At 66.6% G+C, this 115,343-nt stretch carries 85 protein-coding genes and 2 tRNA genes (2 of these 87 cut by a window edge); 50 read left to right on the top strand and 37 right to left on the bottom strand.

Translation table 11 applies throughout. The annotated features are described in order from the left end of the window. A protein-coding gene (locus EYF70_RS25510) for a nucleotide pyrophosphohydrolase (RefSeq protein ID WP_131149340.1) crosses the window boundary here: on the bottom strand, positions 1 to 202 show its 5' portion. The gene continues 167 nt to the left of window position 1, outside the view; 202 of the gene's 369 nt are visible here — the first part of the coding sequence; it begins with the start codon at positions 200 to 202; its stop codon lies beyond the left edge, outside the window. Between the two features lie 74 nt (positions 203 to 276). Next, a complete protein-coding gene (locus tag EYF70_RS25505; protein WP_131147889.1) occupies positions 277 to 729 on the bottom strand; it encodes a GNAT family N-acetyltransferase in 453 nt (150 codons plus the stop codon). A gap of 96 nt (positions 730 to 825) precedes the next feature. Between EYF70_RS25505 and pepN the strand changes: the two genes are divergently transcribed. The 3 genes from pepN to EYF70_RS31950 all read left to right on the top strand — a co-directional run bounded on the left by pepN (position 826) and on the right by EYF70_RS31950 (position 5,674). Next, the gene (pepN, locus tag EYF70_RS25500; RefSeq protein WP_131147888.1) at positions 826 to 3,471 is read left to right on the top strand and encodes an aminopeptidase N; all 2,646 of its coding nucleotides are present in this window, start codon (positions 826 to 828) and stop codon (positions 3,469 to 3,471) included. Positions 3,472 to 3,792: 321 nt separating this feature from the next. After that, positions 3,793 to 5,055: a lamin tail domain-containing protein gene (locus tag EYF70_RS25495; protein ID WP_131147887.1), complete on the top strand. Its 1,263-nt coding sequence runs from the start codon at positions 3,793 to 3,795 to the stop codon at positions 5,053 to 5,055. A gap of 250 nt (positions 5,056 to 5,305) precedes the next feature. After that, a complete protein-coding gene (locus EYF70_RS31950; RefSeq protein ID WP_307722079.1) occupies positions 5,306 to 5,674 on the top strand; it encodes a hypothetical protein in 369 nt (122 codons plus the stop codon). 31 nt (positions 5,675 to 5,705) lie between these two features. Here the strand turns inward: EYF70_RS31950 and uvsE are convergent, their stop codons facing one another. Beyond that, complete coding sequence (gene uvsE, locus EYF70_RS25485; RefSeq protein WP_131147886.1) at positions 5,706 to 6,593, bottom strand: UV DNA damage repair endonuclease UvsE; 888 nt, start codon at positions 6,591 to 6,593, stop codon at positions 5,706 to 5,708. Positions 6,594 to 6,733: 140 nt separating this feature from the next. Here uvsE and EYF70_RS25480 point away from each other — a divergent pair, with 140 nt between their 5' ends. Together EYF70_RS25480 and EYF70_RS25475 are read left to right on the top strand one after the other, a co-directional pair. Then, positions 6,734 to 6,943, top strand: a complete 210-nt coding sequence (locus EYF70_RS25480; RefSeq protein WP_131147885.1) for a hypervirulence associated TUDOR domain-containing protein — start codon at positions 6,734 to 6,736, stop codon at positions 6,941 to 6,943. 90 nt (positions 6,944 to 7,033) lie between these two features. After that, positions 7,034 to 8,380, top strand: a complete 1,347-nt coding sequence (locus EYF70_RS25475; protein WP_131147884.1) for a GGDEF domain-containing protein — start codon at positions 7,034 to 7,036, stop codon at positions 8,378 to 8,380. Here EYF70_RS25475 and EYF70_RS25470 read toward each other — a convergent pair. The 3 genes from EYF70_RS25470 to EYF70_RS25460 are packed head-to-tail and all read right to left on the bottom strand — an operon-like array spanning position 8,346 to position 11,328. After that, complete coding sequence (locus EYF70_RS25470) at positions 8,346 to 9,623, bottom strand: glycerate kinase type-2 family protein (protein WP_131147883.1); 1,278 nt, start codon at positions 9,621 to 9,623, stop codon at positions 8,346 to 8,348. The genes EYF70_RS25475 and EYF70_RS25470 overlap by 35 nt on opposite strands. Then, on the bottom strand, positions 9,620 to 10,516 hold the full coding sequence (locus tag EYF70_RS25465) for a 2-hydroxy-3-oxopropionate reductase (protein ID WP_131147882.1): 897 nt from the start codon (positions 10,514 to 10,516) through the stop codon (positions 9,620 to 9,622). Before EYF70_RS25465 ends, EYF70_RS25470 begins: the two co-directional genes overlap by 4 nt. A gap of 41 nt (positions 10,517 to 10,557) precedes the next feature. Then, positions 10,558 to 11,328 (bottom strand): aldolase/citrate lyase family protein, encoded by a 771-nt coding sequence (locus EYF70_RS25460; RefSeq protein WP_131147881.1) that lies wholly within the window; start codon positions 11,326 to 11,328, stop codon positions 10,558 to 10,560. Between the two features lie 367 nt (positions 11,329 to 11,695). Here EYF70_RS25460 and EYF70_RS25455 point away from each other — a divergent pair, with 367 nt between their 5' ends. The 6 genes from EYF70_RS25455 to EYF70_RS25430 all read left to right on the top strand — a co-directional run bounded on the left by EYF70_RS25455 (position 11,696) and on the right by EYF70_RS25430 (position 20,278). After that, positions 11,696 to 12,361 (top strand): response regulator, encoded by a 666-nt coding sequence (locus EYF70_RS25455; RefSeq protein ID WP_131147880.1) that lies wholly within the window; start codon positions 11,696 to 11,698, stop codon positions 12,359 to 12,361. Further along, positions 12,351 to 13,745 carry an ATP-binding protein gene (locus EYF70_RS25450; RefSeq protein ID WP_131147879.1) on the top strand — a complete coding sequence of 465 codons (1,395 nt, stop codon included), beginning with the start codon at positions 12,351 to 12,353 and terminating at the stop codon, positions 13,743 to 13,745. The genes EYF70_RS25455 and EYF70_RS25450 overlap by 11 nt, the downstream gene beginning before the upstream one ends. 85 nt (positions 13,746 to 13,830) lie before the next feature. Beyond that, positions 13,831 to 14,268, top strand: a complete 438-nt coding sequence (locus EYF70_RS25445) for a YgiW/YdeI family stress tolerance OB fold protein (RefSeq protein ID WP_131147878.1) — start codon at positions 13,831 to 13,833, stop codon at positions 14,266 to 14,268. 101 nt (positions 14,269 to 14,369) lie between these two features. After that, complete coding sequence (locus EYF70_RS25440; protein WP_131147877.1) at positions 14,370 to 15,323, top strand: MYG1 family protein; 954 nt, start codon at positions 14,370 to 14,372, stop codon at positions 15,321 to 15,323. Between the two features lie 132 nt (positions 15,324 to 15,455). After that, positions 15,456 to 16,976 carry a carboxylesterase/lipase family protein gene (locus EYF70_RS25435; protein ID WP_218943725.1) on the top strand — a complete coding sequence of 507 codons (1,521 nt, stop codon included), beginning with the start codon at positions 15,456 to 15,458 and terminating at the stop codon, positions 16,974 to 16,976. 98 nt (positions 16,977 to 17,074) lie between these two features. Then, positions 17,075 to 20,278 carry a DUF3427 domain-containing protein gene (locus EYF70_RS25430; protein ID WP_131147876.1) on the top strand — a complete coding sequence of 1,068 codons (3,204 nt, stop codon included), beginning with the start codon at positions 17,075 to 17,077 and terminating at the stop codon, positions 20,276 to 20,278. 30 nt (positions 20,279 to 20,308) lie between these two features. Here EYF70_RS25430 and EYF70_RS25425 read toward each other — a convergent pair whose 3' ends face one another. The 3 genes from EYF70_RS25425 to EYF70_RS25415 form a co-directional block, all read right to left on the bottom strand. Further along, positions 20,309 to 22,615 carry a putative bifunctional diguanylate cyclase/phosphodiesterase gene (locus EYF70_RS25425; RefSeq protein ID WP_174800429.1) on the bottom strand — a complete coding sequence of 769 codons (2,307 nt, stop codon included), beginning with the start codon at positions 22,613 to 22,615 and terminating at the stop codon, positions 20,309 to 20,311. A gap of 327 nt (positions 22,616 to 22,942) precedes the next feature. Then, a complete protein-coding gene (locus tag EYF70_RS25420) occupies positions 22,943 to 23,341 on the bottom strand; it encodes an MmcQ/YjbR family DNA-binding protein (protein ID WP_229420552.1) in 399 nt (132 codons plus the stop codon). A 126-nt stretch (positions 23,342 to 23,467) separates the two neighbouring features. Beyond that, complete coding sequence (locus EYF70_RS25415; RefSeq protein WP_131147875.1) at positions 23,468 to 24,115, bottom strand: LysE family translocator; 648 nt, start codon at positions 24,113 to 24,115, stop codon at positions 23,468 to 23,470. A gap of 159 nt (positions 24,116 to 24,274) precedes the next feature. Between EYF70_RS25415 and EYF70_RS25410 the strand changes: the two genes are divergently transcribed. Next, the gene (locus EYF70_RS25410; RefSeq protein ID WP_131147874.1) at positions 24,275 to 25,165 is read left to right on the top strand and encodes a LysR family transcriptional regulator; all 891 of its coding nucleotides are present in this window, start codon (positions 24,275 to 24,277) and stop codon (positions 25,163 to 25,165) included. Between the two features lie 282 nt (positions 25,166 to 25,447). Here the strand turns inward: EYF70_RS25410 and EYF70_RS25405 are convergent. Continuing rightward, positions 25,448 to 25,523: transfer RNA gene (locus EYF70_RS25405), tRNA-Phe, on the bottom strand. Between the two features lie 182 nt (positions 25,524 to 25,705). Here EYF70_RS25405 and EYF70_RS25400 point away from each other — a divergent pair. From EYF70_RS25400 to EYF70_RS25390, 3 genes are read left to right on the top strand one after another with little or no spacing between them, the layout of a single operon-like run. Continuing rightward, positions 25,706 to 26,449 carry a YoaK family protein gene (locus tag EYF70_RS25400; RefSeq protein WP_131147873.1) on the top strand — a complete coding sequence of 248 codons (744 nt, stop codon included), beginning with the start codon at positions 25,706 to 25,708 and terminating at the stop codon, positions 26,447 to 26,449. A gap of 21 nt (positions 26,450 to 26,470) precedes the next feature. Further along, positions 26,471 to 26,971: a hypothetical protein gene (locus tag EYF70_RS25395; RefSeq protein WP_131147872.1), complete on the top strand. Its 501-nt coding sequence runs from the start codon at positions 26,471 to 26,473 to the stop codon at positions 26,969 to 26,971. A gap of 56 nt (positions 26,972 to 27,027) precedes the next feature. Continuing rightward, on the top strand, positions 27,028 to 28,371 hold the full coding sequence (locus tag EYF70_RS25390) for a GAF domain-containing protein (RefSeq protein WP_131147871.1): 1,344 nt from the start codon (positions 27,028 to 27,030) through the stop codon (positions 28,369 to 28,371). Between the two features lie 182 nt (positions 28,372 to 28,553). Here the strand turns inward: EYF70_RS25390 and EYF70_RS25385 are convergent, their stop codons facing one another. After that, positions 28,554 to 29,231, bottom strand: a complete 678-nt coding sequence (locus tag EYF70_RS25385; protein ID WP_131147870.1) for a hemerythrin domain-containing protein — start codon at positions 29,229 to 29,231, stop codon at positions 28,554 to 28,556. Between the two features lie 111 nt (positions 29,232 to 29,342). Further along, positions 29,343 to 30,410 carry a hypothetical protein gene (locus tag EYF70_RS25380; RefSeq protein WP_174800428.1) on the bottom strand — a complete coding sequence of 356 codons (1,068 nt, stop codon included), beginning with the start codon at positions 30,408 to 30,410 and terminating at the stop codon, positions 29,343 to 29,345. Positions 30,411 to 30,525: 115 nt separating this feature from the next. Between EYF70_RS25380 and EYF70_RS25375 the strand changes: the two genes are divergently transcribed. Next, entirely contained in the window at positions 30,526 to 32,496 is a 1,971-nt protein-coding gene (locus EYF70_RS25375; RefSeq protein ID WP_131147869.1) for a hybrid sensor histidine kinase/response regulator, read from the top strand. A gap of 192 nt (positions 32,497 to 32,688) precedes the next feature. Here the strand turns inward: EYF70_RS25375 and EYF70_RS25370 are convergent, their stop codons facing one another. Beyond that, positions 32,689 to 34,941 (bottom strand): sugar nucleotide-binding protein, encoded by a 2,253-nt coding sequence (locus EYF70_RS25370; protein WP_229420551.1) that lies wholly within the window; start codon positions 34,939 to 34,941, stop codon positions 32,689 to 32,691. 179 nt (positions 34,942 to 35,120) lie between these two features. Between EYF70_RS25370 and EYF70_RS25365 the strand changes: the two genes are divergently transcribed. Together EYF70_RS25365 and EYF70_RS25360 are read left to right on the top strand one after the other, a co-directional pair. After that, on the top strand, positions 35,121 to 36,230 hold the full coding sequence (locus EYF70_RS25365) for a mechanosensitive ion channel family protein (RefSeq protein ID WP_131147868.1): 1,110 nt from the start codon (positions 35,121 to 35,123) through the stop codon (positions 36,228 to 36,230). Continuing rightward, positions 36,227 to 37,510: a hypothetical protein gene (locus EYF70_RS25360; protein WP_131147867.1), complete on the top strand. Its 1,284-nt coding sequence runs from the start codon at positions 36,227 to 36,229 to the stop codon at positions 37,508 to 37,510. Before EYF70_RS25365 ends, EYF70_RS25360 begins: the two co-directional genes overlap by 4 nt. 333 nt (positions 37,511 to 37,843) lie before the next feature. Here EYF70_RS25360 and cphA read toward each other — a convergent pair whose 3' ends face one another. Both cphA and EYF70_RS25350 read right to left on the bottom strand, forming a co-directional pair. Then, a complete protein-coding gene (gene cphA, locus EYF70_RS25355; RefSeq protein WP_131147866.1) occupies positions 37,844 to 40,489 on the bottom strand; it encodes a cyanophycin synthetase in 2,646 nt (881 codons plus the stop codon). Next, a complete protein-coding gene (locus tag EYF70_RS25350) occupies positions 40,486 to 41,376 on the bottom strand; it encodes a cyanophycinase (RefSeq protein WP_131147865.1) in 891 nt (296 codons plus the stop codon). The genes cphA and EYF70_RS25350 overlap by 4 nt, the downstream gene beginning before the upstream one ends. Positions 41,377 to 41,780: 404 nt before the next feature. Here EYF70_RS25350 and EYF70_RS25345 point away from each other — a divergent pair, with 404 nt between their 5' ends. The 7 genes from EYF70_RS25345 to hisN all read left to right on the top strand — a co-directional run bounded on the left by EYF70_RS25345 (position 41,781) and on the right by hisN (position 52,250). After that, a complete protein-coding gene (locus tag EYF70_RS25345; protein WP_131147864.1) occupies positions 41,781 to 42,020 on the top strand; it encodes a hypothetical protein in 240 nt (79 codons plus the stop codon). Between the two features lie 27 nt (positions 42,021 to 42,047). Then, positions 42,048 to 42,536, top strand: a complete 489-nt coding sequence (locus tag EYF70_RS25340) for a hypothetical protein (protein WP_131147863.1) — start codon at positions 42,048 to 42,050, stop codon at positions 42,534 to 42,536. A 7-nt stretch (positions 42,537 to 42,543) separates the two neighbouring features. Beyond that, positions 42,544 to 44,733: an NHLP family bacteriocin export ABC transporter peptidase/permease/ATPase subunit gene (locus EYF70_RS25335; RefSeq protein ID WP_131147862.1), complete on the top strand. Its 2,190-nt coding sequence runs from the start codon at positions 42,544 to 42,546 to the stop codon at positions 44,731 to 44,733. Beyond that, the gene (locus EYF70_RS25330; RefSeq protein WP_131147861.1) at positions 44,730 to 47,438 is read left to right on the top strand and encodes an NHLP bacteriocin export ABC transporter permease/ATPase subunit; all 2,709 of its coding nucleotides are present in this window, start codon (positions 44,730 to 44,732) and stop codon (positions 47,436 to 47,438) included. Before EYF70_RS25335 ends, EYF70_RS25330 begins: the two co-directional genes overlap by 4 nt. 12 nt (positions 47,439 to 47,450) lie before the next feature. Beyond that, on the top strand, positions 47,451 to 47,984 hold the full coding sequence (locus EYF70_RS25325) for a cyclic nucleotide-binding domain-containing protein (RefSeq protein ID WP_131147860.1): 534 nt from the start codon (positions 47,451 to 47,453) through the stop codon (positions 47,982 to 47,984). Between the two features lie 2 nt (positions 47,985 to 47,986). Then, positions 47,987 to 51,208 (top strand): AMP-binding protein, encoded by a 3,222-nt coding sequence (locus EYF70_RS25320; RefSeq protein ID WP_131147859.1) that lies wholly within the window; start codon positions 47,987 to 47,989, stop codon positions 51,206 to 51,208. Positions 51,209 to 51,440: 232 nt separating this feature from the next. Next, a complete protein-coding gene (gene hisN / locus EYF70_RS25315; protein WP_131147858.1) occupies positions 51,441 to 52,250 on the top strand; it encodes a histidinol-phosphatase in 810 nt (269 codons plus the stop codon). A 193-nt stretch (positions 52,251 to 52,443) separates the two neighbouring features. Here hisN and EYF70_RS25310 read toward each other — a convergent pair whose 3' ends face one another. Continuing rightward, positions 52,444 to 53,433, bottom strand: a complete 990-nt coding sequence (locus EYF70_RS25310; protein WP_131147857.1) for an alpha/beta fold hydrolase — start codon at positions 53,431 to 53,433, stop codon at positions 52,444 to 52,446. A gap of 108 nt (positions 53,434 to 53,541) precedes the next feature. On the opposite strand from EYF70_RS25310, the gene EYF70_RS25305 reads away from it, so the two are divergent. Further along, positions 53,542 to 53,976 carry an Rrf2 family transcriptional regulator gene (locus tag EYF70_RS25305; RefSeq protein WP_131147856.1) on the top strand — a complete coding sequence of 145 codons (435 nt, stop codon included), beginning with the start codon at positions 53,542 to 53,544 and terminating at the stop codon, positions 53,974 to 53,976. A 441-nt stretch (positions 53,977 to 54,417) separates the two neighbouring features. Here the strand turns inward: EYF70_RS25305 and EYF70_RS25300 are convergent, their stop codons facing one another. From EYF70_RS25300 to EYF70_RS25280, 5 genes are all read right to left on the bottom strand, one after another. Further along, on the bottom strand, positions 54,418 to 54,663 hold the full coding sequence (locus EYF70_RS25300; RefSeq protein ID WP_131147855.1) for a hypothetical protein: 246 nt from the start codon (positions 54,661 to 54,663) through the stop codon (positions 54,418 to 54,420). Positions 54,664 to 54,985: 322 nt separating this feature from the next. Continuing rightward, complete coding sequence (locus EYF70_RS25295) at positions 54,986 to 59,239, bottom strand: ATP-binding cassette domain-containing protein (RefSeq protein WP_131147854.1); 4,254 nt, start codon at positions 59,237 to 59,239, stop codon at positions 54,986 to 54,988. Positions 59,240 to 59,322: 83 nt separating this feature from the next. Next, complete coding sequence (locus EYF70_RS25290) at positions 59,323 to 61,677, bottom strand: putative bifunctional diguanylate cyclase/phosphodiesterase (RefSeq protein ID WP_229420550.1); 2,355 nt, start codon at positions 61,675 to 61,677, stop codon at positions 59,323 to 59,325. 157 nt (positions 61,678 to 61,834) lie between these two features. Then, on the bottom strand, positions 61,835 to 63,268 hold the full coding sequence (locus EYF70_RS25285) for a hypothetical protein (protein ID WP_131147853.1): 1,434 nt from the start codon (positions 63,266 to 63,268) through the stop codon (positions 61,835 to 61,837). 100 nt (positions 63,269 to 63,368) lie between these two features. Next, positions 63,369 to 65,147: a tetratricopeptide repeat protein gene (locus EYF70_RS25280; protein ID WP_229420549.1), complete on the bottom strand. Its 1,779-nt coding sequence runs from the start codon at positions 65,145 to 65,147 to the stop codon at positions 63,369 to 63,371. A 150-nt stretch (positions 65,148 to 65,297) separates the two neighbouring features. Here EYF70_RS25280 and EYF70_RS25275 point away from each other — a divergent pair, with 150 nt between their 5' ends. Further along, positions 65,298 to 67,103: a SagB/ThcOx family dehydrogenase gene (locus EYF70_RS25275; RefSeq protein WP_131147852.1), complete on the top strand. Its 1,806-nt coding sequence runs from the start codon at positions 65,298 to 65,300 to the stop codon at positions 67,101 to 67,103. Positions 67,104 to 67,249: 146 nt separating this feature from the next. Here EYF70_RS25275 and EYF70_RS25270 read toward each other — a convergent pair whose 3' ends face one another. Both EYF70_RS25270 and kefC read right to left on the bottom strand, forming a co-directional pair. Beyond that, complete coding sequence (locus tag EYF70_RS25270; protein ID WP_131147851.1) at positions 67,250 to 68,893, bottom strand: M28 family metallopeptidase; 1,644 nt, start codon at positions 68,891 to 68,893, stop codon at positions 67,250 to 67,252. A gap of 67 nt (positions 68,894 to 68,960) precedes the next feature. Next, positions 68,961 to 70,751, bottom strand: coding sequence for a glutathione-regulated potassium-efflux system protein KefC (kefC, locus tag EYF70_RS25265; RefSeq protein ID WP_131147850.1), 1,791 nt, complete (start codon positions 70,749 to 70,751; stop codon positions 68,961 to 68,963). 103 nt (positions 70,752 to 70,854) lie between these two features. On the opposite strand from kefC, the gene EYF70_RS25260 reads away from it, so the two are divergent. Both EYF70_RS25260 and EYF70_RS25255 read left to right on the top strand, forming a co-directional pair. Further along, on the top strand, positions 70,855 to 71,394 hold the full coding sequence (locus EYF70_RS25260) for a DUF2058 domain-containing protein (protein WP_131147849.1): 540 nt from the start codon (positions 70,855 to 70,857) through the stop codon (positions 71,392 to 71,394). Positions 71,395 to 71,551: 157 nt separating this feature from the next. After that, a complete protein-coding gene (locus tag EYF70_RS25255; RefSeq protein WP_131147848.1) occupies positions 71,552 to 73,852 on the top strand; it encodes a sensor domain-containing diguanylate cyclase in 2,301 nt (766 codons plus the stop codon). A 16-nt stretch (positions 73,853 to 73,868) separates the two neighbouring features. Here EYF70_RS25255 and EYF70_RS25250 read toward each other — a convergent pair whose 3' ends face one another. From EYF70_RS25250 to EYF70_RS25240, 3 genes are all read right to left on the bottom strand, one after another. After that, positions 73,869 to 75,023 carry a YdcF family protein gene (locus EYF70_RS25250; protein WP_218943724.1) on the bottom strand — a complete coding sequence of 385 codons (1,155 nt, stop codon included), beginning with the start codon at positions 75,021 to 75,023 and terminating at the stop codon, positions 73,869 to 73,871. Between the two features lie 19 nt (positions 75,024 to 75,042). After that, entirely contained in the window at positions 75,043 to 77,541 is a 2,499-nt protein-coding gene (locus EYF70_RS25245; RefSeq protein ID WP_218943723.1) for a TonB-dependent receptor, read from the bottom strand. Positions 77,542 to 77,741: 200 nt separating this feature from the next. Continuing rightward, a complete protein-coding gene (locus EYF70_RS25240) occupies positions 77,742 to 78,197 on the bottom strand; it encodes a fasciclin domain-containing protein (RefSeq protein ID WP_131147847.1) in 456 nt (151 codons plus the stop codon). Positions 78,198 to 78,336: 139 nt separating this feature from the next. Between EYF70_RS25240 and EYF70_RS25235 the strand changes: the two genes are divergently transcribed. The 7 genes from EYF70_RS25235 to urtE all read left to right on the top strand — a co-directional run bounded on the left by EYF70_RS25235 (position 78,337) and on the right by urtE (position 86,279). Further along, entirely contained in the window at positions 78,337 to 79,287 is a 951-nt protein-coding gene (locus tag EYF70_RS25235) for a MerR family transcriptional regulator (RefSeq protein WP_131147846.1), read from the top strand. 136 nt (positions 79,288 to 79,423) lie between these two features. Beyond that, positions 79,424 to 80,548 (top strand): porin, encoded by a 1,125-nt coding sequence (locus EYF70_RS25230; RefSeq protein ID WP_229420548.1) that lies wholly within the window; start codon positions 79,424 to 79,426, stop codon positions 80,546 to 80,548. 28 nt (positions 80,549 to 80,576) lie between these two features. Then, positions 80,577 to 81,824, top strand: coding sequence for an urea ABC transporter substrate-binding protein (urtA, locus tag EYF70_RS25225; protein WP_131147845.1), 1,248 nt, complete (start codon positions 80,577 to 80,579; stop codon positions 81,822 to 81,824). 208 nt (positions 81,825 to 82,032) lie between these two features. Further along, entirely contained in the window at positions 82,033 to 83,643 is a 1,611-nt protein-coding gene (gene urtB / locus EYF70_RS25220) for an urea ABC transporter permease subunit UrtB (RefSeq protein ID WP_131147844.1), read from the top strand. Beyond that, positions 83,640 to 84,785 (top strand): urea ABC transporter permease subunit UrtC, encoded by a 1,146-nt coding sequence (urtC, locus tag EYF70_RS25215; RefSeq protein ID WP_131147843.1) that lies wholly within the window; start codon positions 83,640 to 83,642, stop codon positions 84,783 to 84,785. The genes urtB and urtC overlap by 4 nt, the downstream gene beginning before the upstream one ends. Further along, positions 84,782 to 85,573 carry an urea ABC transporter ATP-binding protein UrtD gene (gene urtD, locus EYF70_RS25210; protein ID WP_131147842.1) on the top strand — a complete coding sequence of 264 codons (792 nt, stop codon included), beginning with the start codon at positions 84,782 to 84,784 and terminating at the stop codon, positions 85,571 to 85,573. The genes urtC and urtD overlap by 4 nt, the downstream gene beginning before the upstream one ends. Before the next feature lie 7 nt (positions 85,574 to 85,580). Further along, positions 85,581 to 86,279, top strand: a complete 699-nt coding sequence (gene urtE / locus EYF70_RS25205) for an urea ABC transporter ATP-binding subunit UrtE (RefSeq protein ID WP_131147841.1) — start codon at positions 85,581 to 85,583, stop codon at positions 86,277 to 86,279. Positions 86,280 to 86,424: 145 nt separating this feature from the next. On the opposite strand, the gene EYF70_RS25200 is transcribed toward urtE, so the two are convergent. Next, a complete protein-coding gene (locus EYF70_RS25200) occupies positions 86,425 to 87,348 on the bottom strand; it encodes a response regulator transcription factor (protein WP_131147840.1) in 924 nt (307 codons plus the stop codon). After that, positions 87,329 to 90,769: a hybrid sensor histidine kinase/response regulator gene (locus tag EYF70_RS25195; protein WP_131147839.1), complete on the bottom strand. Its 3,441-nt coding sequence runs from the start codon at positions 90,767 to 90,769 to the stop codon at positions 87,329 to 87,331. Before EYF70_RS25195 ends, EYF70_RS25200 begins: the two co-directional genes overlap by 20 nt. A 204-nt stretch (positions 90,770 to 90,973) precedes the next feature. Here EYF70_RS25195 and EYF70_RS25190 point away from each other — a divergent pair, with 204 nt between their 5' ends. Next, on the top strand, positions 90,974 to 92,968 hold the full coding sequence (locus EYF70_RS25190) for an LTA synthase family protein (RefSeq protein ID WP_229420547.1): 1,995 nt from the start codon (positions 90,974 to 90,976) through the stop codon (positions 92,966 to 92,968). A gap of 7 nt (positions 92,969 to 92,975) precedes the next feature. On the opposite strand, the gene modA is transcribed toward EYF70_RS25190, so the two are convergent. After that, a complete protein-coding gene (gene modA / locus EYF70_RS25185; protein ID WP_131147838.1) occupies positions 92,976 to 93,710 on the bottom strand; it encodes a molybdate ABC transporter substrate-binding protein in 735 nt (244 codons plus the stop codon). A 279-nt stretch (positions 93,711 to 93,989) separates the two neighbouring features. Beyond that, positions 93,990 to 94,499, bottom strand: a complete 510-nt coding sequence (locus tag EYF70_RS25180; RefSeq protein ID WP_131147837.1) for a host attachment protein — start codon at positions 94,497 to 94,499, stop codon at positions 93,990 to 93,992. A gap of 301 nt (positions 94,500 to 94,800) precedes the next feature. Here EYF70_RS25180 and EYF70_RS25175 point away from each other — a divergent pair, with 301 nt between their 5' ends. Further along, a complete protein-coding gene (locus EYF70_RS25175) occupies positions 94,801 to 95,229 on the top strand; it encodes a hypothetical protein (protein WP_131147836.1) in 429 nt (142 codons plus the stop codon). A 56-nt stretch (positions 95,230 to 95,285) separates the two neighbouring features. Here EYF70_RS25175 and EYF70_RS31270 read toward each other — a convergent pair whose 3' ends face one another. The 4 genes from EYF70_RS31270 to EYF70_RS25155 form a co-directional block, all read right to left on the bottom strand. Next, on the bottom strand, positions 95,286 to 96,248 hold the full coding sequence (locus tag EYF70_RS31270; protein ID WP_174800427.1) for a hypothetical protein: 963 nt from the start codon (positions 96,246 to 96,248) through the stop codon (positions 95,286 to 95,288). Between the two features lie 477 nt (positions 96,249 to 96,725). Further along, entirely contained in the window at positions 96,726 to 98,069 is a 1,344-nt protein-coding gene (gdhA, locus tag EYF70_RS25165) for an NADP-specific glutamate dehydrogenase (RefSeq protein ID WP_131147835.1), read from the bottom strand. A 62-nt stretch (positions 98,070 to 98,131) separates the two neighbouring features. Then, positions 98,132 to 98,419 carry a hypothetical protein gene (locus EYF70_RS25160; protein WP_131147834.1) on the bottom strand — a complete coding sequence of 96 codons (288 nt, stop codon included), beginning with the start codon at positions 98,417 to 98,419 and terminating at the stop codon, positions 98,132 to 98,134. A 29-nt stretch (positions 98,420 to 98,448) separates the two neighbouring features. After that, positions 98,449 to 100,032: an isocitrate lyase gene (locus EYF70_RS25155; RefSeq protein WP_131147833.1), complete on the bottom strand. Its 1,584-nt coding sequence runs from the start codon at positions 100,030 to 100,032 to the stop codon at positions 98,449 to 98,451. 490 nt (positions 100,033 to 100,522) lie between these two features. Here EYF70_RS25155 and EYF70_RS25150 point away from each other — a divergent pair, with 490 nt between their 5' ends. The 3 genes from EYF70_RS25150 to EYF70_RS25140 all read left to right on the top strand — a co-directional run bounded on the left by EYF70_RS25150 (position 100,523) and on the right by EYF70_RS25140 (position 103,293). After that, the gene (locus EYF70_RS25150; RefSeq protein WP_131147832.1) at positions 100,523 to 101,668 is read left to right on the top strand and encodes a toxic anion resistance protein; all 1,146 of its coding nucleotides are present in this window, start codon (positions 100,523 to 100,525) and stop codon (positions 101,666 to 101,668) included. A gap of 69 nt (positions 101,669 to 101,737) precedes the next feature. Next, the gene (locus EYF70_RS25145; protein ID WP_131147831.1) at positions 101,738 to 102,325 is read left to right on the top strand and encodes a TerD family protein; all 588 of its coding nucleotides are present in this window, start codon (positions 101,738 to 101,740) and stop codon (positions 102,323 to 102,325) included. A gap of 71 nt (positions 102,326 to 102,396) precedes the next feature. Next, on the top strand, positions 102,397 to 103,293 hold the full coding sequence (locus EYF70_RS25140; RefSeq protein ID WP_131147830.1) for a hypothetical protein: 897 nt from the start codon (positions 102,397 to 102,399) through the stop codon (positions 103,291 to 103,293). Between the two features lie 74 nt (positions 103,294 to 103,367). Here EYF70_RS25140 and EYF70_RS25135 read toward each other — a convergent pair whose 3' ends face one another. After that, positions 103,368 to 103,790, bottom strand: coding sequence for a nuclear transport factor 2 family protein (locus EYF70_RS25135; protein WP_131147829.1), 423 nt, complete (start codon positions 103,788 to 103,790; stop codon positions 103,368 to 103,370). 99 nt (positions 103,791 to 103,889) lie between these two features. Next, a complete protein-coding gene (locus EYF70_RS25130) occupies positions 103,890 to 104,585 on the bottom strand; it encodes an SDR family NAD(P)-dependent oxidoreductase (RefSeq protein WP_218943835.1) in 696 nt (231 codons plus the stop codon). 225 nt (positions 104,586 to 104,810) lie between these two features. Between EYF70_RS25130 and EYF70_RS25125 the strand changes: the two genes are divergently transcribed. Together EYF70_RS25125 and EYF70_RS25120 are read left to right on the top strand one after the other, a co-directional pair. Further along, a complete protein-coding gene (locus EYF70_RS25125) occupies positions 104,811 to 105,266 on the top strand; it encodes a hypothetical protein (protein ID WP_131147827.1) in 456 nt (151 codons plus the stop codon). Positions 105,267 to 105,440: 174 nt separating this feature from the next. Then, on the top strand, positions 105,441 to 107,243 hold the full coding sequence (locus EYF70_RS25120) for a beta-propeller domain-containing protein (protein WP_131147826.1): 1,803 nt from the start codon (positions 105,441 to 105,443) through the stop codon (positions 107,241 to 107,243). Positions 107,244 to 107,381: 138 nt separating this feature from the next. Here the strand turns inward: EYF70_RS25120 and EYF70_RS25115 are convergent. Then, positions 107,382 to 107,457: transfer RNA gene (locus EYF70_RS25115), tRNA-Phe, on the bottom strand. 187 nt (positions 107,458 to 107,644) lie between these two features. On the opposite strand from EYF70_RS25115, the gene EYF70_RS25110 reads away from it, so the two are divergent. The 7 genes from EYF70_RS25110 to EYF70_RS25080 all read left to right on the top strand — a co-directional run. Beyond that, a complete protein-coding gene (locus EYF70_RS25110; protein WP_131147825.1) occupies positions 107,645 to 108,859 on the top strand; it encodes an FAD-dependent monooxygenase in 1,215 nt (404 codons plus the stop codon). 57 nt (positions 108,860 to 108,916) lie between these two features. Beyond that, positions 108,917 to 109,639: a DsbC family protein gene (locus tag EYF70_RS25105; protein ID WP_131147824.1), complete on the top strand. Its 723-nt coding sequence runs from the start codon at positions 108,917 to 108,919 to the stop codon at positions 109,637 to 109,639. 90 nt (positions 109,640 to 109,729) lie between these two features. Further along, the gene (locus EYF70_RS25100; RefSeq protein WP_131147823.1) at positions 109,730 to 110,188 is read left to right on the top strand and encodes a (2Fe-2S)-binding protein; all 459 of its coding nucleotides are present in this window, start codon (positions 109,730 to 109,732) and stop codon (positions 110,186 to 110,188) included. 9 nt (positions 110,189 to 110,197) lie between these two features. Continuing rightward, on the top strand, positions 110,198 to 112,450 hold the full coding sequence (locus tag EYF70_RS25095; RefSeq protein WP_131147822.1) for a xanthine dehydrogenase family protein molybdopterin-binding subunit: 2,253 nt from the start codon (positions 110,198 to 110,200) through the stop codon (positions 112,448 to 112,450). A gap of 4 nt (positions 112,451 to 112,454) precedes the next feature. Continuing rightward, positions 112,455 to 113,057, top strand: a complete 603-nt coding sequence (locus EYF70_RS25090) for a nucleotidyltransferase family protein (RefSeq protein WP_229420546.1) — start codon at positions 112,455 to 112,457, stop codon at positions 113,055 to 113,057. Continuing rightward, positions 113,054 to 114,910 (top strand): M61 family metallopeptidase, encoded by a 1,857-nt coding sequence (locus tag EYF70_RS25085; RefSeq protein WP_131147821.1) that lies wholly within the window; start codon positions 113,054 to 113,056, stop codon positions 114,908 to 114,910. Before EYF70_RS25090 ends, EYF70_RS25085 begins: the two co-directional genes overlap by 4 nt. Before the next feature lies 1 nt (position 114,911). Then, a protein-coding gene (locus EYF70_RS25080) for a GGDEF domain-containing protein (protein WP_131147820.1) crosses the window boundary here: on the top strand, positions 114,912 to 115,343 show its 5' end (the start). The gene runs 735 nt beyond the window's last position; 432 of the gene's 1,167 nt are visible here — the first part of the coding sequence; the start codon lies at positions 114,912 to 114,914; its stop codon lies off the right edge, out of view.

Genomic DNA, 115,343 nt, shown 5'->3' with positions numbered 1-115,343 from the left:
CGCGCTTGCGCTCATCGAGTTCTTCAGCCGCCCCCGTGTGCAGCCACTGAAAATGCTCGGCCAGTTCGGCGACTTCGACGGACAGCGCCATGGCCAGGTTCTTCGGTGTATGAAACTGCTGCCAGTCCCGCTCCGCCGCAAACGCGCGGGTCAGGTCGCGCAGCTCGGTCAGCGTGTCCTTGGTGAGTGTGTCCTTGGTCAGCGTGTCCTTGGTCAGCGTGTCCTTGGACCCGGAGGGAGAACCGGAACCAGGCCCCGCATCGGAATCCGAAACGCTCACGCCACGACCTTCTGCATGAAGACGGACAAAGGATCTTCCGGATAATCCCCGAATGCTCCGCGATGCTTGTACCCCATGCGTTCATACAGCGCCAAAGCCTCCTGCATCGTCGGCCCTGTCTCCAGCATGAATACCGAGCAGCCCTGTGCCCGGGCCTTTTCCTCCAGTGCGGAAATCAGCTTCCGCGCCAGCCCCTGGCCGCGCGCCGTGGGCCGGACATACATGCGCTTGATCTCGCCATATTCCGGCGTTACCACGACCGCGGCGCAGCCGATCGCCGATCCGCCGGCATCGCGCGCCACGGCGAATTCCACGTTCGGCGCCAGCAACGAAGCGATGTCCAGTGCGTACACATTCTCCGGCGGGTACAGCGAATACAGATAGGCATCGAGTTCGGCGATCAGCGCGTGCACGTCTGGCTGGTCCGGCGTTTCAAAGGTCACTTGCATGGGCGATTCCGGGGATTGATAACGATCGGGAATGTTATCATTTCGCGCCGCCCGATCGGTGGTCGACTGGGGGCACCTCATCTCACAAGGATAACGATGAAACCGCTTTTAAGGAAAGCCGTCGCCCTGACTCTTGGTTCCTCGCTGTTGATGGCCGCACCGGCCGTGCTGGCCGCCAGCGCACCCCGCGCCGACAAGGAGTGGCTGTCGCAAGCCGATGCCGAAGCCCGTTCCGCGCGCGTGTCGAACGTGGCTTACCAGCTCGACTTCACGCTCACGGGCCAGGAAACCTTCGCCAACACGACCACGCTGAATTTCGATCTCAACGATGCCTCGTCGCCGCTGACGATCGACTTGAACAAGGCCACCGTCAAGTCGCTGACCGTCAATGGCAAGTCCGTCGCGCCGCAATACAACAAATGGTTCATTACCTTGGCCGCAGCCGACCTGAAAAAGGGCCGCAATACCGTCGTCGTCAGCTTCGAGCGCCTGCACAGCACCAACGGCGAGGGCCTGCACCGCATGGTCGATCCGGTCGATGGCCGCGTCTATACCTACTCGCATTTCGAACCCGCGGCGGCGCAGCAGATGTTCGCGCTGTTCGACCAGCCCGACCTGAAGGCCACCTACCAGGTCAACGTCACCGCGCCGGCGGACTGGGTGGTGGTGTCCACCATGCGCGAAGCGAAGGTCGAGGATGCGCAGGGCGGCAAGCGCTGGACCTTCCCCGTGTCGAAGAAGCTGTCGCCGTATAACTTCTCGCTGCATGCCGGCCCGTACAAGATCTGGGAGGACAACAGCGCCAAGTATCCGATGCGCCTGTTCGCGCGCCAGTCCGTGGCCGCGCAGGTGGATCCGAAGGACTGGTTCACGTTCACGAAGCAGGGCCTGGCGTTCTTCGACGATTACTTCGGCATCCCCTACCAGTTCGAGAAATACGACCAGCTGCTGGTGCCGGACTTCCTGTACGGCGCGATGGAAAACGCCGGCGCGGTCACGTTCGCCGAGAACCGCTTCCTCCACAAGGACAAGATGACGACGGACCAGCGCCATTCGCTGGCTTCGGTGATCATGCACGAGATGGCGCACCAGTGGTTCGGCGACCTGGTGACCATGAAATGGTGGAATGGCCTGTGGCTCAACGAGAGCTTTGCGTCGTTCATGGGCACGCTGGGCACCGCGGAGTCCACCGAATTCAAGAACGCATGGCAGTATTTCTACGCGCAAGGCAAGACCGCGGCTTACCGCCAGGACCAGTCGCTGGGCACGCACCCGATCGAGGTGCCGGTGGCCACCAGCGCGAACGCCTTCGACAATATCGACGCGATCACGTATTCGAAGGGCGCCTCCACGCTGAAGCAGCTGCGCCACCTGCTGGGCGAGGAAACCTTCCGCCGCGGCGTGCACAACTACCTCGTCAAGTACCAGTTCCAGAACGCGAAGCTCGACGATTTCATCGGCAGCCTGGGCGAAGCGGCTGGCCGCGACCTGTCGCAGTGGACGCAGGACTGGCTATACCAGCCGGGCGTGAACACCGTCACGGCGAACTACACCTGCAAGGGTGGCAAGATCGATGCCTTCAGCCTGGCGCAGACGGCGCCGGGCGAGCACCCGGTGCTGCGCGAGCAGCGTGTGCAGGTGGCGCTGTTCCGCAACCAGGGCAAGGCGATGACGCTGGACCGCAAGGTCGCCGTCACGTACAAGGGCGCCAGCACCGCCGTACCGGAATTGCAGGGCGCCGCCTGCCCGGACCTGGTCTACCCGAATTATGAAGACTGGGGCTATGCCAAGGTGAAGCTCGATGCGCGCTCGTTCGGCACCGCGCGTTCGCACGTCAGCAAGGTGGCCGAGCCGCTGCTGCGCGCCATGCTGTGGCAAAGCATGTGGGATGGCGTGCGCGATGGCGAACTGGCGCTCAACGAATTCATGCAGACGGCCCTGAACAACGCGCCGCGCGAAACGGATTATGCGCTGCTCGGCAATGTGCTGACGAACGTTCGCACGGGCCTGGGCTACCTGCAGAAGATGGCGCCGGATGCCGCGTATACCACCAGCACCGTGCAGGCGCTGGAGAAGATGGCATGGCAGGGCATCGCCACGGCGAAGGACGAGAACTTCCGCCGCCGGTGGCTGGCCACGTACGTGGACTTCGCCGGCAGCAAGCCGGCACTGGACCGCCTCGCCGGGCTGCTGCAAAACCGTGGCGTGCCGAAAGGCGTGACCATCAACCAGGATGTGCGGTGGGCGATCGTCAAGCAGCTCGCCGAGCAGGATTATCCGGCTGCGGACAAGCTGCTGGCCGCCGAAGCGGCGCGCGACAAGTCCGACGCCGGCCAGGCCGCCGCGCTGGCGGCGCAGGTGGTGCGGCCCGACCCGGCGGTGAAGGCCGACTGGCTGGCGAAGATCGCGGACTTGCAGACCAAGCTGCCGTTCTCGCGCATCCGCACGGCGATGGAAAACCTGTATCCGTCCGCGCAGGCTTCGCTCAACGAGCAAAGCGCCGCGCAGCGGCTGGCGCGGCTGCCGGAGCTGGACAAGAACGCCGGCCCGGTCTACATGCGCAGCTTTGCCGAGTCCATGATCCCGGCCACCTGCACGCCGCAAAGCGTGCAGCGGCTGGCGGACACGGCCGCGCAGCAGAAAGAACTGACGGCCGGTACCCGCCGCGCGCTGCTGGAAACGCAGCAGGAAGATGCGCGCTGCGTGGCGATCCGCAAGGCGATGACGGTGCCGCTCGGCTGAGCGTCACGTCCCGTTAGCCCCCTCGAACGCCGGCGCAAGCCGGCGTTTTTACTGATGGGGCCGCATATTCCGGGTTTGACGCGGCTCCCCATGCGGCGCTATATTTTTCTCACCGCACTCACTTCCGCATTCGTTTCACATACGCCTGTCATTTTCCGGTGTCACCATTCGCAAGCATGGCGAGCACCGGCAGCCCATCCACCAGCGTGGCCGGCATTCGCCAGCACTTCCATCCGCCTGTCCGATCCCTTCCACCACGGGCGGTAATACCAATAAATGCCGCACCAGGCAGCGGAAGGGCTCATCTGAAAGGGGAAGGCCATGAACATCTACCAGGCAATCTGGGATGCGGACCAGTCCGGCAGCGGCATCAAGCCACTGCTGGCCACGTCTGATGCAGCAGGGCAGGAAGAGCACGGATTCATCCGTGTGCTGACGAAGACCGAAACGCTGCGCGACCCGAACATCCTGTTCGACCTCGCGCTGCCGCAGCACAAGCGCACCACGTACGACCTGGCCCAGGCACTGTTCGACAACTATGCGCTGGACGAGCAGCATGCCGAGGCGGAAACGCCCGAGGAAAGGGAAGAGATCCACGATCTGCTGGACGCCGTCGTCGACAGCGCGCCGATGCTGGTGGCCCGCCAATATGTGGAGGAGGCCACGGGCACGTCGGTCAGCAGCGCGCGCTGGTATGCGACCTTGCTGGAGATGTGGTTCCGCACCTTCCGTGGCGGTGGCGATCCGGCGCTGTCCGGCTTCGAGCACGTGTTCGTGGGCGAGCAGGAGGGGCCGAAAGTGCAGGGTTACCACTTCTGGTACAAGTACTACCTGGACGATGGGATGGTGCAGCGCGAAGGCAACCGCGCCGCATTCCCGGGCCTGGACGACGACCGCATCGTCTACCTGCGCGGCCAGTACAAGGATGGCCAGGAGCAGTTCGCTGAATCCGTCACCATCTCGTATAAATGGATGGCGCCGGATTACGATGCCAAGGTGCTGCGCCCGCTGACCAAGCCGACCGGCGGCTTCTTCGTCGGTTGCAGCGTCGAGGGGCTGATGGCGCTGGGTACGGTGCGGGCCCACCTCGGCGCCCGTGCGCCCAAGGAGGCGGTGATCAACGGCGCGCGCTATGAGTTGAAGGTGTTCCGCAGCGAGAACAACCAGCACATCCGCACCTTCTATCCCATCTACCTGGGCCCGGCGTCGGACGTCACGCCACCCGACGTTCCGGTTCCCGACCCGGTGGAACCCGGCAAGTTGCGCATCCTCGCCGCGCTCGTCAATCCGCAGGGCGACGACCCGGGCGGCGAACGTGTCATGCTGGCCAATGGCGGCTCGCAAGCCGTCTCGCTGGCCGGCTTCGTGCTGCGCGACGCCAACCGCAACCGCCTGGCCGTGCCGGATGAATTCGGCACGATCCCGGCACGCGGCGCCGTCACGGTCAGCCTGCCGAAAGGCTCGATCCAGCTGTCGAACAAGGGTGGCGAGATCACGCTGCTGACGCCGGGCGGCAAGGTGGCGCACCGGGTCAGCTATTCGAAGGCGCAGGCCCGGCGGGAAGGGGAAGTGATTTACTTCTGAGCAGGCGAAAAACGGTGACAGGCATTGAAGCCGCATTGACAAGCCCACCCAGGTGCAAATTCTGGGGTCAGACCCGGCGGGTCTGACCCCGGCCCTTCGCTGTTGGGGTGAATGCGTGCGCTTTCAACGTGTCGGTAACGCTTAACTGGGCGGCATTAGTGACGAACATCCGTTTTAAGAGCATTCAAATCAATCGGTGCCTGTCCCCGGTTTCGGCCGCGCTACAATGCGGCCTTCACCGGAGCCCCCCATGACCTACGAAGAATACCTGGACGAAGTGACGACGCTCATCTTCGAGAAATACGATATCCCCGAGAACGATGCCGTGAAGATCGTGATGGCGGCGCAAGACAAGGAGTTCTTCGTGCCGCACGATAAAAGCGCCAAGCTGCGCAATATCGACCAGGCGCACAAGGATGCCAAGACGCTGTTCGAGGCCGCGGGCGTCAAATCCACGGCAAAATCCGCGGCGAAGCCCGCGGTAAGGACTTCGGCCAGCACGGCTGCCAAGCCTGCGGCCAACGTGGCGGCCAAACCTGCTTCCAAATCTGCTTCCAGGCCCGCAGCCAGGCCGGCAACCGGCGGCACCCCGAAACCTGCCGTTAAAACCCCGAAGTAACAGCCGGCATTCAGCCGGCATTCAGCCACCCTCAGCCGGCGGCGGCCCGCCATCCCGCCAGGCCGTTGATCGCGTCTTCCTTCGACTTCGCCTCGATCTCGATCCAGGGCGCGCGCGCATAGGAAGAGGGCATCGTGCTGATCAGGTCCGAGTGTTGCCGGTCGTTGAACGACGTGCGGCCATTCGAGATGTGCACTAGCTGGTGTTCAGGCACCACCCAGGTAGCGCGCGCCTTGTCCAGCATTTCGCCCACGCTGGGGTCTTCATAGCTGTCCAGCTTCTCATGCACGATGTGGTGGTGGGCATCGAATACCATCGGCACGCCGGTGCGCAGGCAGATGGCGTGGATCTCGCTGGCGCTGTAGGCATACTCATCGTTTTCCAGGCCGAGGCGGCAGCGGATCGCGTCCGGCAGGCGGGCGATGTTCGCCACCAGCGCGTCGTCCCGGTCGGCCTTGCCGCCATGGATCTCCAGCAACGCCCACGGCGTGCGCGGCTGCGCCAGCAGATCCATGATGTCCGCATGCATCTGCAGGATCTTCACGCTGTTCTCCACCACGCCGGCCGAATCCGAACTCAGCACCACGAACTGGTCCGGGTGCATCACCAGCCGGATGCCGCGTTCCAGCGCGCGCGCTCCCGTGCGCGCCAGCGTTGCGGCGAACGGCGCCAGCACTTCGCGGCCGATATCCTCGTCCGAAAACGGAAAGAGGGACGAGGGCATGCGGTACAGCCGGATGCCCTCCGCCTCGCAGTAGCGCAGCGCATTGTCCAGGACCTGGATATTGCTGCGGTACAGTTCGTCGAGCAGTTTGCGCTGGCCGTCGAGCGAATGCTCCAGCAGCCGCTTGCGCGTGATGGTGCGGTAGCGTACGGCGGTCGACGCGGTAATGCAGACGAGGCCCAGGTGTGGTGGCATGACCGGAACATCCAGAATGACGAAGTTCCGGATTCTAGCCCGCCCCCCGCGGCAGGTGGCGCCGCACAGCACGTAACGTACGAGAAAGGCGTGACAATCCATGGTCAAATAGCTGTCCTGTTCAAACCGGAGGAATGACGATGGCGGACGACTTCAAGGCGGGCGACAAGGTGCAGTGGCAATCGTCGCAAGGCACGGTGCATGGAACGGTGAAGAAGAAACTGACATCCCCCACCGACATCAAAGGCCACCATGTCGCAGCATCGAAAGAAAACCCGGAGTATCTGGTGGTCAGCGATAAAACCGGGGCCGAGGCGGCACACAAGGGTAGCGCCCTGAAAAAAGCCTGAAAAAGTGGCTGCGCTGCCGCTGATTTTGCGACCGGATGTGCGGTTCTTGTGTAAGGTGATGCTTATCCATCACGACGCACGCCACGGAACATGACCAGCGAAGCACCGCTTTACAAAAACCATGCACTGTTGCTCTCGCAGAGCTTTTTCATCAAGGACAACAAGGATGAGCTGCTGCTGCATGCGCACAAGTACGATTTCGACATCGCTTTCTTCAGCGAAGTGAGCGATTTCGCCCAGGCCGTCGAAGCCAGCGGCGACAACAGCCTGTTCGTGATCGATCTCGATGCGCTGCACAACATGCAGGCCGACATGCAGTCGGCCCGCAAGACACTGCTGCTGGGCGAGCTGCTGGAGCGGCTGCCGGGCGGCCACAGCTACGTCTACCTGCAATCGGCGCGCCAGGGTGGCCGCTTCCTGCTGCAGCAGCGCCTGGTGGACAGCGACTGCCTGGCCTATGCGGAAAAACCGATCGCCAACGACGTGCTGGTCGACAAGCTGTTCAACCTGTTCGTACAAAAGAAGCGCGGCGACCTGGTGCGCCTGATCTTCCTCGGCGATGCCACGCAGGTGGATGAGGCGGCGCTGCTGGAACAGCGCGTCGAACTGCTGCGCCATGACGACGCCCACACGCTGCACTTGCGCGTCAAGGAACTCCAGCCGGACATGGTGATGATCGCGGACGCGGAATACGAGCGCACCGAGGCGATCGTGCGCGTGTTGAAGAAGAATATCGAGGCCGATCCGGTACGCGAAATCATGATGCTGCAGCGCCGTGTCGACGTGGATTTGACGCGCGCCGCGCTGGCCAGCGGCTTCGACGGCATCATTCCGCTGATCAGCCGCGAGCTGCTGACGGCGCAACTGGTGAACCGCGCCAACAAGATCCGCGTCAGCAAGGACCTGATCGGCAAGGACCGCGCCACCGGCCTGCTGAACAAGGTGGGCCTGCAAAAGAAAACCCAGGAGCTGATCTGCAATGCCGGCCGCGAAGGGCGGTCGCTGGCGCTGGGCGTGGTCGACATCGACAAGTTCAAGACCATCAACGACACCTGGGGCCATTATTTCGGCGACATCGTCATCAAGCGGCTGTCGCTCACGCTGTCGTCGCACGTCGGCGAGCAGGACCTGCTAAGCCGCTTCGGCGGCGAGGAATTCGTCGTCGTGTTCTGGGATTGTTCGCTCGAAGATGGCGCGCGCCGGCTCGATGCAATGCGGCAGGCGTTCGGCGCGATTCCCTTCGAGGTCACGCCCGGCACGGTGCGCACCTTCTCGTTCAGCGGCGGCGTGGCCGCCTACCCGGAATACAAGACGGGCAACGAGCTGTTCCTGCGTGCCGACGCCATGCTGTACGAAGCGAAGCAGGGCGGGCGCAACCAGATCCGCATCGCGCCCGCCGCTGTCAGCCCTCGATCAGGATCGCCCGGAAGTCATTGACGTTGGTGAGCGTGGGGCCGCATACCACCGAATCGTCCAGCGCCTGGAAGAAGCCGTGGCCGTCGTTGTCGGCCAGGCTGTCGCGTGGGCGGATGCCCAGCTGCCGGGCGCATTCCAGCGTGGCCGGGCCGGCATAGGCGCCGGCGATCTCCTCCTGCCCATCCACGCCATCGGTATCGCACGCCATCGCGTGCACCCGTTCGAGGCCGTTCAGCGCCACCGCCAGCGATAGCAGGAATTCCACGTTGCGCCCGCCGCGGCCCTTGCCGCGCACCGTTACCGTGGTTTCGCCGCCAGACAGCAGGATGCACGGCGCGGCGAACGGCTGCCCGCGCGCGGCCACCTGGCGTGCGATCCCGGCCAGCACGGTGCCCACTTCGCGCGCTTCGCCCTCGATGCCGTCACCCAGGATGTGCGCAGTCACGCCCGCTTCGGCCGCCACCGCCGCCGCGGCCTCCAATGCCATCTGCGGCGTGGCGATGTATCGGATGTCGTGGCCTGCCAGCCGCGGGTCGCCCGGCTTCACCGATTCGCCGCGGCCGCTTTCCAGCACGGCGCGCACGTGGGCGGGAACTTCGATGCCGTAACGGCGCAGCACGGCCAGCGCATCCTCGCAGGTGGTGGCGTCGGCGCAGGTGGGGCCGCTGGCGATGTCCACCGGATCGTCGCCCGGCACGTCGGAGATCAGCAGGGTGAGCACGCGTGCGGGATGGCATGCCGCCGCCAGCCGGCCACCCTTGATGGCGGACAGGTGGCGCCGCACGCAGTTCATCTCGCTGATCGTGGCGCCGCTGGCCAGCAAGGCGCTGTTCAGGCGCTGCTTGTCGGCCAGCGTGAGGCCGGGCGCCGGCAGCGGCAGCAAGGCCGAGCCGCCACCGGAGATCAGGCAGATCACCAGGTCGTCGGGCGTCAGGCCAGCGACGAAATCGAGCATGCGCCGTGCTGCGGACAGGCCGGCTTCGTTCGGCACCGGATGGGCCGCCTCCACGATCTCGATGCGCTCGCACGGCACCGCGTAGCCATAGCGCGTGACGACCAGGCCGGCGAGGTCGCCCTGCCAGTGCCGCTCCAGCACGCGCGCCATCTCGGCCGATGCCTTGCCGGCGCCGATCACCAGCGTGCGGCCCAACGGCGGCGGCGGCAGGTGCGGCGGCAGGCACAGCGCCGGCTGCGCCGCCGCCACCGCCGCATCGAACATCGCACGCAGCAGGGCGCGCGGTTGCGTCAGTGGCGTCCGGGTCATTTTGCTACCGTGTCGCCGATCTGGAAATTGGCCAGCGTTTCCAGCGCGCGCACCAGGGCCGAATGGTCCCAGGCCTTGCCGCCGTGGGCGGCGCAGGCGCTGAACAGCTGTTGCGTGGTGGCGGTATTGGGCAGCGAAAGGCCCAGCTGGCGCGCGCTGGCCAGCGCCAGGTTCAGGTCCTTCTGGTGCAGCTCGATGCGGAAGCCCGGATCGAAGGTGCGCTTGACCATGCGCTCGCCGTGCACTTCCAGCACGCGGGAGGCGGCGAAGCCGCCCATCAGCGCCTCGCGCACCTTGCCGGCGTCGGCACCCATGCGGGCGGCGAACAGCAGCGCTTCGCCGACCGCTTCGATATTGAGCGCCACCACGATCTGGTTGGCCACCTTGGTGGTCTGCCCATCGCCATTGCCGCCGACCAGGGTGATGTTCCGTCCCATCAGTTCGAACAGGGGCCTGACCCTGGAAAACGCTTCGGGCGAGCCGCCCACCATGATCGTCAGGCTGGCGGCGCGGGCCCCCACTTCGCCGCCCGACACGGGCGCATCGAGGTAGTCGCAATCGAGGGCATTGATGCGGGCCGCGAACTGCTTCGTCTCGATCGGCGAGATCGAGCTCATGTCGACCACCACCTTGCCGGCCGAAAGCCCTTCGGCCACGCCGCCCTCGTCGAACAGTACCGAAGCCACATGCGGCGTATCGGGCACCATCACGATCACGATCTCGGCATCGCGGGCCACGTCGTGCCCCGAGCCGCGCACCTGCGCGCCCTGGTCCAGCAGTTCGGCCGGGATCGGCTTCACGTCGTGCACGAACAGTTCATGGCCGCCGCGCAGCAGGTGGCCCGCCATCGGCGTGCCCATGATGCCCAGGCCAATGAATCCGATTTTGCTCATGTTTTTTCCTCGTAGTGAAATGTTTGGTGAAGATGGATTGGTCAGGCGACGTTCTTGAACCTGGCGGCCAGCTGCTCGGCGCCGCGCGCCAGCAAGCCCGTATCGCTGCCGACGGCGATGAAGTCCACCCCTTGCTCGATCCAGCGGCGCGCCAGTTTTTCGTCCGACGCCAGGATGCCGGCCGGCGTTCCGGTGGCGCGGATGCGCGCCAGCGCGTCGTCGATCGCCGCCACCACGTCCGGATGGCCGATCTGGCCGATATGGCTCATGCTGGCCGCCAGGTCGCCGGGGCCGATGAAGATGCCGTCCACGCCGTCAACTGCGGCAATCGCTTCGATGTTGGCCAGGGCAGCGGGTGTTTCCACCTGCAGGATAACGCACAGCTGTTCTTCACAGGCATGCGGGTAATCCTTGATGCGGCCGAAGTCCGAGGCGCGGGCCGCGGCGGCGTAGCCGCGCACGCCCAGCGGCGGATAGCGGGTGGCCGCCACCGCGTTGCGTGCCTCGTCGGCGTTTTCCACGAAAGGAATCAGCAGGGTCTGCGCGCCGATATCGAGCAGCCGCTTGATGACCACCGTGTCGTTCCACGTCGGCCGCACGATCGGGTGGGTGGCGCCGCGGGCCACCGCCTGCAATTGCGAATGCACCATCGGCAGCTCGTTCGGCGAGTGTTCGGTATCGATTAGCAGCCAGTCGAAGCCGGCATTGGCCAGCACTTCCACCGTCACGTGGCTCGACAGGCCGGACCACAGGCCCAGTTGCATCCGGCGATCGCGCAGCGCTTGCTTGAAAGGATTCACGGGCACATTCATGTCTTCCTCCATAAAATGTCATATGACGTCATACAACCAGAGCGAGAGCCGCCTGTTGCGTGAGGTCATGTATAAGACATAAGATACTTATTAAACAACGGGTAACGTAATTTCATCAGCCTTGAGGTGGTGCATCCATGCAAGATAGACACCACAATACCATGTATTTGTACGACGTCATACAACTTAAACTTTAGATAATTTGATATGGCTCAATATGGCTGCAGGCAATTTCTGCCGAATTTATTCTTTAAGATTCGCTTCACCTCGGCGCTGCACAGTTGCCGGGTCCGGCATACTGCCGACGCGGCCATTCGTATCTCCTGCCGTATTTTTGCAGTCTCTTCTTTTGCGATCCGGTTTCCACATGCGCATCCTCCTGGTCGAAGACGACACTTCCCTTGGCGACACCATCCAGGCCTGGCTGCGGCTGGACCAGCACGCGGTCGACTGGGTGCAGCGCGGCGATTCCGCGCAAACGGCGCTGATGACGCACCGCTACGACTGCGTGCTGCTCGACCGTGGCTTGCCGGGCCTGTCCGGCGACGCACTGCTGGCGCAGCTGCGCGCGGAAGGCAATCACGTGCCGGTCATCCTGATCACCGCCTTCAATGCGCTGGCCGACCGGGTGGAAGGGCTGGACCTGGGCGCCGACGATTACCTCGTCAAGCCGTTCGAGCTGGAAGAAATGTCGGCCCGCATCCGCGCCGCCGTGCGCCGCGGTGCCGGCCAGGTCAGCAACGAACTGGTACACGGCGACATCGCCATCAATCTCGACACGCGCCAGGCCACGCGGGCCGGCCAGCCGGTGGCCCTCACGGCGCGCGAGTACCACGTGCTGTATGCGCTGCTGCTGCGCCGGAACAGCATCGTCACCCGCGCACAGATCGAGGAAACGCTGTATGGCTGGGGCGATGAAGTGGAAAGCAATGCCATCGAGGTGTACATCCATAACCTGCGCAAGAAGCTGGGCAGCGACAGCATCGTCACCGTGCGCGGCCTGGGGTACCGGATGAAGAACGATGGCGGCTAGGAGCGCGGGAGAAGCGCCGGTGGCGCGGCGGCCATGGTCGCTGCGGCGCCGCCTGCTGGCCGCCATCGTGGCCGCCAGCACGGTGCTGTGGCTGGCCAGCCTGGGCATCGTGACCGTGATCGCCTGGCAGGAAACCAACGACGTGTTCGACGATGCGCTGGAGGAATCGGGCTACATGCTGATGGCCGCCACCACCGACTGGGACGAGCGGGGCCTGCTGGCGCAGGCCCGCCCTGGCGGCGCGCAGGCCCGCAAGGTGGACATGCAATATCAGGTCGTCGTGGCGGGCCGGGTGATCCAGCGCACGGGCGGTGCCCCGGCACAGCCTTTCGTGGCGGACTTCGATGACGACGACGGCTTTGCCGATGTCGAGGTGGCGGAGCGTCGCTGGCGCGTGTTCGTGGTGCGCGACGCGGCCCGCAATGTCGAAGTGCAGGTCGGCCAGAAGCATTCCAAGCGCTTCGACATCCTGGAAGAACTGGCCGACCACCTGCTGCTGCCGGTACTGGGCTTCCTGGCGCTGCTGGCGCTGGCCTGCTGGCTGCTCACGGGCCGCGTCTTGCAGCCGCTGCGCCGCACCGCATCGGCCATCGCCGCCAAGACGCCGGACGACCTGGCACAGGTGCCGCTCGAAGGCCAGCCGAAGGAATTGCTGCCGATCGTGCAGGCGCTGAACGGCGTGCTGGCGCGGCTGGACGCGGCGCTGCAGGCCGAGCGCCGCTTCACGGCTGATGCCGCGCACGAACTGCGCACGCCGCTGGCCGGCCTGCACATGCACGTGCAGCTGCTGCAGCGCCAGCATCCCGACCTCGCCGGCCCGTTCCGCAAGCTGCGCGACGATATCGGCCGCGTCACCGCGCTGGTGGACAGCCTGCTGGCGCTGGCGCGCATGGATCCGCTGTCGCGCGAACAGCTGGTGCGCGAACCGGTGGCGCTGGCGCCCCTGCTGGAGCGGGTGCGCGCCACGCATGCCGGGCAAGCGGCGCAGCGCGGCATCGCGCTCACGGTGCGCTGCGGCGTCGATGCAGTGGACGCCAACCCGCAGATGCTGGAAATCGCGGTACGCAATCTGGTCGACAATGCGCTGCGCTATTGCCCGGACGGCAGCCGGATCGACATCGAAGCGGCCGGCACCCCGGAGCAGGCATGGATCGCCGTGCGCGACAACGGGCCCGGCGTGGACCCCGCATCGATGGCGCGGCTGGCGGAACGCTTCTTCCGCGTGCTGGGGCAGGGGCAGGCCGGCAGCGGGCTGGGGTTGTCGATCGTGCGGCGGATCGCCGAGCTGCATGGCGGCACGCTGTCATTCGGCCCCGGGCTGGATGGGCGCGGGCTGGGCGCGACAGTGAGCGTCATGGAACCTGGCCACCGCATGGCACCTTAAGATTCCATTCATGTCCGGCCGGTGTAATGCGTCCATGCCCGCCGCAAGCGGCGGATACCAGGCAACCTACATCGGAGGATTTACCATGAAACGCTTCATCCAACTTTCCTGCATCACCGCCGTGCTGGCCGTTTCGGCCGTCGCCATCGCCCAGACTGGCGGCTACACCGGCCCGTCCGCCGCTCCCACCGCGGCGGCTCCGGTGGCTGCCGCCAAGGCCGCGCCGGGTGGCTATTCCGGCCCGTCGAGCGTGCCGCTGATGAGCGCGAAGGACTTGCTGGCCAACGGCAAGGACGACCAGCAGGTGCGCCTGAAGGGCAAGCTGCTGAGCCACAAGGGCGACGAGGAATATGAGTTCGCCGATGCCAGCGGCAAGATCACCGTGGAGATCGACGACAAGCTGTTCCCGGCCGGCATGAAGGTCGATCACACGACCGAGGTGGAACTGGTCGGCGAGTTCGACAAGGAAATGATCGGCGAATCCAAGCTGGACGTGGATCAGCTGAAGATTGCCGGGAAATAAGGCACGGCACGCCTGCCCTTGCCCGGCACGGGCAAGGGAGCCGACCCGGTATCATCACCATGAAGGCCGCAATCGCGCGGTCACGCTACCGGAGAGTTTTCATGGTGATCGTCACCCACAACGGCAAATTCCACGCGGACGACGCGTGGGCCGCCGCCGTCCTGTTCGTCCTGTTCCCGGACGCTGAACTGGTCCGCACGCGCGACCCGGCCGTCATCGAGGCGGCCGATTTCGCGGTCGACGTCGGCGGCATCTGGAACCCGGCCGCCGGCCGCTTCGACCACCACCAGAAAGGTTTCGATGGCGCCCGGCAGACCGGCGTGCCGTATGCCAGCGCGGGCCTGGTGTGGCGCGAATACGGCGCCCGCTGCGTGAGCGCGCTGGCTGCCATGCACACCGGCCAGCAGCTGCCGAACGATACGGCGCGCGAGATCGCCTACGCCATCGATGCCGACATCGTGCAATACCTCGACCTTTCCGATGTCGGCGCCGCGAAGAACGCACCGGGCGGCTATGGCCTGTCGGCGGTGATTTCCGGGTTCAATCCCAACTGGCTCGACGAGCAAAGGCTGGGCTACGACGGCGCGGCCGATGTCTACCGGCTCGAGCAGTTCCGGCGTGCCATGGCCCTGTTGACGGATATCCTGGTCAACGCCGTCAAGTACCGCGTCGGCGCCTTGCTGGCGGTGGAGCAGGTGCGCGATGCCGAAGTGCTGGCCGATGGCCGGCTGCTCTTCCTGCGCAACAGCGCGCTGCCATGGACCCAGGTGGTCCGCAAGGAAATGCCGAAGGTCCTGTTCGTGCTCAGCCACAGCATTGCCGAAAACCGCTATATGCTGCACACCATCCCGGTCAGTCCGGAGAGCTTCGCGGCGCGCGCCGACCTGCCGGCACCATGGGCGGGGCTGCGCGACGCGGAACTGGCCGCGGTCACCGGCGTGCCGGATGCCACGTTCTGCCACAACGGCCGCTTCATCGCTGCTGCCAGGTCGTACGAAGGCGCGTATGCGATGGCGATGCTGGCGCTGCAGGCGGTCGATGCCGGCGAGCGTTAAGCCGCCGTTGGCACATCCGGCAAAATCGACATCGCAACTCGCCGATTTTGTACTATTGTCAAGAGATAAGCCGGGTTAGCATTCCTCACCGCCGCGCGCCCGTGTGCGCGGCACACCTGGAGGAATGAATCGATGGGATTTCGTGCGATCCGGCCGGCCATGGGATGCCTGGCCATTTTCTGGTGCACCGCCGGGCATGCCGCCCAGCCGGCGGGAACGGTGCAAGTCACCGGCGGCGCGATCGCCGGCTCGCAAGCCGGCGCCATCAAATCCTGGCTGGGTGTTCCCTTCGCCGCGCCCCCCGTCGGCAACCTGCGCTGGCGCGCGCCGCAGCCGGTCGTGCCATGGCAGGGCGTCAGGCAGGCACGCAGCTTTTCGGCGGCCTGCTCCCAGACCGCCGAGTGGATCACGCATCCCAAGAGTGAAGACTGCCTTTACCTGAACGTCTTCGCGCCCGACCGGGCGGAGAAGCTGCCGGTGCTCGTCTGGCTGCATGGCGGCGGCTTCTACGGCGGTACCGCCGCGCAGCCGCTGTACGACGGCAGCAACCTGGCCAGGCGCGGCGCGGTCGTCGTCACGGTCAACTACCGGCTCGGCGTCTTCGGTTTCTTTTCCCACCCTGAACTGACGGCGGAGTCGCCGGACCAGGCGTCCGGCAACCAGGGCATCCTCGACCAGGTCGCCGCCTTGCGCTGGGTGAAGGACAACATCGCGGCCTTCGGCGGCGATCCGGACCGCGTGACGATCATGGGTGAATCGGCGGGTGGCGAGTCGGTGGCGATCCTCGTCGCCTCGCCGCTGGCGAAAGGGCTGTTCCAGCGCGCCATCGCGCAGAGCGGCAACGACGGCTTGCCGATGGATGCCGGCGAACACCACCGCTTCGCCAGCAAGGCCGCTGCCGAAGCCAAGGGTCTTGCTTTCGCCAAGGCCGCTGGCGCCGAACGCCTGGCCGGCTTGCGCGCCATGAGCGCCGAGGCCCTGCAAAAGCCCGCCTGGCTGCCGCGCACCTTCGTCGACGGATACCTGCTGCGCGAAGACCTGACCAGTACCTACCGCCACCGCCGCCAGAACGACGTTCCCCTGCTGGTGGGCTGGAACGCCGAGGAAGGCAAGGACCTGGCGCCGGAAATCCTCGGCACGGACAAATTCACCGCGGCCAGCCATCGCGGCCTGGTGGCCAGCCTGCTGGGCCACGCGCCTTCCGCGGCACTGCTGGCCGCCTATCCCGGCACCACGGATGCGCAGGCGAGGGCATCGATCGACCAGCTCACCAATGACTGGTGGGGCTGGCGCATGGTGCACTGGGCAGCGTTGCACGCGAAGCACGGCAGCGCGCCTTCGTATGCCTACTACTTCGCCCACCGGCCCGCCGAACCGGCCACGCCGTGCGGCTACGGCTGCGGGGCAGGGCACGGCGCGGAAATCCAGTACGTGTTCGACAACCTGCACCTGGATGCGCGGGCGTGGACCGCGGCGGACCGGCAACTTGCCGCGCGGCTGGCCGACACGTGGGTGGGTTTCGCGCGCACCGGGAAGCCGGACGGCAAGGGCTTGCTCGCCTGGCCGGTGTTCGATGGCGGCAACGCGAGCATCATGCAGATCGGCGGTAACGGGGCGGTAACGCTGCCGGATTTCTCGCTGTTTGCGCGGTGATGGGAGTGAGCTGGAGGCTTGCTGAATGAGGCATTGGAATTCCATAAGGAAATTCTTGCGCAGGATATACTTTTGTCTTTCCTGCTGAAGTCTGCGCGATGGCCAACTTGCTGCCCGACGGTCTCTACGACCAATTGCTCACCGATGAGCTATCGAAACAAATCGCGCAGCATCGTGCCGACCATTTGACGCTGGGTGATCTCGGCGAACAGGCAGCACCGCAAAAGCTGGTCGATGCTTTGTCCGAGCAGCTCGGAAAAATTCTGCTGGACTTGCCAGCTGAGCATGGCGATGACGAGGAGGTCGACGTTCGGCGATCACGAGTCGACGCGCAGCTGGAACTCATCAACGCGGTACTGGTCAGCCTGCGCCAGCAACTGAACCAGCGCTACCCGGACGGCGACCATGCCGACACTGTGCGATTGTTGAGCAGTCCCGCGCGGCGCCTGACATCGGTTCATCGGCAGAGACCAGCGCCTGCGTTGCCGGATACGGGTGTTGCGGCACCGTGGCTATTCGCGGCATCCAAAACGTCGCCATCGCTGCTGAATGAATTGCGGCACGAGCTGAGCAGCAGTGATCGTGTCGATATCCTGATGAGTTTCATTACGGTTTCGGGGATCCGCAAGATCCGCGACATTTTGCAGAGCATTACCGCTGTCGGCGGTAACGGGCAGTCCATGACGCGCCTGCGAGTACTGACAACGACCTACATCGGCGCGACGGAAGCGCAGGCGCTGGATGAACTGGCGCGCCTGCCCGGTTGCGAAGTGCGCGTATCGCTGGATGGGCGACGCACCCGCTTGCATGCCAAGGCATGGATTTTCGAGCGCGACAGCGGCTTTGGCACCGTGTACGTCGGTAGCGCCAACCTTACCCAGGCCGCCATGGCCGGAGGGTTGGAGTGGACCGCCAAATTTACCGAGCGTGGCCAAGCCGAGATGTATGCGCAGGCTCGCGCCCATTTCGAAACGCTTTGGCACGATAGCGAATTCGTTGCCTACCATCCCGACAACGAAGGTCATCGTGCCGCGCTCGACCAGGCGATCGCGCGCGAGCGTGGCTACGACAAGGATTTCACTGCGCCGCACGTCTTGAGCTTTTTCGATTTGCAGCCGAAGAATTACCAGCGCGAGATGCTGGAGCAATTGCAGGCAGAGCGAGAGCATGGCCGCCAGCGCAATCTGGTGGTGGCAGCCACCGGCACCGGGAAAACCGTGGTCGCGGCATTCGATTATCAGCGTACGTGCACGCAAGCGGGCGGCCGGCCACGCCTGCTGTTCATCGCGCACCGCGTCGAGATATTGCAGCAGGCGATCCGTACCTATCGCGAAGTGCTCAGGGACCCCAGCTTTGGGCAGCAACTGGCGGGCGGCATCAGCCTGGACAGCCCGGACCACCTTTTCGTAACGATTGACAGCCTGCACTCGCAGGATCTGATCGGCCGGTATGGTGCGGACCACTGGCACACGGTTGTGTTCGACGAATGCCACCGCATCGCGGCGGCCAGCTTCGACGCGGTAGCGACGCGCATCAAGCCAGTGATCTTGCTGGGCCTGACGGCGACCCCTGAACGCAGCGATGGCAAGCCCATCCTTCATTATTTCGACTGCCGTCCGGATGGCAGCCCTGCGGTGGAAATGCGCTTGTGGCACGCGCTGGACTTGCAACTGCTGGCGCCATTCGAGTATTTCGCCTGCGATGACGATACCGACCTGCGTAACGTGCCGTGGAGCCGCGCCGATGAGAAGAAGGCGCTGGACAAACTTTTGACCGGCAATGACTTTCGCGCCCGGCTGATCATGAACGAGTGGCGCCGGCTGTGCGCCGATCCAGGGAAAAGCCGGGCTATTGCGTTCTGCGTGAGCGTGGATCATGCCATGTTCATGACGGAGAAGTTCAACCGTGGTGGCTTGCCAGCGATGTGCGTGACCGGACAATCGAGCCGCGAAGAGCGCGAGACGGCGCCGCGCAAGCTGGAAAATGGCGATGTATGCATTCTGGTGACGGTCGATCTTTACAACGAAGGTGTCGACTTGCCGATGGTCGACACCTTGCTGATGCTGCGTCCAACGCAAAGCCCGGTGCTTTTCCTGCAGCAGATTGGCCGGGGACTGCGGCTCTTCAAGGGCAAAGAGAGCTGCCTTGTCCTCGACTTCGTCGGGCAACACCGGAAGGAATTCAGATTCGATCATTTGCTCGGCCAGCTGACTGGAATGAGCCGGCGCCAGCTCCTGGACGGAGTGGAGCATGGTTTCAGCAGGCTGCCGGCAGGGTGCCACCTGCAACTGCAGAAGCGCACGCGCGACCAGGTGCTGGCCAGTCTGCGTGTCCTCATCAACCACAACTGGCGTCGCCTTGTCAGCGAGTTACAGACCTATGCCAACCTGCATGGCTCCAATCAGATCAGTCTGCCCCGTTTCTTGCACGAGCAAACGTTAAGCGTGGGTGAGATTTACCGCAGCACCGGTCGGAGCGGCTGGACGGCGCTGCAGCGAGCGGCGGCACTGTGTTCTGGGCCGGAAGGACCGGAAGAAGAGTACTTTGGCCGCCGCTTCAGTGCGCTGTTGCATATCGATGACCCAGAGCACATCGCGATGATGCAGGCGCTCGCGCAGCCATGCCCGGAAAAACTGCTGGAGAATCCCCGCAGTGCGTTGCGAATGCAGATGCTTGCCTACCAGGTCGACGGCACTGCCGATCGTGTTGGCAGTGGACGTGATTTCCTGGCCCGTCTCCAGCAGAACCCCCACTGTTTAAGCGAACTTGGTGAACTCGCCCAGGTGCTGGAGGCGAACGCACTGCCGCACGGAACGCGGGTTCCTGGAATGGAAACCGTGCCGCTGTGCCTGCACGCGCATTATCGGATCAGCGAGATACTCACGGCAGTTGGCTATTTCACCGCGGAGAAGCGGCCGCGTTTCGGTGAAGGCGTGCTGCGCCTTCACGAGCGCAAGACCGAACTGCTGTTTGTCACGCTCGACAAGCGTAGCGGCTATCACGATGCCATTTCCTACCATGACTATGCCCTCAGCCACGAGCTGTTCCATTGGCAGACCCAGAACAGCTGCAGCCCGGAGAGTGCGAGCGGGCAGCGATACCTGCAGAGCGTTGGTGCGCAGCGCAACGGCTGGCAGTTCCAGCTGTTTGTCCGCAGTGACAAGGAAAGCGCATACCTCGCATGCGGTCCGGTAACGTTGAAAAACGCCCACGGAACTCGCCCGATGAACATCCAGTGGCAGCTTGAAAAAGCACTGCCAGCGGCAGCGTTCGCGCAGTTCAGTATCCTGCGCGCGGCCTGAGGAGGTTGCCGTGGCGGGGGCGGCGCCCGCTTACCGCCCCGCCTCGTCCGGCACCGCTTCGCCAAGCCTCGCCAGCTCGGCCAGCACGTCGGCCAGCGGCTTCGGCCGGGCGAACAGGAAGCCCTGCATGTGCGGTGCGCCGTTGGCGGTGAGGTAGCGTGCCTGCTCCTGCGATTCCACGCCTTCGGCCACCACGCGCAGGCGCAGCTGCGCGGCCATCGCCAGGATCGAGCGCACGATGGCCGTGCCGTCCGCATCGCCCGGCGTTTCGTGGATGAAGCTCTTGTCGATCTTCAGTTCGTACAGCGGCATGCGCTTCAGGTAGGCCAGGTTCGAATAGCCGGTGCCGAAATCGTCGATCGAGAAGCGTACGCCCATGCCGGCGAGTTCCTGCATGCGCGCGATCGTTCCGTCGCGGTCGCCGACGACGATGCCCTCCGTGACTTCCAGGATCAGCTGGTCCGGCGGCATACCCGTTTCCGCCAGCTGGCGCTGCACCGTGGCGACGAAATCGGCCTGCCGGAATTGCGTGGGGCTGACATTGACCGACAGCGGCATCGCATGGCCCAGCGCCGCCAGCTGCTGCCATGCCAGGCAAGCCTGGCGCAGCGCCCATTCGCCGAGCTGGACGATGAGGCCGGTGGTTTCCGCGAGCGGGATGAAGACATCCGGCGGCACCATGCGGCCGTCGGCGCGGCGCCAGCGCATCAGCATTTCGGCGCCGGCCGGGCGGGCGTCGGCATCGAACTGCAGCTGCAGGTGCATCGACAGCTCGCCGCGCCGGAAGCCATTCGCCAGGTCGCGCTCGAGCGTCAGCCGCTCTTCCATCTCGGCGCGCATGGTCGACTCGAACAGGGCCACGCCATTGCGGCCGTTGGCCTTGGCGCGGTACATCGCCGTATCGGCTTCGCGCAGCAGGTCGTCGGCGCTCTGGCCGGGGCGCAGCAGCGCGATGCCGATGCTGGCCGACGTGCTGTAGTGCTGGCTGTCGATGGCGACCTCGCGGGCGAGCGCCATGCCGATCGCCTGCGCGCGGGCCGTCGCCGCCGCGGCCACGGCGGCGTCGTCGCCGGCGATGCCGGTCAGCAGCACCACGAATTCGTCGCCGCCCAGGCGCGCCGCCATGTCGTCGCCGCGCACCAGGCTGGAGATGACCTGGGCGGTATTGCGGAGGAGGTCGTCGCCGGTGGCGTGGCCGCGCGCGTCGTTCACGTACTTGAAATGATCGAGGTCGATGAACAGCAGTGCGCCGTGGGCGCTGCCGGCCTGCGCCAGCCGGATGTTGAGCTGTTCCATGAGGCGCCGCCGGTTCGGCAAGCCGGTCAGCACATCGTAATAGGCCAGCTGGTGGATCGCGTTGGCGGCTTTCTTGCGCTCGCTGATGTCGCGGCCGACGATCACCCAGTGCGTGTGCGCGCCGGTTTCGTCGCGGAATGGCGAGATGTCCAGCTCGACCCAATGGGCCGCGCCGGACTTCGCATGGATCTGCAGTTCGCTCGACAGGCCCTCGCCGCGCGCCATGTGGCTGGCGATGCGCGCTGCCTCCACGGGATCGGTTTCCGGCCCGGAAAACATCGTCATGCTGCGGCCGAGTACTTCTTCGCGCGTAAACCCGGTGCCGCGCAGGAATGCATCGTTGGCGAAGATGATGGGCTGCGGCCGGGCCGGGTCGGTACTCGCGCGGGCGATGATGACCCTGTCGTTGAGCTGGGCCACGGCGGCGGCGGTGAGGCGCAATTCCGCGTTTGCCGCGTGCAGGGCATTCTTGCCTTCCTCGAGCGATGCCGCGAACTGTTGCAGGTCGGCCAGCGACTTCGTCACCTTTTGCAGCAGCGTTCCGCAGCACACGGTGATCATGGTGCCGATGAACAGGAAGTTCAGCGTGGCCAGGATCGTCGCCACGAAGCCGTCCGGTGGAAAACCGGCAAGCTCCGGCCGTGCCAGTCCGGTCAGGCCCAGCACGAGGATCACGAGGCCGCTGCCGGCCACGGCCACCAGCGCCGGGCGCATGCCCAGCAGCACGACAGCGAACACCGATGGCGCCATCAGGAAGACCTGCGCCACGTATCCCACATTGATCATCAGGCCGATCGAGGCAAAGAACACGATCGCGATAAAGTTCACCACGCGCGCCCGGTAGGACAGCCGCCGCATGCGCCAGAGCGCGCCCAGCCAGGCCAGCGCGACGATATCGACGGCGATCATCGGCCACATGTCATTGCGCACGGCAAGCACGATGCTGGGCACGGCCGTGATGATGCCCAGCACGAGCACGATGGCGATCATGCGGGAGATGATCTCGCTGCGCCAGTGTGCGATATCGCTATCCGGCGTCACGGGGTGCCTTCGGTATAAAGATGCAATGATGTATTCATTGCGTTGCCATTTTCTTTGATGAAAAAAATCGCGCCCGACCTGGGAGATGCCCAGGCAGCGCCGATTGCAGCGACTGTGGCGAGCGGTAGCGCCATTGACGCGGCGGCTATTTCGCGCGGCCGGTGGCGCCGTGGCGCGCACTATGCCAGCATAGCCCCGATTTCAACAAAGCAGGCGAAACACTGTTCGCAACAGTGCAAGCTGCCGGACCATCTCGTCATTTTTCACCCACGCCGGGCAGCGCGGGCAGGGCATGAGCGCATCGCAATGCGATGGCCCGGAAAGGAGTCAGCGCTTGTGCCGTGCCTTGCCATATGACCATTCGACCAGCTCGGCCAGATAGCCGGCGGGGAACTGCTCGACCTTGACGATGGTGATCCAGTGAAAACGCCCCATGTAGCGCGCCGGCTTCACCCCGGGCACGCCGGTCAGCTCGACAAAACGGTCGGGCGAGACACGCATGCTGAACCGCCATTTCTCGGGCTCGCTCGTCTTGAAGTAGGCGAACTTCTTGCCGCCCACGTAATAGGTGAGGACGTTGCCGGGTTCGCCGTAAAGCGTTTCGGTCACGCCATCGAATTCCCGGCAAAATGTTTTCAGCTCTTCGACGTTCATGGCGGCAGGAAGGTTCGGGTGATGGATTTCCATCGATGGCAGAGTGTAGTCGAGCTCCAGCAGGATTGTCATGCACGGGTGGGATCGGCTATGGCCGATGCATGTGCTTGCGGCTTGCACATGAAGAGCGCGTGGCGGGAGCGAGGTTGCCAGCGCATGTCGGCCAGCGACGAGTCGATGTGGCGGTATCCCTGCATATCAAGGCGCCGACCTCATCAGCATTGCCACGCCGAACGCGAGGAACATGACCGCGCTGAGGCGCGACAGTACGCGGGCGGTGCCGGGCTGGCTCAACCACGTCCTGGCCCTGGCGGCCAGGCCCGCATACAGTCCGTGGACAAGAATGAGCACCGCGCAGTATGTCGCGATGGCCAGCGCGTGCCACACCGGCTGCCCAGCCGCATTGGCTGCGGCTTGCGGCAGCACGGACAGGAAAAAGAACAGCGATTTGGGATTGCAGACTTGTAGCAGCGCGCCTGCCACCAAGCGCTTGCGTGCCGCCCCGATATCGTCTTCCCTTGCCACGTGCAGGCCATTGCTGCCGCAAGAAGCAATGCTGGCTTGCGGGGTGCGCCGCCAGGTCTTGAACGACAGGTAGAACAGATAGGCGGCGCCCGCGTAGGTGAGCAGCACGAACAATGGTGGCGCGAGCCGGGACAGCAAGCCGATACCGGCCGAGGACACTCCCGCCATGACGGCCGCGCCGAGCGCGAGTCCCAGCACGCCATGCATCGCAGCGCGCCAGCCGCGCGCGATCGCATTGTCCAGTGTCATCAGCACGCCGGGGCCGGGACTGGCGACCGTGACCACGACCATGGCAACAAACATCCCGTACGTCCCGCCCATCGTTCATTCCTTTTGTCTGGCCCATCCCGGCCGCGTGCAACGCGGCGGCCCGGAATAGCCGGGCTGCATGAGCGGGCATGATGACGATCGCCGTGGCGGCGATCAAACGAGACTTTGGTATTATCCGTTGAGTTTTTCTCAACACCCGCAAGGAGACCCATGGCCGCATCGCTTCCGCTCAACGCCTTGCATGTCTTCTGCGTGGTGGTGCGGGAGGGTGGCTTCCGCCAGGGCGCGCACGCGTTGCACCTTACGCCCGGTGCGGTCAGCCGGCAGATCCAGGCGCTGGAAGCGCACCTCAAGCTAGTGCTGTTCGAGCGCGGTGCGGGCAGTTGCGCTACGCTGACCCCGGCAGGGCACCAGCTGCACGAACGCGTGGGCGGCAACATGGCGGCGATCAGCGAGGTGTTGACTACCGGCGGCCGCGCGCCTCGCCAGGCCACCATCCTGGTCGATACCAGCGTGACCCTGGCGATGCACTGGCTGATCCCACGCTTGCCCGCTTTCAGGGAGCGCTATCCGCACCTTCAGGTGCGCCTCCGCACAGCCGACGGCGACATCGCTCCATCGTCGCCTGCCGACGTGTTCCTGCGGCGCGACAGCGCGGAATTGCGTGGTCTTCCGGCCCGGTCATTCATGCGGGAGCACTCCGTGCTCGTATCGGGTCCGGGCCTGGTGTCCAGCGCGACGCTGCGCAAGGCGGCGGACATGGCCTGGCTGAAGGACGTGCCACGCATCGGCGCGCGATCGAGGCCCGACCTCTGGCCTGGCTGGAGCAAGGCGCATGGCCTGGACGCCGCGGCGCTGCGGCCGACGCTTGAATTCGACAATACGGTGCTGGCGATACAGGCGGCCCTCCAGGGCCTGGGCGCGCTCGTGGTGCCCGAGGCATTCGTCTCGGACATGCTGGGGATGAATACGCTGTTGCGGCACTCGGCAGCCGTCGACACCGGCTCCTATTCGTTTGCGATCGGCCGCCATCAGGCCTCCGCCCATGCAACGATGTTCACGGAGTGGCTGACGGAGCGCGGCGCCCAGTCCGGCCCGTAGAGGCGGTCGGGCTGCCGGGACGCACCACGCCGGCGATGCACACCTGCGGTCATCTCCGAAAACAAAACGCCCACTACGGGAGTGGCCATATTTATTTTCCGCCTGAATCCTTGCGTCTGGCCGAAACCGTGCATGTTCACCGCGAGGACCAGTTCCCCATCCGGGGCCGCCGGATTGTCCGAGAATTCGATTCCCCACCGTCGTCGGTCAGGTGGGACAGTCAGGTGGAAAAGAGGAGGGCAAAACAAAAACGCCACCCGAAGGTGGCGTTTCATGCATTCTTGGTGGCCCGGGGCGGAATCGAACCACCGACACAAGGATTTTCAATCCTCTGCTCTACCAACTGAGCTACCAGGCCAAGGCGCGCAATTATAGCAGCCCTGTTGCGGCTTTGCCTAGTCCCCCGTGCGGGCATTGTTCGCGGCGCGATTCGGCCACGCTTCTTACCACGCTTCTCGCCACGCTTTTCAACCACGCATCTCGACTATTGACCGGCTGCCGGGCACGGGTGTAATTTGGCTTTTTGCCCCGGGAGCCCGGATGCCCATCAATTATGCCCGCCGCCTGACGGGCCGCCAGCGCGAAGCCGGCGGCAACCGGCAGCTCGGCATGGTGCTCGCGTTCGTGGCCGGCGCCGCCAATGCCGGCGGCTACATCGCCGTGCACCAGTACACGTCGCACATGACGGGCATCGTGTCGGCCATGGCGGACGATGTCGCCGGCGGTGCCTTCGGCCTCGCCGCCGCCGGACTGGGCGCACTGGTGGCGTTCGTGGCTGGTGCCGCCTGCTGCGCGCTGATCGTGAACTATGCCCGCCGGCGCGCGCTGCACAGCGTGTATGCACTGCCGTTGCTGCTCGAAGCGGTGCTGCTGCTGTCGTTCGGCGTGCTGGGCACGTGGCTGGCCTCCATCGAGGTGCTGATCGTGCCCGCCACCGTCACGCTGCTTTGCTTCATGATGGGCTTGCAGAATGCCGTGGTCACCAAGCTGTCGAACGCGGAAATCCGCACCACGCACATCACCGGGGTGATGACCGATATCGGTATCGAACTGGGCAAGGCGCTGTATCCGAACCGCGATGGCGCGGCAGCCCCCGTGGCGGCCAACCGGGTGCGCCTGCGGCTGCTCGCCATGCTGGCGCTGTGCTTCTTCGTCGGCGGGATCGCCGGGGCGGTGGGCTTCACGCGGCTCGGCTATGCCGCCACGGTGCCGCTGGCGATGATGCTGGTGGCGCTGGCGATCGTGCCCGTGGTGGACGACCTGCGCCAGCCGCGCATGCCCTAGGACCCTGTTAACCCAAAAACCATGCAGCCAACCGTTTCCACCGCTCCGCTCGACCCCGGCCAGATTGCCTTCATGCAGGGCGGCATCTCGATCAGCGTCGGGGCGTGCGGCCGTGATGGCATGCCGCAGCTGGTGCGCGCGATCGGCTGCAAGGTGGCCGAAGGCGGCGCGTCGGTCACCGTATTCGTGCCGGAATCGCGCTCGCAGGCGGTGCAGCGCGATGTCTTCGCCAATGGCGCGATCGCCGTCGTGTTCACCCAGCCTTCCACGCACCGCACGATGCAGCTGAAGAGCCGGGAAGGGCGGGTCACGGCGCTAACGCCGGGCGACCTGGCCCTGGTGGATGCCTACCGCGAAGCTTTCCTGGCCGAGCTGTTGCCGATGGGGTTTACCGAACCGATGGTGCGCGCCTTCCTGGCCTGCCCGCCGGGCGAGCTGGTGGGCCTGACGTTCCGGCCCACCGCCGCGTTCACGCAGACGCCCGGTCCGAACGCGGGCAAGCCGCTGGAGGCGGGGGCATGAGCGGACCAATGAGCGGACCGATGAGCGGGCCACTACGTGAGCCCATGAGCAACCCCATGAGCCCCCGGGTCCGGCTCGATACGATCCGCGAATGCTTCGAAGGCGTGATCCCGGCCGTGCTGGCCACGTCCGACCGCGACGGCATGCCGAACGTGTCCTACCTCACGCAGGTGCAATATGTCGACCGCGAACACGTGGCCCTGTCGTACCAGTTCTTCAACAAGACCCGTGCCAACATCCTGGCCAATCCCCAGGTGAAGATGATCGTCGTCAGCCCGCAGACGGCGGCGCAATACCAGTTGACGATGCAGTTCCAGCGCACCGAAACCAGCGGAGCGCTGTTCGAAAGCATGCGTGCCAAGCTGGCTGGTATCGCCTCGCACGTCGGCATGTGCGGCGTGTTCCAGCTATTGGGGTCGGATGTGTTCCGCGTTACGGACGTGGCGCTGCTGCCCGGCGAGCGGCTGCCGGCGCCAGCGGGCGAGCGCAACCTGCTGGCCGCTCTGCGCGTGTGCAGCGAACGGTTGCAGGGCTGCCGCGACCTGGATCGCCTGTTCGACGAGACCCTGCGCTGCCTGGACGAGAAATTCGGCATCGACCACGCGATGCTGCTGATGCTCGACGCGCCCGGCGCCTCGCTGTACACGGTGGCCAGCCACGGCTACACCGATTCCGGCATTGGTTCGGAGATCGCGATGGGCGAAGGTGTCATCGGTGTCGCGGCGCGCATGCGCACACCGATCCGCATCGGCCACATGACCACCGAATACGGCTACGGCCGGGCAATCCGCGCGCAGCTGGAAGACAGCGCCCGCGCGGGCGAACTGGCCGAGCAGATCCCGCTGCCTGGCCTGCCCGGCTCGCGCAGCCAGCTGGCCGTGCCGATCAGCGCCGGCGAACGGACGCTGGGCGTGCTGTACGTGGAAAGCGACCAGGACCTGCGCTTTACCTACGACGACGAAGATGCGCTGGTGGCGCTGGCCGCCCAGTTCGGGCTGGCGATGACGGTGCTGCAGGGCGCCGCGCCCGAACCGGCCGCCGTCGCGGCGCCGGCGCAATTGCCGGTGACGGCGGGCGAGCCCCTCGTCATCCGCCATTTCAGCGCCACCGATTCGGTTTTCTTCGGCGACGACTACCTGATCAAGGGCGTTGCCGGCCGCGTGCTGTGGAGCCTGGTGCAGGATTACGTGCAGCGGGGCCGCAGCGCCTTCACCAACCGCGAGTTGCGGCTCGACCCGCGCATCCGGCTGCCGGACGTCAACGACAACCTGGAAGCGCGCCTGGTACTGCTGGCGCGGCGGCTGGCCGAGCGGAATTGCCCGGTCAGGATCGAGAAGACGGGGCGGGGGACGTTCCGGCTGGCCGTGCAACGGCCGCTGGCGCTGGTGGCGGTGGGCTGAGCTCCTGGTGTCAGCCACTGGTATCGCTAAGTGAAGCATTACCTGACACATTGGAAGCACATGCATTCACCCCAACAGCGAAGGGCTGGGGTCAGACCCGGCGGGTCTGACCCCGGAATTTGCACTTGGGTGCGCTTATCTAAGCGGGATTAGTTATCTCGCACTAGCTTTGCACGAGCTTTTCAGGCGGCCAGGGCGAGCGCCAGTTTCTTTCCATCGCGCTCGTCGAGTATTTGCTGCGCCATGCCGAAGACGCCGTCGAACACCGCTGCCGGTGCGTGGGCGCGCATGCCGCGCAGCAGGTTCGCGCGCTCGGCGGGGTTCAGCGCAGGCAGCATCCATTGCATCAGCAGCGCGTTTTCCGCGGGCGGGATGGTCGCCACGATGGCGTGCTCGATGCCCACCAGTTCCTCATCCGTGTAGTGCTGCCACAGCACCGCGTTGTTGTCCGTTTCTTCCTCGTTCATGTGGATGAAATTCTCGCCGACGAACACCGACAGCGCGCGCTGCAGGTGGCCGATCCGGGCCGCGCGCACGTGGCCTTCGGTGACTTCCACGCTGGCGCACAGCGTGAGCAGGCCGTCGATCGCGGCGCGGTGTTCCACGTGTTCGTTCTCGGTGCAGGCACTCGATCCGGGGCAGCGTGCTTCCATCGCCGCGTGCACGAATTCGCCTTCATGGCGCAAATGACCCTCCAGCACGGCCAGCAGTTCGCGCACCTGGGCCAGGCCGGCCGCCACGTCGGCGTCGTCGCCGGCATCCATGCGGGCCGCGCGGTGCAGGGTGTCGCTCATGAAGAGGCGCAGGGTTTTATGGATGTCGTTGTAGATGTTGTAGCGGCTGGCGTGCAGGTCGTTCATGGAATCCTCGCTGGTGATTGACGGGGGCATGATAGCCAGCGGCGCCACGGCGGATTCTTAAAACTTCCGTCAGCGCTTCTTAAAATAATCATAAGGGAAGCTGATGGCGGCTCAGGGCGGCGGGCGCATGCGGCTCTTCAACACGCGGCCGCCGGCGTCGAACAGCACGAGGTATTCCGGCTTGCCGGCGGCACGGCGGTCGTCCGTGCGCGGGTACAGCCACGCTTCGCGGCCGTCGCGGAAGGCGATCGCCGTGCCTGGACCCAGCAGCGCGCGTACCTGCTCTCGCGGCTGGCCCGGGGCCACGCCGGCCACGTCGAGGGCGCCGGGCGGTGGCGGATCGTCCATGTATTCGAACGACAGCAGTGTGTCGTCCGGCCAGGCGCGGTCCCAGATCGGCGCATGGTAGCTGCGGTCGAGCAGTACCTGGCAATCGCAGTACGGCAGGTCCGGCGCCCGTACGTGCCCGCCGGTGTACAGGAAGCGCAGCGGTGCCGGCGTGGCGCGGCCATGCGCATGCAGCGTCACCGCGAACACGGGGCGCTCCGTGAAGAACAGGTAGCGGCCGTCGGGGTCGTCGCATACCTTTTCCGGGTTCGCCAGCAGGTCGCCCAGCCACGCGAACAGGTGGGCGTTGTTCGACACCAGGCCCGCTTCCATGCCGACCCGGCATTCCAGGCGCAGGTCGCCCAGCCGCCGCATGCCTTCCGGCACGCCCGGGCTGCGCACGTCCGCACGCCAGGTCATGCTGGCCGTGCGGCGGTTCGCCACCAGCGCCGCATCCTCGCGCCAGGCCCGCTCATCGCGTTCCAGGGTAAAGCCGTTGTCCGCGCTCACCGGCACCGGAATGCCCAGCGTATCGCCGACCACCTTCAGCTCGATGCCTTCCATGCGCGTCTCGGGCAGCCGTGGCAGCAGGCGAAAGCGCAGCGTGGCGCCCGGGGCCAGTGCCGGCGCCTCGCGCGCGAAGCGGTCCATGCCGCGGAGCATGCGGCGGTAGGACTTGTCGACCGGATCGCGGGTCGCCTTCACGGCAACGCTGGGTACCGGCTGGCCCGCGGACGGCGCTGCGGGCGGGGAGGGGGGCGGGTAAGCAGGCTGGAACGCGGCCGCGCCGCCGGCGCCCGAGAACGACAGCAGCAGCACGATGCGCCGGCTGATGTTGGTCAATCGCAACATGGAAGTCCCTGTCCTTGCGGCCTGTCCTGAACAGCCCGATGCTACGCGCAGGCGTTCCGTGCGCTCGCACGGTTGGCGTTACAATCCCGGGACAATAACGTCAGCGAAAGACACGATGAGCGAAAACTCCGCCAGCAGTTCGTCGCTGCCCGTGCCTGCGCCCGCACCTTCGCCCACCAAGCCGGCCCTGCCCGATTTCCAGCAGCGCTACGAACTGCTGGTGGCCAGCATCAGCGATTACGCGATCTACATGCTGGATTCGGAAGGGTATGTCAGCAGCTGGAACGCCGGCGCCGAGCGTTTCAAAGGCTACAAGGCGCATGAAATCATGGGGCAGCACTTCTCCCGTTTCTATACGGAAGAAGACCGTGCCGTCGGCCTGCCCGAACGGGCGCTGAACGCGGCGCGCCATGAAGGCCGCTTCGAAGGCGAAGGCTGGCGCGTGCGCAACGATGGCACGCGCTTCTGGGCCAGCGTCGTCATCGACCCGATCCGCAATGCCGACGGCGTGCTGGTCGGCTTCGCCAAGATCACGCGCGACATCACCGACCGCCGCGCCGCGCAGGAAGCGCTGCGCCAGAGCGAGCAGCACTTCCGCCTGCTCGTGCAGGGCGTGACGGACTACGCGATCTACATGCTGTCGCCGCAGGGCGAGATCACCAACTGGAACGTGGGCGCGGAACGCATCAAGGGCTATACCCAGGAAGAGGTGCTGGGCAGCCATTTCAGCCGCTTCTTCACCGACGAGGACCGAGCCGCCGGCGTGCCGCAGCGGGCCCTGGAAACGGCGGCGCGCGAAGGCCGCTTCGAAAGCGAGGGCTGGCGCGTGCGCCGCGACGGCACCCGCTTCTTCGCCCATGCCGTGCTGGACGCGATCCATGACGAGCATGGCACGCTGATCGGTTTCGCCAAGATCACGCGCGACGTGACCGAGCAGCGTGCCACGGCCGAATCGCTGGAGCAGACCCGCAATGCGCTGTTCCAGGCGCAGAAGATGGAAGCGATCGGCCAGCTCACCGGCGGCGTCGCGCATGATTTCAACAACCTGCTGGCCGTGCTGTCGTCCGGGGTCGACATCCTGCATGCCCAGAACCCCGGCGCGATCACGCTGCGGGTGCTGGACAGCATGCGCCGGGCCATCGACCGCGGCGCGCTGCTGACGCAGCAATTGCTGTCGTTCGCGCGCCAGCAGCCGCTTTCCACCGCGCTGCACCAGGCCAATGCGCTGATCGGCAGCTTCGAGCAGGTGCTGCGCCGCGCCAGCGGTCCGCAGGTATCGTTCGTGTTCGACCTGGCACCGCGGCTGGCCTGCATCGAAGTCGACGAAGCCCGCTTCGAGGCCACGCTGCTGAACCTCGTCGTCAACGCGCGCGATGCGATGCCGGGCGGTGGCACGCTGGCGCTGGAAACCCGCAACGTGCGCCTGCGCGAGAACGAGGTAGGCACGCTGCCGGCCGGCGAATACGTGCGGGTGACGGTGCGCGACAGCGGCACCGGCATGACGCCGGAAGTGGTGCAGCGCGCCTTCGAACCCTTCTTCACCACCAAGCCGGTCGGCAAGGGCACCGGCCTGGGGCTGTCGCAGGTGTACGGATTCATTACCCAGTCCGGCGGCGAAGTCCAGATCCGCACCGAACTGGGCAAGGGCACCACGATCAGCCTGTTCCTGCCGGCCCACGAGAATGCGGGCGGGGAGGAGGCGGAAAAGCAGGGGCATGCCGAGCGCGTGCTGATCGTCGAGGACGACCAGCTGGTGATGGCGGTTGCCTGTGACCTGTTTGAAACGATGGGCTACCAGGTGCAGACCGCGCCGGATGGCGTGACCGCGCTGCGCCTGCTGGAGCAGCACGGCGTGGACATGGGCGTGGACGTGCTGTTCACCGACCTGATGATGCCGAACGGGATGACCGGGCTGGAGCTGGCGCGCACGGTGCGCGAGCGCTGGCCGCGCGTCAAGATCATCATCGCCTCCGGCTATCCGCAGCAGGCCATGCAGGGCGATCCGGCGGACCTGCACGAGTTCGACTTTGTCGGCAAGCCTTACCGGCTGGCCGACCTGGCGCGGCACTTGCGCGCGCCTGGTTGACGCGAACGAGCCGCCAATAAAAAGCGCCCCCTGCAGGGGGCGCTCTTGCCTGTGTGACACCGGTTTTATGCTCAGCGAGTCAGCAACATCCTGCAAAAACCGGTGTCCGACACCAAAGAAACCGGTGTCCGACACCAAGCGCCACTGTCGCTGACCGCATCGAATGCCGCGAACCTGACGCCATCGGCTGCATCAGCTGCTGCCGTAATGCGCGGCCTGGGCGGCGCCCACGTGCGTATCGCCCTGGCGGCGCACTTCTTCCACCGCCTTCAGGTAGCGTTGCAGCGCGTCGTCCAGCGTGGGCATCAGGTTGCCCCGTTCACTGCCCAGCGCCGAATAGCGCGGCTGCGGCGCCTGGCCTTCCAGCGCGGTGGCCGGTTGCGCGTCGACCAGCGCTTCGTCCAGGCCTGCCAGCGAGCAGACACGCCGTGCCAGGTCGGCCCACGATACCGCTTCGCCATTCGACAGGTGCCAGATGCCGGACTCGTTGTCGATCAGCAGGTCCAGGCACGTCTGCACCAGGTCCGGCACGTAGGTCGGCGACACCACCAGGTCGCTGGCCGCCGTGAAGGCACGGCCTTCCTGCAAGGCTTGCAGGGCCAGCGTGACGAAGTTGTGCTGGTCCCACGGGCCGAAGAAGGCACTGGTGCGCACCATCAGCACATCGGGGTTGACCGCCAGCACGCGGCGCTCCGCTTCGGCCTTGCTCTGGCCATACACGTTCAGCGGCGCGACCGGATCGCTTTCCACGTAGGCGCTGCCTTTCGAGCCGTCGAACACCAGGTCGCTGGAGAAGCTCAGCAGCCGGATCTCGTGGCGTGCGCAGGCATTGGCCAGCACCACCGGCCCGTGGGCGTTCTCGCGCAGGCAGCGGTCCGATTCCTTCTCGGCGTCGTGCACCCGCACGTAGCCGCCGGCGTTGATGATCGCCCAGGGCCGGTGCTGCCGGATCGCCGCGTCGACCGAGGCCGGATCGGCGATATCCATCTCTTGCCGCGTGAGCACCTTGAAGGCCAGGTTGCGCTCTTCGCAGATGCGCGCGAACGCGCTGCCCAGCGTGCCGGTGGCGCCGCTGATCAGGATCGGCTGCACGGGGCGGTTGGCCAGGTTGCGTTCCGCGGGCAGGGCCGCCACGGTGGCACTGGTGGCCACCGGCGGGCACAGGAACCGGCCCGGCCGGCGCCACCAGCCCAGGCCCTGCAGCACCGGCGAGGAGGGCGTGCGCCCGCTCGACAGTTCACGCATCAGCCGCGCCAGCGCCGTGGGGCGCGGCTCGGGCGAGCGCAGGTCGTAGGCGCCATTCTCGTAATAGCCGCGGCATTCCGTGACCAGGCAATTCCAGTCGTAGGAACCGAGCAGCGACCACACGGTGACGGCGCGCAGGTCGGCGCCCTTGCGGCGTACGTCGTGCGCGGCATTCCAGACCTCGTGCAGCCAGCGCAGCTGGTCTTCGCGGTTGGCGTCGATGTGCGCTTCGGTCACCGCCATCGGCAGGCCATAGCGCTCCCAGGTTTCTTCCAGCAGCGGGCCGATACCCGGCGTGGGCGTGGCCAGCGCGCGGGCCGTTTCGATGTCGGCGAAACCGTGCGGCCCCACGTACTGCGCCGGGTAGCGCTCGCCGCGGTGATCGAGCCAGCGCTCGCTGGTGATGTAGTAGTTCAGGCCCATCACGTCCGGCGGGCACGGGTTGTCGCGGAACCACAGCACGTCCTCGGCGGGGATGCCGCTCTTCAGGAAGTATTTCCACAGCTCGTGGTCTTCGTCCACCATGCCGCACAGCAGGTCCCAGGCCAGCCAGCGCCGTTCGTTATAGAAGTCGGCCCATTCGGCCATCTCGGGCGTGCTGTAGGTCTTGCCCAGGTCGTCCGTCTGCACCAGCTTGGCGTTCGGGTTGACCTCGCGGATCGCCCGCATCGACAGCACCACGCCCTTGCACTGGTTGATCAGCGCCTGCAGGAAGGTGAGGTCGTCCCGGCCGTGCGGATACCACACGCCGTACAGGCCGGCAAAGCGCGCCGTGGTGCAGGGTTCGTTGACGGGGGTGTAGTACTCGACCCAGGGGAAGCGGCGCGCCACGGCGCCGGCGAATTCAGCCAGCTTGGGGCCGAACTCGGGATCGACGAGGCTGGTGTGGCGGGGCCCGCTGCCATGGTGCACGAGGCCCACGATGGGGTTGACGCCCAGGTCGCGGAGGGCCGGCAGGCGCTCGTCGGCCCATGTCCAGTCGGCCCGCTCGACCCCGTCGGGGGCGGTAAGTTCCCACAAAACCGGATAGCGGATGGCGGTGATGCCCAGTGCCGCGAAGCGGTCCAGGTCGCTGATCCGCTGGCCGTGCCCGTTCTGATCCATCTGGCTGAAATATTGATCGCGCACGCGGTTGACCGTACCTTCCAGTCCGCCCCAAAGCTCGATCGCCCGGGTTTGGATTGCGTCATCTTTTTTCATATAGTCGGTGAGCTAGTCGAACGAGCGACAAAGTATGGCGAAAAAATCAAAACGCTGTCGCCGTATTGCCGGGCGTCATTGAACGAGTAGGGAGGCCAATGAAGGCCCGCCAGCAAGGCCTTGTGTGCGCGCCGGCCGGCAGTGCTTCGGTACACTCTCGCGAGCGAAAAGGAGGGTAGATGCGTTACGTTTTGTTGGGCAATCCGATCCAGGAATGGGCAACCGCGCTCGCCGTGGCGTTCGCGGCGGCGGTGTTGATGATCCTGGCGCGGACCTTCCTGATACACCGCCTCGGCGCCGTGGCCGAGCGCACCGAAACACGGGTCGACGACTGGCTGCTGCGCATGATGCGCAACACCTACAGCCTGTTCATCGTGATCCTGGCGCTGTATCTGGGCTCGCTGATGCTGGAATTCTCCAAGAAGCATGAGGTGTCGCTGTGGCGCATCGCCGTCACGGCAATGCTGCTCCAGGCCGCGATCTGGGCCGACACCGGCGTGCGCGTCTGGCGGCGCCGCTACCGCCAGGCCGCACTTGGCGGCACCGACAGCACGGCCGGCGTGGCCTCCACGGCGATCATCGACTTCATCCTGCGCATGATCGTCTGGGTGGTGTTCATGCTGATGATCCTGGATAACCTGGGCTTCAACATCACCACGCTGGTGGCCAGCCTGGGGATCGGCGGGATCGCCGTGGCGCTGGCCGTGCAGAACATCCTGGGCGACCTGCTGGCCTCGCTGTCGATCGTGCTGGACAAGCCCTTCGTCGTCGGTGACTTCGTCATCGTCGGCGAATACCTCGGCACCGTCGAATACATCGGCCTGAAGACGACGCGGCTGCGCGGCCTGGGCGGCGACCAGGTGATTTTCTCCAACGGCGACATGCTGAAGTCGCGCATCGCCAACCAGACCCGCATGTTCTCGCGCCGCGCCGCATTCATCATCCGGGTGCGCTACGGCACCTCGCCGGACAAGCTGGCCGCCGTGCCGCAGATGGTGAAGGAAATCATCGAAGGGCAGGAGGAAACCGCCTCGTTCGAGCGGGCCCACCTGCGCAACCTGGGCGAATGGGCCATCGAATACGAGGTCGTCTACTGGATCAAGACGGCCGATTATTTCGTGTTCATGGATACCAACCAGGCCGTGCTGCTCGGCGTGATCCGCGGCCTGGCGGAGCGCGGCATCGACATCGCCTTCCCTACCCAGCTGAACCTGCGGGCCGCGGAAGTTTACAGCGGGCAGCCACCTCCTCTACACTCGCCTGTTTCAGGGACTGGAGCGGGCGCATGAAGAAACTGGTGGCGGGTGGACTTGCCATGATGATCGCCGGCGGCGCGCTGGCCGCCTCGGTGCAGGAGGTGGCCGAGCGCTATCGCAAGCTGGTACTGGCGGTGGGCCAGCACGATGCCAGCTATGTCGACGCGTATTACGGCCCGCCGGCGCTGCAGGCGCAGGCCGAAAAGGAAAAACGCAGCCTGGCCGCGATCCGCAAGGATGCGCAGGCGGCGGCCGGCGACCTGGCGGGCAAGAAGGCCGCCAATCCGGACGAGGCGCTGCGCCTGGCCTTCCTGCGCAAGCAGCTGAAGGCGCTGGGGACCCGCGTCGAGATGCTGGAAGGGAAGAAGTTCGGCTTCGACGAGGAAACGGCATTGCTGTACGACGCCGTCACGCCGCACCACGACCGCGCCTACTACGAAGCGCTGCTCAGGCAGATCGATGCGCTGGTGCCGGGCGAAGGGCCGCTGCCGCAGCGCGTGCAAGCCTTCCGCGCCCGTTTCGCGATCCCGAAGGACAAGCTGAAACCCGTGTTCGACGCGGCCATCGCCGCCTGCCGCGAACGCACCGCGCCGCACCTGGCGCTGCCGAAGAACGAAAGCTTCGTGATGGAGTTCGTGACCGGCAAGCCATGGTCCGGCTACAACTGGTACAAGGGCGACGCGCACAGCCTGATCCAGATCAACACCGAGTTCCCGATCTATATCGAGCGCGCCGTGGACCTGGGCTGCCATGAAGGCTATCCCGGCCACCACGCCTATAACGCGCTGCTGGAGCAGCACCTGGTGAAGGAGCGCAACTGGGTCGAATTCAGCGTCTATCCGCTGTATTCGCCGATGTCGCTGATCGCCGAGGGCAGCGCGAACTACGGCATCGAGATGGCGTTCCCCGATGAAGAACGCCTGGCCTTCGAGCGCGACGTGCTGTACCCGCTCGCCGGCCTGGACCCGGCCCTGGCCGGCCAGTACGCGGCACTGCAAAAGCTGCTGGCGAAGCTGTCCTACGCCGACAACGACAATGCCATGCACTACCTGGCGGGGCACTTCACGCGCGAACAGGCCATCGAATGGCTGGTCAACGTGGCGCTGTACCCGCCGGAAAAGGCCGGCCAGCGCGTGCAGTTCTACGACGCGCTGCGCGGCTACGTGATCAACTACAACCTGGGCAGGGACCTGGTGAAGGCCTGGGTCGAGAAGCAGGTCACCGCCACCGATCCGCAACAGGCGCGGGCGCAGCGGTGGGCCGCGTTCAAGCGGCTGCTGTCGTCGCCGATGCTGGCCAGCGATTTGAAGTAGAGGATTATCTTCCTGCGGTTGCGGGTCGATGGATCGATCGCAAGCAGCCGGCAGCCGAAAACCGGTGTCTGGCACACACGCCACTTAATCAAGCAAACCCCAGGTGCAAATTCTGGGGTCAGGAAGGAATGCTGGCATGCATGCCAGCATCGTTCCGCAGGCGCGAAGCATGCTTCGCGAAACCCCTGCGTCACCCCGGCGGGTCTGACCCCTGCCCTTCGCTGTTGGGGTGAACGCATGCGCTTTCAATGTATCGGGAAACGCTTGCTTTAACGGCATTAATGCTTGACACCGGTGTTTCACGGCTAATTCATCATCAAGCTTCGCCAGTCATCACCCACCCGCGGCGGCGAGGGCGATGCTCTCGGCGCTGGCAGGATCGAAGTCCCGCAGCGCCTCCACCAGCTCGGCCACCGAGGTGCCGGTGGCGAACAGCATCACGTCGCCCGGCTGGCAGCGGGTGAGGGCGAGGCGCAGGGCGGCGCCGGAAGCGAGTTCCAGGTGCACGCGGGTGGAGGCGCGGATCGCGCCGGCGGCCATCAGCGCGGCCCGTTCGCCCGGCCGGCGCCCGCGGTGCTCGACCGGCGCTTCGTAGACGATCACCTCATCGAAGACCTCACCGCAAGTCTCGCCGATCTGCTCGAGATCCTCGTCGCGGCGGTCGCCCGGCGCGGTGATCACGGCCACGGTGCGGTGCTGCCGCGTTTCCTGCGAGCTCATGCCGCGGGCGGTCTGCCCGAGCGCCGCGTAGGCCGCCGGGTTGTGCGCGTAGTCGACCAGCACCTTCACGCCACGCACGTCATACACATTGGTGCGCAGGGGATTGCGCACATTGTCGGACACGAACGATGCCAGGCCATCGGCGATCTGCGCGATCTGCAGGCCCGCCGCCAGCATGGCCGCGCCGGCCGCCAGCGCGTTGGCGATGTTGTGGCGCGCGCAGCCGTCCAGCGCGGACGGCATCTCCTCCGCCCACAGGATACGGTGGCGGCGCGTGCCGTCCGCCAGGATCAGCGCGCCATCCTGCAGGTACGCGGCGCGGCCGCCGCTCTCCAGGTGCCGCAGCAGCACGGGATTGTCCGCGTCGCAGCTGAAGTACAGGCGTTCCACCTGCTCGTCCAGGTCGGCGGCCATCGCCACGCAATACGCATCCTGGGCGTTCAGCACCACGGCGCGCGAAGCGGCCTTCGCCACCACGGCCTTCACGCGCGCCAGGTCTTCCATCGTGTTCACGCCGTCCAGGCCCAGGTGGTCCTGCGACACGTTCACGACCACGGCGACATCGCAGCGGTCGAACGCCAGGCCGCGTTTGAGGATCCCGCCGCGGGCCGTTTCCAGCACGGCGAAGTCCACGTTCGGGTCGGTCAGCACGCTGCGCGCCGACCAGTAGCCGGCACAGTCGCCCTTGCGGACGCAGTGCCCGTCGATGAACACGCCCTCGGTCGTGGTGCAGCCGGTGCGCAGGCCGGACTGGCGGATGCTGTGCTCCAGCATCAGGGTGGTGGTGGTCTTGCCATTGGTGCCGGTCACCGCGATCACGGGGATGCGGCCGTCGCCCTTGCCGAACATGCCGTCGACGATCGCCTCGCCGGCATTGCGCGGCGTGCCGGCGCTCGGATACTGGTGCATGCGGATGCCTGGCGCCGCGTTGACTTCGATGATGGCGCCGCCCTGTTCTTCCAGCGGCCGGGCGATGTCGCCGCAGACGATGTCCAGCCCCGCCACGTCGAGGCCGATCTTTTGCGCGGCGCGCACGCACAGGGCGCGCGTTTCCGGCGGCAGCAGGTCGGTCACGTCCTCGGCGGTGCCGCCGGTGGACAGGTTGGCGTTGCCGCGCAGCTGCACCGGCGTGCCGGCGGGCGGCACGCTGTCGAATGTGAAGCCCTGTTCGGCCAGCACCGTTTCGGCATGCCCGTCGAGCGGGATCTTCGTCAGGATATTGGTGTGGCCTTCGCCGCGCGCGGGGTTCAGGTTTTCCCGCTCCACCAGCTGGCGCACGGTCGACTTGCCGTCACCGGTCACCGCGGGTGGGCGGCGCAGCGCGGCGGCGGCCACGCGGCCATCGGCCACCAGCACGCGGTAGTCATGACCCGTCACGTAGCGTTCGACGATGATGGTGCGGCCATGCGCGCGTGCGCGCTCGAACGCCACGGCCAGTTCGTCCGGCGTGTTGCAGCGGGTGGTCACGCCGCGGCCATGGTTGCCGTCGAGCGGCTTCACGGTGACGGTGCAGCCCAGCCGGCGCGCGGCGCGCTGCGCCTGCTCCAGCGTGCGCACCGTCACGCCCTCCGGCACCGGCACGCCGGCATCCTGCAGCAGCGTCTTGGTCAGCTGCTTGTCGCTGGCGATGCCGACCGCGATATGGCCCGTGTCGGCCGTGATGGTGGCCTGCAGCCGTTTCTGGCGCGCACCCCAGCCCAGCAGGAACAGGTTGGCGGTGTCCGTCAGGCGCAGCACCGGGATGCCGCGCGCCTTCGCCGCGCCGACGATGGCGCCGGTGCTGGTGCCGATCGCGTGCTCTTCCGCCGTTTCGCGCAGCGCCGCCACCGTCTCGGCCAGCGCGAACCCTTCGCCGCGTGCCAGCGCCTTCACCAGCGCCATGGCGGCGTCGAACGCTTCGGTCACCACCGCTTCCAGTTCATAGGCGCACACCACGCGGTACCGGCCATTGCCGGCGTCGTGCGTGCGGCCCGTGTTGACGGTGGTGCCGGCCAGGCACTGCAGGGCCAGCGTCACGTGTTCCACCACGTGGGCCAGGTTGGTCCCCGATTGCAGCGTCTGCACGAAGCCGGCGTACTTGCCGACCGAGCAGCGATGGTCGTACAGGGACGGCAGCAGCTCCAGCAGCCGGGTAACGAAACCCGGCAGCACATCGGTGCGGGCATCCTTCAGGTCGCCGGTATCGACCACCGTCAACAGGCACGGATGGTGCGAATACAGGTTCCGGCCGCGCAGCAGCCTTTGCTCGATGATGTTCATGTTAACGGGTTCCTCTTGGTGAGATTGCAGATGAATTCGTGGATGGGCGCCGGCGCTTCGCGCGTGATGCGATGCAGCCGCGCCGAGGGTGCCGCGCCGGGCAGCAGGTAGCCGGAGCCGGCCGGCAGCACGTGCAGCTGCACGCCGATCAGTTCGGCCGGTTCGCCGTCGCCGATGTCGGCGGCGTTGGTGATCATGTTGCGGCCATCGACGAAGGTAACGCCGCCGTCGCCGATCACTTCGATGCCCACGCCCCGTTCGACCACCAGCGCCGTGTCTTCGTCGATGCCCAGGCCGTACAGGTAAGGGTTTTGCGCGATCAGGCTGAGCAGCCGGTTGATGCGGTGGCGCTGCGAGAAGTGCTGGTCGATCACGATGTGCTGCACGAAGCCGAGCCCGGCGCCGAGGGTGGCGGCGCCTTTCTCCGGCGCGTAGTCGGCGGAGCCGGAAGCAAGCATGTGGCCGGCCATCGCCGATGCACCGGCGCTGGTTCCGGCCAGGCATGCGCAGCGGCGCTTGAGCGCTTCGTGCAGGGCCTGGTCGAGTGCCGTGCCGCCGATGGTGGCCATCAGGCGCTTCTGGTCGCCGCCGGTGATCAGGATGCCGTCGGCGTGGGCGATACGCTGCGCCATGGCGGGATCGTTCGCCTCGGCGCGGCTGGCCGTATGTACCGTGTCGCAATGGCTTGCGCCGAGCCGCGCCAGCGCCTCCTGGTAGGGGCGGGCCATCTTTTCCGGCTCTTCGCTGGCGCTGGTCAGCAGTACGAAGCGCCGCTCCTTGCCGCCGCTCAGTTCGACGAAGCGCGCCAGGATCCGCTCGCGGCAATTGCGCTGCTCGTCGCCGCCGATGATCAGCAGGCAGCCGTCCTCTGTGGCTGGGGTCGTCATTTGGAATGTCCTCAGGTATGCCGGCTGTCTTGCCGCACCGCGGCTGTGCACCGGCTGGCGCGGTGCCCTTCGCAGGTGCGATCCTGCGAGGTATTGGTGCAAGTATCCGGGCTCCGGGGGGCGCCGGAACAGTGGCGTTCAACCCGTCGATTTGTAAGATTCGGATGACGCCGATGAGACATAAATATCATATGGTCAATTATTTCGGGCAGGCACGGCGTGGCGGGCCAGCACCGGTACAATGGCAACTTCAGCCTCGCTGCAAGAATCGATTGATATCGAGGTGCCATTGGCACTAAAATAGTTGCAGGTTGTTCATAAAAGTTACAGTTAGATAACATTTGATCTGGGGTAGAATCGTGTCCATCATTGCCGCTCAAAATTTTCGTCAGCACATCAACCGCATGAGTACCCTGCAAGCGGAGGTGGCGCCTTATTTCAGCAGCGGCGTCATCGACTATGCCGGCCTGGCGCAACTGGGCAGCCGCAGCGGCTTCGATTTCACCGCCGAGGAAGCACGGCAGGTCCTGTCCGCCAGCGATGACGAACTGTCGGACTTCGAAATGGAAATGGTGTCCGGCGGCGTGATCCAGCCCAGCAGCGTCAAGGGCGCCGGCAACCAGTCGCGGTCTCCCCGCGGTTGATCCGCGCTGTCCGGCGTGGCGCCGGTCATGGCCGAAAAACGCATCTTCCGCCAGGCGGCGCTCGATCGCCTGGCTTCCCCCGAGCAACTCGATCACCTGGTGCCCGTCGCCGACGCGCCGGGCTGGATCGCGCTGTCCATCGGTGCCTTGCTGGCGCTGGCCTTGCTGGCATGGGGCCTGGCCGGATCATTGCCCATCACGCTGGCCGCGTGCGGCAGCCTGGCCGCTGACGGCCATGCGGTGCTGCGGGTGCCGGCTGCGGCGGCCGGCGCCGTCCGCCCCGGCATGGACGTACTGTTGCGGCCTGCCCCCCTGGCACGCGGCGCCGTCATCGCCTCCCGCGGCAAGGTCGCACGCGTCGCCACCGCATCCGGCGGCGCACTTGCTGTCGCCGATTCCCGGGTTGTCCACGTGACGCTGCCGCCATCCGGGTACCCCGCCGGCACGTCCGTCGAGGCCGACATCGTGCTGTCGCGCCAGCGCCCGATCGCGCTGCTGGTCCCGGCGTGGAAATGAGGGCGGCATGAACGAACAGCACCCGGGCCGCGTGCGCACCCCCACGGTCCTGCAGGTGGAGGCGGTCGAGTGCGGCGCCGCCGCGCTGGCGATGGTGCTGGCCCATCACGGCCGCTGGGTGCCGCTGGAGGCGCTGCGCCAGGACTGCGGCGTGTCGCGCAACGGCAGCAAGGCCAGCAACCTGCTGAAGTGCGCGCGCCGCCACGGCCTGCTTGCAAAAGGCTTCAGCAAGGAAGCCGACGCGCTGGCCGCGTTGCCGGTGCCCTCGATCCTCCACTGGAATTTCAATCACTTCCTCGTATTCGAAGGGGTGCGCGACGGCGTCGCCTGGCTGAACGATCCGGCCATGGGCGCGCGCTGCGTCACCATGGAAGAACTGGCCGAGAGCTTCACGGGCGTCGTGCTGGTCTTTGAAAAGGGGCCGGATTTCGCGCCGGCCGGGAACGCGCCTTCCCTGCTGCGCGAACTGGGCGGCTGGCTGCGCCATTCGCGCGGCGCCGTGGCCTTCGTGGCGCTGGCCTCGGCCCTGCTGGCCGTACCCGGCGTGCTGCTGCCGCTGTGCGCCAAAGCCTTTGTCGACCAGGTGCTGCTGCGCCAGCAGCAGGGCTGGGTGGCGCCGCTGCTGCTGGCGATGGCCGGTACCGTGCTGGCCCGCGCCGCGCTCACCTGGCTGCAGCAGCGCTATCTGCTGCGGCTGGAAATGAAGGTGGCGCTGGCGATGTCCAGCCGGTTCCTGGCCCACGTGCTGCGCCTGCCGCTGGCATTCTTCAGCCAGCGCCATGCCGGCGAAGTGGCCAACCGCCTCGGTGCCGCCGAGCGCATCGCACGGCTGCTTTCCGGCGAGCTGGCGACCAATGCCTTCAACCTGGTCGCGGTGCTGTGCTACGGCGCCGCGATGCTGGCGCTGGACGTGCCGCTGGGCGCGGCGGCGATCGCGCTGACGGCGCTGAACCTGGCTTGCCTGCGCGTGCTGGCGCGCCGGCGGCAAGACCTGTCGAACCGGCTGATCGGCGAGCAAGGCAAGCTGTCCGCCGCCACCGTGGGCGCGATCGGCGGCATCGAAACGCTGAAGGCGGGCGGCGGCGAGGATGCCGCGTTCGCCCGGTGGGCCGGCTACCAGGCCACCACTCTGCTGGGGCAGCAGGGCGTCGGCCGGCGCACCGTGCTGCTGTCCGTCGTGCCGGGCCTGCTGGGCGGCCTGGCGGCCGTGGCCGTGCTGGCGCTGGGCGGCATGCGCGTGATGGCGGGCGCGCTGACGATCGGCGACCTCGTCGCCTTCCAGCTGCTGCTGGCTGTTTTCGCCCGGCCGGTGACGCAGCTGGTGGCGCTGGCCGGCGACGTGCAGGCCGCCAGGGGCTTGCTGGCGCGCCTGGCGGACGTGTTCCGCTACCCGGTACCGCCCCGCGCGGGCGCGGCCGGTGACGCCGATGCGGAAGAACGGGCGGATGTGGAAGATGCCGCGCAGGCCGCGGCACTGCATGGCCGCCTGGAGTTGCGCGACGTGAGCTTCCACTACGGCCCGCTCGATCCGGACGTGGTGCGCGGGCTGTCGCTGACGGTGGAGCCGGGCATGCGCGTGGCGCTGGTGGGGGCATCCGGCAGCGGCAAGAGCACGGTGGGCCGGCTGTGCTGCGGCCTGCTGCCGCCATCGGCCGGCGAGGTGCTGCTCGACGGCCGCCCGCTGGCCGGCCTGCCGGCGCGCGTGGCCGCCGCCGCGGTGGCCTACGTCGACCAGGAAGTCTTCCTGTTCGAAGGCACGCTGCGCGACAACCTGACGCTGTGGGACGACGCGGTACCCGCCGCCGCGCTGCACCGGGCGCTGGCCGATGCCGCGATCGCGCACGAGGTGGCACGCCGCCCCGGTGGACTCGGCAGCCGGGTGGCCGAGGGCGGCGCCAACTGGAGCGGCGGCGAACGCCAGCGCATCGAGATCGCCCGCGCGCTGGCCCGCGACCCGGCGCTGCTGGTGCTGGACGAAGCCACCGCGGCACTGGACAGCGTGACCGAACAGGCGATCGACGACGCGCTGCGCCGCCGCGGCGCCGCCTGCGTGATCATCGCGCACCGCCTGTCCACGCTGCGCGACTGCGACGAGATCGTCGTGCTGCGCCACGGCGAAGCGGTCGAGCGGGGCACCCATGCGCAGCTGATGGCGCTGGGCGGAGAGTACGCGGCGCTGGTAGGGACGATGCAATGAGCGATAACGCCATGGACAATGAAGCCACGGGCAGCGCGGCAATCGGCACGGTGATCCTGGACGCGCGCCATCCGCTCGACATCACCGGCCGCGCGGCGCCGCTGCTGGTGCGTTCCGGCGCCGTCAACGTGTTTGCCGTGCCGCCGGGTGGCCGGCGCCGCTTCCTGTTCCGCGTGCCGGCCGGCGCGCTGCTGTGCGGCTTGCCGGCACCGGGCGCGTGGCGCCTGCTCGCGGTCGGCACGCTCGACACGGCGGCGGTGGAGCTGGCATGGCCGGACGTGACGCCGCCGCTGCTGGCCGGCTGGTACGCCACGCTGGGCGAACAGGGCACCGCTACCGTGGACGGATTGCCGGCGCTGCACGGGCGGGCCGTCCAGCGCTTTGCGCGCCAGCTGGAAGACGATGCGGCCCGCCGCGCCGAGATCGTGCGGCACGGCTGGGAACGCGCACGTGCCCGCTATCGCGCCGCGCTGGCCGGGTTCGCGCGGCTGGTGCTGCGGCCCTCGGCGCCATCCCCTGACATGTCGCCGGTGCCTGGCGTGGACGACGCGCCGGCCAGCGTCTCGCCCCGGCAGGCCGCCACCCGCTGCGTGCCCCCACGTACCGGCAACGCTGCGCTTGCCGGCGAATCGCCGGCCGCCTGGGCGGTGCGGCGCATTGCCGCCGAACTGGGCATCGATGCCGGTGCGGTGGCGGGGGATGAAGCGGAGAATCGATCTGGCAACGCCGCGCACGACGACGCGGACAACGCAGCGGACTGCGGCGAGGGCGTGGCCGAACTGCTGGCGCGCGCCGGCATCCGCCACCGCACGGTGCTGCTGCGCGGGCAGTGGTGGCGCGCCGACAATGGCCCGCTGATCGGCTTCGATGCGGCGCGGCGCCCCTGCGTGCTGCTGCCGTCGCGGCGTGGCTACCGGCTGGCCGATGCCGGCGGCGCGGACCAGGCGGTCGACGAGCACACCATGCTGGCCGCCGAGGCGCTGATGCCATACCGTCCGCTGCCGCCGGACGCGCTCGACTGGCGCGGCCTGCTGCGCTTCGCCGGGCGTGGCACCGCATCCGACGTGGCGCGCCTGCTTGCCGTGGGCGTGGCGGCCGCGGTGCTGGCGCTGCTGGTGCCGGCGGTCATCGCGCTGCTGGTGGAATCGGTGCTGCCGCGTGGCGCCTGGGCCGAGCACTGGCAGCTTGCCGGCCTGCTGGCGGCGGCGGCCTTCGGTGCCGCCGGTTTCGAGATGTGCAAGGCGCTGCTGGTGCTGCGCTGCGAGGCGCGCGTCGACCTGGCGCTGCAGGCGGCGCTGTTCGACCGGCTGTTGCGGCTGCCGGTGGCATTCTTCCGCCGCCACACCACGGGCGACCTGGCCGACCGCGCGCTGGGCGTGCAGGAGATGCGCGCCAGGCTGACCGTCACCGCCAGCGGCGCACTGCTGGGCGCCGTGTTCTCGCTGGCCAGCCTGGCCGCGATGCTGTACTGGAGCGTGCCCCTGGCCCTGGCCGGCATCGTGCTGGTGGCGGCCGTGCTGGGGCTGACGGCCGCCTGCGCGCGGCGCCAGCTGCGCCACGAGGGCGAACAGGTGCGCCAGCGCGGCATCGTCGAGGGACTGGTCCTGCAATTCGTGGCCGGCATCGGCAAGCTGCGCGCCGCGGCCGCCGAGCCGCGCGCCCTGGCCGCGTGGACCCGGCACTACGAAGCGCAGGCACGCCGCCATGGCGCGGCGCGTTCCGCCGCGATGGTGCAGGAAATCGTGCAGGCATGCGTGCCGGCGCTGGCCGCGCTGGTCATCTTCGCCGCGATGGCCTGCTTGCCGGCCGGGCAGGATGCCGGCGTGCTGCTGGCGTTCAGCGCCGCGTTCGGCCAGTTTTTCGGCGCGATAACGGGCACGACGCTGGCCGCCACCCAGGCGCTGGGGGTGGTGCCGCTGTACCGCCGGCTGCGCCCGTTGCTGGACACGGTGCCGGAAGGCGGCGGCCGCGCCCCCGCGGCACTGCGCGGCGCCATCGAGTTGCGCGACGTGTCGTTCCGTTACGAGGACCATGGCGCGCCGGTGCTGGACCGGGTCTCGCTGTCGATCGCGCCCGGCCAGTTCGTGGCGATCGTCGGTCCATCCGGCAGCGGCAAGTCGACGCTGCTGCGGCTGATGATGGGCTTCGATGCGCCCACTTCCGGCACCATCGCGTTCGACGGCCAGCCGCTGGCCGGGCTCGACGCGGCGGCATTGCGGCGCCACGTCGGCGTGGTGCTGCAGAATGGCCGCGTGGCGGCCGGCACGGTGTTCGACAATATCGCCAGCGATCGCCACATCAGCCACGACGAAGCGATGGCGGCGGCGCGCCAGGTCGGGCTGGCGGCGGAAATCGAGGCGATGCCGATGGGCTTGCACACGGTGCTGCACGATGGCGGCGGCACGCTGTCCGGCGGCCAGCGCCAGCGCCTGCTGATGGCGCGTGCGCTGGCGCGCCGGCCGGCCCTGCTGCTGCTCGATGAAGCCACCAGCGCGCTGGACAACCAGACCCAGGCCGTGCTGATGGACAGCCTGGCGCAGCTGGCGCTGACCCGCGTGGTGGTGGCGCACCGTCTGTCCACCGTGATCGGCGCCGACCAGATCTTCGTCGTCGACGAGGGCCGCATCGTGCAGCGCGGCAGCTACCAGGAACTGCTCGACCAGCCCGGCCCGTTCGCCGCGCTGGCCAGGCGCCAACTACTTTAACTTAGGAACGCGATGCGCAAGGCCCTGTACATCTTTGGATTGCTGAACGACGCCGACATGGAATTGCTGGCCGCGCTGGGCCGCGTGCGCACCGTGCCGGCCGGCGCCGTGCTGATCGCGCAAAGCCAGCAGCTCGACCGCCTGTACGTGCTGCTGGACGGGCACATGGAAGTGGCGGTGTCCGGCATCGGCACCGTCGCCACGCTGGGCAGCGGGGAAATACTGGGCGAGATGTCGTTCGTCGACAGTTCGCCCACCTCCGCCACGGTGCAGGCGCTGGACGACGTGCGCCTGCTCGACCTGCCGCGCTCCGCCCTGGAAGCGCGCTTCGCCGCCGATCCCGGGTTCGGCATGCGCTTCTTCCGCGCGGTGGCGGTGTTCCTCGCCGAGCGCATGCGCAATACCACCGCGCGGCTGGGGTATGGCAAGGACGAGCCGATGCCGGCCGGCATGCTGGAAGATGAACTCGATGACGGCCTGCTCGACAACGTGGGCATCGCCGGCGAACGCTTCGCGCGGCTGGTGCGCCTGCTGGCGGAGCGCTAGCGATGGTGCTCGTCGACCAGTTGCGCCTGCACGCGGCCCGGCATCCCGGCCGGGTGGCGCTGACGTTCCTGGACGACGGTGCTACCCGGACGCTGACATTCGGCGCGCTGCTGCAGGATGCCGAGCGGATCGCCGCGCGCCTGCGGACCGACCTGCCGTTCGCCCGGCGCGCGCTGCTGCTGCACCGGCCCGGCCCGGCGTTCCTGGCGGCCCTGTGCGGCTGCTGGATCGCCGGCGTGACGCCGGTGCCGACTTATCCGCCCGGCTACCGGCCCGGATCGCGGGCGGCGGACCGCTTCGCGCGGCTGGCCGCCGATGCCGATCCGCAGGCGGTCCTCATCGACAGCGCAGGGCTGGCGCGGGCCTGGCAAGCGGGTGCCGGCGCCTTGCCGGGCGTCGGCTGGCTGGCCACCGATGCCGATGGGCCGGTCCTCGGCGCCGGCCCGGACGCCGGCTGGGAACAGGCGGCCGGCGTGGAGGACGCGCTGGCGCTGATCCAGTACACCTCGGGGTCCACCGGCACGCCGCGCGGCGTGCGCCTGTCGCATGCCAACCTGGCAGCGAACCTGGCGGCGATCATGCAACGCTTTCGCAGCACGCCGGACCAGGTCATCGTCAGCTGGCTGCCGCCGTACCACGACATGGGCCTGGTCGGCGGCCTGCTGCCGGTACTCGCTTTCGGCAATCCGCTGGTGCAGATGGCGCCCGCGTCGTTCGTGGCGCAGCCGCTGCGCTGGCTCCGCGCGATCGCGGCGCAGGGTGGTGCAAACGAGGGTGCGCATGGTGGAGTGCATGGCGGTGTCATCTCGGGCGGGCCGAACTTCGCGTTCGAACTGTGCGTGCGCAAGCTGGCCGCCGCCGATGTCGAAGGCCTCGACCTGTCGGGCTGGCGCGTGGCGTTCTGCGGCGCCGAAACGGTGCGCCCGGAAACGCTGCGGCGCTTCGCGGCGCTGCTGGCGCCCACCGGCTTCGACCCGGAAGCGCTGTTGCCGTGCTATGGCCTGGCCGAGGCGACGCTGCTGGCCAGCGGCTGGTTCGGCTTGCGCACCCACCTGGTCGACGGTGTCGAGCGCACCTTGTGCGGCCCGCCGGCCGATGGTGTGGCGCTGGCGATCGTCGATGGCGCGGGCCGGCCACTGGCGGATGGCACGCCTGGCGAGATCTGGATCGCCGGCGCGGGCGTGTCGGCCGGCTGCTGGCGCAAGGATGCGGTCGATGCCGCGCAGTTCGGCCAGCGGCTGGAAGGCGATCCGCGCCACTGGCTGCGCAGCGGCGATCTCGGCTACCTTCACGACGGCGAACTGGTGGTGACGGGCCGGCTGAAGGACCTGATCATCCTGCGCGGCCGCAACGTGTATCCGGCCGACGCGGAAGACGCGGCCGCGCGCAGCCACCCGGCGCTGGACCCCGCGGGGATTGCCGCCTTCGGCATCGATGACACCGATGGCGCGGATGGCGAACAACTGGTGCTGGCCTGCGAGCTGCGCCGCGACAGCCGGCACACCGACCCGGTGCAGGTGGAGCGCGCCGTGCAGGCGGCGCTGGCCGACATGCTGGCCTTGCGCGCCGCGCACGTGGTGCTGCTGCGGCCGGGCGCGCTGCCACGCACGACCAGCGGCAAGATCAGCCGATCGGCCGCACGCGATGCCTGGCTGGCAGGTACGCTGGCCGTGATCGCCCGCCCGGCGGTAGCGGCTGCGGAAGGCCTGCAGGAGATTATGCATGAAGCGCCGCTGCTGGCCATCGCCGCGCGCCTGGCCGGCGTGCCGGCCGGCCAGGTCGATGCCGGCTGGACGCTGGGCGAGCTGGGCATCGATTCGCTGGCATCGGTGGAACTGCTGCTGGCGCTCGAACACGAGCTGGGCGCCACCGTGCCGGCCGGGTGCCTGGCGCCGGATCTGTCGCTGGGGCAGTTGCAGGCACTGCTGGCGCCCGCGGGGCCGGGTGCCGCTGGCGACTTGCCGGCGCGCCTGCCACCGAGCCCGCAGCAGCTGGCCTTCCTCGATGCGGGCGTGCGCGATCCCGATGCCTTCATGGAAATCGTCCACCTGCGCGTACCCGCCGCCGTCGACCGCGCCGCGCTGGAGGGGGCGCTGGCCTGGCTGGCACACCGGCATCCGGCGCTTCGCCTGCGCTTCGTGCGTGGGCCGGCGGGATGGGAAGCGGTGACGGATGGCGGGCCATTCACCCTGGAACGCCTGGGCGCCGAACAGGCAGGGGAGGACGCTGCCGCCTGGCGCCAGGCGCTGCTGGCGCGTATCAGGGCCGCCATCGGCATCGCGCATGGCGCGCTGGCCCATGCCGTGTGGCTGGACCGCGGGCCGCTGCACAACGGCATGCTGGTGCTGGCACTGCATCACCTGGTGGTGGACGCGGCGTCGATCGCCATCCTCGTCACCGGCTTGCAGCAAACCTACACGCGGATTCTGGCGGGCGAGCCGCTGCCGGCCGGACGCGATGGCTATGCGCAGTGGCTGCTGGCGCAGGCCGCGCCCGGCGGCGCTCCTTCGGCGGCGGAGCTGGATTACTGGCGCGCGGCCTGCGGCCCCTCCGCGCCTCGCCAGCCGGACCAGGCAGCGTACCTCGAACCGGCCATGCAGCTCCGCCTGGACCCCGAGGCGAACCGGCTGTTCCTGGCGCGCTACCCCGATAGCGCGGCGCGGCGCGATGCCTTGCTGGCCGCGTTCGCGCACGCGTGGGTGGCGGAGCAGGGCGGCACGGCGGGCCGCGATCACGCGCTGGTGCGGCTGGAACACCATGGCCGCGACAGCCGCCTGGCGCTGCCGGCGGCCAGTGCCGTCGGCTGGATGGTCAGCTATTACCCGGTGCGCATCGACGCTGCTGGTGGTCCGCCTGCGGCGCAGGTGGACGCGGTGCGCCGCACGCACGCGGCAGTACCCGATGGCGGCGCCGGCTACGCCGCAGCCCGGCGCATGCTGGCGCTGCGCGAGCCTGAACTGGCGTTCAGCTACCGGGGCGCCGTCGACGAAGGCTTCCGGCGCGGTGGCCTGTTCCCCGTGCTCGGCGTGGAACATCCCGGCGTGCAGACGTGGGTAAAGGCCTGCGCACGCAACGGCACCTTGCCGGTGCTCGATGCGCAGGCCAGCCTGGTGGGCGGCATGCTGGTGTGCCAGTTCGCGCACCAGCCATCACGCATCGCCGCGTCCACTGTCCGGGCCATCGCGGCGCGGATGGAAGCTTTCCTGCTGGCGCTGCTCGATTGAGTGGCTGGCAAAAGCTTCTTGTTGCGGGAGAAATGGGCGGTACACTGACCGGCCGCTATCGCCAGAAGCAGACCTCGGTAACATTGAGTTTCAGAGCAAAACCGCAAAAGGATCAGATGATAACGATGAAGGACGTACGATCTACGCCTTGTGTAGGCCGAGGGCAGTCCGATTGTCGCCGACGGCAGAAAGACTCTGACGAAGCGGCACGGCAAATGGAAGGGGCGCGGCCATGAACGTCTTGCTTGATGGAGCGCAAATGGGCGCGTTGCTTGCCTTCGCGGAAGAACTTGCGGATGCCGCCGGCGCCGCGATCCTGCCACACTTCCGTGCGGAGATCATCGTCGAGGACAAATCTGCAGGTCGTGCCGTGTTCGACCCTGTCACCGTGGCCGATCGCGCCGCCGAACGTGCGATGCGCGACCTGATCGCCGCGCGCTATCCCGACCATGGCATTGTCGGCGAAGAAGAGGGAATCGTTACTGGTAGCAGCCCAATGCGATGGGTGCTCGACCCGATTGATGGCACGCGTGCCTTCGTGACCGGGCTGCCGATCTGGGGCACGCTGATCGCGCTGAACGATGGCCACCGCCCGGTGCTCGGCGTGATCGACCAGCCTTTCACCCGCGAACGCTTCGTCGGCACGCCATCTAGTGCATGGTGTAACGACAGACCAATCCGCACACGCCGCTGCACCGACCTGGGAGATGCACGCGTGATGTTGACCGTGCCTGCAGCTGGTGCAAAAGTGGCCGACCACGCAGTATTCGATGCAATCGCCAAAAGCGCCCAGATCGTACGCTTCGGCGGCGACTGCTATGCCTACGGCTTGCTGGCGCACGGGCTGGTTGACCTGGTGCTCGAAGCGCACCTCGACATCCATGACGTGCAAGCCCTGATTCCGGTGGTCGAAGGTGCGGGTGGTGTGATCACAACCTGGGAAGGTGGCGACCCACAGAATGGCGGCTCGGTCATCGCCTGCGGCGACCCGGCGCTGCACCGCCAGCTGCTATCCTTGATCGCAGGCTTGCGCGCCGCCTGACCGTCCGTGAATGCTGGAAGACATGGCGCGGCATCTCCCCGAACTCTTTTCTTCCGCGACATCCCTGTCTTCCTCCACAGCCTGGATCGAAAGCCGACGATGAAATACGCCGCTTTCGGCAAGAACAACATTCCGATGTCAGAAGTTATGAAAGGATTTGGTGTTCAACACTTCGAGGGAAGTGCGGACCCGATCAGATGCGTGTACTGTCATCCAACGTCGGCATAAAAGACAGGATCAATGAATTGACGGAATCGGCGCGCTCCTGCTGTATCCAATGTCCCCCACCGTCGATGGTAACGCAGCGGCTCAGGCGTGGAGCAAGCTTGGACATGCCAGCGATGATGTGTTCCATTCCGGGGATCGACAGTCCGACATCGCGTGAGCCGATGGCGAACAGCGCCGGCACTTCGACGTGCATGCCCTCAAGACTGGCTTGCAACTCCCAGTTGCGATCCAGGTTGCGATAGTAGTTAAGTCCACCGCGGAATCCCGTACGCGCGAAGGCAGCGGCGCATGAGTTAAAGTCGGCACTAGACAGCCATGCGGGTAACCCGACTGGCTCGGGGAGGTCTCGCAGCATCCCATGTTCGGGCACGACCATCCCGAAAGGAGTGGGTGTACCGTCTCCCGGCTGGCGCGGCCCTGCCTCGCCAGATGCCGCATGATAGATCCTGCGTAGCGTGGTCGACACATCGCGTTCGAGTTCACGCTCGGCTAACTCTGGTTCCTGGAAGTACAGGGTGTAGAACAGTGCCTCTTTCGTGCGCGGGAAAAGCTTTGTCGGAGGCATGGGCGCACGGGCCATCAAAGGGACGCCGAACGCGGCAACACCACGTACGCGGTCTGGGCGCATGAGTGCCATTTGCCATGCAATCGATGCCCCCCAGTCGTTGCCCACGATGACAGTGCGTTCGATCGAGAGCGCATCCATCAGGCCGATCAAGTCCCCCACGACGTGAAACACAGTGTACGCATCGACCGCTTCTGGACAAGAAGACTCCCCATAACCGCGCAGGTCTGGAGCAATGGCGCGATAACCGGCCGCAGCAAGCACGGGGATTTGCTTGTGCCATGATTGCGAGGTTTCTGGAAATCCATGGCACAGCAGTATTGCCGGGCCTTGACCAGCCTCGAGATACGACAACGTGACGCCATTCACATCCACCGACTTGCGCTGCATGACATTCTCCTGGGTTCGAATGCGTAACATCATATGTTGCGCATTCCGGCCGGTCAAGTGGCGTAACATGTCGTGTTACAAATTCGAGTAGAACTATGCGAGGTAGGAATGAGACACGACGGCAGGCTGTCGCGCATGCTTCATGTGCTGATCCATATGGACAAACGTGGCGGTAAGACTACGTCCGAGACGATCGCTCTCATGCTTGGGACCAACCCGGTCGTCGTTCGTCGCACCATGGCGCCGTTGAAGCATGCCGGACTCGTGACCTCCGATGGCGGTGTTGGCGGCGGCTGGTCGCTTGCTCGTGCAATCCACGGCGTCACAGTGCGTGACGTCTACAAGGCGCTCGGCTCGCCTGCTGCCTTAGCGATCAACGTAGCGGTCGACCACAAGACTTGTCCGGTTGAGCAAGCCGTTGTTGCCAGGCTGGGCGCCGTATTCCAGCGAACAGAGGAGTTCATGCTCGAACGAATGGGAGAGGTAACGCTCGGAGCGCTGGCCGAGCATGTCAGCGGGACTGACCAGCCAGACTTTACGTAGCCGGATGGGCATGTCTGCTTCAGGGCGCCAGCTGACTGTCCATACAGTCGACGAAAATTCCTGAACGGCAACCTCTTAAGTCGACGTTTCCTGCCCAGCTCGGGCAGAAGCAGACCATCGCAACAATGCGCTGGCACACTGCCATGTTCGCGAGGTATCGACGGTGATGGAGCTCGGTTGGATACCTTGTGCCTTACGAATCAGGGGTTCCCGAACGAAGTGGCGGCGGCAGCCATGCACCATGCGTTCGAGATCCGGGGCGAACCAACAGTTCGGGCGCTCATCGCTTTCAACGCATCATCGCTGCACGTCGCCAGGCGCCTTGGCCTGGCTTATGAAGAAGCCTGGGTACACGGCAAAGCGGTCGGCCTGTGTACGCGTGAGCGTGGAGGCCCGGCTGTTTAGCCCGGGGCTGCAGGGGAAGCCATTTGCCATGTCCGCTCAGGGCGATTTCTGCACGGTGCCCTGGTCGTACTGGTCGTCATCTGTCTCGCTGGGAGGCATCGTGTTCTGTTGGCTGGATTGCTGGCCGGACTGCTGGCTGCCCTGGCTTGCGGCCGATCCCCCAGTGGCGCCGATATCGCCGGTGCTTCCGGTGCCAACGCCGCCGGCACTGCCCGTCGTCCCATCACGCGTGCTCTCGTGATTACGTGCCTTGCTGTCCTTGCTTTCGCTTTGCATCGACATGCTGTCCTCCGTTGTCATGAAATTTGGTTCAAGAGTAGCCTGGGACCAGCCGCGCACGAATAGTCCTGGAGCGGCTGCAGATGTAGGACCCGATCCACATTCCGCTTGCGGGCGCTTCAATGCCTGCCGTCCACGTGCAGCTCAGGGAAGTTTCAGAGTCGACAGCAAAGCCGCCCGGTGGCCCTGGTCACTGTCGGACTAGCCAGCTCTGCTTGCTCCTCGGGGCCACCCGGCGCCTTCCCGCGCACACATCGCTACCATGCAGGTGTCGCTTACCAGTTACCCAACCCGCAACACGACAACCCGAAATGTAGGCAGCCACTCAAACCAGCGCCGCAGCGGCCAGCAGCACGATCGTGGCACCCGCCATCACGCCCCTGCGCAACGGATGCGCCAGCAGCAGCGGCGCGGTGACGGGGCCGGTGCCCTGGTAGCGTTCCAGTGCCACGGCCCGGAATAGGCCGCGCCGCACGGTACCCTGCGGTTGCGACGGCGCCGGGACATCCAGCGGTTGAGGAGAAGCTTCCACATCGTCCCGCTGCTCCTGCCCCGCATGTGCGAGCAGGGCCGCACGCACCGCCGGGTCATCCGGCGCGCCGCTGCACACGATGCGGCCGGCTGCCATCACCGCCACCTGGTCGGCGCAGGCAAGAGCGCTGGCACGGTGCGACACGAGAAGGCAGGTGATGCCCAGTGCCCGCACGTTGGCGAGCACGCGCTGCTGCAGCGCGTCCGGCAGGGCGCTGGTCGCTTCGTCCAGCACCAGCACCCGGGGCCGGCGCAGCAGGCAGCGCGCGATCAGCAGCCGCTGGACCTGGCCGGTCGACAGGTTGGCGGCATCGACGATGGTCTGCAAGCCCATCGGCATGCGGGCCACGTCGTCCGCCAGTTCGGCCGCGCGCAGTGCCGCTTGCACCTCCGCCAGCGGCCAGTCGCCGTTGCCGGCCAGTTGCCAGCGCAGGGGGCCGGCGATCTCCAGTGTTTCATCCTGCGCGACGATGCCGAGCGTGCTCCGTAGCCGTGCCAGCGCGGCGCCATCGGCCGGCCCGCCATCGCATTCGATGACGCCTCCGGCCAGCGGCAGGAAGCCGGGCAGGGCGCGCAGCAGCGTGGACTTGCCGCTGCCGGACGGGCCGGCCAGTGCCGTGATGCGGCCGGCCGGCAGGTCGAGCGTGACCCCGTCGAGGGCGGGCCGCCCGCTGCCGGGGTAGGTGTAGCGGGCGTCGCGGATGGCGAGTGCCGGCGCGGCGCTGAACGGTTCACCCGCTGCCGGCGGCGCCACCGGGGCGCAGCTCAGCAGGGCCATCGCGCGGCGTTCCGGCAGCGTGTCCAGCCAGCGGCCGGCAAAGGCGCCCAGCCGGCCCGCTTCGTGCAGCGCACGTTCGAACAGCAGGACCAGCGCCAGTGCCGGTACTACGCCGGGTGACATCGCGGGCAAGTACGCTGATAACAGCGCCGGCAACAGCGCCAGCGCGGCCAGCGGCCAGGCGTCGCGCCAGGCCACGGCCGCCTGGTCCGCGCGGCGCAGGGACGCGGGCGCGCGCCATGGCAGCGCGAGCCAGTGCGCCAGCGCGGCTTGGACGCGGCCGGCGGCCCGCAGCGTGGTGGCGTGGGCCAGCACCGTGAACAGGAAGCGGTGGCGCCGCCGTTCGACATGGGCGTGCCGCAGGCGGCACCGGGCTTGCGCAGCGGTGGCTTGCCATGCCAGCGGCAGCCATGCCGCCAGCGGGGCGCCCAGCCACAGCCACCACAGGCTCGGCGCCAGCATGCACAGCCCCGCCACGCAGGCAGCCAGCGTGGCCGCGCGCAGCGGCAGGGCGATGCCGCCGGCGCGGTCCTGCAGCATCAGCACCAGGCGGGCGCCTGCTTGCGCGCCTTCGTGGAGCAAAGTGGAGCCATGGCGCTGCAGCGCGGCCGGGGCAAGCGCGTAAAGCCGGGCGTGCAGGCGGGCGGCAACGGCGGCAGCGGCGTGTTCGGTGATGCGGCCGATTCGGGTGTCCGCCTGCCAGGACCACAGCAGCGCCGCGGCCAGCAGCGACAGGGCCGCCGGCAACGAGAACGGCGCCGCCGCCAGCACGCAGGCCAGCAGCACGCCGTAAATGCCGGGAGCTGCCGCGCTGCGCAGCCATGCGGGCACGGAGGGTGAATGCGGCATCGGCGCCCAGGCCGCCACATCGAACGTGGCTGCCGGCTGGCTGGCCAGCGGCCTGCGCCCGTTTGCGTCGATGACGGTGAAGCGCCCCGGCTGGCCGGCATGAGGCAGCAGCACGGCCGGCGCACCATCGCCGCGCCGGAACACCAGCAACGGCCCCGGGTCCATGCGCCACCAGCAGGCCACGGTCATTCGTACCGGCCGCAGTGCCAAACCGTGCGCCCGTGCCGCGGCATCCACGACCTGGCCGCGGCTGCGGGCAGCGGCGGGGCCGGCCAGCGGCGCCATCGATCCATCGCGCGACGGCGGCCCGGCGTGGCGGCACAGTGCCCGCAGGCAGGCATGCAACATGGCGGCGTCAGGGACCGGCGGCGGTACTTCCGGCAGTTCGGCGGCCAGGTCGGGGATGCCGGCGGCGCCGCACGCGGCAGGTGGCTGGCCACCGATCCGCCCATGCTCGAGGTGGAGCACGCGGTCGCAGGCTCGCAGCGTGCCGATGCGGTGGCTGACGACGATCACCGTGCAGCCGCGCCGGCGCAGGTTCGCCAGCAGCGCCCGTTCCAGGACCGGATCCAGGCCGTCCGTTACTTCGTCGAGGATCACGCAGCGCGGCGCGGCGGCCAGTGCCCGGGCGATCGCCAGCCGCTGGCGCTGGCCGCCGCTGAAGCCGGCGCCATCGGCCCCCATGCGGGCATCGAGGCCGCCGCGCGCGGCGATCACGTCGTCCACGCAGGCATCGCGCAGCGCCTGCCACAGCGCGTCGTCAGAAAGAGGGGCGGCAGGCTGCCACAGGCGCAGGTTGTCGCGCACGCTGCCGGTGTGGAAGAACGGCTGCTTGTCGAGCCACGCGATGGTGCCCGGCGCCAGTTGCGCCACGTCGTGCCCACCCAGCGTGACGGTTCCCGACCATGGCGTTGCAAGGCCGCACAGCAGTTTCGCCAGCGTCGACTTGCCGCCGCCGGCAGCTCCGGCGATGCCGAGCAGTTCGCCCGGCGCCACGGTGAGCGACACGCCGTGCAGCACCGGCTCGCGGGTGCGCGCGTAGCCGAAGACGAGATCGTGCGCGGACAGCGGCCCATCCGGCGCAGGGCGCGGGGCCGCTGGTTGTCCGCTTGGGTGGCCGGGCTCGTGCCGCACATCGTCCAGCAATTGCAGCTGGCCGCGCAGCTGGTACAGCACTGCCGGCAGCCGCGCCAGCGCGGGCAGGAGCCGCGCCGGCGCCAGCGCCAGCAGCAGGAATGCCACCGCCTGCACGGCATCCATGCCGGCCAGCACCGGCAGCAGCGCGATCAGCAGCGCCGCGGCTTGTGCGGGCAGGTACAGGCGCCGCAGCGCGGGCGCCGCCTGCTGCGCCTGGCGGGCCGCATCGGCATGCGCGCCGGCACTGGCCTGCAACCTCTCGGCAGCCTGGTCCAGCGTGGCGGCTTGTTCCAGGTCGTCTTTCGCGCCGGGCGGCGTTGCAGATCCTCCGGCCAGCCAGGGTTGCAGTGTCCAGCGGGCGGCGTGTACTTGCCAGGTCATGGCGCCGGCGGCCAGCGCGAGGATGCCGGCGGCACCCAGTGCCGGCAGCGGCGCCAGCACGGCCAGGGCCGCCAGCAGCAGCGCGGCATCGGCGGCTTCGGCCAGCGGCAGGGCGATGTCGCGGCGCAGTGTAGCCGCCATCGTGGCCGGCAGCGCGGCCAGCCGGTGCAGCGCGGCGGGTACCCGGTAGTCGAAGAATGCCTGCGGCTGGCGGGTCAGGTGATCGCACAGGCGCTGGCGCAGCGCCGTGCCGAGGTGTCGTTCGCCGCGGTCCAGCAGTTGCTCCAGCAGCCAGCGGGCGGCGGCGCGCCCTGCCAGTGCCGCGCCAGCCAGGACTACCAGGACGGCGGGATCACGAGCAGCCGGTATCGCGGCCGCGAGCAGGACCGGTGCGGCGGACAGCGCGAGCACCGCGGCCGCGATACCGGGCAGCGTGCCCTTGCCGGCGTCGGCCAGCAGGGTGCGCAGGCGTGGCCACAGCGCGCGCGCCGCGCCAGCGGGCTGGAAGTCCGGTCCCGGCGCCAGCGCGATGGCGATGCCCGTGAAGCGTTCGTCGAATTCCTCGCGCGCCAGCCATGTCTGGCCGCGCGCCGGATCGTTGATGCGCACGCGCCGTTCGGTGATTTCCTCGACGACGGCGAAGTGGATGAAGTCGAGGTGGACGATCAGCGGCAGGCCGAGGGCCGCCAGCGTCTCGGGCTCCTTGCGCAGCACGCGGGCGGACAGGCCGTAGTGGCGGGCGGCGCGGGCGATGTCGCCGGCATGCAGGCAATGGCGCGAAATGCCGGTGAGCTCGCGCAGTTCGGCCAGCGTGGCATGGCGGCCGAAGTGCGCCAGCATGATCGCCAGCACGGCGATGCAGCATTCCGTTTCCTGTGCCTGCAGTATCAGTGGAGTGCGCATCGTGGGGTGCCGCGGGGGGCGTGTGCCGATAAAAAGCGGCCATGATGCCACAGCGCGGCGCGCTCACGCGGCGGCGGCAGATGTCAGGCGGGCGATCCCGCGGACGAGGAGGCGGGCGAAACGACGGTGGAAGAACCGGCCGGCGCAGCGGCGGCGCGCGGCTCGCGTTCCAGCAGGGCCAGCATGTCCGGCAGCGGCATCGGCCGCGCGAACAGGTAGCCCTGCATGCCGGGCGCGCCGTGCGCGGCCAGGAATGCCGCCTGGTCGTGCGTTTCCACGCCTTCGGCCACCACGCGCAAGCCCAGGTGCGCCGCCATTGCCAGGATCGACTGCACGATCGCGGTGCCATTCGCATCGCCCGGGGTATCGTTGATGAAGCTGCGGTCGATCTTCAGTTCATACAGCGGCATGCGCCGCAGGTATCCCAGGTTCGAGTAGCCGGTGCCGAAGTCGTCGATCGAGAAGCGGATGCCCATGCGCGCCAGTTCGTGCATGCGGGCGATGGTGTCGTCCAGGTTCTCGATCAGCAGCCCTTCGGTGACTTCGAAGATCAGCTGCGAAGCCGGCGCACCCGTCTCGTGCAGGATGGCGCGCACCTGCGCCACGAAATCGGGCTCGCGGAATTGCGATGGGCTCACGTTGACCGACAGTGGCAGCGCATGCCCGGCGGCGGACAGCCGCAGCCAGGCGTGGCAGGCTTCGCGCAGCGCCCAGTAGCCCAGCTTGACGATCAGGCCGCTGGCCTCGGCGGCGGGAATGAACACATCCGGCGGCACCGACGTGCCGTCGGCACGGCGCCACCGCATCAGCAGTTCGGCGCCGACCGGCCGCTCGTCGCGGTCGACCTGCAATTGCACGTGCATCTGCAATTCGCTGTTGGCCAGCGCCTGGCCAAGGTCGCGCTCGATCGTCAGCCGGCGTTCCACTTCGGCGCGCATGGTGTCCTCGAACAGCGCCACGCCGTCGCGGCCGCCGGCCTTGGCGCGGTACATCGCGATATCGGCTTCGCGCAGCAGGTCGTCCACGCTCTGGCCGGCGCGCGGCAGCAGGGTGACGCCGATGCTGGCGGTCGACTGGTAAGCCTGGCCGCCGATGTCGAACGGCTGGCCGAGCACGGCGCGGATGCGCGCGGCCATCGCCAGCGCGCCGGCCGCGGCGCCGCCATCGCACGTGTCGAGGCCGGCCAGCAGCATCACGAATTCATCGCCACCGAGGCGGGCCACGGTGTCGGCGGGGCCGGCCAGTTGCGACAGTCGCTGCGCGGCGGCATGGAGCAGCAGGTCGCCGGTGGCATGGCCGCGCGCGTCGTTGATATTCTTGAAATGATCGAGGTCGATGAACATCACGGCCGCGTGGGGCGCGGCGCAGCCGGCATCGAGCTGCTCCTGCAGGCGGTCCATCAGCAGGCGCCGGTTCGGCAGGCCGGTCAGTACATCGTAGAACGCCAGCCGGTGGATCGCGTCGGCGGCCTTGCGCCGCTCGGTGACATCGCGGCCGACCAGCACCCAGTGCGTGTTGACGCCATCCTCGTCGGCGAACGGCACCATTTCCATCTCGACCCAGTACGGTTCGCCGCTGGCCGTGTAGTTGAGGATTTCCGCCGCGACCGGCTCGGCGCGTGTCATTGCCTGCACCACGCGTGCAACTTCCGCGCGGTCGGTCTCCGGACCGTGCAGCATGCGCATGCTGCGGCCGAGCATGTCGTCGCGGGTATAGCCGGTCCTGCGCAGCAGCGCGTCGTTGACGAACACGATCGGCTGCTCCGCGCCGGGTTGCGGCACGGCCCGGGCAATGATCACCATTTCATTCAGGTTGGCCACGGCGGCCGATGTCAGCCGCAGCTCCGCGTTCACTGCCTGCAGCCGGCTGCGTCCATCCTCCAGCGTGCCGGTGAACGTGCGCAGGTCGCCCAGCGACCGCGCCAGGCGTTGCAGCAACACGCTGCAGGTGAGCGTCAGCAGCAGGCCGATGCAGAAGTAGTTGAGCAGGACGACCAGCGTCGATGCCAGCGCCTGGTGCGGGAGGTCCGACACGTACAGGCGCGCATGGCCCGTCAGCGCCAGCGTGCCGACCGTCGCGCCGGACAGCGCGAGCGCCGCCAGCGCGGGCCAGGTACCGAGCAGCACCGCCGCCAGCACCGGCGGCGCCAGCAGGTAGACCTGGCTGATCGGCCCCACGGTCAGCATCAGCGCCACACCGAGGAGGTACAGCATCGCCAGGAAGTTATAGACGCGCACGTGGTACGGCAGGTTGCGGGCGCGCCAGAGCCCCAGCAGCCAGGCCAGCGCGAGGGTATCGACGAGCGCGATGCCCCAGCGCCCGTGGTAGGCCGTGACCGCGATGCTCGGCAGTGCCATCACCACGCCCAGCACGGCGACGACGGAAAGCAGCAGGGTAAAGATCTGGATGCGCCAGTGCGCGATGTCGTTGAATGCCACGATGCTGCCAGGATGAGGTTGCCTATAGGAAATAGGATAACGCGCGCGGGCAGGGTAAGTCATCCATTAAAAGCGGCAGCGGTGAAACAAAGTTGCAGGTTGTTGCAACGTGCTCACAAAAGTGGCAAGGATGCAAACAGTTGATGCCGCCTTGGCACTAGCGGTTCAGCACGCGGACATTACTGATGGCCGGCGGCGCGGCGGACCGGTTCTGCAAGGTGTACACCAGCGACAGCAGCGCCAGTGTCTGCACGCTGCGGTCCTCGTGCGAGGTGCCGGCCGACTCGGCGTAAGGCGGCACGCTGAAGTGCTTGTCGCGATAGTTCACGGCGACCGCGGCGCCCGGCGCCGGCTGGCAGCATTGCATCCGGAACAGGTAGGCCTGGCGCTGGCGGCCGATGCGGATCGTGACGGGATCGATGCGGGTGGCGTCGGCGGCGTTCTGGTAGCGGCTCAGCTCACCGAGGTAATACATCATCGATTGCGTGGAGCGCAGCACCAGCCGGGCTTCGGCGATGTCCGGTTCCGCGGCGGCGCGGGGTGGCGCCGCTTTCGTGGGGGGCTTGCCGCCCGGGCGCCGCTTGTCGCCCGGGCCGCCCACCGAGATCGACAGCGTGGACAGCGCCTTGCCGATCCGTTTCAGCGTGTCGGCCACCGGAGGCTCGGTTCCGGCGGATGGAGCCGATGTGCCGGCAGCCTGGGTATCCGCCGCGGCGCCTGCGTCGGCCACGGCGGGCACGGCCTTGTCGTCGATGGCGCAATCGGCGGCGCCGGCAATGCCGGACTTGCCCGACCCATAGGAATCGAGCTTGACGCCCGCTTCCCTGCTCACTTGCGCGAGACGGTAATAGCGGGGCGCCCTGGCTTGCCGCGGGCCCGTTTCGGCCAGCTGCCTGCCCTCGGCATCCACTTCCACCGGTACCAGCCCGGCGGTCTTCGCGGCGGTGACGACGCCGATGTCCGCCAGCTTTTCGGCCGGGAATTTTTCGCCGAGGAATTCGTAGGCGGCGGATTCGGACAGCACCAGCCGGCAGCCGGCGATCACGTCGACCAGTGCGCCAAAGGCGGGAAAGGTTTCGTTGCGCGGGCTGTTGACGAGGTTGTGCAGCAGGTTGCCCTGGCTGTCATAGGTTTCCACCGAGCCCACGAACATGTACAGCAGCAGCGGCAGCGGCCAGCCCTGGCTGGCGAAATACGCCATCAGCCTGGCGTCGACGGGCGTGGTCAGGCCGTTCATGAATTCCTGCGAGACGAGGCTGACGGTATCGACCGCCGACGCCGACTCCAGCGTGGGGCGCAACGCGAAGTAGGGCGGTGCCGCGCCGCCGAATGGAATGTCGAGCCCGACGATCGGCGTGCCGAGGCCGCCGCCGCCGGGCGTGGCGCGCACCGTGTTCACCTGCGTGAAATGCATCGGCATGCGCTCGTGCGCCCGGGCGATGTTCAATACCAGGTAGGCGTTGTGCGCACCTTCCTGCACGATGTTGGACGTGATCGCGCTTTGCACCAGAGGCCCGGAACAGCCGGCCAGCGAGGCCGCGACCGCTGCCAGCGATACCCACGTGACGATGCCGTTCCGGTTTACTGCCATCCTGCCTCCTGCGCGATCGGTGAAAGCGCAGGCTAAGGCGGGCACTATTGAATGTCAACGCCACGGCCTTTGGGACACGGCAACAGTGGCATGGGCACGGTTACAGCAGCGACAGCGCCGGTGGGCCATCCCGGCCCAGCCAGGTGGTATCGAAGCGTTGCTGGGCCGCGGCCAGGGCCGCCGCGTCGCCGCGCTGCCGGTACACTTCGACCAGGCCGCGCAGCGCCCAGCCATTGCTCGGCGTACGGGCCAGCGAGGCGCGGAAGGTCTGTTCGGCGGCATCGAGGCGCCCCGCGCGCAGCTGGGCCGCGCCGAGCGACTGGCGTACCGGGTAGTACCAGTACGGCGGCTCGGTGTAGGGCAGCGTGTCCTGCACGTCCACCGCTTCCTGGTAAGCCGCCATCGCCGCCGGCAGCTTGCCCTGCGCATCGGCGAGGCGGCCGGCCGCCACGGCCCGCGCCGTGCGCACGATGGCGCGGGCCGGCACGTTCGCCGCCTCGACCGGCGCGAAATCGCCCGTGCGTTCCAGCGCCGACAGCGCGGCGATTTCCCGGTTTGCCGCGGCGTGCGCTCCCTGGCGGGCATGGCCGACGGCGCGCGCGTAATGCCACATCGCCTTCACCAGCACCAGCTCGTCGCCGGGATCGGGCAGGGCCAGCAGTGTTTCCGCGCTGGAGAACTGCACATGCGCAAAGTAGGGCGCCGCCTTCACCGGCTGCATCATGGCGAATTCCTTCACCAGTCCGGCCGGCAGCGCGCGGTCCAGCCTGGCGGCGGCATCGAGCGCCGTGCGGCCATCGCCGCCCATCAGCGCCGACACCAGCACGAAGTGGATGTTGTGCGGATAGTAGGCGCCCTTGTAGACGGCATCGCTGGCGGCACTGCCGAAATAGGCATCATCGGCGGCGATCGCGTCCACGTTCGCCTGCAGCGCTTCCCGGTACAGGCCGACGCGATAGTAGATGTGGGACGGCATGTGCACCAGGTGGCCGGCACCGGGCGCCTGGGCCGCCAGCAGGCGGGCCGAGGGCAGCGCCTTTTCCGGGTGGCTCGATGCCTCCACCGCATGGATGTAGTAGTGGGCCGCGCCCGGGTGCCGCGGATTGCGTTCCAGTACGCGCTCGAGCGCATCGACCATCTCGGCGGTGCGGCCCTTGCCGCGCGTGCCGGCCGCTTCCCAGTAGTCCCATGGCGCCAGGTCCATCAGCGCCTCGGCGAACAGCACCTGCACCGTGTCGTCATTCGGGAAGGCGCGCGCGGCTTCGGTCATCGCCGCCGCGTAGGCCTTGTCCAGCGCCGCCCGGTCGCCACCCGGCGACGCCGCGTAGCGCCGCGCCACGGCGCGGATCAGCGCCTGCTCGACGGGCCTGGCTTGCGGCGCCAGCTTCACGGCCGCCTGCGCGGCGGCGAACGCGGGTTCCACCGCCTGCGGGAACATCGGCGCGTTGATGTTGGGGCCCAGCACCAGCGCCTCGCCCCACCAGCACATGGCGCACGCAGGATCGACCGTGCGTGCCGCGCGGAATGCGCGGGCCGCCTCGGCATGGTTGAAGGCGAAGGTCAGCCGCAGGCCCTGGTCGAAATAGGCTTGCGCCTTCGGCTGCCGCGTGGTGACCGGCATGTGCAGCGTGCCCAGGTTGTCGTACAGCGGCGGCAGGCCAGCCGGGGCCGCCGCGTTGCCCTTTGCCGAAGGCCGGAACGGCGCCGTTTCCGCCTGTGCCAGCACGAACTTTTCCAGCAGCGGCGGACGGCCAGGCTGGGGCTGCGCGCAGGTGGCTGCGCCAGCCAGCGCGGGATCGAACCCGCTGCGCGGTTCGGCCTGCGAGGATGCCAGCACCGCCGTGCCGGCGGCCACGGCGGCCGAGGCCGCCAGAATCAAGGCAGCTTTCCACATCACTGTCGCTTTCATCATCCCTCCGGTGTCGAACATGCGGTGCGTTCGGATCCTGGACTTTCAGGGTAGGACGGCGACCGGGCTTTGAACAGCGCTTTGTGTAGAATTAACAACCGTCTTTCAACCGGGGATGCGATGCCAAGGCTGGCCTGGGTATTGTTGCCGCTGGCGCTGTACGGTGCCTGGCTGGGCGTGGCGCTGGCGCGCGGCAGGGGACCGTCGCGCCACGCGCTGAACGTGCAGCTCAGCGTGCTGCTGATGCTGTACCTGCTGGCCACGGCCGGGCTGGGCATCTTCTGGGTGGCGAACCAGCAATTGCCGGTATTCGACTGGCACTACCTGTTTGGCTACGGCACGCTGGCGCTGGTGGCGCTGCACCTGTGGTTCAACCTGCCGGTTGTGTGGCGCGCGCTGCGCAACGGTGGACGGGCCGCGCCGCGTATCGCCCATCCCCGGCGCCCGTTGCCGGCACGGACCGCCATGGCCGGGCTGGCCCTGGTGGTCTTCGGCGCCGGCTACCTGGCAGGCACGCCGCGTGCGCCGGCCCCGGTGGAGGCACCGGCCGCGCTGGAAGACGGCGTGGCCGCCGTGGTGCGCTTCCATGCCCATTCGTCGCTGTCGCGCACCGGCGTGTTCGCCAGCGCGCCCGGCATCGACTGGGGCGACGCGCCGCCGCCATTCAAGCGCTATCCGGATGCGCCCGCCATCGCGCCGGGCCGCGCCACGGGCGCCGGCGCTGGCCTGTCGGCCGCACTGCGGGCACCGGTATCGCGCAGCGGCCCCCTCAAGCTGGCGGAGGTGGGCACCTTGCTGCACCTTGCGGCCGGTATCACGCAGCGGCGCGGCGGCCAGGCGCTGCGCGCGGCACCATCTTCCGGCGGCCTGTTCCCCAGCGAGCTGTACCTGCTGGCCCGCCGAATCGAAGGGCTGGCGCCCGGCATCTACCATTACGACGCGGAAGGCGGGCGGCTCGCATCGCTGGGCCCACTGCCCGGGAGCGACGGCGTGCCCTCCGCCGCCGATGCCGATGCCGCGGTCGTGCTCACGTCGGTCTTCCACCGCACCGGCTACAAGTATCGCGAACGGGCCTGGCGCTATGCCGTGGCGGATGGCGGCCACCTGCTGGAGAACCTGCGCGTCGCGGCGCATGCGGCGGGGCTGCATGCGGCGCTGGCGCAGCGTTTCGACGAGCGCCTGCTGGCCGGCGCGCTGGCGATCGACAACCAGTTGGAAGCGCCCCTGGCGGTCATGGAATTGCGCCGCGATGGCCGGGCCGCACCGCCCGTCTTCACGCCCGCGGTGGAAAGCCCGGCCAGCCTGGGCGCCACCAGCCGGATACAGCAGGCCACCTCGCTGCGGCTGCCGGCGGATCGCGGTGCCGGCGGCATCGCGCTGCCGCCACCCCAGCCATCGGCGATGCCGGTGATGCGGGCGATCACCGAGCGGCGCAGCCAGCGCCGGTTCAGCGGCGCCGCCGTGCCGCTGCCGGCGCTGGCGGCGCTGCTGGCCGACATGCGCCAGCCGGCGCAACTGTCCGCCGCGGTGCGCATCCACCTCGTCGTCAACCGCGTGCAGGGATTGACGCCGGGTGTCTACCGGTACGGGCCCGGCCACGCGCTCGACCGCGTGCGCAACGGCGATTTCGCCGCCGCCGCGCGGTCGGCCGCCCTGGCGCAGGACGTGATCGGCGATGCCGCCGTGGTGCTGGTCCTTACCGCCGACCGCTCGACCATGCTGGCGGAAGGCGCGCGCGGCTACCGCCATGCTTTCCTGGAAGCGGGCCTGGTGGGCGAACGCTGGCTGCTGGGCGCCACCGCCCGCGGGCTGGGAGCATGCCCGGTGGGCGCGTTCTACGACGACGAAGCGGCCGCGCTGATCGGTGCCGACGGGCGGCGCGAATGGGTGCTGCACTTCGCCGCGCTGGGCGTGGCGGCGCAGTAAGCGGTGGCGTGGTGATGGTGGGAGGGGGGCTGCGCCACGGCACACCGTGCGGCGCAGGGTAATGCTCAGCCGCGGCCGGCGCCCGTGGGCACCCGGCCGCGCTTACTGTCCTGCTTACTGTCCTGCTTACTGTCCTGAATCCTGCCTTAGCGCTTGCCCGCGCTGGCTTCGCGCAGCACGCGGAACTCGGAGTCCTTGCCCCAGTTCGGCCAGTCGCGCGATTCGGCCAGGTCGCGGCCCAGGCCGTACAACAGTTCCAGGTCGCTGGCCATGCCGGTGAACGGCCACTTCGGATTCCACTCGTCGGCCGGCTGGTGGTAGCGGTCCTTCGTGTAGCTCTCTTCCTCGGCCTTGCCGGCCGCGGTGCCTCCGGCCACCCAGTCTTCGCCCGAGCCGAACGACAGGGCAGGCACGCCGCGCTTGGCGAACGGGAAGTGGTCGGAGCGGAAGAAGTACCCCGCTTCCGGCTTCGGATCCGGTGCATACACCTGGTTGCGCTGGCGCGCCTTGGCTACCAGACGGTCCAGCAAGTCCAGTTTCGCGCTGCCGGAAATGGTGAAATTGCGCGACGGGCCGTGCGGGCTGAGCGCATCGACATTGATCACGCCCACCGTCTTTTCCAGCGGATAGAGCGGATTGGCCGCATAGTACTCGGAACCCAGCAAGCCTTTTTCTTCCGCCGTCACGGCCAGGAACACCACGCTGCGCTTCGGTGCCGGGCCCTGCGCGTAGGCGCGCGCCAGTTCGATCAGCGCGGCCATGCCGGTGCCGTTGTCGACGGCGCCGTTGTAGATCTTGTCGCCTTTCGCATCCGGGGCGCCCACGCCGAGGTGGTCCCAGTGGCCGCTGTAGATGATGGTTTCGTCGGCGCGCTCGCTGCCCGGGATCAGGGCCACCACGTTGCGCGACTTGATCACCTGGGCATCGACCGCGTAGCGGGCCGACAGCGTCACGCCGGCCAGCGGCAGCGGCTTGAAGTCGCGGCTTTGCGCCTGCTTCTTGGCCGCCTCGAAATCGAGGCCGGCGCGCTTGAACAGGTCGGCGGCGGCGTCGCGCTGGATCCACGCTTCCATCGGCGCATGCGATTTCGCCGGGTCCTTGCGCACGATGTCGTACATCACATTCGTGTTCGAATTCTTCACGGTGGCCCAGCCGTACGACGCCGGCGCCGTTTCATGCACGATGATCGTGCCCAGCGCGCCGCGGCGCGCCATTTCCTCGTACTTGTAGGTCCAGCGGCCGTAGTAGGTCATGGCCTTGCCGCCGAACTCGCCGGCCCCCGTCTCGAAATCGGGATCGTTGATCAGCACGATCGCCAGCTTGCCTTTCAGGTCCTGGCCCTTGAAGTCGTCCCACTTGCGCTCCGGCGCGGTGACGCCGTAGCCGGCGAATACCAGCGGCGCGTTCTTGAAATCCACCAGCGGCTTGCCGTTCATCGACGCGCGCACGGCCATCTGTTCGCCCTGCGTCCACGCCAGCTTGTCCTTGCCGGCCTGCACGGTCAGCGCCACCGGGCCCTGGATCTGGAAGCGGCCCAGCGGCACTTCCTGCGTCCAGCCGCGCTTGCCGTCGGCGATGTCGCCGCCAGGCTGCGCGCCGGCCGCCTTGAACTGTTCGACCAGGTAGTCGACCGTCTTCGTCTCGCCCGCGGTATGCGGTTCGCGGCCCTCGAAGGCGTCCGAAGACAGCACTTTCACGTGCTGGGAAAGGCGTTGCGGGTCGAATGTCGGGGTGGCCGCATGCGCCGCGAACGCGGCCAGCAGCAGCGTGGCCAGCAGGGTTTTTTTCACTCGGGATCTCCTTGTGCAAAACAATGAAACGACAAGTATCGTCCGAACCGCGCCCGCGGTAAAGCCTTCAGGGCATTTCGGCGTCTTCGCGCTTCCTGGCATTCTGCAGGCCGATCCGGTCGTGCTCGAACGACTGGGCCAGTTCCTGCCGGGCTTCTTCCTGGATCGAGATCATCTGCGACTCGTCGCGGAAGTGCGGGAACATCGCTTCCAGCGTGGCCAGGTTATGTTCGCGGAACGAGGTGCGGGCCAGCTGCGCGCTGGCTTCGTCGATGCCCAGCTGGCGCATCGCGTGCTCGCCGATGCGCAGCGCCGCCTCGAAGGTTTCGCGCTCGACCAGGTCGACGCCCCGTTCGCGCAGCTCGAACAGGTGCGTCACGTTGCGCGCCCGGCCGATCATCTTCAGGTGCGGGAAATGCTCGCGCACCAGGTCGGCCAGGCGCAGGCTGGTGTCCATGTCGTCGATCGCGTTGATCAGCAACACCGCCTTGTCCGCCTCGGCGGCACGCAGCAGGTCGAGCCGCGTGGCATCGCCGTAGAACACCCGCAGCCCGTAGCGGCGCAGCATGTCGATCAGGTCGGGGTCGTTGTCCAGCACCGTCATGCGGATGCCGGAAGCGGCCAGCATGCGGCCGGCGATCTGGCCCACGCGGCCAAAGCCGGCGATGATGACGCGCGCGCCATCGGGCTCGATGGTGTCCGCCGGTTTCGGCGGCACGGCATGCAGGTACCGGCTCAGCCGCTCGGCGCCGGCCATCGCCAGCGGCGTCAGCGCCATCGATACCGCCACCACCAGCACCAGCGTTTCGCGCCATTGGGCCGTCAGCACGTTGGCATCCTGCGCCACGGCCAGCACCACGAAGGCGAATTCGCTGCCCTGGGCCAGCAGGCCGGCGAACGGCCAGCGCTGCACCGCCGGCACCGGCAGGGCGCGCGCGGCCACGCCGAGCAGCACCATCTTCAGCAGCACATAGCCGGCGGTCAGCGCGGCGATCCACAGCGGCGCGGCGGCCAGCAGCCCGAAGTTGACGGACATGCCGACCGACGTGAAGAACAGGCCCAGCAGCAGGCCCTTGAAGGGTTCCAGGTCGGTTTCCAGCGCCTTGCGGTATTCGGAACCGGCCAGCAGCACGCCGGCCAGGAAGGCACCCAGGCCCATCGACAGGTCGGCCAGTTCCATCAGGTGGGCGATGCCGAGTACCAGCAGCAGCGCGAAGGCCGTGAAGATCTCGCGCAGGCCGGTGCGGGCGATCAGGCGCAGCGCCGGGCGCATCGCATAGCGGCCGACCAGCAGTACGCAGGCCACGGCGCCGACGGCGAACAGCGGGTTGAAGTCGGCCGCGCCGCTGCCGCCCAGCAGCGGCACCGCCACCAGCAGCGGGATCGCCGCCATGTCCTGGAACAGCAGGATCGCGAACGCCGCCTGGCCGGCCGGCGTGTTGTCCAGGTGGCGCTCGTTCATGTTCTGCACCGCGATCGCCGTCGAGGACAGCGCCAGCGCGATGCCGGCCACCAGCGCGCCAATCCACGGCATGCCGAGCAGCCACGCCACGCCGCCCAGCGCGATGCCGCAGGCGGCCATCTGCAGCGCGCCGCCGCCCAGCACCAGCCGGCGCATGGCCACCAGCTTGGCCGGCTGCAGTTCCAGGCCGATCAGGAACAGCATCAGCACCACGCCGATTTCCGCCACGTGGGCGATCAGGTCCACTTCGCCGATCAGGCCCAGTCCCCACGGCCCGATGATGGCGCCGCCGATCAGGTAGCCGAGCACGGAACCGAGACCGAGGCGCTGGGCCAGCGGCACGAGCAGCACGGCGGTAACGAGGAAGACGATGGGCGTGAGCAGCAGGTCGTGCATGGCGGGTGAAGTGCAGTTGAGTAGCTTGCAATGGTACGTCTTCCTGGCATCACGGGCGCCACTTTTGCTATGCTGCGAGGTTCAACGAACGACGGAGCACAAGATGGTCTCGCTGCAGGAACAATTGATGAAGGCCGGCCTGGTCGACAAGAAGAAGGCGGCCAAGGTCCACCAGGACAAGAGCAAGCAGAAGAAGGAAGCGCTGCGCAGCGGCACGGTGACGGTCAATGAAACCAGGGAAGCGGCCCTCGAGGCGCAGCGCCGCAATGCCGAGCGGGCGCGGGAACTGAACGCGCAGCGCGACGCGGCGGCGCAACAAAAGGCCATCGCCGCCCAGATCACCCAGCTGATCAAGCAGAACCGGCAAGCCAAGGGCAATGGCGACATCGCCTACAACTTCACCTACGGCACCAAGGTCGAGCGGATCCACGTGTCGGCCGCCGTGCGCGACCACCTGGTGGCCGGGCGGCTGGTAATCGTCGGCCAGGGCGAGACGTTCGAGCTGGTGCCGCGCGTCGTGGCGGACAAGATCGCCGAGCGCGATGCATCGCTGGTGGTGCGTGTCAACAAGCCGTCCGCCGCCGTCGCGGCCGAGGACGATCCGTACGCCGACTACAAGATCCCCGACGATTTCGAGTGGTGATGTTCCGGTTGTCCGCGGCCGGCGGTGCAATCGTGTCGAAACGAAAACACCGTGTTGCGTTTCTGCTGAAAAGCGTTAACTCCAAAACAGTTATTGACGGTTAGAAACAAACACGCTGCTACCATGTCGGCTCAGGCTTTTCGGCCGCGAGGACAACATGGGTTCGCTCTATCAACGTATCAGACTGTCACTGGGTGCGCGTGCGCTCCCGGTGGGGGTGTTCGTTGCCGGTGTGCTTGTCTCCGCCTATGCCGGCATGGCGCGTTTCGAGCACTTGCAGGCGCAGCAGGCCGCCGAGAGACAGGACGCCGCCGAGGATTACCTGTTCCTGCTGCGCCACCGCCTCGCGCTGTACGAAGGCGCCAACCGTGACCTGGCTGCGCTGTTCAGCGCTTCCGATGCGATCCGGGCCGAAGAGTTCTCCGCGTTCGTCAACGCCAGCCGGGTATTCCAGCGGTTCGACGGTATCCGCGTGTTCGGCTACGTGGCCCGCGTGCCGGCCGGGGACGTAGCCCGGTTCGAGCGTGCCACGCGCCGCGAGGTCGCCGGGTTCCATCTTGTCCATCCCCTGCCCGCGCACGAGTATTACCCGGTGGTGTATGGCGAGCACGCGTTCGATCCGGCACGCACGAAGGCGCTGCAAGGAGTGGACTTCGCGGCGTTTCCCCAGCGCTGGGCGGCGATGCGGGAAGCGGCGCGGAGCGGCGAACCGGTGGCGACCCCGAGCATGCCGACCATCCTGGAGTCGCAGGGACGATCGATCATCCAGATCTTCGCACCGGTCGTCCCGCCGGGTTCGGGCACCGGACCGGCGAGCGTGAAAGGCTTCATCTTTTCCACCCTGTACACGGACGTGATGTTCGATGGCCTGGACAATGGCCGCATGGCGCGCCAGTTCGACCTGGAAATCTACGACGGTTCGGTGGCGCCGAAAAACCTGGTGCATGGTGCCGCCCGCAAGCCCCATGCGCTGGAGCGGCCCGGCACGGCGCCCGCGTACGCCGGCGCCGTGCGGTTCGCCAACCGTGCGTGGCTGATCCAGTTCCATGCCAGGCCCGGCGCCGGCGATACCGCGCCGGCCCACGCGGCGGCGCTGTTCGCCATGGCCGGCGTGCTGCTGTCGCTGGTCGCCGCCTGGGCCATGGCGGCCTGGCCGCGCTACCGCGCACGCCGGCGCGCCATGCACGACTTCAGCGAGCGCTTCGCCGGTTTCTTCGAACATCACCCGTTTGCCGTGTATGCGATCGACAGGCAGCGGCGCTTCCTGCACGCCAACCACCAGATGCTCAAGGACCTGGGTGTCGAGCGGCATGCGCTGGTCGGCACGCGCGCCGCGGACCATGTGGGCATCGACGAGCGCGGCCTGGTGGAACGGCACCTGGACGAAGCGCTGGCCGGGCAGGCGGTGGCCTACACGACCCGCATCGTCGTGGCGGCCGGCCGGAAGGTGGACATGTCGATCGTGCTGATCCCGATGAGCACCGGCGACGAGGTCACGCACGTGCTGGGGTTCGCGGAGAACATCACCGAGCGCAAGGAAGCGGAGCGGACGCTGTACGCGTCGCGCCAGATGCTGCAGCTCATCCTCGACAATATCCCGCAAGCCGTGTTCTGGAAAAACACCGACAGCGTGTACGAGGGCGGCAACCGTGCGCTGCTGGCCGATGCGGGGCTGGCCACCGACGCGGACCTGATCGGCCGGAGCGATGCCGACCTGCACTGGAAGGACCGGGCCGCGCATTACCGGCAGGTCGACCTGGAAGTGATGCAGTCCGGCGTAGCGCGCTTGCGCATGCAGGCGCTGGACCGCGGCATCGACGGCGCGGAGCGCTGGATCGAGACCAGCAAGATCCCGCTGAAGGATGGCGCCGGCAACGTGACCGGCGTGCTGGCCGTGAGCGAGGACATCACGGCGCGCAAGTACATGGAACAGGAACTGTTCCGCCGCGCCCACCACGATTCGATGACGGGCCTGCCCAACCGCGGCTATTTCAATGGCCAGCTGGAACAGGCCGTCGCGCGTGCCCAGCGGCACGGCGCGCTGGCGCTGATGTACTTCGACATCGACCGCTTCAAGACCATCAACGACACGCATGGCCACGATGTCGGCGACGACGTGATCCGCATGTTCGCCAGCCGCGTGCGGGCGGTGGTGCGCGAGGCCGACTTCGTGGCGCGCCTGGGCGGCGACGAATTCGTGCTGGTGGCCGAGGGCCTGCAAGGTCCCGGCGCCGCCGCCGTGATCGCGCAGAAGATCATCGACGCGATGGAACCGCCATTCCAGCTCGGCACCGTCACGCTGCGGGTGACCACCAGCATCGGCGTGGCCGCGTTCGAGGCCGGGCACACCGCGCGCACGCTGATCCGCGCCGCCGACCAGGCGATGTACGACGCCAAGCGGGCGGGGCGTAACTGCTTCCGGGTGGCATCGCCGGAGAGTGACCGGAGCGCAGCGTAGTTCGGAGGATCGAACTTCAGGGATCGAGCGGATCCCAGGGATCGACCCGCAGCGAGCGCAGGGAAGGCACGAATTCCAGCTCGTACGGTGACAGCCGGCGCCCCACGGTGCCTGGCTGGTAGCCCAGCTCCGCCGGGTTGCGCGCCGCGAACTCGGGGCTTTCGATGTAGGCGCTCTGGCTGGCGTTGGCAACGATCAGCGTTGGCCGGTCGAGCGGCGCGCCCATGGCCACCAGGCGCCGCGTGGCGTTGCGCAGGTTGGTGGTGGTGTGGCGGGCGTACGGCTCGATGATGATGCGGTCCGCCGGGATGCCATAGCGCTCGACCAGCACCTTGCGCATCTCGACCGCCTCGTTGAAGCGCGAGTCCTTCGGATGCACGGCCGCGCCGCTGGTGATGATGAACGCCGCTTCGCCCTCGGCGAACCGGCTGGCGGCCAGCCGCAGGTGCAGCTTGCCGCGCGCGCTCAGCGAAATCGCCGGATTCTCCGGCCCCACGCCCGGAATGATGATCGCCGTGTAGCGGTAGCGCTTCCAGTCCAGGCCGCGCGCCCGCGCGAACGCCGCCGCGTTGTGCGCCTTGTCGAGCGGCTCCCAGGCCACGGCGTCGCGCCGCTCGTTGACGTCGATGAGGGCGACCGCCAGCGCGATGCTGGAATCGAGGCCCAGTGCCGGATCGTCCTTGCCGGCCGTGGCCAGCCAGATGGCGTCCGCCACCAGCGCCTTGAACTCGTCGCTGCCCGTCTTTTCCACCGATCCGTCGATCTTCGGGTAACGCGATTCGGTACCGAAGCCATAGATCTGCAGGATCGCGTTCAGGCCGCGCAGCTCGCGCACCACTTGCGCCTTGACGCCATCGTCGGCGATGGGTGGCCCGTCCGGCGATGTCTTCGGCAGCGACGGCACGGCGCGCGCCACCGCATCCATTTCCTCGTCGGTCCAGGTGGATGCCAGGAACAGGCACTTCGAAGCGCCCTGGCATGCGTCGATGCGTTTCCTGCGGGTGTCCAGCACCGTGGCCAGGGCGGCTGGCGGCCCGGCCTGGATGCTGGCCACGGCCGGGAACAGCTGGCGGGCCATCAGCGCCCAGTACTGGTCCTTGACCGGGGCGGCATGGAGGGGGAGGGTGGCGGCCAGCGCCGCCGCGAGGATGAAACGCTTCAGGTTCTTCATGTTCTTCACCATGCTTTGCTCACCATGCCTTGCTCACCATAAATCGCGCACTGCGCCCGAAGACCGGGCGGCCATAGATCGCCACGTTGCTGCCCTGGCCGGCCAGCGTGTCGGTCCGCGGATTGCCCTCCGTGAGACCTTTCTCGTTCGTGAGGTTGTCGCCGGTGAGCTGGAATTGCCAGTCGCCGCGCGTGACGGTGATGCCGGCGCCGACCGTGTGGTACGACGGCAGCGCGGTGGCATTGAACAGGTCGACATAGCGCTTGCCCGTGTAGGCAAAGCTGCCGTTCACGTCGACCGCGCTGTCGCCCACCCTGAAGCTGTAGGCCGGGCGCACGTTGCCGAACACCTTCGGTTCGCGAACGATCCGGTTGCCGACCACCCGCGACGGATCGGCGCCCGTGGCGCTCACGAAGTCGCGGTACTCCGGTTCCTGGATGGTGAGCGATGCGTTGACGACGAAACGCTCCGTCACGTACCAGGCGCCATCGGCTTCGGCGCCGCGGATGACGGCCTTGCCGAAGAACGGCACGGTCTGGTCGTTGCGCCCGGTGACCGGGTTGAAGGCGACGAACGACGCGTTCAGCGGGTCGAACTGCGTGTAGAAACCGGTGATGTACAGGTAGGAACGGCCGAAGGTGGTCTTGAACCCGGCTTCGTACTGGTTGGCCTTGGTCGTGAGCACCAGCGGATCGACCGATGCCGCCACCTGCATCGTCGGCGGTACTTCGAGGTGGGACGCACGCAGGTAGCCGCCGAAGCGCGTGGAAAAATCGTAGTTCGCACCCACCGTCCAGTTGGTGGTGTGCGGCTTGTAGATGTGCGCCTGGCGCTCGCCGGTGAAGGCGCGCGTGGCGTTGTCGGCCAGCGTGGCCGCGTCGCCCAGGTCGACCGCCTTGCTCAGCAGGGCGTAGCCGTCGTACTTGTAGCGTTCCGTGCGGATGCCCGCGTCGAGGCGCAGCCGGTCGGAGAGTTCCCAGGTGTCGTTCAGGTACAGCGCCGCCATCCTGGCATCGACCTCTCCGCCGTTCAGCGTGGTCGTGTAGCGCAGCACGCCGTTGTCCGTGACGGAACCCAGCTTCGCGCCGGAGGCCGAGTAGGCCACCAGGTCGAGGGTGCGCGGCTGGCCCCGCACTTCGATCAGCATGTCGTTGTAGACCGACTGGCTGGTGGCGCCGTAGGTGCTGCCGTAGAAGCCCACCTTCAGGTCGTGGTTGCCCAACCCGGTTTGGAAGGTGCGCGTGAAATTCAGGTCGACCTGGTTTGAGTGGAAATCCGATGCCAGCGCGCGGTACTGTCCCTGCATGACGAGGCCAGACGCGGAGGCCGGATCGTAGGCCTGGCCGGTGCCCGTGAACGCGTAGCCCAGGCGATCGACCGCGCCGAACGCGGTCCTGGCGGCGGCCAGGAAGCCGCTGGCGAAGGTGCCCGCGTCGGCCGGGTTCGAGGTCGAATAGAAAGCGTCGAAATCGAGCTTGCCCTTCGTGAAGCCCACCTTGGCGGCGACCTGCCACGGACCCAGTTCGCCGTCGTATTGCAGGCCGATGTTGCCGAAGCGGAGATGGCGGCCATTGGCCAGGTCGCGCTGGCTGGTTTGCAGCGCACCCGTGCCATCGAGGTATTGCTGGCGCACGCTGCGCAGCGATGGCGAATTCATCGTGCCCTCGAAATAGTCGATGTAGGGATCGAGGGACACGCCGGGATTGCGCGGATCGGCCACCGGGATCGGCAGGTAGAACACGTTATGGTCGTTGAGGAAGTTGGCGCTCAGCTTCCACGTTCCGGTATCCGTCACCCGCTTGATGTTGGCGCGCAGCTGCCCGCCCCGGTCGTTCGGGAAGCCGTTGTCGCGGTGCCCGTCGTCCTCGCGGAGGAAGCCGCCGATCGCATAGAAGGTGCGGTCGTCGATCTTGCCGGCCTGGTAGGCGTCGAGGCGCTTCAGGCCGGTGGTGCCCACCGTGACCTGGGCCTTGCCCCGCGTGGTTTCCGTGCCCGTGACCGTGGTGCTGTTGACGATGGCGGCGGCCTGGCTGGCGTAGATCGGCGCCGGGCCGCCACGCACCACTTCGATGGTCTTCGTCATCAGGTCGTAGCGGTTCATGCTGTCGCCACGGAAGAAGAAGCCGTTAATCTCCGTCATCAGCGGCAGGCCATCCTGCTGGAACAGCGCGTAGCCGTCATCGGTGGGAATGCCGCGCACGCGCGTCACGTTCTGCACCTCGCCGCCGGTGGCTTCCACCTGGATGCCCGGCAGCTTGCCCAGCAGGTCCGCCATGTTCAGGGGCGCCAGCTTCTGCACCTCGCTTTGCGACAGCGCGTTCACCGCATAGGACACGTCGAAACGCCGCTGCGGGCGGGCCGAACCGGTGACCACCACCACCTGGGAATCGGTGGCTTCGGCAGGCTGGTTCGCCTGCCCGGCTTCCTGGCCTGCGACCTGGGCAAAGGCCGGCGCGGCGAGCGCAGACAGCACGCCGAGCGCGCAGCCGACCGCCAGTGGGATTTTTTTCTTGATCAAGTTTCACTCCGGGGTGGATATTGAAAAAACATCAACCCGTGAGCATAGAAACTAATTGTGACCGCAATATGTATGACTTGTACGAAGCAAGCCGGCGCGCGAAAAAACGCCCGCGCTCGGCGGGCACAAGCCAGCGGCACGCCATGGGCGCATGCCGCCGGGGGGATCGATCGCCGGACAGGCCGGCGCCTGCTCCGGTCTTACTTCGGCATCACCACCGTGTCGATCACGTGGATCACGCCGTTATCGGCCGCGATATCGGTCTTCACGACATTGGCCTTGTCGACCATCACCTTGCCGGCCTTGGCGGTCACGGTCAGGTTCGCGCCTTCGACCGTCTTCACGGCACCCGGCTTCACGTCGGCGGCCATCACCTTGCCCGGTACGACGTGATAGGTCAGGACCTTGGCCAGCGCGGCCTTGTCCTTCAGCAGCGCATCCAGCTTGGCTTTCGGAATCTTGGCGAAGGCTTCATCGGTCGGCGCGAACACGGTGAATGGGCCCGGGCCCTTCAGCGTATCGACCAGGCCGGCGGCCTGAACCGCCGTCACCAGGGTATTGAAGGTGCCGGCCGATTTGGCGGTATCGACGATGTCGGCCGCTTGCGCCGCGCCGAAGGCCATGCCGAATGCTGCCGCGAACAGGAATTTCTTCATTTCATTCTCCTCATCAAATTGAACAATGGTTGAACCGTTTTATGGCAGCTCATGGCGGTAATTTACGGGTCACACGGTTGAATGTACAGGGCTTGTCGCGGTATTATGGGTACATTAATGGTTCAACTTCGGGTCAGTTATGGAAAATACATCTCAGCAACCGGTCTACCGCAGCGGCGTGGCCGCCCGGCTCGCGGGCTTGAGCGTGGAAACCTTGCGCGTCTGGGAACGGCGCTACGGCGTGTCGGACACGCTGCGTTCCGAGCGGGGCCAGCGCCTGTACACGGCCGCCCAGGTGCGCCGGCTCAGCCTGCTCAAGCAACTGGTGGACAATGGCCAGCCGATCGGCACGCTGGCGGCGTTGCCCCTGGAGCGGCTCGAGGAACTGGCGGGCGTGCGCGGCAACGCACCTTCGGCACAGCTGGCCCTGGTGCGCGTGGCGCTGGTGGGCGAGACGCTGGCGCGGCGCGTGGCCGTCACCGGCAATGGCCTGGAAGTGCAGCGCGTGATCGCGCGGCTGGATGGCGACCTGGCCGCGCTGCGGGGCGCGTCGGTGGATGTGCTGCTGGTGGAATTGCCGGAGCCTGACGAAACGATGGTGCCGCTGGTGGCGGCGGCGCGCGAGGCGGCCGGTGCCGCGACAGCCGTGGTGCTGTACCGCTTCTGCGCCAGCGCCACGATCCGGGCACTGCGCGCGCAGGATTGCATGGTGGTGCGGATGCCGTCCGAGATGGGCGAGCTGGCGCAGCTGTGCCGCGCGGCGCTGGCGGGGCGGCAGCTGCTGCCGGCGGACAGCGTAGCGGACGCCACCCCGGCGATCCGCTTCGACGAAGCCGCGCTGGCCATGATCACCGCGGCGGGCAACCGCGTCGCGTGCGAATGCCCGCGCCACCTGTCGGACCTGCTGCTGATGGTGGGCAGCTTCGAACGCTACAGCGCGCAATGCGCTTCGCGCAACGCGGCCGATGCGCAACTGCACCGGGAACTGGGCCATGCCGCCGCCCTCGCGCGCAGCGTGCTCGAGACGGCGATGGAGCGCCTGGTGGTGGCCGAAGGCCTGCCGATGCCGGTCATGCCGCCCCGTTCCTGATTCTCCGCTCCTGCTGCTCCTCTCCTGATTCTCCGGCGCGTGTCGGCTGCGCGCCACTACGTCACCTTACGTATGTCCTTCCGTGTCCCGGTTGGTGATGATGTGTCTACAACATCACACAACGAAAGGGATGCCAATGAGAGGGAACCGCGCGATCTGCACGGGAGTGCTGCTGGCCACGGCGACGCTGGCCACACTGGCGCCAACCAGTGCCCTGGCGGGGGCCACGATCCCGTTCGGCGAGGACAAGTCGGTCAGCGTGGGCTTCGGCATGCGCGGCAGCTATTCCAGCATCGAGAACGCCGCGCCGGACGGTTCGCACAGCAACGACTTCAACCTGGACAGCGCGCGCATCTTCCTGGGCGCCTCGCTGAACAAGAACATCAAGGGCATGTTCAACACCGAGTGGGACGGCGACCGCATCCGCGTGCTCGACGCGGCCGCGCAGTTCGCGATCTCGCCGGAACTGAACGTGTGGGCCGGCCGGCTGCTGTCGCCGAGCGACCGCGCCAACATGGCGGGGCCGTACTACTCGCTGGGCGGTGGCTACTGGGCCGGCGTGGCATCGCGCTACGGCTACAACGGCGGCATCTTCCGGGGCCGGGACGACGGCGTCGTCGTCTGGGGCAACCTGGCTGGCGGCAAGCTGGGCTACTCGTTCGGCGCCTTCGAAGGACATACCTTCGGCATCGGTTCGCTGACCGATGACCAGGCGAAAGCCGCCGGCATCAGCGCATCCGACAAGCCGATGTTCGCGGGCCGCCTGCAATACGATTTCTGGGACGCCGAACCGGGCTACTACGGCACCGGCAGCTACCTGGGCAGCAAGGACATCCTGGCCATCGGCATGGCCGGCCGCCAGCAGAAGGATGGCGTGCTGACCACGGGCGGCATCGGCGACTACGAATCCTGGAACGTCGACTTCCTGATGGAGAAGCGCCTCGGCACCGCCGGCGCCGTGTCCATCGAGGCGGCCTACTACGACTACGACACCGGCAACGTCATCCTCGCCGAGCAGGGCAAGGCCTGGTCGGCAGGCGGCGGCTACATCTTCCCGATCGCTCTCGGCAGCCTGCAGCCCTACCTGCGCTACCAGAAATTCGAAGCCGACACGGGCATCGACACGCGCCAGGAAGACCTGGGCGTGAACTGGATCATCGACGGCTACAACGCCCAGCTGGGCGCCGTGTATTCGCGCACCAAGATGACCCGTGCCTCCGACCAATCGCGCTTCGTTGTCGCGCTCCAGCTCCAGTATTGATATCAACTCATTGATGAAGAGGACCACCATGCAAACCCGCCGTCATTTCGTCACTTCCATCGCCGCTGCCGCCGCCCTGTGCGCCGCCGGCCTGCCCGCCTACGCCGCCGATACCATCAAGGTCGGCATCCTGCACTCGCTGTCCGGCACGATGGCGATCTCGGAAACGTCGCTGAAGGACGTGGCCCTGATGACCATCGAAGAGATCAATGCCAGGGGCGGCGTGATGGGCAAGAAGCTCGAAGCCGTCGTCGTCGACCCGGCGTCGAACTGGCCGCTGTTCGCCGAGAAGGCGCGCCAGCTGGTGTCCAAGGACAAGGTGGCCGCGGTGTTCGGCTGCTGGACCTCGGTCTCGCGCAAGTCCGTGCTGCCGGTGTTCAAGGAAACCAACAGCCTGCTGTTTTACCCGGTGCAGTACGAAGGCGAGGAGCTGGAGAAGAACGTGTTCTACACGGGTGCGGCGCCCAACCAGCAGGCGATTCCCGCCGTCGAGTACCTGATGAGCAAGGATGGCGGCGGCGCCAAGCGCTTCGTGCTGCTGGGCACGGACTACGTGTACCCGCGCACCACCAACAAGATCCTGCGCGCGTTCCTGAAATCGAAGGGCGTGAAGGATAGCGAGATCCAGGAAGTCTATACGCCGTTCGGCCACGCCGATTACCAGACCATCGTCGCCAACATCAAGAAGTTCTCCGCCGGCGGCAAGACGGCCGTGATTTCCACCATCAACGGCGATTCCAACGTGCCGTTCTACAAGGAACTGGGCAACGCCGGCCTGAAGGCGACCGACGTGCCGGTGGTGGCATTCTCGGTCGGCGAGGAAGAGCTGCGCGGCGTGGACACCAAGCCGCTGCTGGGCCACCTGGCCGCCTGGAACTACTTCGAATCGGTGAAGAACCCGACCAACGCCGCCTTCGTGAAGAAGTGGAAGGCCTATGCCGCGGCGAAGAAGCTGCCGAATGCCGCCACCGCGGTGACGAACGATCCGATGGAAGCGACCTACGTGGGCATCCACATGTGGGCCCAGGCGGTGGAAAAGGCCAAGTCCACCGACACCGACAAGGTGATCGCGGCGATGGCCGGCCAGACCTTCAAGGCGCCTTCCGGCTACACGCTGACGATGGACATGACCAACCACCACCTGCACAAGCCGGTGATGATCGGCGAGATCAAGAGCGACGGGCAGTTCTCGGTGGTGTGGAAGACCAAGGAGCCGGTGCGGGCGCAGCCGTGGAGCCCGTTCATCCAGGGGAATGAGGGCAAGCAGAAGCTGTAAGAAAAGGCAGTGCCGTGGTGGCTCCTGACCAACCCCCACGGCAGAAGCAGGGGTCAGACAGAGGGAGTGATGGCTTGCAAGCCATCACCGCTTTGCCGGCAAGGAGCAGTGCTCCTTGAAACACCGGCAAAGCCCCGCCGGTCTGACCCCAGGTTTTGCCGCGGGGGTACTGTCTGTCAGTACTGCCCGCGACTACCGAGACTCCGACATGGCAAACCTTCTCAAGACCCTCGCTGCGCTGCTGGTGCTGGCCTTTGCAAGCCTCTCCGCCCAGGCAGCCATCGACCCCAACCTCCTGAAACCCCTGGCGGGCGACGACCCCGATGCCCGCATCGAAGCCGTCGCCCGCATCGCGGCGCTGGCCAATGACGATGCCCGCAAGGTGCTGCAGGCGCTGAAGGACGACACCCTGTACACCACGCCCGATGGCGGCGTGCTGGTGGTGACGGACGACCGAGGCTGGAACCCGGCCACCGGCGCCACCGGCCCGCTGCCGGACGGTGTCGATGGCGTGGTCGTCAACAACCGCCTGCGCGGCGCGGTGGATGGCGCGCTGTCCGGCATGGCGCTGCTGTCGCCAGATGCCGGCCTGCGCCGCACCGCCGCGCAGGCGCTGCTCGCGCGCGGCGTCACGCCGGAACAGTTGCCGCTGGTGGCCAAGGCGCTGGCCGCCGAAACCGATGCCGGCATCGAGGCCACGCTGCGCACGGCCATGGCGGTGGCCGACCTGCAATCGCCCGACGTGGCCGTGCGCAAGGCCGCGGTGATCGCGCTGGCCGATACCGGCACCGCCTCGCTGCGCCCGCAGTTGCAGGCCATGCTGGACAAGAACGCCGATGGCAGCCATGCGGAGCCGGACGGCGACCTGCGCCTGGCCGCCGCCAACACCCTCAACGCCATCGACAGCCGCGAGTCGCGCGCCGAATTCGTGGGCAACCTGTTCTACGGGCTGTCGCTGGGGAGCGTGCTGCTGCTGGCGGCGCTCGGCCTGGCGATCACCTTCGGCCTGATGGGCATCATCAACATGGCCCACGGCGAGCTGCTGATGATCGGCGCCTACACCACGTACCTGGTGCAGGCGCTGTTCCGCCAGTACTTCCCGAATGCGCTCGACTGGTACCTGGTCGCCGCGCTGCCGTGCGCCTTCTTCGTTGCCTTCGCGGTCGGCGTGCTGCTCGAGCGCACGGTGATCCGCTGGCTGTACGGCCGCCCGCTGGAAACGCTGCTGGCCACCTGGGGCATCAGCCTGATCCTGATGCAGTCGGTCCGCACCGTGTTCGGCGCGCAGAACGTGGAAGTGGCCAATCCTTCATGGATGGCGGGCGGCGTGACGGTCATGGGTTCGCTGGTGCTGCCGTACAGCCGCATCGCGATCATCATCTTCGCCGCCCTGGTGGTGGCTGCCGTCTGGCTGATCCTCAACAAGACCCGCCTCGGCCTGTTCGTGCGCGCCGTGATGCAGAACCGCCGGATGGCCGACTGCGTGGGCGTGCCCACCAGCCGCATCGACATGATGACCTTCGGCCTCGGCTCCGGCATCGCCGGCCTGGGCGGCGTGGCGCTGTCCCAGATCGGCAACGTGGGGCCCGACCTGGGCCAGGCCTACATCGTCGACTCGTTCATGGTGGTGGTGCTGGGCGGGGTCGGCCAGCTGGCCGGCACCGTGATCGGCGCGCTGGGCCTGGGCGAAGTCAACAAGTTCCTGGAACCCGTGGCTGGCGCCGTGCTGGGCAAGATCGCGATCCTCGTCTTCATCATCATCTTCATCCAGCGCCGGCCGCAAGGCATGTTCGCGCTGAAAGGAAGGAGCGTCGAATGAACGCCCGCGTCACTTCGCGAAAATCGCTGTTTTCTAAACGGGCCTGGACCGCGCTGGCCGTGGTCACCGTGGTGGCCGCCGCGCTGCCGTTGCTGAACCTCGTGTTCCCGGCCGGCCATGCGCTGCATGTCTCCAGCTACGTGATGGGCCTGGTGGCCAAGTTCATGTGCTTCGCGCTGGCCGCGCTGGCGCTGGACCTGGTGTGGGGCTATACCGGCATCCTGTCGCTGGGCCACGGCCTGTTCTTCGCGCTGGGCGGCTATGCGCATGGCATGTACCTGATGCGCGCCATCGGCCGCGACGGCGTCTACCAGAGCCACCTGCCGGACTTCATGGTCTTCCTCGACTGGAAGGAATACCCGTGGTACTGGGCGATGACGGACAACTTCTGGTACTGCATGCTGCTGGTGGTGCTGGTGCCGGGCGTTCTGGCCTTCGTGTTCGGCTACTTCGCGTTCCGCTCGCGGATCAAGGGCGTGTACTTCTCCATCATCACGCAGGCCCTGACGTATGCGGCGATGCTGCTGTTCTTCCGCAACGATACCGGCTTCGGCGGCAACAACGGCTTCACCGACTTCAAGCGCATCCTCGGCTTCGACATCACGGCGCCGGGCACCCGTGCCGTGCTGTACATCGTCACGCTGGCCTTCCTGGTAGGTGCGCTGCTGCTGTGCCGCTGGATCGTCACGTCGCGCCTCGGCCGGGTGCTGCAGGGCGTGCGCGATTCGGAATCGCGGCTGATGTTCATCGGCTACGATCCGCTGTGGTTCAAGCTGTTCGTGTGGACCTTGTCAGCGGTGCTGTGCGGGATCGCCGGCGCGCTGTACGTGCCGCAGGTGGGCATCATCAATCCTTCGGAAATGTCGGCCGCGAACTCCATCGAGATGGTGGTGTGGGTCGCGATCGGCGGGCGCGGCACGCTGGTCGGCCCGATCATCGGCGCCTTCACCGTCAATGGCCTGAAGAGCTGGTTTACCGCGACATTCCCCGACCTGTGGCTGTTCGCCCTGGGCCTGCTGTTCATCCTCGTCACGCTGTTCATGCGCAAGGGAATCCTGGGCCTGTTCGAGGACGTGAAGTCGCTGCGGCGCAAGACCCCGGCCGACAAGCCGGTGGAAGAAAAATCCAGGGAGGCGGCATGACATTGGAAATCAGTGCGCTGAAACGCGATGGGCTCGACACCACGCACGGCGCGATCCTGTACCTGAGCGACATCACCGTGTCGTTCGACGGTTTTCGCGCCATCAACAAGCTCAATCTCGATATCTCGGTGGGCGAGCTGCGCTGCATCATCGGCCCGAACGGCGCCGGCAAAACGACGATGATGGACGTCATTACCGGCAAGACGCGGCCGACGTCCGGCACCGCCTTCTTCGGCCAGACCTACGACCTGGCTACGATGACGGAATACGAGATCGCCCACGCCGGCATCGGCCGCAAGTTCCAGCGCCCCACGGTGTTCGAGCAGCACACGGTGTTCGACAACCTGGAACTGGCGATGAAGATGGACAAGCGCGTGCGCCCCACGCTGTTCGCGCGCCTGACTTCCGAGCAGGAAGACAAGATCGCGTCGATCCTGCGGCTGATCCGGCTGAACGGCCAGGAAGACCGGCTGGCCGGGCTGCTGTCGCATGGCCAGAAGCAGTGGCTGGAGATCGGCATGCTGCTGATGCAGGAACCGCAGCTGATCCTGCTCGACGAACCGGTGGCCGGCATGAGCGATGCCGAAACGGCGCGCACCGCCGAACTGCTGAACGAATTGCGCGGCAAGCATTCGATCATGGTGGTCGAACACGACATGGGCTTCGTCACCGAGATCGCCCAGCAGGGCAAGGTGACGGTGCTGCATGAAGGCTCGGTGCTGGCCGAGGGCCGCATGGACCAGGTGCAGGCGGACGAACGGGTGATCGACGTGTATTTGGGAAGGTAGGGAGCATATGCTGCAAGTCGAACATGTCAACCAGTACTACGGCTCGTCGCACACGCTGCGCGGCGTGTCGCTGACGGTGGAAAAAGGCCAGTGCATGGCGCTGCTGGGCCGCAACGGCGTGGGCAAGACCACGCTGCTGAAATGCCTGATGGGCGTGCTGCCGGTGGCGCGCGGCAAGGTGAGCTGGAACGGCCGCGACATCACGAAGCTGAAACCCCACCAGCGCGCCAGGGCCGGCATCGCCTACGTGCCGCAGGGCCGCGAGATCTTCGCCCGGCTCACCGTGGAGGAAAATCTGGTGATGGGGATGGCCACGCTGTCGTCCCGCGAGGCGGCCACGATCAGCGGCGAGGTGTATGAGCTGTTCCCCGTGCTGAAGGAAATGAAGCACCGGCGTGGCGGCGACCTGTCCGGCGGGCAGCAGCAGCAGCTGGCGATCGCCCGGGCCATGCTGCAGAAGCCGGGGCTGATCATCCTCGACGAGCCGACCGAGGGTATCCAGCCGTCGATCATCAAGGATATCGGGAGGGTGATCCGCCTGTTGCGCGAGCGGGGCGACATGGGCATCCTGCTGTGCGAGCAGTATTTCGATTTTGCGCACGAGCTGGCGGACAAGTTCGTGGTGATGTCGCGCGGGGAGGTGGTGGCCAGCGGGGATGCGGCGGAGATGGGCGAGGAGCATGTGCGGCGGCATCTGGCGGTGTAGATTCCCTGCCGAATCGGCCGCGCATGCAGTGAACCCTGCGGCAACAGCCGGGGTCAGACCCGCCGGGTCTGACCCCAGGGTTGCACTTGGGGTTGGTGCACGTGCCGACGGCCCGCCAGCGAAGATCCGCACACACGGCAAAATGTCAAACCGTCTCGACCGCCGGCGCACCGGCCCGCATCCGGTTCAGCGCGAGCGCGGCGGCGGCGGTGCGCGTTTCCACGCCCAGCTTGTGGAACACGTGCTCCAGGTGCTTGTTGACGGTGCGCGGGCTGGTGCCGAGGATGTCGCCGATATCCTTGTTGGTCTTGCCCATCATCACCCAGTGCAGCACTTCGGATTCGCGCTGCGTGAGCTTCAGCAGCGCCATCAGGGCCTGCACCCGCGCGGTATCGGATTCCTCGCGCAGCACGATCATCCACTGTTCGCTGCCCTGGTCCGCCACCGTGAACACGAGCCGGCTGGCACCGCGGATGATCGTCAATGGCGCCGCCTTGTCGCCGGCCAGCCAGGCGGTCAGCGCCTGCGGCGTGGCGTCCGCCGCGTCGAAGTACTGGCCCATCCACTGCCGCGCCAGCGGCGTTTGCCAGACGATGCGGCCGTTGTGCGGCGTGACCGCCAGCATCGCGTTGCCGAACGCGTCGAGCGCGCTGCGCGCCTGGTTCATCAGCCGCGCCGTTTGCAGGTGGGCGCCGATCCGCGCCAGCACTTCGCTTTGCCGCACCGGCTTGGTCACGTAATCGGTGCCGCCGGCATCGAAGGCGGCCACCACGTGTTCCGGCTCCGTGAGCCCCGTCATGAACACGATCGGGATGGCCCGCGTGACCATGCTGGCGCGCAGGTGGCGGCACACTTCGAAGCCGTCCATGCCGGGCATCATCGCATCGAGCAGGATGATGTCCGGCACCAGTTGGCGGGCACGCTCCAGCGCGGCCGGGCCGTTGTTGGCGACGAGGACCGTGAAGCCGGCTTCGTCCAGCGCATCGTGCAGCACGGCCAGGTTTTCCGGCACGTCGTCGACGATCAGGACGACGTGACTGGCGTGGCGGTCAGGTGGTTTGCTTGACATGGTGTTCTCCCTGTTCCAGGAATCGTGACATCGCCTCCAGGTCGAAGCGGGCGGCATGGCCGCGCATCGCCGCGACGAAGGCATCGTGATCGGAGCCGTGCGCGGCGATCGCGTCCAGCTGCGCGCGGATGCCGCGCACATAGCCGGCGGCGACCTGCGCGCGCAGCGCATCGAGTTGTGCCGCGGGCGGGAAGCGCATCGGCCCCGGCGTGGCGGCGGGTGCCGGCGCCGGCGGCTGCGCCAGCCATTCGAGATCCAGCCGCCGGCCGATGCGGTCCAGCAGTTCGGCCACGTTGACCGGCTTGACGATGAAGTCCTCGGCGGGAATGCCGGCCGGGTTGTCCAGCGCCTTGTCGTAGGCATTGGCGGACACGATCAGGATCGGCACCGGCGAACGGTGTTCGTGCCGGATGATGCGGCTCGCTTCCCAGCCGTCGATGCCCGGCATCGCCAGGTCCATCAGGATCAGGTCCGGCCGGCAGTGCGGATACAGGGCCAGGCATTCCTGGCCGGACTGCGCCTGCGCCGTGTCGAAACCGAGCGGCGCGAGGATGTTGACCAGCAGTTCGCGGTCGACCTGTTCGTTGTCGACGACGAGGATTTTCCTGCGCGGGCCGGCATAGCCGGTGCGCACCGGGCCGCGCACGGCGGCCGGCGTGGCGCCATGCACGCGGGGCAGGCGCAGCAGGATGCGGAACGTGCTGCCGACACCGGGCGTGCTGTCGAGTGTGAGCTCGCCGCCCATCATCTGCGTCAGCATCTTGCTGATCGGCAGGCCCAGGCCCGTGCCGGGCGCGGCGCCGGGGCCGTTGGCGGCGCTGCCGCGCGAGAATGGTTCGAAGATGCGCTCCGCTTCATCCGGCAGGATGCCCGCGCCCGTGTCCTCGATGTCGAACGTAACGAGGTCGCGCGCATGGCGCACGCGCAAGGTGACGCTCCCATGCTGCGTGAACTTGACGGCGTTGCCGAGGATATTCATGAGGATCTGGCCCAGCCGCTTGCGGTCCGCCCGCACCACCTGAGGTAATTCGCCCGCCGGCTCGTAGCGGAAGGCCAGCCCCCGCGCGGCGGCCTGCTGCTCGAACATGCGCACCAGCTGGCCGATGAAGTCGTGGAAATCGACCTCGCGGATGTCGAAGCTGAACTTGCCGCCTTCGATGCGGGCGATATCCAGCGTGCCTTCGATCAGCGACAGCAGGTGTTCGCCGCTGCCGCGGATCACGCGGATCGCTCCCTGCCGGTGGGCGGGAATGGCCGGATCGTTGTCCAGCAGTTGCGCGTAGCCGAGGATGCTGTTCAGCGGTGTGCGGATCTCGTGGCTGATGCCGGCGATGTAGCGGCTCTTGGCCTGGTTGGCCGCGTCGGCCTGCTTTTTCGCCAGCTGCAGGGCGGCGTCGGTGCGGCCGTGCAGTTCGATCTCGCGCTGCAGCAGGCTGGTCTGGCGATTCGATTCTTCCTGCGCAACGCGCCGGCTGGCACTCGTGAGCACCAGCCACCATGCCACGATGCCGCTGGCCAGCAGCAGGGCCGCGAAGATCTTCAGGTAGGCCAGCCGCAGCGCCGGCAGCAGCGCGGCGGCCGCCTCGCCCAGCGCCTTCTGCTCGTGCACGTACAACAGGCCGAGCAGGGTGCCGGTGAACAGCACCGTGGCCATCATCAGCACCAGGTAGTGACCGAGCCCGCTCGTCATGTACGGCCACATCGATGCCGGCAGCAGTTTCTTCATCGCCCCTTCCCACTGGTGCGAGAAACGCGCGTGCGGCTTGCACGCATCGTCGCAGCGGGCGTCCAGGCAGCAGCACAGCGAGCAGATCGGCCCCTGGTAGGCGGGGCAATGGGCCATGTCCTCGGTTTCGTATTCCTTCTCGCAGATGCAGCAGACTTTGGTGTGCGCCGCGCCGTGCTTGTCGTGATGCCATTCGTGGGCCGGCCGCGAAAGGTAGTAGCGGCCGCCCGTGGCCCAGGCGATCAGCGGGGACGCGACCAGGGCGGTGCCCAGCGCGATGAAGGCTGAAAAGGCTTGCAGCTGCGCGCCGAACAGGCCGGTGAACGCCACGATGGACAGCGCGGAAGCCAGCAGCATCGCGCCCACGCCGACCGGGTTGATGTCGTACAGGTAGGCGCGGCGGAATTCGATGCCGGGCGGGCTGAGACCCAGCGGCTTGTTGATGACGAGATCGGCCACGACCGCCGTGATCCACGCGATGGCGATGTTCGAGTACAGGCCCAGCACCTGGTCCAGCGCCTGGAACACGTCCAGCTCCATCAGCAGCACGGCGATCAGCGCGTTGAACACGGCCCACACCACGCGGCCCGGGTGGCTGTGCGTCAGGCGCGCGAAGAAATTCGACCAGGCCAGCGAGCCGGCGTAGGCGTTGGTCATGTTGATCTTCACCTGCGAGATGACGACGAACAGCGCGGTCGCCAGCACGGCCAGGGTGGGATTGGCGAACACCTGGGAAAAGCCGGCGAGGTACATCTGGTTCGGGTTCACCGCCTCGGCCAGTGAGGCGCCGCCCTTGATCGCCAGCAGCGCGAGCAGCGCGCCGCCCAGCATCTTGAGGATGCCGAGCACGATCCAGCCCGGCCCGGCGACGAGCACGCCCAGGTGCCAGCGCAGGCGGTTTTCCTTGGTTTGCTCCGGCATGAAGCGCAGGAAGTCCACCTGCTCGCCGATCTGCGTGATCAGCGCCACGCCCACCGCGGTGGCGGCGCCGAACAGCAGCATGTTGAAACCGCCGTTGGCCGGCGACTGGCCCGTGAAATGCGCCAGTTCGCCGACGAGTTCCGGCTGCTTGTGCAGGATCGCGATGAACGGCAGCGCCAGCAGGATCAGCCACACGGGCTGGCTGATCATCTGGATGCGGCTGATCAGCGTGACGCCGTGCGTGACCAGCGGGATCACCACCAGCGCGCTGACCAGGTAGCCGAGATAGAGCGGCAGGTGGAAATACAGCTCCAGCGCATAGGCCATGATCGCCGCTTCCAGCGCGAACAGGATGAACGTGAACGACGCGTACACGAACGATGAGATGGTCGAGCCGATGTAGCCGAAGCCGGCGCCGCGCGTCAGCAGGTCCATGTCCACGCCATGGCGCGCCGCGTAATAGCTGATCGGCAGCCCGGTCAGGAAGATGATCAGGCCGACCGTGAGGATCGCCCAGAACGCGTTGACGAAGCCGTAGTTGACGGCGATGGTGCCGCCGATCGCTTCCAGCACGAGGAACGAGATGGCGCCGAAGGCGGTGTTCGACACGCGGAATACCGACCATTTGCGGAACGAGCGGGGCGTGTAGCGCAGCGCGTAATCCTCGATCGTTTCGTTGGCCACCCACGTGTTGTAGTCGCGGCGGATCTTGATGATGCGCTGGGGCGGCTCGCCGTCGGCGGGAATGCTTTGTTTTGGTGCGGCGGTCGTCATCGTTGCGGCTTCGACGCCCCAACTTGGGGCAACAGAAGGGCTGCGTGCCGGGATGGCGCGCGGGGCGGTACTCATAACTATCTGATATGCAAGAACTTTGCCCGCTCAGCCATTATGAAAATGGAGGAACTTTTCGATTGAAAGGAGCTCAGCCATGAGCGTAGAATGGCCGATCGCCGCGAAAAATTCTTGCAGGAAAAAACGATGTTTAGAAAGAATCCAATCCTGCATGAGCTGGCTACCCGGCCGCTGGAGCGTGTGTCCTGGGCCGGCCCCTATGCCATCCTGCTGCGCATGCTGCTGATCGGCCTGGCCGTGCTGTCGCTGTCGCGCATGGGACTGATGGCGTGGCAGTGGCAGCGCGTGGCGGCCGAAGGTATTCCGGTGCAGATGCTGGTGCAGGGCGTGCGTGCCGACCTGATCCTGCTCGGCTACCTGCTGGCCGTGCCGCTGCTGCTGGCACCATTGCTGGCCTATCGCCGGCTGGCCACGCTGTGGCGTGGATTCACGCTGGCGTGGGCCACGGCCGCGCTGGTGTTCGTCGTGTTCATGGAGTTTTCCACGCCGCAGTTCGTGATGCAGTACGACGTGCGGCCGAACCGCCTGTTCGTCGAGTACCTGTCGGACCCGGTCGAAGTGTGCGCCACGCTGTGGCACGGCTTTCGTGCCGCCGTGCTGCTCGGGCTGGCCGGCACAGTGCTGCTGGGCGTGGCCATCCACCGCCTGCTGCGCGCCGGAGCGACACGCGTGACGATGTGGCCGGCGCGAAAACTGCTGCTCACCTGGCCGCTGATCTGCCTGGCGGTCGTCATGCAGATCCGCTCGACGACTGCCCACCGCCCGGCCAACGCGGCCCTGTTCGCGCTGACCAGCGATGCCATGGTCAATTCGCTGATCATCAATTCACCCTGGTCGATGCTCGAAGGCGTGGCCTCGATGCTGGAAGAAAAGACCTCGTCGGCGATCTATGGCGAGATGGACCGGGCGCGCGTGGTGGCCGAGGTGAAGGCTGCGCCATGGCTGCGCGATCTCCGCTTCACGGATCCGGCGATGCCCACGCTGCATGTGCAGGAGCCGGCGATCCGGCGCGAGCGGCCGCTCAACCTGGTGATCGTGCTGGAGGAAAGCCTGGGCGCGACGTTCGTGCAATCGCTGGGCGGTTTGCCGCTGACGCCGGAACTGGAAAAGCTGAAGCACGAGGGCTGGTGGTTCGAGCAGCTGTATGCGACCGGCACCCGGTCGGTACGCGGCATCGAGGCGGTGGTGGCGGGCTATGCGCCCACGCCGGCGCGCAGCGTGGTCAAGCTGTCGCTGTCGCAGACCAATTTCTATACGCTGGCGGCCGGGCTGGGGCAGCAGGGCTACCACACGGAATTCGTGTACGGCGGCGAGGCCCACTTCGACAATATGCGCAGCTTCTTCACCGGCAACGGCTTCCAGAAGATCGTCGACCGCAAGCAGATGAAGCCGGTGTTCACGGGTAGCTGGGGCGCCTCGGACGAAGACCTGTTCGACAAGTCGCTGGAGCGGCTGAAGGCGCTGCACCGGGAAGGCAAGCCGTTCTTCAGCCTGATCTTCACGTCATCGAACCATGAACCGTTCGAATTCCCGGACGGGAAAATCGCGCTGCACGACGCGGACAAGCAGACGGTGAACAACGCCGTCAAGTACGCCGACTTCGCACTCGGCAAATTCATCGCGGCGGCGAAACGGGAAGACTACTGGAAGGACACGGTGTTCCTGATCGTGGCCGACCACGACAACCGCGTGTACGGCAACGCCCTCGTGCCGGTGAAGAAATTCCACATCCCCGGCCTGATCCTCGGTGCGGATATCGCGCCGAAGCGCATCGCCACGATGGCCAGCCAGATCGACCTGGCGCCGACGCTGCTGTCGCTGATGGGCGTGGCCAGCGAACACCCGATGATCGGCCGCGACCTGGTGCGCGACAGCACCTCCCCGGGCCGCGCGCTGCTGCAGTTCGATAACTACTTCGCCTACCTGGAAGACGGCACCGCCACGATCCTGCGGCCGTCCGGCAGCCCGCTGCTGGGCCGCTACGATACCGCGACCGGTGCGTTCGACAACGATGCGGCCGGCACGCCGACGGCGGCCCAGGTGCGGCGCGCGATGGCCCACGTGATGCTGCCGTCGCTGATGTACCGGGAGGGATCGTACCGGCTGCCGCAAGGGAAATAGCCGGGCGTCACGGCTTGCCGAAGCCGTGCTTCGCCAGGATCGCCTGGCCCGTTCCGGAGGCAACGTAGCCGGCGAACTGGCGCGCCAGTGCCGGCTGCGGCGCATTGGCGACGACGGCGATCGGATAGCGCACCGGCGTGGCGGTTGGAATCGTGGCGACGGCTTTGACCTTGTCCTTCTGCGCCAGCACGTCGGTGGCGTAGACGAAGCCCGCATCGACTTCGCCGCGCGCCACGTAGTCGAGGCTCTGGCGAACCGAGGTGGCGAAGACGAATTTCGGTTCCAGGCCCTGCCACAGGTTCGCTTTGCTCAGCGCTTCCCGCGAATAGCGGCCGATCGGCACGCTGGCCGGATTGCCGGTGGTCAGGCGCCGTGCACCGGCCAGGTCGGCCAGTGACGTGATCCTGCTGTCCAGCGGCACGACGAGCACCACCGTATTGCTGGCGAAATCGCGCCGTGTGCCGGGCGCGAGCAGTTTCAGGTTTTCCGCCTTGTCCATCGCTTCCTGGTCGGCGGAGGCGAACACGTCCACCGGCGCGCCTTTGGCGATCTGTTGCACGAGCGGGTCGGAAGCGGCGAAGTTCAGCAGCACCCGGTTGCCCGGGTGGGCCACTTCGAACGATTGCGCCAGCTCCTTGAACGCATTGGTCAGGCTGGCCGCCGCGGACACGGTGACGTCGGCGGCGCCGGCTACCATCGGAATGGCCGCCGCAAGCACGGCGGCAAGAAATTTGTTTCGCATCGTCGCTCCAGGGTTGTCGTGAAAGCGCAATATACATGAGTATATAGCGCTGTCGCCAGCTACTCTTTGTCATGACTTTCGATAGCTGGATGACATGGCCGGGCAATGCGGGAGGAGCGGTTGGGTAGCGTGCCGTGGCGGGGCTGGTGGGCAGCTTTGCTGCCGGAAGGGCGGCGGCCACTGCGGCGCCAGGCGGTTCGGCACGGCCGGGCCAGATGCGCGAGCGCACCGTGGCACCCGGATCGGATGGCGCCCGGTGCGCAGGGAACGACGCCTGCGTTATTCCTGCTTGTCCTTCAGCGCCTGCAGTTGCTCGCGCAGTTGCGGGCCGTTGAAGTGCGTGTAGTCCTTGTTGAACTCGGTCTTGATCAGGTCTTTCAACTGCGGATCGATGACCGTGCGCAGCGTGCCCAGGAACTGTGGCGAGGCGGAAATGACCAGGTGGGCGAAACGGCCTTCCTGGTGTGCCTTGCTCAGGTAGGAGGAAATATCCTTGGCGAACCTTACCGCCTCGGCCTCGTTAGGCGTGACGGCTGGCTGGTATTGCTTGTTCGGCGCGCCGGAATTGGCATTGTGCGCGATGCCGGGGGCCTGGTTGCCGCTGCCGATGTTGTGGCTGCTCTTCGCGGCGGCCGTGGGGCCGGCCTGGTCGGTGACGACGTCGGAGATGCTCTGCTTTGCGCCGGGACTGACCATGTCTTCGATTTCCTGCAGGGGTTCGGTCAGCGCGGACTCCTCGAAGATCCTTGCCCGGCCCGCATTGGCCGTGATAATCCAGGTTGGTTTCATGCTATTCCTGTCTCGGTATGTGATCGTGAATAGTATGTTTCGGCGATGAGGCACCGCCGGAAACAAGCGCAGTGCCATGAAGTCCGCATGCCCGCCGCGCGGGCCAGGAACGCCGGCTGCCATCCGCATGCCGGTCATGGCGAGCCCAGTATAGCCCCGGCGCCGGAACCCCGGCGCACCAACGCGGCGGGGCGCAAATCCCTTGGGAAACAGCCGGGCTGGTGGCACGCCAGCCTACCGTGCGCGCGCCGGCGCGCGACTTGCGCACAATGGGCCGGTTTCAAACGGACAGGAGGACATCATGGCAAACGAACAGAAGGATCTGCAGAACCAGGGCGGCCAGGGTGCCGGCAATGCACAGCGCGCCACCAACCAGGATACGCTGGCCGAGCAGGGCGCCCGGCCGGTGCCGGCCCAGCCGGCACCGGCACCGACGGGCGCGGAAGTGGTGGGCGCCGCCGGCGGCACCGATGCTTCCGCGGCGGCCAGGCAGTCGGGTAACACCGGCCCCGGCGGCAAGGGCTTGCGCGATGACGGTGTCGATGCGACCGGCATGCCCGGAACGCCGGGCGGCACGGTGTCCACGGACCGGATGCGCCCCGCGACCGATTCGGCGGCGGCCGGCGGCACCGGCCTGGGCGAGGCGGCCAGCGCCGCCGATACGCGGACCGGCACGGGTACTTCGTCCGGCCACGGGACGTCGCTGACCGGCGGCGGAAAGCAAACGTAGGGAAACTTTATACGTGGAGCATCATTATCGATTCCTCCTGTATCACCGTTCCTTGTTCAGTCCGTCATTTCTGGAAGCAATGTAAAGTCGAGGAGAATTTTATGCTGACGAGGATTCTTTTCGCAAACGAAAATATCTTCCTTCACTCCGTTCTTTGGTCCTAAATGGCTTAAGCCCATATGAGATGCGCACCATGGACAGGTAGCAGTGAGTCTGTTGAGATAAATTCGATCAGATGCGCTTGCTTCTAGATAGTAATTTCCTTTGAGGAAATACTCGAATTTCCTCCTTGCTAGAGCTTGGGCTAACATAACTATGGTTAGCCCAAGTCCGCAGAAAAGCATGGCAAGTGGCGCCCAATTTCCAGAATTAGGGCCAAAAATTCTAGCGAATATCAGGAGCATTCCTAGCAAGCCTATAACAGAAATTATGAATCCCCAATTTAGAAGTTTCTGTCGCGAAATGCTTTTTCCTGAAAAGGCTGAGTGTCTTTTAATGTCCATCTCATCAACTGAAAATGTACGCCGATCATTGTCATCGCCGGCTACATTTTTCTCTGTGTGAACGAAGAAGTCTCCAAAGTACTTCATGAATTCGACTTCGTTTTTGGCTAAATCTCCTGTGACATCATTCCAGAAAAGTATATGTACGGGGAATTTCTTCTGGGATATTCGTTCGAATGAGATGATCCGTGCGCGCTCCTGTAGTTTGCTGTCTCGGTCAGTGGAAGTGGCAATGTACAGAGCCGTGAGTGGAGGATAAAAAGTTTCTGCGTTTTCTATCTCTGTCAATAATGTTTTCTCTGACAGAGTAGCCATAGTATTCTTGCACTGGATTCCGATTGTCCTGTGCATTTCATCCTCACCAAAGATATCCACGCCATGCTGCTGTTGACCGGGGCGTCCATGTCGGAAAAAAGCGGAATGTCCCCAGCGAAGCTTGGAGGCTGATAACGTAATGTCCTCAAACTCGTCCCAGGATTTGGGAGCTGGTATTCTCGAGCTTATAATTTTCGGCATTTTTCTTTGGTGGCAAGGTTGCGAAATGCATGTTCAAACTATACGAATCAATTCTTTCATGAGCTTATCCGGTGCTGCTACTGATATAAGGCGAGCTTAATTTGGTCGCTGCTATTATCTGATAGACTTGCTAGAGCTTTAGGTTCGATATTGCGGCAATTTTCGTTTTACACGTTTGGTACATGCGCGTCGCTATCGATCCGTACGCATGTTTGCAGTAATATTTGTCTATCGTAACTTTCAAGATGGGCTGCCAAGACGATTTTTTACTTGCAAATTAGTAGCAAGTACGTTGCGGTTGGTTTGTCGGCGGTACCTAATTTAGGCATCTGTATTTTTAATTGCAATAGCTTGATTGCGCAAGATGCATGCGCTTGCGGCGATATCGAGATTAACAAAAAAAACGCTACCCGAGGGTAGCGTGTGTATGTAAGGGGTTAGTAGCAGGTGATGTTCAACCCCTGATTACCGCGTCGCTCAGATCACGCCTTGCGCCAGCATCGCATCGGCTACCTTGACGAAGCCCGCGATGTTCGCGCCATCCACGTAGCTGACGCTGCCGTCCGGCCGGGCGCCGTACTTCAGGCAGGCCGCGTGGATGCCCTGCATGATCTGCAGCAGGCGGCCATCCACTTCCTCGCGCGGCCAGCTGATGCGCTCGGCGTTCTGGCTCATTTCCAGTCCGGACGTGGCGACGCCGCCGGCATTGCTGGCCTTGCCCGGCGCATACAGTACGCCGGCGGCCTCGAAGGCTTTCGCCGCCTCGATGGTGGAAGGCATGTTGGCGCCTTCCGCCACGCACAGCACGCAGTTCCGGATCAGCGTGGCGGCATCGTCCGCATCCAGTTCGTTCTGCGTCGCGCAGGGGAGGGCGACGTCCACCGGGATGTGCCATGGCCGTACGCCCGCTTCGAAGCGGCTGCCGGTGCGTTCCGCGTAGTCGCTGACGCGGCCATAGTGATGGTTCTTCACTTCCATCAGGATCGCCAGCTTTTCAGGCGTGAAGCCTTCCTCGTCGATCACGGTGCCGCTCGAATCCGATACGGTGATGACCCTGGCGCCCAGCTCCATCGCCTTTTCCACCGCGTATTGCGCCACGTTGCCCGAGCCGGAGACGCTGACCCGCAAGCCTTCGAAGGAACGGCCGCGCGTTTTCAGCATCTCGTCCGCGAAGTAGACCGTGCCGTAGCCGGTCGCCTCCGGGCGGATCAGCGAGCCGCCGAAGCTCAGGCCCTTGCCGGTGAACACGCAGTCGGCGCGGTTGCTGAGCTTTTTCATCATGCCGGCCATGTAGCCGACTTCGCGGCCGCCCACGCCGATGTCGCCGGCGGGAACGTCGGTGTCCGAGCCCACGTGGCGGAACAGTTCGCTCACGAAGGCCTGGCAGAAGCGCATCACCTCACCGGGGCTCTTGCCTTTCGGGTCGAAGTCGGAGCCGCCCTTGCCGCCGCCCATCGGCAGCGTCGTCAGCGCATTCTTGAAGGTCTGCTCGAAGGCCAGGAACTTCAGCACGGACAGGGTGACCGACGGGTGGAAGCGCAGGCCACCTTTGTACGGGCCGATGGCCATGCTGTGCTGGATGCGGTAGCCGCGATTGACCTGCACCTGGCCATGGTCGTCGACCCAGGAGACGCGGAACATCACGACCCGCTCGGGTTCGACCAGGCGGTCCAGCAAACCCTGCTCGGCATATTTCGGGTGTGCTTCGATGAAGGGCCACAGGCTTTCCATCACTTCGGTAACGGCCTGCAGGAATTCAGGCTGGCCAGGATTGCGGTCGGCGACGTGCTGCAGGAACTGGTGTACGGATGCGTATTTCATGTGAATCCCAAAGAACGAAAGGCGTCGCTGCGGGAGAGACGGCGGAGAGCGGATATGCATCATTACGGTGCATTGCGCACCAAAGTCGTGCATAGCAATTCGATCATAACAAATAAAGATGCTTCGGCAAAAGCGTCGATTGCAAAATTTAAGTGGGCGGCAGGCGTCGAATCATGAAATTGATTGCTTGGCGTGCCGGATGCCAAGGTGGCGCCGGTGCGGGGAGGTGAAAAAAGCGGGACCGCGGCGGACGCGGTAATCAGCTCCCGCTGCGAAGACACGGCAATAAAAAACGCCACCCGAACCGCTGTTCGAGTGGCGTTTTCCCAGGACCGCTGGCTGGCCTGCAAGCTTGTGGCCTGCAAGCCGTTCGGCTCAATCAGAACTGGTTCATCGTGTTGTGCTTGCCGGATGCCTTCAGCGCAGCTTCGCCGCTGAAGTATTCCTTGTGGTCGTCGCCGATGTCCGAACCCGACATGTTCTGGTGCTTGACGCAGGCGATGCCCTGGCGGATTTCCTTGCGCTGGACGCCGGCCACGTAACCCAGCATGCCTTGCTCGCCGAAGTATTCCTTCGCCAGGTTGTCGGTCGACAGTGCGGCCGTATGGTAGGTCGGCAGCGTGATCAGGTGGTGGAAGATACCGGCTTCGCGGGCAGCGTCGGCCTGGAACGTGCGGATCTTTTCGTCCGCGGCGAGCGCCAGTTCGGTGCCGTCGTATTCCACGCTCATCAGTTGCGAACGCTCGTAAGCGGACACATCCTTGCCTGCTTCCTTCATGGCGTCATAGGCTTGCTGGCGGAAGTTCAGGGTCCAGTTGAAGGACGGGCTGTTGTTGTACACCAGCTTGGCGTTGGGAATCACCTTGCGGATTTCCTTCACCATGCCGCCGATCTGGGCGATATGCGGTTTTTCGGTCTCGATCCACAGCAGGTCGGCGCCGTTTTGCAGCGAGGTGATGCAATCGAGTACGCAACGCGCTTCGCCGGTGCCCGGACGGAACTGGAACAGGTTGCTCGGCAAGCGCTTCGGCCGCACCAGCTTGCCATCGCGCTTGATCACGACATCGCCGTTGGCGATCGAATCGACCGTCACTTCGTCCGCATCCAGGAAGGAATTGTACTGGTCGCCCAGGTCGCCCGGCTCGCGGGTGAAGGCGATCTGCTTGGTCAGGCCGGCACCCAGCGAGTCGGTACGCGCAACGATCAGGCCGTCATCCACGCCCAGTTCCAGGAAGGCGTAGCGCACCGCGCGGATCTTGGCGAGGAAGTCTTCATGCGGAACCGTGACCTTGCCATCCTGGTGGCCGCACTGCTTTTCATCGGAAACCTGGTTCTCGATCTGGATGCAGCAGGCGCCCGCCTCGATCATCTGCTTGGCCATCAGGTAGGTTGCTTCGGCGTTGCCGAAACCGGCGTCGATGTCGGCGATGATGGGCACCACGTGCGTCACGTGGTTGTCGATCTGGTCCTGGATCGCTTGCCGGGCAGGGCCTTCGGGGGCGGCGTCCAGCTGGCGGAACAGGCCGCCCAGTTCGCGCGCATCGGCCTGGCGCAGGAAGGTGTACAGCTCGCGGATCAGGCCGGCGACGGCGGTCTTTTCATGCATCGACTGGTCAGGCAGCGGACCGAACTCGGAGCGCAGGGCGGCGATCATCCAGCCGGAGAGGTACAAGTAGCGGCGCTCGGTGCTCTGGAAGTGCTTCTTGATCGAGATCATTTTTTGCTGGCCGATGAAGCCGTGCCAGCAGCCCAGCGACTGGGTGTACTTCGAGGAATCGGCGTCGTAGTTCGCCATGTCGGCGCGCATGATCGCGGCCGTGTACCGGGCGATATCGAGGCCGGTCTTGAACCGGTTCTGGGCGCGCATCCGTGCGGCGGACTCGGGGTTGATGGCATTCCATGCGCTGCCTTCCTTGTCCTTGAGGGTGGCGATGGCTTGGATATCGTCTTGGTACTGTGACATGTGAATCTCCCGGTAGAAGTAGTAAGAGTAAGCGGATCGAAAGTCGTGTCGTTGTGCGTTGCGCCGGTTCACCGCCTGCTTTGGAAGGCGGTGAATCAAGCGCGTCTCCATGTACACAGAATAGACCTTCTGGCCGGGTCGCGTCTACTCTTATATAAGACACATGAGTGAATTTATTTCGATCAAAAACAATGGGTTATCGTAAGTTTTTCATGATGCGGCATGAAAAATCAGTAAATGAAATGACCCGGCCGTTTCCCGTCTGGCTGGAATCCACATTGTGAAATGGATTTTCAGCTGCAGGAACCGCAGCGTCACATTCAAGATCCGGGCCAGGTCGATTGGAACAGGGCGCTTACCCGACTGCCGTCGAGACCAGCCCTGGCCGCGATACCACCTGGAAACCCGCCGTGGCCGCATGGCGATGCTCGCCCAGCCGGATGGTCCGGTGTAAGCTGTGAATGTTGTCACTCCAACCTGAAGGAAATTTATGAAACCGCTGTTTTCCGACGAGGAAGCGAACGCGGCATCCGCGCTGCCCGTGGCCCCCGCCTCCGCCTCCGCTCCCGCGTTCCCACCGCTGCTCGACCCTTCCCGCCCGTCGGACAATCTGCCCGCGGCGCGCCCCGAGGCGAGCGCCGCGCCGGTGATCCGTGTCGATCTCTCCGGTATCGATGACAAGGCCATCGAGAGCCTGGGTGGCTCCACCGGCGCCGGAGTGGCGAAGGTGTCGGCCAAGCTGCTCGGCACCGTGCGGGCGTCGGATGCCGATGTGTTCGGCACACAGTTGAACGAACTGATCGCCACGTCCAAGGGCCTGGATCCGGCCAGGCTGCGCTCGGGCGGCCTGCTGTCGCGCGTCACGAACATGTTCGGCTCGGTCAAGGAAAAAATGCTGTCGCAATACCAGGTGGTCGAGTCGCGCATGGATACGCTGGTGGCGGAGATGACGCGCCATGCCAATGTGCACAGGGGGCGCATCCAGGATTTCGACGAGATGTACAAGGGCCTGGAAAGCTATTACCAGGGCCTGGATGCCGACGTGAAGAAGGGCGAGGGCTGGGCGGTCCAGCTGCGGCAGGCGGTCGCGCAGCAGGGCACGGCGGCCAACGCTTTCGAGGCGCAGCAGGCCACCGAGCTCAGGCGCCGTCTCGAACGCCTGGAAAAGCGCATCGACGACCTGCGCCGCGCCATGCTGATGGCCACGCAGATGGTGCCGCAGATCCGCCTGTCGCAGGACAATGCCCGCGCGCTGACGGACACGTTCACGGATATCGTCAACGTGTCCATTCCAGCGTGGCGCAACGTCTTCTCGCTCTACCTGTTGCAGCTGGAAGCCAAGCAGAGCGCGGCGGTCGCCAACGCCGCCTACGATGCCACCGACGCGGCATTCCGCGCCCAGGCCGACATGCTGCTGGAAAATACCGAAACGGTGGCCCGCGCGAAACAGCGTTCCCTGGTCAGCCTGGAAACCGCCCAGCATGTGCAGGCGCAGCTGGTGTCCGCGTTCGACAAGCTCGAACAGATATCGAACGAAGGCCAGCAGCGCCGCAAGGACGAGCTGCCGAAACTGCAGGAGCTCGAGCGCGAACTGATCACGCGCTTTTCGCCAGGCGCGCAGGCGGGCGTGCAATGACCGGCAGCGGCCATTGATCCGGCTGCGCATTCCAGCGAAAATATTCTTTTCACCATATAAGGAAAGCCCATGTCGACGATGCTCGAAACTGGCCATCGCATCAATCTCGAAAAAGCCGCGCCGGGCTTGAAGCGTGTTCGTATCGGTCTCGGCTGGAAGGTCAACGCAGCCGAAGGCCAGGCATTCGATCTCGATTCGTCAGTATTCCTGTGCGGGAAGAACGCGGACGACCACCCGGTCATGCTCAGCAATGCCCACTTCGTTTACTACAATCACACGAAGTCCCCGGATGGCGCCGTGGTGCACTCCGGCGACAACCGCACGGGCGACAAGGATGGCGACGACGAGGTCATCACCGTCGACCTGGCCAGGGTGGAACCGGGCGTTGTGGAGATGCCGATCGTGGTCACGATCCACGATGCCGAGGCGCGCAAGCAGACCTTTGGCCGCGTGAACGACGCCTACGTGAAGGTGTACAACGACGATACCGGCGAAATCATCGCGCAATACGACCTGGACGAAGACTATTCGGACAAGACCGCCTTGCAGTTCGGTTCGCTGTACCGCAAGGATGGCGAATGGCGTTTCCAGGCCGTCGGCGCCGGTTTCAAGCTGAACCTGGCAACCTTCATCCGCAAGCTCGGCGGCACCGTCTGAAGACGGTCGCGCCTTCCCGCCGCAACGCCTTGTGGCGGGCGAAGCCGATGGTTCCCGATGCCGAGTGACCGATGACACACCAGAAGCCCAGGGCATTCGATTTCGGCGAGGAGCCGGAGCCTCCCGCCCAGCCGGCCGGCGGTCCCGCCGTGCCGCGGGCATTCGACTTCGGCGACGCGCAGGAACCCGCGCAACCCGCTGCGCCGGCGGCAAGGGGCGGGGCGCCCAAGGCGCTGTCGTTCGACGAACTTCCCGCGACAGTTGCACCCACTGGCGTGATCCCTAACGCCGTGGCCAGGGCGCTGTTCGAGAGCGAGGATCATCCCGCGGTGCGCGATGCCCTGGCAACCGCCCGGGTCAGCTTCCCGGCATTGTTCGAGCACTCGGAACAGCGCCTGGCCGCGCTGTTCCGCCGCCTCCTGCCGGTCAGGCTGTCACTGGTGACCGAGTGGGCGGAAGGGCCGCTGATGGGGCAGGCCGCGCTGCTCCAGCCTATTACCGAGCTGGTCCTGGCGTTTTCCCGGATGGGCGTGCCCGCGCTGCTGGACGAAGCGCTCGAGAGCACCCGGGCCACGCCGGGCATGTTCGGCAAGCTGTTCCGCCGCCCGGCATCGCCTGCCCGGTTCAAGCCCGCGCTCACGGCAGCCCGGGCGCAGCTCCTGCAACTGATGGCGGACAGCGAAGTGGCCATGCGCGACCTGGAAGAGTCGGCACGGAACCTGACACTGCACGGGGCGGCACTTGCCGTGGCGAGTGAACTGGCCGGTGGCGCGGCGGATGCGGCGCTGCTGGACGCGCTCACGCAGCGGCGCACGCTGATCCAGCAGGCCATGCGCCAGGCCGAACTGTCGATCCTGCAGATGGGGCAGGTGCGCCAGCAGGCCGCCGACCTGATCGGCCAGGTGTCGTCCTTCCTGACCGTCACCTTGCCCGCGCTGGAAATGGCGCAGGCGCAGGGCGGCGAATGAAGGGATTGGCGGCGGCAGTTTTCGTGCGTGCCGTGTGCCGATAACGCGTCAAGCCACCGGCATGGGCCGCCGGTTCAGAACACCGCCTCGGCCCTGGGGCCGGCATCGCTGGCGGAAATGCTGACCAGCTTCCATCCATTTCCGGAACGGGACCAGACTTGTGTGCCGCCGCCGGCTTGTTGGACCGTCCCGGCGTTTTTCAAGAGAATGGTCTGCCTGTATTCATTCACGAGAATGGCTGTCGAGGCATCGATGACGGTCACTTTGACGTTGGAAAACTCGAGGGAGACGATTTTCTGGACCATCTGAAAGCCGGCCGAGATGAGCTTTTCCAGGTCCTCGAAGGCGTGCCAGACTTTGCCATCGGCACCGAGGCCGGTGAATTTCTCTTGATCGATATAGTCGAGATAGCGGCCCGGATCGAGCGCTTTGGAGGCATCGACCAGCCCTTCGAATGCACGGAGGACTTCTGCCTTGATCGAGTCGTTGTCTGTCATTGTCGAATTCGCCGGCTAAATTGCTGGATGAGTTGCTGAATGAGCTATCGAGGGGGGCACTGAATGAGGGCCAGGGCCGCGCTGGCATGGCTTACATTCCTACCAGGGCAGTTCCGCGCCATTATAGGACCGGAACGAGCCGCTGTCGGCAGGTGTCAGCGCGTCGAGCACGCGCAGCATGTCCGCCACGGCATCCTGGGCTTGCCGCCCGATGGTCTCGCCCCGGAACGGTTGCGACAGGCGCGAGCTGACAGTGCCAGGGTGCAGCGCCACCAGCACGCTGTTTTTCTGGTTGCGCGCCACTTCGATGGCGGCGGTCCTGACGAGCATGTTGAGGGCGGCCTTGGAAGCGCGATAGCTGTACCAGCCACCCAGCCGGTTGTCGCCGATGCTGCCCACCTTCGCCGACAGCATGGCCATGATCGCGCGCTCGCCGGCAAGCAGGGGAACGAAATGGCGCAGCACCAGTGCGGGGCCGAAGGTATTGGCCTGGAAAGTCGCCTGCATTTGCGCGTAGTTGAGATCGGCCAGGCGCTTTTCCGGCATGAAGTCGTCGCCATGCAACAGCCCCGCCGCATTGACGATCAAGTGATAACGCCGGCCGTCACCAAGGATGCGGGCCGCCTCGGCGACACTGTTTTCGTCGGCGAAGTCGATCGGCGGCGTGGAGTGGCGATACAGGCCATGCACCGCCGCGCAGCCCGGTGTATCTCTCAGCAGGTCGACAAAGGCCGCCCCGATCGTGCCCGAGGCGCCGATGACCAGGGCGTGGAATGGGTGGGGCAGGCTGTTCATCATGCTGAATGCTCCGTTGTCGACCGCGCGTCGCAGCGCGTTATAGCGCGGCATAGCGCGTTGAAAGGGCGCCATGTATCGCCGCGCCAGGACAACCATTCTGCCGCATCCGGTCTCCACCGAACGACCCGATACGGGCGGGTGCTGTAAGATTTGCGATCGCCTTCACACCCATTTGCAGGAGTACACAAAATCCTACGTCTGTTGATCAGAGCGGTGATCCGCATGCCAAGGCTATCGCTCGCCGCCGCATTGCTCGTGCTGGCAGCGCTGGCCGGCACGATGACCTATACCGGATTCCTTATCATCGGCGTCCTGGCGGATTATCTCGGCATTGGCAGGGTCATGACTGGCCTGCTCCTGGGCGTCCTTTTTGCCAGGTTTCCCGCGATTCGCAACGGGAAATTGCGCATGGCCGGCCTGTTGCCGAAACCTGCGCGCCGGCCAGTCATGGTCGGCTTGCTTGCGCTCTGCCTGTCGACCCTTGTGTGGCGGGGCGAATACGTGCCCGCGCTGTTTACAGGTTTTACCACGGCTTTTCTGCTGGCATATCCCTGGATATGGCGGGCCATCTCCGGCCGGGTGTTGGCGTTTCTCCCCAAATTCATGTCTGGCCAACGTCCTTCCGGGGACACCGGTGGCACGGTGGTCGATGTGGAAATGAGGGAAAGGAAAGACTGAAGTTTGCTGGTGCCAGTGGGCGAGCTGGCGAACGCGGTGCGCCCGGCAGCCGCCGGTTGGCCGTCCATCCACAGTGGTTTTTCTGTCGTTCGAACCTCCCGGGTGCCGAAGCTTTCATTGCCATACGTGCTACAGTTTGATGCGTCGCATGTCGATGTTGATGGGAGGACCCGTATGAAACGGTTGTTCATCGCGTACCTGCCACTGGCACTCATCGCGGCGGTGCCGGCTGCCGAGAATCCACCTGCGGGCGCCTACACGGTCGGCTTTGCCAGCTTCGGCCCGACCCGGACCGAGCTGTTCATCGCTCGCGGCGATGGCGCCGGCGCCCGCCCTCTGCTGTCGGAGTCCTGGAATAACTACAACGCCGCCCTCTCGCGCGATGGCAAGTGGCTGACCTTCACTTCCGAGCGCGAAGGTTCGGCCGACATCTACCGCATGCGCATCGATGGCCGCGACCGGCAACTGCTGGTTGGCGGCCCCGCCTTTGACGACCAGTCCGTCCTGTCGCCGGACGGGCGCCGGCTGGCCTTTGTTTCGGACCGTGAAGGCCAGCCCGATATCTGGATATTGAATCTGAAGACGCGCGCGCTCACCAATGTTACCCGGCACCCCGGCGGCGACTTTCGGCCGTCCTGGTCGCCCGATGGGCAGTGGCTGGCTTTTTCTTCCGACCGCGACTCCACCGATCCGCGGCTCAGTTTCAGTATCCTGCATTCAACCGCCATCTATCTGGTCCGGCCGGATGGAAGCGGCCTGCGCCGCATTGGCAAGACCGGTGAATTCGAAGGCAGCCCGAGCTGGTCGCGCGATGGCAAGTCGGTGGTCTTCTATGCAGGCGATATCGCCAACGTCAACAAGATCGTGCATCCCAAGCGCCTGCGTGGCGTCACCCAGCTTGTCTCGATCGACATTGCCAGCGGCACGCGTACTGTATTGACCGACGGTCCCGGCGAGAAAACCTCGCCGCACTGGTTGAAAGGCAAAAAACTGGCGTTCGTCAGCGGCGGCCCGGATGGCGGCCTGTCACTGATGGGTGGTGGCACCGTGCTGCGGGGCGAGGTCAGCAGCCCGAGCTGGTCAGCCGATGGCGGGCGACTGGTATTCCACCGCGAGGCAGACCCCCACTGGCCGCCATTCCAGCGATGGAAAAGCCTGGACCCGGCCTTCAAGCTGGTACGCACCGGTGTGTTTCCTTCGTGGTTACCCTCGGGTGAGCGGATTGTGCTGAACGATAAGACCGCGGGCATCCTGCACAACGACATCATCAGCATCGCAGCGGACGGCAGCGGCCAGCGTACCCTGTTCCACGATGAAAAGCGCAGCGCGCTGGCTCCCGAGGTATCGCCATCTGGCAAGCAGATCGCCTTCGGTCTCGGCAATTTTTTCCAGGGTACGCAAGGAAGGGCCCTCGCCGATATTGCGCTCATCAATATCGATGGCAGCGGCTTGACCATCCTGACCGATGGTTCCGGCAATTACGGCCTGCCCAGCTGGTCACCGGATGGCAGCCAGATCGTTTTTCGCGGCGCCGGCAATGGCGAAGGGAAGGATGGCTTGCTGATCATCGACGTGGCCAGCCGCGTGCAGCGCCACATTCCCGGTACGGTCATCAAGGACAACTTTCCCTCGTGGTCGCCAAAGGGTGATCTCATCAGTTTCACCAGCAACCGCGACGGCGATTACGAAATCTATACCGTGCGTCCGGATGGGACCGGGCTCAGGCGTCTCACCGACATTCCCGGCAACGATGCCCACAATAGCTGGTCTCCGGATGGCGAATGGATCGCCTTCGCCAGCGGCACTCATGGTTTTCGTGATGAAGCCGTGCTGCATCCCTACAATCCACAGCCTTACGGCGAGATTTACGTGATGCGCGCGGACGGCAGTGACCGGCGCCGGCTGACCAACAACCAATATGAAGAGGGCACGCCGAAATGGTCGATCGCGCGTCCCGAGAAACCAGTCCGTCCATGAGATCGCGGTCCTCGCAAGCGGGGCCTGCGGATGGCTCACGTGGTGTGGAAAGCACGGCGCCTCGACTCAATGATGAATGAGCGTCCTGGAAACAAAAACGCCACCCGAAGGTGGCGTTTTGCTTTGCTGCTGAATTCTTGGTGGCCCGGGGCGGAATCGAACCACCGACACAAGGATTTTCAATCCTCTGCTCTACCAACTGAGCTACCAGGCCAAGAGGCCGCATTATAGCAGCTCAATGCAGAGTTGCAATAGTCTTTTCTAAGTCGCGTCCCAAACAGATGGGAACCGGTGCGCTGGAAGCGAATGCGCGGATCGCCAATCCGCAAGGGACCGCGCCAGTGTGGAATTGAAGCGCCAGCCCGCGCGCCCTGTCGGCGGGCGAAAGTTATAATGGCACAATGAACACGCCATCCTCTTCCAAGCACCATGTGCAGACGGCGGTCTGCATCGTCGGCAACGGCGCGATCGCCAAGGCGGCCGCGCTGGCCTTCGCCCAGGCCGGGCAGAGCGTCACCCTGCTCGGCCCACCCGCCGCGGCGAAGCCGGATGGGCTCGAGCCCAGCTGGGACGTGCGGGTGTATGCGCTGAACCACACGGCGCACGAGCTGCTGTCGAACCTGAAAGTCTGGGGCGCGATGGACCAGCTGCGCATCGCCCCGGTGGACGGCATGATCATCAAGGGCGACGGCGAACAGCCCGGCCACCTGAATTTCGATGCGTATGGCGCCCATGCGGACACGCTGGCCTGGATCGTCGAAGACCGCAACCTGAACGAGGCGCTCGACGCCGCGCTGCGCTTTGCCCGCGACGTGCATGTCGTGACCGGCCGGGCGGTGGCGCTCAAGTGCGACGAGGACCACGCCACCGTGCAGCTGGCCGATGGCAGCGCCGTCAGGTCGTCGCTGGTGGTGGGCGCGGATGGCGCCCAGTCGTGGGTGCGCGGCCAGTGCGACATCGGCCTCGATTACAAGCCGTATGGCCAGCAAGGGGTGGTCGCCAATTTCGAGACGGAGCTTCCGCACCACGGTGCCGCGTTCCAGTGGTTCACGTGCGACCGCGGCATCGTGGCCCTGCTGCCGCTGCCGGGCAACCGCGTGTCGCTGGTCTGGTCCGCGCCGGACAACCTGGCCGACCAGCTGTGCGCCGAAGGTGCGCAGGCGCTGGCCGACCGGCTGGCCGAATTCGCCGCCGACAAGCTGGGCAAGCTGACACCCGTGCTGCCGGAATCGGTGCGCGCCTTCCCCCTGTCGCTGGTGCGGCCGCATTCGCTCGTTTCGCAACGCGTGGCATTGATCGGCGACGCTGCCCACGTGGTGCATCCGCTGGCCGGCCATGGCATGAACCTGGGTTTCGGCGACGTGCGCGATTTGGTGGACGCCGTTACCGAGCGCGAAGAACACCGCTCGATCGGCGACGAGCGCGTGCTCGCCCGCTATGCCCGCGCGCGCAAGGAAGACGTGCTGCTGATGCAGGCCGCCACCGATGGCTTGCAGCGTCTGTTCGGCGCCAACCTCGAACCCGTGCGCGCGGTGCGCAATTTCGGGCTAAACTTGCTGGACAAATTGCCTTTCGTCAAGCGTTCGCTCATGTCGCACGCGCTGGGCCGGCACTGATCTTACCCGGACGGCGCGGCGATCCCACGCCGTCTCCCTGTTCCACCCGGAGAGTTTATGAAGTTCATGAAAACCGGCCTCGTGCTGGCATCGGCGCTGCTGATGTCGTGCGCGGGCGCCGACAACGGCGTCGAAGCCACCATCCGCAAGAACGTCGAGCCGAAGCTTGGCCCCAACATCAAGATCGATTCCATCCAGGCCACGCCGTATTCCGGCCTGTATGAAATCCGCATCGGCAACGAGATCCGCTATACCGACAAGACCGGCACCTACCTGTTCGCCGGCCATATCTTCAACCTGAAGACCAGGGAAGACGTGACCCAGGCGCGCATCGACGAAGTCAACCGCATCAAATTCTCCGACCTGCCGCTGGAGCTGGCGCTGAAGACGGTGAAAGGCAACGGCAAGCGCGTGATCGCGCTCTTCGAAGACCCGAACTGCGGCTACTGCAAGAAATTCCGCCGCGAGACGCTGTCCAGGGTCGACAACATCACCGTCTACACGTTCATGTACAACATCCTGTCGGCCGATTCCACGGCGAAGTCGCGCAACATCTGGTGCGCGGCGGACCGCAACCGCGCCTGGGACGACTGGATGCTGAACAACAAGCAGGCACCCGAAGCGCCGGCCGGCTGCACCGCGCCGAACGACAAGGTGCTGGCGCTGGGGAACAAGCTGGGTCTCGAAGGCACGCCGGCGATCTTCTTCACCGATGGCAGCCGCGTGCCGGGCGCCATCGACGCCGCGGCGCTGGAAGCGAAGTTCGCCTCGCTCAAGTAACACGGTTGCCTTGCACGATTTTCACCGAACCGGCGCGCCCTCGAAGCGCGCCGCTTTCATTATAAAAAGCCGCAAAACTAGGAGTACTCCATGGTCACCCTGAACATCAACGGGCGCGACACGCAGGTCGACGCCGATCCGTCGACGCCGATCCTGTGGGCGCTGCGCGACAACCTGAACATGACCGGCACGAAATTCGGCTGTGGCGCGGCGCTGTGCGGCGCCTGCACCGTGCACCTGGGCGGCCAGCCGATCCGCTCGTGCGTGACGCCGATTTCCGCCGCCGTGGGCCAGAAGGTCACCACGATCGAAGCCATGGAACACGACAAGGTGGGCAAGGCCGTGCAGGACGCCTGGGTGAAGCACGACGTGCCGCAATGCGGCTACTGTCAAAGCGGGCAGGTGATGAGCGCCGCGGCGCTGCTGAAGACGAACAAGACGCCGACCGACGCCGACATCGATGGCGCCATGGCCGGCAATATCTGCCGCTGCGGTACTTACCAGCGCATCCGCCTCGCCATCAAGGATGCGGCGAAAACCCTCGCCTAAGGAGATCACATGCGTAAACAATGGCTTATTGGGAATGGCGATGGGCAAGACCTGGCGGCGCTGGTTGCCGACAAAGCCGAGGGTACTTCCCCGACCTCGCGCCGCGGCTTCATGAAGGCGGCCGGCGCCGGCCTGGTGCTCGGCTTCACGTTCACGGGCGGCGGGCGGATGGCCCGTGCGGCGGAGCCGAAGCCGTCGCAGCAGCCCAACGCGTTCCTGCGCATCGCGCCGGACAACACGATCACCGTGCAGGTGAACCGCCTGGAATTCGGCCAGGGCGTGCAGACCGCGCTGCCGATGCTGATCGCCGAGGAACTCGATGCCGACTGGTCGCAGATCCGCGGCGTGCTGGCGCCTGCCGGCGAAGCCTACAAGGATCCGGTGATGGGCATCCAGATCACCGGCGGTTCCGGTTCCGTGGCGCACTCGTGGGTGCAGTACCGCGAGATCGGCGCGAAGGCGCGCGCGATGCTGGTGGCGGCGGCGGCCGAACAGTGGAAGGTGCCGGTCAACCAGGTGAAGGCGGTGAAGGGCCAGCTCACCGGGCCGGGCGGCAAGAAGGCGACCTATGGCCAGATGGCCGAGGCGGCGATGAAACAGCCGGTGCCGGAACACGTGGTGCTGAAGAACGTCGAGAAATTCCGCTTCATCGGCAAGCCGATGCCGCGGCTGGATGCGCGGGCGAAATCGAACGGCAGCCAGCAGTTCGGCATGGACTTCAAGCCGGCCGGCACCAAAGTGGCGGTGGTGGCTCGCCCGCCGGTGTTCGGCGCCAAGGTAAAAAAATTCGATGCCGCGGCGGCGAAGAAGATCAAGGGTGTGATCGCCGTGCTGCCGGTCGACGTGGACCGTGGCGGCAGCGGCGTGGCCGTCATCGCGGAAGGTTACTGGCAGGCGAAGCTGGGCCGCGACGCGCTCGAGATCGAATGGGATACGGCCGGCGTGGAAAAGGTCAGTACCGAGGAGCAGTTCACGGCTTTCCGCGCATTGGCCGCAAAGCCGGGAACGATCGCGCGGCAGGGCGATGTGTCGAAGCTGGCTGCCGCGCCGAAGAAGATCTCGGCCGTCTATGAATTCCCGTACCTGGCGCACGCGCCGATGGAACCGCTGAACTGCGTGGTCGACCTGAAGCGCGACAGCTGCACGATCTGGGCCGGCAGCCAGTTCCAGATGATGGACCAGGCCGCGGCCGCGAAGACGGCCGGGCTGAAAACGGAGCAGGTGACCCTGCACACGATGATGGCCGGCGGCGGTTTCGGCCGGCGCGCCACGCCGGGTTCCGACTATATCGTGGAAGCCGTGAATGTCGCGAAGGCTTACGCGAAAGCCGGCAGGGGCGGTCCCGTGAAAGTGATCTGGAGCCGCGAGGATGACATCAAGGGCGGCTACTATCGCCCGTCGCACGTGCATCGCGCCGAGCTGGGGCTCGATGCCGGCGGCAATATCGTGGGGTGGGATCATGTGATCGTCGGCCAGTCAATCATCAGCGGCACGGCGTTCGAGCCCTTCATGGTGAAGAACGGCGTGGATGCCACGATGGTCGAAGGCATGGGCGAGCCCTACAAGGTGCCGATGCAGCTGTCCGTCCACAACGCGCAGGCCAACGTGCCCGTGCTGTGGTGGCGCTCGGTGGGCGCGACCCACACCGCGTTCGTGATGGAAACGCTGATCGACGAGGCGGCCGTGGCGGCCGGCATGGATCCGGTGGCGTACCGCAGGAAGCTGATCCCGGAGGAGCACAAGCGCCATCACCTGGCGCTCGATCTCGCCGTCGGCAAATCCGGCTACGGCACGGTGAAGCTGCCGGAAGGGCAGGCTTACGGCGTGGCGGTGCACGAATCGTTCGGCACCGTGGTGGCCTACGTGGTTACGGCCTCGGTGGAAAACGGCACGCCGAAGCTGCACAAGGTGACGGCGGCGGTGCACTGCAACCAGCCGGTCAATCCGCTCACCATCGAGGCGCAGGTGCAGGGCGCCGTGCTGATGGCCGTGGGCACCACCTTGCCGGGCGCCGCCATCACGCTCAAGGATGGTATCGTGGAACAGGGCCAGCTCAGCGACTACACGGTGGCGCGCATGACGGACATGCCCCAGGTCGAAGTGCACATCGTGCCGTCGACCGAACCGCCGAGCGGCATGGGCGAGCCGGGCTTGCCGCCGCTGGCGCCGGCGTTCGCGAATGCCGTGTTCCGCGTCACGGGCAAGCGGCTGCGCAAGCTGCCTTTCGACCTGGCGTCGGCGGCCGCGCCGCAAGTGGCGTAAGCGCGTGGCCGACGCCGCCGCGCGGTTGCCGCTTGCCGGCATCCTGCTTGCCGCCGGCCGTGGCCGGCGCTTCGACCCGCTGGGGCAGCGCAACAAGCTGCTGCAACCGATCGGCGGCGTGCCGGTCGTGGTGCACAGTGCGCGGCACCTGCTGGCCGTGCTGCCGCGCGTGGTGGCCGTGGTGCGCGAGGGCGACGAAGCCACGGCCGCGCAACTGGCGGCACTCGGCTGTGAAGTGACCGCTTGCGCCGAGGCGGACAGCGGCATGGCCGCGTCGCTCGTCCACGGGCTTCGGCACGCGCTGGATGCATCCGGCTGGGTGGTGGCGCTGGGCGACATGCCCCGCGTGCAGCCGGGCACCATCGCCGCGCTCGCAGGCGCGGTGGCACAGGGTGCCGATATCGCGGTGCCGGTGTACCGGAACGCGTCAGGCACGGAGCGCGGCAACCCGGTGGCCTTCAGCCGCCGGCACTTGCCGCAACTGCTTGCGCTGTCCGGAGACCGGGGGGCGCGCGGGATCGTAAGGGATAATATCGTCAACGAAGTGGCGGTGGATGACCCGGGCATCCTGCTCGACATCGATACTCCGCCCGACCTCATGCAATGAAAAACAAAACGTCGATCAAAGAAAAAACGCCGGTCAGGAAAGCCAAGGCGCCACGTGCCGCGGCGCCCGCCGTGGCCTATGCCATCGTTCCCAAGGATCTCGCTGCCCACCTGTTCCAGGTGACGCTGACCGTGCAGGAGCCCTCTCCGGAGGGCCAGCTGCTGGCATTGCCGGCCTGGATTCCGGGCAGCTACATGATCCGCGAGTTCGCCCGCAACATCGTGCAGATCCGCGCCGAGGCCGATGGCCAGCCGGTCGCGCTGGCGAAACTGGACAAGCACTCGTGGCAGGCGCCGCCTGTCGAGGGAGCGCTGACCGTGCAATACGACGTGTATGCATGGGACCTTTCCGTGCGTGCCGCGCACCTGGACCAGACCCACGGCTTCTTCAACGGCACCAGTGTGTTCCTGCGCGTGGCCGGGCAGGAGCATGTTCCCCACGTGGTCGACATCGTGCGCCCGGCGGAAGACGCCGCCCGTACCTGGCGCGTGGCCACCGCGCTGCCGGAGCTGAAGGCCAGGCGCTACGGCTTCGGCACCTACGTGGCGGCCGATTACGATGAGCTGATCGACAGCCCCGTCGAGATGGGCGACTTCGCGCTGGCCACGTTCACGGCGCACGGCGTGCCGCACGACGTGGTCATCACGGGCCGCGTGCCGAACCTGGACATGGCGCGGCTGTGCGCCGACCTGAAGGCGATCTGCGAAACCCAGATCGCCTTCTTCGAGCCCAGGACCAGGAAAGCGCCGATGGACCGCTACGTGTTCATGACGCTGGCCGTGGGCGACGGCTACGGCGGCCTGGAACATCGCGCCTCGACGGCGCTGATCTGCGCGCGCGCCGATTTGCCGACCACGGCTGCCCAGGGCCGCGAGAGGAGCGAGGGCTACATCAAGTTCCTCGGCCTGTGCAGCCACGAATACTTCCACACCTGGAACGTGAAGCGCATCAAGCCGGCCGTGTTCGCGCCCTACGACCTGCAGGTGGAAAACTACACGCCGCTCCTGTGGCTGTTCGAAGGGTTCACCAGCTACTACGACGACCTGTTCCTGGTGCGTTCCGGCTTGATCAGCGAGGCCACGTACTTCAAGATGCTGGGCAAGACCGTCGGCAGCGTGCTGCGCAGCGCCGGCCGTACGAAGCAGAGCGTGGCTGAATCGAGCTTCGACGCCTGGAGCAAGTACTACCGGCAAGACGAGAACGCGCCCAATGCCATCGTCAGCTATTACGCCAAGGGTTCGCTGGTGGGGCTGGGCCTGGACCTGACGATCCGCCAGAAGTCGGGCGGCAAGCGTTCGCTGGACGACATCATGCTGGCGCTGTGGCAGCGCTACGGCCGCGACTTCTACCCCGATGGCCGCCGTGGCGTGACGCCGGCCGAGGTGGAAGCGCTCTTCGACGAGATCAGCGGCATGCGGCTGAAGAGCTATTTCGAGAAATATATCCGCGGCACCGAGGACGTGCCGCTGGCGAAGCTGCTGGCGCCGTTCGGCGTGAAGTACACGGACGAGCGCAAGCTGGCCAAGCCCAGTCTGGATGCGAACATCGGCCGCGAGGGCGCCGATGCGAAACTGTCCGCCGTCCACGAAGGCGGTGCCGCGCACCGTGCCGGCCTGTCGGCGGGCGACCTGCTGGTGGCCATCGACGGCCTGCGCGTCACGGGCAATCCGTCCAACCTGGAGTCGCTGCTGTCCCGTTACCGGGTCGGCGACACGGTGCAGGTGCACGCCTTCCGCCGCGATGAACTGATGACGTTCGCGGTGCAGCTCCAGGGCGAGCGCGTGCCTGGCATCGGGCTGGCGATCGATACGGCGCGCAAGAGCGCGGTAGCGCGCCCGACATCGCCGCGCTGACGTGAAGTTGCTGGATCCCTTCAGCGTCGTGCTGATGGCGGCGCTGATGTGCGCCGTGATGAGCGCGGTGCTGTTCGGCGCCCGCCGCGGTTTTCCCGCCGAGGTGCGCGGCCTTACCTACTGGGGCGCCGCGCTGGCGGTGCAGGTATTCTCCGCCTTCTGCTTTGCGTTGCGCGGCACGCTGCCCGATGTGCTCGTGCTGCCGGTGGCGAACGTGCTGTTCGTGTTCGGTAACGGCCTGTGCGTGATCGGTTTGCGGCGCTTCTACGGCCTCGCGCCGCGGTGGCCGATGCTGGGCGGCGCCTGCGGCTTTGCGCTGGTGGGCATGCTGTACTACCTGGTGGTCGAGCCGGACTACGCCGCGCGGGTGGCCTGGATGAGCGTGCCGATCACGCTGATCAGCGGCGCGCAGCTCGTGCTCGTGCTGCGCCAC

It is taken from the genome of Pseudoduganella albidiflava (assembly GCF_004322755.1).
Taxonomy (GTDB): Bacteria; Pseudomonadota; Gammaproteobacteria; order Burkholderiales; family Burkholderiaceae_D; genus Rugamonas; species Rugamonas albidiflava.
This window is presented reverse-complemented; position numbering and strand designations above follow the sequence as displayed.

Excerpts from the sequence above, each read along its gene's own strand:
- modA (WP_131147838.1), bottom strand. The coding sequence starts at position 93,710 with ATGCGAAACAAATTTCTTGCCGCCGTGCTTGCGGCGGCCATTCCGATG.
- EYF70_RS25120 (WP_131147826.1), top strand. The coding sequence starts at position 105,441 with ATGAAACGGTTGTTCATCGCGTACCTGCCACTGGCACTCATCGCGGCG.
- EYF70_RS25400 (WP_131147873.1), top strand. The coding sequence starts at position 25,706 with ATGCCCATCAATTATGCCCGCCGCCTGACGGGCCGCCAGCGCGAAGCC.
- EYF70_RS25445 (WP_131147878.1), top strand. The coding sequence starts at position 13,831 with ATGAAACGCTTCATCCAACTTTCCTGCATCACCGCCGTGCTGGCCGTT.
- EYF70_RS25250 (WP_218943724.1), bottom strand. The coding sequence starts at position 75,023 with ATGAAGAACCTGAAGCGTTTCATCCTCGCGGCGGCGCTGGCCGCCACC.
- EYF70_RS25350 (WP_131147865.1), bottom strand. The coding sequence starts at position 41,376 with ATGACGACCCCAGCCACAGAGGACGGCTGCCTGCTGATCATCGGCGGC.
- urtD (WP_131147842.1), top strand. The coding sequence starts at position 84,782 with ATGACATTGGAAATCAGTGCGCTGAAACGCGATGGGCTCGACACCACG.
- EYF70_RS25390 (WP_131147871.1), top strand. The coding sequence starts at position 27,028 with ATGAGCCCCCGGGTCCGGCTCGATACGATCCGCGAATGCTTCGAAGGC.
- EYF70_RS25305 (WP_131147856.1), top strand. The coding sequence starts at position 53,542 with ATGAGACACGACGGCAGGCTGTCGCGCATGCTTCATGTGCTGATCCAT.
- urtA (WP_131147845.1), top strand. The coding sequence starts at position 80,577 with ATGCAAACCCGCCGTCATTTCGTCACTTCCATCGCCGCTGCCGCCGCC.
- EYF70_RS25110 (WP_131147825.1), top strand. The coding sequence starts at position 107,645 with ATGAACACGCCATCCTCTTCCAAGCACCATGTGCAGACGGCGGTCTGC.
- EYF70_RS25360 (WP_131147867.1), top strand. The coding sequence starts at position 36,227 with ATGAAGAAACTGGTGGCGGGTGGACTTGCCATGATGATCGCCGGCGGC.
- EYF70_RS25195 (WP_131147839.1), bottom strand. The coding sequence starts at position 90,769 with ATGACGACCGCCGCACCAAAACAAAGCATTCCCGCCGACGGCGAGCCG.
- EYF70_RS31950 (WP_307722079.1), top strand. The coding sequence starts at position 5,306 with ATGACCTACGAAGAATACCTGGACGAAGTGACGACGCTCATCTTCGAG.
- EYF70_RS25260 (WP_131147849.1), top strand. The coding sequence starts at position 70,855 with ATGGTCTCGCTGCAGGAACAATTGATGAAGGCCGGCCTGGTCGACAAG.
- uvsE (WP_131147886.1), bottom strand. The coding sequence starts at position 6,593 with ATGCCACCACACCTGGGCCTCGTCTGCATTACCGCGTCGACCGCCGTA.
- EYF70_RS25145 (WP_131147831.1), top strand. The coding sequence starts at position 101,738 with ATGTCGACGATGCTCGAAACTGGCCATCGCATCAATCTCGAAAAAGCC.
- EYF70_RS25135 (WP_131147829.1), bottom strand. The coding sequence starts at position 103,790 with ATGACAGACAACGACTCGATCAAGGCAGAAGTCCTCCGTGCATTCGAA.
- EYF70_RS25235 (WP_131147846.1), top strand. The coding sequence starts at position 78,337 with ATGGAAAATACATCTCAGCAACCGGTCTACCGCAGCGGCGTGGCCGCC.
- EYF70_RS25095 (WP_131147822.1), top strand. The coding sequence starts at position 110,198 with ATGCGTAAACAATGGCTTATTGGGAATGGCGATGGGCAAGACCTGGCG.
- EYF70_RS25310 (WP_131147857.1), bottom strand. The coding sequence starts at position 53,433 with ATGCAGCGCAAGTCGGTGGATGTGAATGGCGTCACGTTGTCGTATCTC.
- EYF70_RS25335 (WP_131147862.1), top strand. The coding sequence starts at position 42,544 with ATGAACGAACAGCACCCGGGCCGCGTGCGCACCCCCACGGTCCTGCAG.
- urtC (WP_131147843.1), top strand. The coding sequence starts at position 83,640 with ATGAACGCCCGCGTCACTTCGCGAAAATCGCTGTTTTCTAAACGGGCC.
- EYF70_RS25430 (WP_131147876.1), top strand. The coding sequence starts at position 17,075 with ATGGCCAACTTGCTGCCCGACGGTCTCTACGACCAATTGCTCACCGAT.
- EYF70_RS25285 (WP_131147853.1), bottom strand. The coding sequence starts at position 63,268 with ATGGCAGTAAACCGGAACGGCATCGTCACGTGGGTATCGCTGGCAGCG.
- EYF70_RS25455 (WP_131147880.1), top strand. The coding sequence starts at position 11,696 with ATGCGCATCCTCCTGGTCGAAGACGACACTTCCCTTGGCGACACCATC.
- EYF70_RS25495 (WP_131147887.1), top strand. The coding sequence starts at position 3,793 with ATGAACATCTACCAGGCAATCTGGGATGCGGACCAGTCCGGCAGCGGC.
- EYF70_RS25155 (WP_131147833.1), bottom strand. The coding sequence starts at position 100,032 with ATGTCACAGTACCAAGACGATATCCAAGCCATCGCCACCCTCAAGGAC.
- EYF70_RS25200 (WP_131147840.1), bottom strand. The coding sequence starts at position 87,348 with ATGTCAAGCAAACCACCTGACCGCCACGCCAGTCACGTCGTCCTGATC.
- EYF70_RS25255 (WP_131147848.1), top strand. The coding sequence starts at position 71,552 with ATGGGTTCGCTCTATCAACGTATCAGACTGTCACTGGGTGCGCGTGCG.
- EYF70_RS25130 (WP_218943835.1), bottom strand. The coding sequence starts at position 104,585 with ATGAACAGCCTGCCCCACCCATTCCACGCCCTGGTCATCGGCGCCTCG.
- EYF70_RS25450 (WP_131147879.1), top strand. The coding sequence starts at position 12,351 with ATGGCGGCTAGGAGCGCGGGAGAAGCGCCGGTGGCGCGGCGGCCATGG.
- hisN (WP_131147858.1), top strand. The coding sequence starts at position 51,441 with ATGAACGTCTTGCTTGATGGAGCGCAAATGGGCGCGTTGCTTGCCTTC.
- EYF70_RS25410 (WP_131147874.1), top strand. The coding sequence starts at position 24,275 with ATGGCCGCATCGCTTCCGCTCAACGCCTTGCATGTCTTCTGCGTGGTG.
- EYF70_RS25150 (WP_131147832.1), top strand. The coding sequence starts at position 100,523 with ATGAAACCGCTGTTTTCCGACGAGGAAGCGAACGCGGCATCCGCGCTG.
- EYF70_RS25340 (WP_131147863.1), top strand. The coding sequence starts at position 42,048 with ATGGCCGAAAAACGCATCTTCCGCCAGGCGGCGCTCGATCGCCTGGCT.
- EYF70_RS25375 (WP_131147869.1), top strand. The coding sequence starts at position 30,526 with ATGAGCGAAAACTCCGCCAGCAGTTCGTCGCTGCCCGTGCCTGCGCCC.
- EYF70_RS25100 (WP_131147823.1), top strand. The coding sequence starts at position 109,730 with ATGGTCACCCTGAACATCAACGGGCGCGACACGCAGGTCGACGCCGAT.
- EYF70_RS25345 (WP_131147864.1), top strand. The coding sequence starts at position 41,781 with ATGAGTACCCTGCAAGCGGAGGTGGCGCCTTATTTCAGCAGCGGCGTC.
- EYF70_RS25190 (WP_229420547.1), top strand. The coding sequence starts at position 90,974 with ATGTTTAGAAAGAATCCAATCCTGCATGAGCTGGCTACCCGGCCGCTG.
- kefC (WP_131147850.1), bottom strand. The coding sequence starts at position 70,751 with ATGCACGACCTGCTGCTCACGCCCATCGTCTTCCTCGTTACCGCCGTG.
- pepN (WP_131147888.1), top strand. The coding sequence starts at position 826 with ATGAAACCGCTTTTAAGGAAAGCCGTCGCCCTGACTCTTGGTTCCTCG.
- cphA (WP_131147866.1), bottom strand. The coding sequence starts at position 40,489 with ATGAACATCATCGAGCAAAGGCTGCTGCGCGGCCGGAACCTGTATTCG.
- gdhA (WP_131147835.1), bottom strand. The coding sequence starts at position 98,069 with ATGAAATACGCATCCGTACACCAGTTCCTGCAGCACGTCGCCGACCGC.
- EYF70_RS25295 (WP_131147854.1), bottom strand. The coding sequence starts at position 59,239 with ATGCGCACTCCACTGATACTGCAGGCACAGGAAACGGAATGCTGCATC.
- EYF70_RS25105 (WP_131147824.1), top strand. The coding sequence starts at position 108,917 with ATGAAGTTCATGAAAACCGGCCTCGTGCTGGCATCGGCGCTGCTGATG.
- EYF70_RS25370 (WP_229420551.1), bottom strand. The coding sequence starts at position 34,941 with ATGAAAAAAGATGACGCAATCCAAACCCGGGCGATCGAGCTTTGGGGC.
- EYF70_RS25275 (WP_131147852.1), top strand. The coding sequence starts at position 65,298 with ATGCCAAGGCTGGCCTGGGTATTGTTGCCGCTGGCGCTGTACGGTGCC.
- EYF70_RS25465 (WP_131147882.1), bottom strand. The coding sequence starts at position 10,516 with ATGAGCAAAATCGGATTCATTGGCCTGGGCATCATGGGCACGCCGATG.
- EYF70_RS25085 (WP_131147821.1), top strand. The coding sequence starts at position 113,054 with ATGAAAAACAAAACGTCGATCAAAGAAAAAACGCCGGTCAGGAAAGCC.
- EYF70_RS25385 (WP_131147870.1), bottom strand. The coding sequence starts at position 29,231 with ATGAACGACCTGCACGCCAGCCGCTACAACATCTACAACGACATCCAT.
- EYF70_RS25330 (WP_131147861.1), top strand. The coding sequence starts at position 44,730 with ATGAGCGATAACGCCATGGACAATGAAGCCACGGGCAGCGCGGCAATC.
- EYF70_RS25365 (WP_131147868.1), top strand. The coding sequence starts at position 35,121 with ATGCGTTACGTTTTGTTGGGCAATCCGATCCAGGAATGGGCAACCGCG.
- EYF70_RS25395 (WP_131147872.1), top strand. The coding sequence starts at position 26,471 with ATGCAGCCAACCGTTTCCACCGCTCCGCTCGACCCCGGCCAGATTGCC.
- EYF70_RS25460 (WP_131147881.1), bottom strand. The coding sequence starts at position 11,328 with ATGAATGTGCCCGTGAATCCTTTCAAGCAAGCGCTGCGCGATCGCCGG.
- EYF70_RS25240 (WP_131147847.1), bottom strand. The coding sequence starts at position 78,197 with ATGAAGAAATTCCTGTTCGCGGCAGCATTCGGCATGGCCTTCGGCGCG.
- EYF70_RS25420 (WP_229420552.1), bottom strand. The coding sequence starts at position 23,341 with ATGACAATCCTGCTGGAGCTCGACTACACTCTGCCATCGATGGAAATC.
- EYF70_RS25415 (WP_131147875.1), bottom strand. The coding sequence starts at position 24,115 with ATGGGCGGGACGTACGGGATGTTTGTTGCCATGGTCGTGGTCACGGTC.
- EYF70_RS25325 (WP_131147860.1), top strand. The coding sequence starts at position 47,451 with ATGCGCAAGGCCCTGTACATCTTTGGATTGCTGAACGACGCCGACATG.
- EYF70_RS25175 (WP_131147836.1), top strand. The coding sequence starts at position 94,801 with ATGGCAAACGAACAGAAGGATCTGCAGAACCAGGGCGGCCAGGGTGCC.
- EYF70_RS25470 (WP_131147883.1), bottom strand. The coding sequence starts at position 9,623 with ATGACCCGGACGCCACTGACGCAACCGCGCGCCCTGCTGCGTGCGATG.
- EYF70_RS25440 (WP_131147877.1), top strand. The coding sequence starts at position 14,370 with ATGGTGATCGTCACCCACAACGGCAAATTCCACGCGGACGACGCGTGG.
- EYF70_RS25480 (WP_131147885.1), top strand. The coding sequence starts at position 6,734 with ATGGCGGACGACTTCAAGGCGGGCGACAAGGTGCAGTGGCAATCGTCG.
- EYF70_RS25300 (WP_131147855.1), bottom strand. The coding sequence starts at position 54,663 with ATGTCGATGCAAAGCGAAAGCAAGGACAGCAAGGCACGTAATCACGAG.
- EYF70_RS25380 (WP_174800428.1), bottom strand. The coding sequence starts at position 30,410 with ATGTTGCGATTGACCAACATCAGCCGGCGCATCGTGCTGCTGCTGTCG.
- EYF70_RS25475 (WP_131147884.1), top strand. The coding sequence starts at position 7,034 with ATGACCAGCGAAGCACCGCTTTACAAAAACCATGCACTGTTGCTCTCG.
- urtB (WP_131147844.1), top strand. The coding sequence starts at position 82,033 with ATGGCAAACCTTCTCAAGACCCTCGCTGCGCTGCTGGTGCTGGCCTTT.
- EYF70_RS25320 (WP_131147859.1), top strand. The coding sequence starts at position 47,987 with ATGGTGCTCGTCGACCAGTTGCGCCTGCACGCGGCCCGGCATCCCGGC.
- urtE (WP_131147841.1), top strand. The coding sequence starts at position 85,581 with ATGCTGCAAGTCGAACATGTCAACCAGTACTACGGCTCGTCGCACACG.
- EYF70_RS31270 (WP_174800427.1), bottom strand. The coding sequence starts at position 96,248 with ATGCCGAAAATTATAAGCTCGAGAATACCAGCTCCCAAATCCTGGGAC.
- EYF70_RS25180 (WP_131147837.1), bottom strand. The coding sequence starts at position 94,499 with ATGAAACCAACCTGGATTATCACGGCCAATGCGGGCCGGGCAAGGATC.
- EYF70_RS25435 (WP_218943725.1), top strand. The coding sequence starts at position 15,456 with ATGGGATTTCGTGCGATCCGGCCGGCCATGGGATGCCTGGCCATTTTC.
- EYF70_RS25140 (WP_131147830.1), top strand. The coding sequence starts at position 102,397 with ATGACACACCAGAAGCCCAGGGCATTCGATTTCGGCGAGGAGCCGGAG.
- EYF70_RS25505 (WP_131147889.1), bottom strand. The coding sequence starts at position 729 with ATGCAAGTGACCTTTGAAACGCCGGACCAGCCAGACGTGCACGCGCTG.
- EYF70_RS25230 (WP_229420548.1), top strand. The coding sequence starts at position 79,424 with ATGAGAGGGAACCGCGCGATCTGCACGGGAGTGCTGCTGGCCACGGCG.
- EYF70_RS25125 (WP_131147827.1), top strand. The coding sequence starts at position 104,811 with ATGCCAAGGCTATCGCTCGCCGCCGCATTGCTCGTGCTGGCAGCGCTG.